Origin of the sequence: Streptomyces sp. NPDC056580 (genome assembly GCF_042793175.1) — a bacterium.
GTDB lineage: Bacteria > Actinomycetota > Actinomycetes > Streptomycetales > Streptomycetaceae > Streptomyces.
In genome coordinates this window covers 56837-172179 of the sequence record NZ_JBHTVE010000017.1, presented here as the reverse complement: position 1 = coordinate 172179, position 115343 = coordinate 56837, and the positions used below count along the sequence as shown (strand labels likewise).

Here is a 115343-nt window from a genome sequence, read left to right as displayed (position 1 = left end):
GCGGACGCGTGGGTGCTGGAGCCCAAGGTGTTCCCGGACGACCGGGGCAGCTTCCACGAGTGGTACCGGGGTGCGGAGTTCCGCGAGGCGACCGGCTACGACCTGGACCTCGCCCAGGCCAACTGCTCGGTGTCGCGGCGGGGTGTGCTGCGGGGCGTCCACTTCGCGGACGTACCGCCCGGGCAGGCCAAGTACGTCACCTGTGTGCGCGGCGCCGTGCTGGACGTGGTGGTGGACATCCGGGCCGGCTCCCCCACCTTCGGGCGGTGGGAGGCGGTACGGCTGGACGACGACACCCGGCACGCGGTGTTCCTCGCCGAGGGCCTCGGGCACGCCTTCATGGCGCTGACCGACGACGCCACCGTGGTGTACCTGTGCTCGGCCGGGTACGCGCCGGGGCGGGAGCACGGGGTGCACCCCCTCGACCCCGCTCTGGGCATCGACTGGCCGACGGGGATCGAGCCGGTGCTGTCGGACAAGGACGCGCAGGCGCCCACCCTCGCCGAGGCGGAGCGGTCCGGGCTGCTGCCCTCCTACGCGGACTGCTCCGCCCACTACGAGCGGCTGCGCGGCCGGATCAGCGGCTGACGGCGTACGGCTCCAGTGCGCGTCGCAGCGGCTCCCAGCCGCGGGCCCGCTTGGTGCCCCGGTTGCGGGCCGCGGCCAGCGGCTTCCAGAAGCCGGCGCCGAGGAAGTCCTCGGGCTTGGCAGCGGTGGTGCGCTCCAGGACCGTCTCGGGGACCTTCTGCGGGTCGGGGACCTCGAACTCCGCGATGATCTCGTCGTACCTGTCCTTGAGCACGGTGTTCGACGGGTCGGCGCCGAAGACCACGAGCTGTCCGGTGGGCGCGGTGTCGACCAGCACGGTGACCAGGTCGGGGCGGTGCCGGTCGAGGATCTCGACCAGCTTGTAGACGTCTCCGGTCCAGGCGTCGGTGTGCCGGTCGCGGGCCGCCTCGTCGACGTTGCGCGGCAGCATGTCGTCGAAGACGATGACGCTCGCCCAGTCCGAGTGCTTCTCGATGTTGATGAAGTCCCGCAGCGCGTACTCGAACAGGTGCATGCCGTCGATGAACGACAGGTCCAGTGTGGTGCGCCACCAGTAGCCGAACGGGCTGCGGTTGCGGGCCAGGTTGCGCAGCGGATGGCGGCCGCCCCTGAGGTGCGCGAGGGGGTTGTCGCGGGCGAAGAAGTCGTCGCTCGTCGCCTTGGCGAGGTGCACGTCGCAGCGTATCTCCGTGACCACCTTGAACGCCGGGTCGACCGCGACGCTGGGCACCCGGGACAGCGTCAGGCTGCGGCCGTCGTTGACGCCGATCTCCAGGTAGTTGCGGTTCGCGGTGACCTTGTGGAGCTCCCGCAGGAACTCGTGCCGTTTCACTGGGACATCTCCTTGCGGATGTGAGGCAGGGCTTCGTACAGGGCGGACCGCCAGTCCCTCGGCGGTTCCAGGCCGGCCCCCCGCCACCGCGCGTGCCCGAGGACGCTGTAGGCGGGCCGGGGCGCGGGCCGGGTGAAGGACCGGCTGTCGGTGGGGCGCACCCGGTCCGGGTCGGCGCCGGCCAGCCGGAACACCTCGCGGGCCAGCTCGTACCAGGTGGCCTCGCCGGCGCTGGTGGCGTGCCAGACGCCGGTGGCGCCGGTGGCGCCGAGGTCCGCGACGCGGACGGCCACGTCGGCGCTCCAGGTCGGCTGCCCGCGCTGGTCGTCGACGACGTCGAGGGTGTCGCGGCGGGCCTCGAGTTCGAGCATGGTGCGCACGAAGTTGCGGCCGTGGGCGCCGTACAGCCAGGCGGTGCGCAACACGGCGGCGCCGCCGGGGTGTTCGGCGAGCACAGCGCGCTCCCCGGCGAGTTTGGTGCGGCCGTAGGCGGTGCGCGGGGCCGGGGGGTGGTCCTCGGCGTAGGGGGTGTCGCGGGCCTCGCCGGAGAAGACGTAGTCGGTGGAGACGTGGATCAGCCGCGCGCCGCGGGCGGCGCAGGCGCGGGCGAGCAGCCGTGGGCCGTCGCCGTTGACGCGCAGAGCGGCCGCCTCGTCGGTCTCGGCGTCGTCCACGGCCGTGTACGCGGCGCAGTTGACGACGACGTCGGGGCCGTGGTCGTCGAACGCACGCCGCAGGGAGGCGGGTTCGGTGATGTCGAGGGCCGTGCGGCCGAGTCCGGTGACGTCCTCGCCGCGCTCGCGCAGTTCCCGGACGGTGTCCTGGCCGAGCATCCCGCCCGCGCCGGTGACCAGCCACCTCATCGGCTGCTCCGCCGCTTGAGCGGCTCCCACCAGGAGCGGTTGTCCCGGTACCAGGCGACCGTGGCGGCGAGCCCGGCGGCGAAGTCGTGGCGGGGGCGGTAGCCCAGTTCGTCGCGGGCCTTGCTCCAGTCGACCGAGTAGCGCAGGTCGTGGCCCTTGCGGTCGGGGACCCGCTCGACCCGGTCCCAGCCGGCGCCGCAGGCCTCCAGGAGCAGTCCGGTCAGCTCCTTGTTGCTCAGCTCCGTGCCGCCGCCGATGTTGTAGACCTCGCCGGGGCGGCCCTTGGTGCGGACGAGCTCGATGCCGTGGCAGTGGTCCTCGACGTGCAGCCAGTCGCGGACGTTGCGTCCGTCGCCGTACAGCGGGACGTCCAGACCGTCGAGGAGGTTGGTGACGAAGAGCGGGATCACCTTCTCCGGGAACTGGCGCGGGCCGTAGTTGTTGGAGCAGCGGGTGACCCGGACGTCGAGGCCGTGGGTGCGGTGCTGGGCGAGGGCCAGCAGGTCGGAGGAGGCCTTGGAGGCGGAGTACGGGGAGTTGGGCGCGAGGGGGTGTTCCTCGGGCCAGGAGCCGGACTCGATGGAACCGTAGACCTCGTCGGTGGAGACGTGCACGAACGGGCCGACGCCGTGCCGCAGCGCCGCGTCCAGCAGCGTCTGGGTGCCCATCACGTTGGTCCGGACAAACTCGCCGGCGCCGTCGATCGACCGGTCGACGTGCGACTCGGCGGCGAAGTGCACGACCTGGTCGGCGCCGGCCATGAGCTTGTCGACCAGGGCGGCGTCGCATATGTCGCCGTGCACGAAGTCGAGGCGGGGATGACCGCTCGGGAGGTTGGCGCGGGTACCGGCGTAGGTGAGCCTGTCCAGCACCGTGACGCTCGACGCGTCTGGTGAGTCGTCGGCGAGGAGGCCGCGGACGTAGTGGGAGCCGATGAACCCGGCGGCGCCGGTGACGAGGAGGTTCATATTGGCCATACCCTAACGGCGGACCGCCCGGTCCGGACCCTTGTTCGCCCTATTGGGCCGGGCCGCCGGTTCTCGCCGTGACGCCGCTCACCGCCCCGGCGCCGCTCAGTCCTCGCCGCGCACTATGTTGCCGTCCCGCTCCCCGCTCCGCTGCTGCGGACCGGTGCGCTCGGCTATGGCCGGCACACAGGTGCGCACGCCTCTGTCCTGCTTGCGGCGGGCCTCGGACCAGCCGGTTTCGGCGTAGGGGAACACGGGCCTGTCAACGGGGTGCGCGGTCACGACGTCTCATCTTCTCTCTTCTGCCCTGCCGCCGGGCCGGCCTGTGCGCCGGCCCGGCGCCTGCGGTGTCAGTGCGCCCGGGTCCCCACCGCCGGGGCGACGCAAACCCGTGGGCGGCGCGGCTCAGGTGCGGCCGCCGCCACCGCCGCCGAAGGAGCCGCTGGAGCCGGGGGACCAGCGCGGACGCTGCTGGTCCTCGGCGCGCCGGCTGCCGACGTTGCCCAGTTGGTGGGGGGTGAGCCGCTCGTTCCCGTCCTCGGCGCGGGGCACCTCGTGCGGCTCGCGCATCTCGCTGGTCTCACGGACCGGGCCGGTCGGCGGCATCTTCGGCTGCTCCTCGGGCCGGGGCGGGGCCGGCTCCCGCCGGCGCACCTTGAAACCGAGCCGGAACGCCCACAGCAGTCCGGCGACGAGGACGACGCCGACCACGAGGACGAGGACGTACCCGAACACCTGAGCGCCGGCGGCTGCTTCGTACGTGGCAGTGTTCATGACCTGCGGGTACCCGGGAGCGCGCGCCGGATGCCTGGCGCGGGGCGCTTCAGCCGATCGGCCGAGCCGGCGGCGTATCCGGCCGCCGGGCGCAGGGCGTGGCGCGGGCCGCCCGGCCGGCCCCGGGAGTAGCGTCGCCCGGGATGACCGAGACACCGGAGATGTCGGAGATCGCGGAGATCACCGCACGGTACTCCACCACCGCCCCACGGCCCGGCCGGACCCTGCTGCGCTGGCTCTCGACGACCGATCACAAGGTGATCGGCCGGCTGTACATGGTCACCGCGTTCTGCTTCTTCCTGCTCGCCGGGGTGCTGGCCCTGGGGATGCGCGCCGAACTGGCGGAGCCGGGGCTGCAGGTGCTCAGCGAACAGGACTACCTCCAGTTCGTGACGATCCACGGCACGATCATGATGCTGCTGTTCGCCACCCCCATGTTCGCCGGGTTCACCAACGCGGTGATGCCGCTGCAGATCGGCGCGCCGGACGTGGCCTTCCCCCGGCTGAACGCGCTGTCGTACTGGATGTACCTCTTCGGCGGCCTGATGGTGGTGTCCGGCTTCCTCGTCCCCGGTGGCGCCGCCTCCTTCGGCTGGTTCGCCTACGCACCCCTGAACAGCGCCTACTACTCCCCCGGCGCGGGCAGCGACCTGTGGGCCATGGGCCTGGTCGTCACCGGTGTGTCCACCACGCTCGGCGCGGTCAACTTCATCGCCACCGTCATGTGCCTGCGCGCCCCCGGCATGACGATGTTCCGGATGCCGATCTTCACCTGGAACGTGCTGTTCACCTCGATCCTGGTGCTGCCCGCGTTCCCCGTGCTGACCGCCGCCCTCCTCGCCCTGGAGGCCGACCGCAAGTTCGGCGCGCACGTCTTCGACGCGGCCGACGGGGGCGCGCTGCTGTGGCAGCACCTGTTCTGGTTCTTCGGGCACCCCGAGGTCTACATCGTCGCCCTGCCGTTCTTCGGCATCGTCTCCGAGATCCTGCCGGTCTTCTCCCGCAAGCCCCTCTTCGGCTATCTCCCGCTGATCGGCGCCACCATCGCCATCACGATGCTCTCGGCCGTCGTCTGGGCCCACCACATGTTCGCCACCGGCGCCGTGCTGCTGCCGTTCTTCTCCGTCATGTCGTTCCTGATCGCCGTTCCCACCGGCATCAAGTTCTTCGCCTGGATCGGCACCATGCGGTACGGCTCGCTGTCGTTCGAGACGCCGATGCTGTGGTCCTGCGGGTTCCTGGTGTCCTTCCTCCTCGGCGGGCTCAGCGGCGTGCTGATCGCCTCGCCCCCGCTGGACTTCCACCTCACCGACTCGTACTTCATCGTCGCCCACCTGCACTACGTGCTGTTCGGCACGGTCGTGTTCGCCATGTTCGCCGGCTTCTACTTCTGGTGGCCGAAGTTCACCGGCCGGATGCTCGACGAACGCCTCGGCAAGGTGCACTTCTGGCTGCTCTTCCCGGGGTTCCAGCTCACCTTCCTGGTCCAGCACTGGCTCGGCGAGCAGGGCATGCCCCGCCGCTACGCGGACTACCTGCCGGGGGACGGCTTCACCCTGCTCAACAGCATCTCCACCGCGGGGGCGTTCCTCATCGGCGTCTCCACCCTGCCGTTCCTCTACAACGTCTGGCGCACCGCCGTCAGGGGCGAGCGCGTCGACATCGACGACCCCTGGGGCTGGGGGCGGGCCCTGGAGTGGGCGACGTCCTGCCCGCCGCCCCGGCACAACTTCGTGGCGCTGCCCCGGGTCCGCTCGGAGTCGCCCGCCTTCGACCTGCACCACCCGGAGGTCGTGCGCCGGGCCGAGGAGGAAGGGAAGCGATGAAGACCGAGTCGATGCTGTTCGGCGGGGTGGCGGCGTTCTTCGGCGGGGCCGCGGCCCTGTACGGGGTGTGGTCGGGCGAGCCGGCCGGCACGGCCGCGCTGGTCGTCGCGTGCGGCATGGCGTCGCTGGTGTCGTTCTTCTTCCTGGTGCAGTACCGGCGCAAGGGGAGGCGGCCGCAGGACCGCAAGGACGCCGAGGTGGCCGACGGCGCGGGGCCGGTGGCCTTCTTCCCGGACGAGAGTCCGTGGCCGGTCGTCACCGCGCTGGGCTTCGCGGTGACGGCGACCGGTGTCGTCTACGGGCTGTGGCTGTTCCTCATCGGCTGCGGCGTCCTGGCCCGCGGTGTGTTCGGGATGGCGTTCCAGTACGCGCGTCGGTGATCTCCCTGCGCGGCGCTCCGGGGCGGAACGACTCCAAGGGTTCGTGGTCGGTCTCGTAGCCGCCGGCCAGGGTCTGCCGGATGTCACCGGTGGGCACGCCCTCGGCGAGGCGCTCGCGTTCGGCCGCCGTCAGGGCCCGGCACAGCCAGCGGGTCAGCAGGAAGGCGAGGACGGGCGCCACCACGAGTGCGACGCGGTACACCCAGGTCAGCGCGTTGACCGAGACGCGGAAGGTCTGGGCGCTGACGTCGTTGGCCCCCTCCAGCAGCAGCACCGCGTAGAACACGGTGGCCGCCACGCCGAGCCCGGTGCGCACGGGCCGTTCGCGCGGCCGGTCGCACAGGTGCCGCTCCTGCCGCCACTCCTGCGTCAGGCGCTGCTCGACGAACGGGTAGGCGTAGAGCACGGCGAACAGCACCGCGGGCAGGACCACGGCGGGCAGCAGCACGTTCCACATGACGGTGTGGCCGGCGAAGTCGGTCTCCCACGGCGGCACCAGCCGCAGGGCGCCCTCCAGGAAGCCGACGTACCAGTCGGGCTGGGAACCGGTGGAGGCCTGGTCGGGGCGGTAGGGGCCGTACACCCACACCGGGTTGATCTGGGCGACGGCCGACAGCACCGCGAGCACGCCGGCGACCGTCAGGGACAGGCCGATGGAGGAGGCGCTGAACTGCGGGACGAGCGGCTTGCCGTGGACGTCGCGGTTGGTGCGGCCCGGGCCGCGCCACTGGGTGTGCTTCAGGTGGAACACCAGGATCAGGTGCACCGAGACCAGGGCGACGAGCGCGCCCGGGATCAGCAGGATGTGCACCGGGTAGAGCCGGGTGATGATGTCGTGCGACGGGACCTGCCCGCCGAACGCGAAGAAGGCCAGGTACGTCCCCGCCACCGGGATCGACGTGATGATGCCCTGGGCGATCCGCAGGCCCGTGCCGGAGAGCAGGTCGTCGGGGAGCGAGTAGCCGGCGAATCCCTCCGCCAGCGCCAGCGCGAACAGTGTGACCCCGATGACCCAGTTCAGTTCTCGGGGCCGGCGGAAGGCGCCGGTGAAGAAGATCCTGAGCATGTGCGCGCCGATCGAGGCGACGAAGAGAAGCGCGGCCCAGTGGTGCATCTGCCGGATCAGCAGTCCGCCGCGCACGTCGAAGCTGATCCGCAGGGTGGAGTCGAAGGCGGACGACACCAGCGTCCCCTGCAGCGGCGCGTAGGAGCCCCGGTAGACGACCTCGCGCATCTCCGGCTCGAAGAAGAACGTCAGCCAGACCCCGGTCAGCAGCAGCACCAGCAGGCTGTAGAGGGCGAGTTCGCCCAGCAGGAAGGACCAATGCTCGGGGAACGCCTTGCGCAGCAGCGACCCGCCCTCCAGCACCGGGAGGCGGGCGTCGGCCGCCTCGACGAGGCGTTCGGCCCGGCGGCCGGCCGCACGGGAGGAGCGTCTCACGAGTCCTCCGGTGCGGCCGCCCGCGTCACCTCCGCCTCGACCTCGGTCCGCGGCCGGCCGCTCTCCTTGGCGTACTCGGTCACCGCGGCCTGCACCTCCCGGTCCAGGTCCCGCCAGGCGCGCAGGGCCGTCTCGTAGGTGCCGGACTGGGCGCCCGTCATCTGCCGCCCGGCGGGCGGCCCGTACGCTTCCCGGAGCTCCCGGACCATGCGGTGCGCCGCGTCGGCGGCGCGCTGCTTCGCCACCAGTTCCTCGAAGGTGTGTGCCACCCCACCGACCATAGGCACGCTCGGCGCGCGGCGCCCGTCGACCTGCCGCGACGGGGCCGCACCCGTACCCGAGTGGCGGGTCAGCCGGGCGATTCGAGGTCCGCCCACACCTGCTTGCCGCCGCTGACCGGCACCGTGCCCCAGGCCGCCGACACCGCCTCCACCAGCAGGATGCCGCGGCCGCCTGTGGCCTCCCAGCCGATGCTGGTCGGCTGGACGGGGCTGCGCGGCGAGGTGTCGGCGACGGCGAGCCGCAGCCGGTGGCCGACCAGGCTGAGGTCGAGGCGGACCGGCCCGCCGGTGTGCACCAGGGCGTTGGTGACCAGTTCGGAGACGACCAGCAGGGCCGCCTCGACGGTCCCCGGGCCGACGCCCCAGGTGCGCAGGGTGCGCCGGGTGAAGCGGCGGGCGTGCCTGGCGGCCTCGGGGACCCGCCAGACGGTCCAGCTCTCGCGCAGCGGACGCACGGCCATGCCGTCGTAGCGCATCAGGAGCAGGGCGATGTCGTCGCTGCGGTGGGCGCCGGTGAGCAGGGCGTCGGCGACCAGGCCGAGATGGCCGGGGTCGGCGGCGCCCAGCTCGCCGGCCAGCCGGTCCATGCCCTCGTCGATGTCGGAGTCAGGGGACTCCACCAGGCCGTCGGTGGTCAGCGCGAGGACCGTGCCGGGCTGGAGCCGCAGCGGGGTCATGGGGAACTCGGCCTGGCCCAGCACGCCGAGCGGCGGGCCGCCCTCGGCCTGCACGATCTCGGTGGTGCCGTCCGGATGCCGCAGCACGGGCTGCAGGTGGCCGGCGCGCACGCACAGGGCGGTGCCCTGCTCCATGTCGACGTCGACGTAGGCGCAGGTGGCGAAGAGGTCGGTCTCCATGTCCAGCAGCAGCCGGTTGGCGTGCGCGACGACCACGTCCGGGGAGTGGCCCTCGGCGGCGTAGGCGCGCAGGGCGGTGCGCATCTGGCCCATCAGGGTGGCGGCGCCGGCGTTGTGGCCCTGGACGTCGCCGATGACGAAGGCGACGTGGTTGTCGGCGAGCGGTATCACGTCGTACCAGTCGCCGCCGACCTCCAGCCCGGCGGTCGTGGGCAGGTAGCGGGCGACGGCGACCGCGCCGGGCAGCCGGGGCAGCCGGCGGGGCAGCAGGGTGCGCTGGAGCATGCCGACGAGTTCGTGCTCGGCGTCGAAGGCGTGGGCACGCAGCAGGGCCTGGCCCGTCAGGCCGGCGCAGGCCGTCAGCAGGGCGCGTTCGTCGGGGCCGAAGTCGTGCGGGCGGTGCCAGCCGATCAGGCAGGCGCCGGCCATCCGGTCGCCGGCGGGCAGCGGCAGCACGGCCAGGCCGCCCGGGCCGACCTCGGCGAGGGCGGGCTCCAGCGCCGAGCCGGCGGGCCAGATCCGGGCCCGGCCCGCCCGCAGCGCGGCGGCCAGGGTGGGCATGGAGCGCACCGGCGCGTCGGGCCACTCGGTGCGCCACTCGCTGCGCCACACCTCCGGCCAGGCCTCGGGTTCGGGTGGGTCGAGGACGGTGACGACCAGCCGGTCGTTCTCCAGTTCGGCCAGGGCGATCCGGTCGGCCCGCAGGGGCCGGCGCAGGGCGTCGACGACGGCCTGGCCGACGTCCTTGACCGTGCCGGCGGTGGCGAGCGCGGCGGCCAGTCGCTGGACGCGGGCCACGTCGGTGACGCCGGCGCGCTGGGCGGAGGCGTCGGCGACGGTGCCGACGAGCCGGGCCGGCCGGCCCTCGCCGCCGGGCAGCAGCCGGCCGCGCAGCCGCAGCCATCTGGGCGGTCCGGCGGGCTGCAGGACGCGGAACTCCAGCTCGCGGTCGCCGATGGACAGGTGGTCGGCCTCGACCACCGACATCAGGGCGGGCAGGTCCTCGGGCACCGCGTGTCCGAGGAGGGTCTCCACCCGCCCGTCGAAGCCGTCCCGGCTGATCCCGAACAGCCGCAGGATCGCGTCGCCGGCCTGCACCCGGCCGCTGTCCATGGCCAGGCTGAAGGCGTCCGCGGGCAGCTCGCCGGTCTCGCCCGCGGCGACCGGGGCGGGTGCCGCGACCATCCGGGCGATCAGCTCCAGGCAGGCCCGGTCGTCGGCGCCGAAGCCGCCGGGGTGCTCGCTGACGGCCAGCAGGCAGCCGCCGCCCGCCAGACCGAGCGGCAGCGCCGCGATCGAGAAGTCCGGGGACGGGGTGCGGCGCGCTTCCGGGCAGTCGGCCAGTTCGGCGGGGCCGAGCCAGCGCGTCCGTCCGGTGCGGTGCGCCTCGGCGACCGGGTGGGCGCCCGGGGCGGGATAGCTGTCGCGCAGGCCGTACAGGGTGCGCGGCAGGCCGGCCGACTCGGCGAGCAGGAGCGTCGCGGGGTCGTCGCCGGGCGTGTACACCCCGGCGAAGGACGCCCCGGCGAACACGAGTGCCTGTTCGAGGACCCGGCGCAGCCGGTCGGGGGCGGGGGGTGAGGCCATCAGGAGAACAAGGGCGGCTTCAGCACGCTCCGTCCGCGTGCTGCTGATCGCAGCGCCGTCACCCACCACTCGGCCATTACAGCGCGTGCGGGCCGCCCGCGCAGCCCCTGTGCACGCGGGGCTACACGGTCGGGTTGCGCAGGCCCTTGCCGACCGTGGCCGTCACGGCGGCGACGGTGACCAGCACCGGGAAGACCAGCATCGCCGGTGCGGGACTGAAACGGGCCAGCAGGGCGCCGGCCAGGGCGGGCGCGAGCGCGGCCGCCGAGCCGGCGGCGAGCAGCACGCCGCCGACGACGCGGCCCTGGAGGTGGTCCGGGGTGACGGCGGCCTGGTGGGCGAACAGGGCGGCGTTCGCCGTCGGTCCGAGGAACACGGCCGCGGCCAGCGGTACGGCGGCCGGGACGGTGCCGGCCAGCAGCGTGCCGACCGCCATCAGCGCGGCGGTCGCCCAGCACAGCAGCCTGATCAGGGCCGGCAGCCGCAGCCGTCGCTGGAGCGCCGGGGCCGCCAGCGCGCCGAGGAGGCCGCCCACCGCGAAGACGGCGCCGGCGAGACCCACCAGGTACGCCGGGACGCCCGCGCGGCGCAGCGCGAGCGTCATCGCGAAGATCATGCCGGTGAAGGCCATGTTGAGCGGGGCCGCGATCAGCAGCAGGGTGCGCAGGAAGGGGTGCCCCAGCAGGAAGCGCAGGCCCTGCGCGGCGGAAGGGCGCCCGGCCGCTCCGGCCGGTGTCTCCGGCGGCCGGGGCCGCTGCAGGGGCCGCCGGAGACGGGAGACGGCCAGCAGGGACAGCAGGTGGCTCAGCGCGTTGCCGAGGAAGGGCAGGGCGCGGCCCAGCCCGAACAGCAGACCGCCCAGCGGCGGTCCGGCCAGCGAGACGGCGTAGGTGCGCGCCTCGTTGCGGGCGACGGCGGCGGTGAGCTGGTCGGGGCGGACCAGGTTGCGCACGCCGGCGTGCTCGGCGGTGCTGAAGACGGCCGTGGCGGCCGCGCCGGCGACCACCACGGCGAGGATGACCGGCAGGTTCGCGGTGCCCGCCGCGACCGCCCAGCCGAGGAGGGCGTACCCGGCGAGGCGGACCACATCGCAGACGATCATCAGCCCGCGCCGGTCGTACCGGTCGGCGAGGACGCCGGCCGGCAGCCGGCACACCAGGGTGGTGACGAGCCCGGCGGTGCCGACGAGGCCGGCCCGCGCCGGGGAGCCGGTCTGCTGGAGGACCAGCAGCGGCAGCGCCAGTTCCACCATGGCGCCGCCCAGGTCGGACAGGCACTGACCGGTCCACAGCAGATTGAAGTCCCGGTTGCGCCACAGCCCGGGCGAGGGCCCGGTGTCCGCCGCCTCGGCGACGCTCTCGCCGAGCGGGGGCCGGCTCATACGGCGTCCTCGACGGCCGCTGCTGCGGCCGCCGCACCGGTGTCCGCCCCGTTCTTCGTCCTGGTGTCCGTCGTCTCCGTCCCGGTCTTCGTCCCGGTCTTCGTCCCGATCACCGGCCCGGTCTTCGTCCCGTTGTCCGGGTCCTTCGTGGAGATGACCATCAGCTTGGTCACGGAACCGTCGTCGCCGACGACGTCCCGCAGGTGCCGGAAGCCCAGTCGGCGGCACATGGCCAGGCTGGCAGTGTTCTCGGCGCCGACCATGCCGTAAGCCTCGGTCAGCCCCAGGTCTTCGGCGGCGTAACGGAGCAGTCCGCGCACCGCCTCGCCGCCCAGGCCGTGACCCCAGTGGCGGGGGGCGAGCGCGGTGACGAGTTCGTGGCCGTCGACGTTGCCGGTCGGCTTCACCTCGGCGTGCCCGGCGTAGGCGCCCTCGGTCCACAGGCCCCACACGTCGAAGCGGCGCTGGGGGTAGACGTCGGTGAGGATGGCGCGGAACAGCTCGCGCAGCTGCGGTTCGGGCACGAGGTCCTGCCCCATCCAGCGGCACACCTCCTCGTCGCGCAGCAGCGCTACGAAGTGGTCCTCGTGTTCGGGTCGGTAGGGGAGGAAGTCCAGGCGTTCGGTCCGCAGGACGGGGGTCATGACGGGCTCCTCGGGTGAGTTGCGGTGCAGTGGGGGCCGAGGGCGGTGGGGCGCCGGAACGGCGACGCGTGGGGGCGGGGCGCCGGGCCGGCGCGGGTGCGGCCGGCCCGGCGTGTCGTGTGCGGGCCGGTCAGGCGCCGGCGTTCTCCATGCGCTCGCGCAGGCTCTTGGGCCGCATGTCGGTCCAGACCTCGTCGACGTAGGCGGTGCACTCGGCCTCGGTGCCCTCCTTGCCGACGGGCTGCCAGCCGGCGGGCACCTCGATGTCGGCGGGCCAGAGGGAGTACTGCTCCTCGTCGTTGCGCAGCACCTGGTAGCGGGTGTTCTCGTCCATGTCGCCTTCTCTCGTCGGTTTTTCGTCGGTCGTCGGTCGTCTGTCGTCGGTCGCCGGTCTGCCGTACGGCGGCTGTCGCCGGTCGTGTGCGGTCGTGCTCCGGTTCCTCGTCGTCGGGTCCGGGTGGCGGGCGGTCGGGGCGCGTGGGGCGCGAGGGCCGTGCCGGGCGGTGCGCCGGGGCGGTGCCTCGCGGGGCGGGAGCGTCGTCACCGGCCTCCCCGGGCGTGCCGGGCGAGGTGGCGCAGGGCCTCGGCGAACTCCTCGGCCACCCGGCGCACGGTCGCCGTGTCGTGGACGCCGGGCCGGTGGTGCCAGGTGAAGGCGAGCCGGCCGTGCTGCACCGCGCCCACCACCTCCACCGGGTGCGAGCCGGGGTCCCGGGGATCGTGGTCCTGCCCGAAGGAGCCGTGCTCGGCGCGGACCAGGCCGCCCTCAGCGGTCTCCGGGCGCGCGTCCCACTGGCCGAGGTAGTTGAACACCACCTGGCTGTGGGCGTGCGAGCCGAGGCGTCCGCGGACCCCGGGGGCGCCGAAGGTGCGCAGGGCCCCGTAGCCGATGCCGTTGCCGGGTACGGCGCGGAGCTGGCGGCGCACCGACTTCACCAGGGAGCGCCAGTCGCGGTCCGCTCCCGGTTCGCCGGGGTCGGGCACCTGGAGGGCGACGGGGTAGACGGTGGTGAACCAGCCGACGGTGCGGGAGAGGTCGACGCCGTCGAGCAGGTCCTCCCGGCCGTGGCCCTCCAGGTCCACGCGGACCCGGTCGCGGCCCGTCCAGCGGGCGAGGGCCAGGGCGAGGGCGGCGAGCAGCACGTCGTTGACCCGGGTGCGGTAGGCGGTGGGCGCGGCGCGCAGCAGGGCGGCGGTGTCGTCCTCGTCGAGTTCCACGGCGACCGTGGCGGCCGGTCCGGCCGCGGGTGCCGGGTCCGGGTCCACTGGGCCCGGCTCGATGCCCACGGCCTGTTCCCAGTGGGGCAGTTCGTGGTCGAGGCCGCCCTCGGCGACGTGGGCGGCCAGACGCCGGGACCACTCGCGGAAGCTGGTGCCGCGCTCCCCCAGGGCGACCGGGCCGCCCTGGACCGCCTGCCGGTAGGCGGTCTCCAGGTCGTCGCGCAGGATGCGCCAGGAGACCGCGTCCACCACCAGGTGGTGGACGACCAGGAGGAGGAACACGGGCCGGTCCGGTCCGCCGGTGAACAGGGCCGCGCGCAGTTGCGGGCCTCGGGCCAGGTCGAAGCTCGCGTGCAGCTCGTCGGCGGCCTTCGCCATCGCCGCGTCGGCGTCCTCGGCGGCCATCCCGGTGAGGTCGTACCGGACGAGTACGTCCTGTCCGCCGGCGGGCGGCGGGTTGAACTGCCGCCAGCCGTGCTCGTCCCGGGTGAACCGCATGCGCAGGGCGTCGTGGTGCTCCAGCAGGGCGTCGAGCGCGGTCCGCAGCGCCCGCTGGTCGGGGACGCCGTCGAGCTCCAGCAGCGCCGACTGGTTGAAGTGGTGGTGGGCGGCGCGCGGAGTGGTCAGGAACCACTCCTGGATCGGTGTGAGCGGCACCTCGCCGGTCACCGGGCCCTCGGCGGCGCGCTGGGGCGCGGTGCGGACGACGGTGGCGAGTTCGGCGACGGTCTGGTGGGTGAACAGGTCCCGGGTGGCCACGTGCAGGCCGTCACGGCGCAGCCGGGAGACGACCTGCATGCTCAGGATGGAGTCGCCGCCCAGCGCGAAGAAGTTGTCGTCGGCGCCGACCTCCTCGATGCCGAGCACGTCGGCCCAGATCCCGGCGATCCGGCGTTCGGTGTCGGTGCGCGGCGCGGTCCGCGGCCCGTCCGCGGCCTGTGCGGTCCCGGGCGCGGGCAGCGCCCGCCGGTCGGTCTTGCCGTTCGGGGTGAGCGGCAGCCGGGCGAGCGGGACGAAGACGGACGGCACCATGTGCGGGGGCAGCGCCCCGGCCAGGTGCAGCCGGAGTTCGCCGACGGGCAGGGCGGCTGGCGCCGGGCCGTCCGGGGCCCCGGTGCCGGAGGGTGCGGCGGCGGGTCCGGTGCCGGAGGGTGCGGCGGCGGGTCCGGTGCCGGACGGCCCGCCGGGCACGTCCCCGCCGCCGGCCGGCCCCGCCGGTACGACGTAGGCGACGAGCCGGGCGGGCGCGCCGGGCGTCTCCCCCGCCCGCACGACGACCACGGCGTCCCGCACCAGAGGGCTGCGGCGCAGCGCGGCCTCGATCTCCCCCGGTTCGATGCGGAAGCCGCGCAGCTTGACCTGGTCGTCGGCGCGTCCGGCGAACCGGAGCCGGCCGTCGGCCGTCCAGCGGACCAGGTCCCCGGTGCGGTACATCCGCTCCCCCGGCGCGCCGAACGGGTCGGGCAGGAACCGCTGGGCGGTCAGTCCCGGCCGGCCCAGGTAGCCCCGGGCGAGACCGGGCCCGGCGATGTACAGCTCGCCGGTCACCCCGGGCGGCACGGGGCGCAGGGCGGCGTCGAGCACGTGGACCCGGGTGCCGCCGGAGGGGCGGCCGATGGGCGGGGCGCCGGCGCCGGGGGTCAGCGGGCCGGTCCAGGTGGCGACCACGGTGGCCTCGGTGGGGCCGTAGGAGTTGATCATCCGGCGGCCGGGGGCCCAGGTGTCCACCAGGTCGGCCGGGCAGGCCTCGGCGCCCACGATCAGGGTGCGCAGGTGGGGCAGGGCGGCGGCGGTCTCCGGCGCCACGGTGGCCAGCGCCGCGGGCGGGATCAGCGTGTGGCTGACACGCCGTTCGCTGAGCGCCTCCGCCAGCCGTTCCCCGACCAGCGGCCCCTCCTCGCCCGTCACCAGCGCGGCCCCGCTGAGCAGGGAGACGCACAGCTCCAGCACGGAGGCGTCGAAGCTCGGGGAGGCGAACTGCAGCACCCGGTCGCCGGGGCCCGCCGCGTACCGCTCGGCGGCCGCCACGGCGAAGGAGGCCAGGCCGCGGTGGGTGACGACGACGCCCTTGGGGGTGCCGGTGGAGCCGGAGGTGTAGATGACGTAGGCGGGGTGGGTGGGGGTGAGCGCGGTGGTGCGGTCGGCGTCCGCGGGCGCTGTCTCGGGCCCGTCGGCGGACCACACCTCGGCCGGGTCGCCGAGGACGAGGTGGGCGCCCGCGTCCCGGATCATGAACTCCCGCCGCTGCTCGGGGTAGTCGGGGTCGACGGGCAGGAACGCGCCCCCGGCCTTGGCCACGGCGAGCTGCGCCACCACGCTCGCCGCCGAGCGGGGCAGCGCGAGGGCGACCACGCGCTCCGGTCCGACGCCGTCCCGCACGAGCCGGTGGGCCAGCCGGTTGGCGGCCCGGTCGACCTCGGCGTAGGTCAGCTCGCGGTCCTTGTCGATCAGCGCCACGGCGTCCGGGGTGCGGGCCGCCTGCCGTTCGAAGAGCGCGGGCAGGGTCCTCTCGGGCACCGGCCGGAAGGTCCCGCGGCCCTGCTCCAGCAGGGCCTTCACCTCGTCGTCCGAGGCCAGCGGCAGGGCGCCGAGCGCACGGCCGGGGTCCTCGGCCACGGCACGCAGCAGGGCGCCGAGCTGTCCGGCCATCCGTTCGGCCGTGGCCGCGTCGAAGAGGTCGGTGTTGTAGGTCAGCAGGCCGTGCAGGGCTCCGGAGCCGCTCTCGGCGAACTCCAGGGTGAGGTCGAACGCGGCGTGCTCCGACTCCGGTTCGACGTCGGTGGCGTCGAGGCCCGGCAGTTCGAGGGCGGCGGCCGGGGTGTTCTGGAGGACGACCATCACCTGGAACAGCGGGCTGCGGCTGGTGTCGCGGACGGGCTGCACCTCGTCCACGACCTGTTCGAACGGCACGTCCTGGTGGGCGAAGGCGTCGAGGACGGTCCGGCGCACGTCGTCGAGGAACCCGGTGAAGGGCCGTTCGGCCTCGGCCCGCGAGCGCAGCACCAGGGTGTTGACGAAGAACCCGACGAGGGACTGGATCTCGGGCCGGTCGCGGCCGGAGGTGACGGTGCCGACGGCGACGTCCTCGGTGCCGGAGAGCCGGGCGAGGTAGGCCTGCGCGGCGGCGACGAGAGTGGTGAACAGGGTTGTTCCGTGCTCCCGGGCGAGCCGGGTGAGCCGCCGTGCGGTCGGGGCGGGCACCACCAGGCGGGTGGTGGCGCCGGCGCTGGTGCGCACCGGCGGGCGGGGCCGGTCGGTGGGCAGCTCCAGCGGCGCGATGTCGGCGAGTCGCTCCTTCCAGTGGGCGAGGTGCTCACCGGCCTCGGCGTCGCCGGCGGTGCGCTGCCAGTGGGCGTAGTCGGCGTACTGCACCGGCAGCGGCGGCAACTGCGCCGTTTCGACGCCGAGTTCGGCGCGGTAGAGGTGGGCGAGGTCGCCGAGCAGCACGGAGGTGGACCAGCCGTCGGTGACGATGTGGTGCAGCGCGAGGGTGAGTACGTGGTCCTGCCCGTCGAGCCGGACGAGACCGGCCCGCAGCAGCGGGCCCTCGCGCAGGTCGAAGGGGCGGGCGCGCTCCTCGGCGAGCAGGCGGCGCAGCGCCGGTTCCCGTTCTGCGTCGGGGAGTCCGGACACGTCGTGCACGGGCAGCGGCACCTCGCACGGCGGGTGGACGCGCTGGACGCCGTGCCCGTCGACGCTGTCGAAGGTGGTGCGCAGCGACTCGTGCCGGGCCACCACGCCGGCGAGGGCGGCGTGGAGCGCGCCGGTGTCCAGGGTGCCGCGCAGCCGCAGCGCGAGCGCGGTGACGTACTCGGCGTTATCGGGTTCGAACTCGTGCAGGAACCACAGGCGTTGCTGGGCGTGGGACATCGGCGCGACCGCGTCCCGGCGCACCGGGACGAGTGCCGGGCGGCCGGTGTCCCGCCGGTCGCCGAGCAGACGGGCCAGGGCGGCCGGCGTGGGATGGGTGAACACCGCGCGCGGCGTGAGGTCGGCGCCGAAGGCCTCGGCGAGACGGGAGGCGAGCCGGATGCTGAGGATCGAGTCGCCGCCCAGCTGGAAGAAGTCGTCCTCGACGCCCGGCGGTTCGCTGCCCAGGACCTCGCCGAAGACGGCCGCGGTACGGCGTTCGGCCTCGGTGCGCGGTTCGACGCGGGTGCGGTCCGGCCCGGCGTCCGGTGCGGGCAGGGCGGCCCGGTCGACCTTGCCGTTCCGGCTGAGCGGGAGTGCGGTGAGCGGGACGACGGCGGCCGGCACGAGGTAGTCGGGCAGGGCGCGGGCGGCGAAGGCCCGCAGTTCATCGGCGTCCTGCCCGGCCGGTCCGACCACGTAGGCCACGAGCCGCTTGGCGCCCCCGGGGCGGTCCTCCCGTGCCAGGACCGCCACGTCGGCGACGCCCGGGTGGGCGGCGAGCGCGGCCTCGGCCTCGCCGGGCTCCACGCGGAAGCCGCGGATCTTCACCTGGTCGTCGGCGCGGCCGAGGAACTCGACGGTGCCGTCCGGGCGCCGCCGGGCCAGGTCGCCGGTGCGGTACATGCGGGTGCCGGGCGGGCCGAGCGGATCGGCGAGGAAGCGGGCGGCGGTGTCGCCGGGGCGGCCGAGGTAGCCGCGGGCGACGCCCTCGCCGGCCAGGTAGAGCTCACCCGGGCAGCCGGCCGGTACGGGCCGCAGCCGGGCGTCGAGCACGAGCGCCCGCATGTCGTCCAGTGGCCGGCCGATGGGGACCGTGTCCGGCACCGCCGCCGGGTCGGCGAGGGCGCAGGAGGTGGCGAAGGTGGTGGTCTCGGTGGGGCCGTAGCCGTCGACGACGGTCAGGCCGGGGCAGGCGGCCAGCACCCGGCGCACGGCCGCCGCCGGCACGACGTCGCCGCCGGTCCACACCTGCGTGAGGCCGCCGAAGCAGTCGGGGGCGTCCTGGGCGAGCAGCCGGAACAGGCCGGCGGTCAGCCACACCGCGGTCAGTCCGCCGTGGGCGGCCAGCCGGCGCAGCAGGGCCGCGTCGACGCCGTCGCCCGGGGCCACGACGACGCGGCCGCCGTTGAGGAGCGGCGCCCACACCTCGAAGGTGGCGGCGTCGAAGGCCACCGCCGAGTGCAGCAGCACCCGGTCGCACACACCGCCGGCGAACCGGCTGTCGGTGGCGAGCGCCGCCACGTCACGGTGCCGCACCGCTACGGCCTTGGGCAGGCCGGTGGACCCGGAGGTGAACATGACGTACGCCAGCCGGTCGGGCTCGACGTCCGGCATCGGCACCGCGAGGACCCCGGCGGGGTCCGCGGGCGGTGTCCGCTCCCCCGTAACCCCGTCGCGTGCGGCCGTCACGTCCCCGGCGGTGAGGCGGACGGTCGCGCCCGCCCGGTCGAGGAGGGTGCGCCGGCGTTCTTCCGGGGCGCGGCCGTCGACGGGGACGTAGGCGCCGCCGGCCAGGAGCACCGCGAGCTGGGCGACGACCAGTTCGGCGCAGCGGTCCATGAGCAGCGCCACCCGGTCCTCGGGGGCCAGGCCGCCGGCGAGCAGCCGTGCCGCCAGTGCGTGGGCCCACTCGTCGAGCTGACGGTACGTCAGCAGCCGTTCGCCGTCCTGGACGGCGACCGCGTCGGGTGTGCGGCGGGCCTGCTCGGCGAACAGGCGCACCGGGCTGCTCGGGGCGGCCCTGCGGGCGGTGGTGTTCCAGGCGGCCAGCAGCTCGCGGTCGGCGGCGGTGAGCAGGTCCAGGTCGGCCAGATCGGTGTCGAAGCCGTCGGCGAAGGCGGTGAGCAGGCCGGCCAGCCGGTCCGCGGCGCGCTCGGCGGTGGCGTGGTCGAACAGGGCGGGGTCGTAGGCGAGGTCGAAGCCGAGCCGTTCCGCCAGGTGGGCGCGGAGGCACCAGGGGAAGGTGGTGGCGTCGTCGGCGCGCACCTCCTCGACCCGGACGCCCGTGCGGGCCGTCGCCGACTCGTCGACCGGGTAGTTCTCGAACACCACCATGCTGTCGAACAGCGCCTCCCCGGAGGGGACTTCGGTGACGGCCTGGATACGGGACAGGGCGAGGAAGTCGAAGCGGCGGGCGTCGCTCTGCCGCTCCTGGAGGTCCCGCAGCCACGGCAGCACCGGCCCGGCGGGTGTGCGGACCCGGGTCGGCACGGTGTTGATGAACATGCCGATCATGCCTTCGACACCGGGCAGTTCGGCCGGGCGGCCGGAGACGGTGGTGCCGAACACCACGTCGTCCCGTCCGCTGGAGCGGGCCAGCAGCAGCGCCCAGGCGCCCTCCACCACGGTGTTGACGGTCACTCCGGCACGGGCGGCGGTCTCCCGCAGCCGCCTGGAGACCTCGGGTGCCAGCTCGTGGTGGACGGCTGCGGCGGAACGGGCGCGGTGCGCCTCGGCGGGCGTGCGGTCGTACGGCAGCGGGGTGCGGGCGGTGAATCCGGCGAGGGCGTCGGCCCAGTGCCGTTCGGCCGCCGTCTCGTCCTGCTCGCGCAGCCAGCGCAGGAAGTCCGCGAAGGGCCGGCGCACCGGGGGCGCCGGGTCCGGGCCGCCGGTGAGCGCCGCGTAGCGTTCGCAGACCTCGGTGAGCAGCTGCCCGGTGCTCCAGCCGTCGAGGACGATGTGGTGGGTGGACCACACGAGCAGCACCTCGTCCCCGGGCAGCGCGGCCAGGGTGAGCCGGGTGAGCGGCGCGGTGGTGAGGTCCATGCCGGCCGCGCGGTCGTCGGCGAGCAGTCGCTCGGTGGCCTCCGCGCGCTCGGCGGGGGTGTACGCACGCCAGTCGAGGTGGGTGACGGGGAGTGCGGCGCGGCGGTGGACCACCTGGACGGGGTGCGGCAGGCCGTGCCAGTGCACGCTGGTGCGCAGCGCCGGCGTGCGGTCGGCGACCTGCTGCCAGGCGGCGGCGAAGGCCCGCGGGTCTGCGATGCCGGACAGCCGCACCGCCGTGCGGTCGAAGTAGGCGTGCTCGGTGTCCACGAGGCCGTGGAAGAGCATGCCGGACTGGAGCGGGGTGAGCGGCAGGACGTCCGCCACGTGCCGGCCGGTGCCGACGAGCCGGTCCAGCTCGTCCTGGCCGAGTCCGGCGAGCGGGAAGTCGGAGGGGGTGCGGCCGCCCGTCCCGGCCATGGCGCAGTGCTCGACGATCTCCCGCAGGGCCGCGAGGGTGTCCTCGGCGAGCCGGCGCACGGTGGCCGGGTCGTGGACGGCCGGCGGGTAGGTCCAGCCGAGTTCGAGGCGGCCGTGCTGGACCACGCCGGTGACGTCCAGGACGTAGGGACGTGGCTCGTCCGGGTCGGTGTCCCGGCCGGCCGGGGGCAGTGCGCCCCGGATCAGGCCGCCGGCGCCGCCGCCGGCCGTGTCCCATTGGCCGTGGTAGTTGAAGCCGACCTGTGGGGCCGGGGCCCCGGCGAGCGGGCTGCCGGGCGCCAGGTGGCGCAGGGCGCCGTGGCTCAGGCCGTGCAGCGGCACCGCGCGCAGCTGCTCCTTGACCGAGCGGAGGGTGTCGTGCCAGTCGGCGTCGGGGGCGACGCGCAGCGCGAGCGGGAACTCGGCGGTGAACCAGCCCACGGTCCGGGACAGGTCCACGTCCGCGAACAGTTCCTCCCGGCCGTGGCCCTCGACGCCGAGCAGGACGGTGTCCCGTCCGCACCAGCGGGCCAGGGTGCGGCCCAGGGCGCTGAGCAGGACGTCGTTGACCTGGGTGCGGTAGGCCTCGGGGACCTTGCGCAGCAGGGCGTCGGTCGTCTCCGCGTCCAGGGTGACGGTGAGGGTGTCCGCGGTGCCGTGGGTGTTCGGGCCGGGCCGTCCGGCGGGCAGTGCGGCCGGGGCCGCCGCGGTGCTCGTCCAGTACGGCAGGTCGGCGTCGAGGGCGCCGGAGCGGGTGTGCCGGTCGAGCCGGGCGGCCCAGCGGTTGTACGAGGCGCCGGTGGGGGGCAGTTCGACGGGCCGGCCGGCCGCGGCCGCGCGGTGGGCGCTCTCCAGGTCGGCGAGCAGGATGCGCCAGGAGACGCCGTCGATGACCAAGTGGTGTGCGGTGACGACCAGTTGTCCCGGCCGGTCCGGGCCGCGGTCGAAGAACAGGACGCGGACGACCCGTCCGGCGGCAGGGTCGAGGGCGGCCTGCGCCTCGTCCGTGAGCCGCTGGACCTCGGCCTCCAGCGCCGCGCCGTCCGGCGCGGTCACGTCGTGCCGGGTGAAGACGGCGTCCGGCGCCTGGGGCAGGACTTCCTGGCGCCAGCCGCCGGCGGTGCGGTGGAACCGGGTGCGCAGGGCGGCGTGGTGGCGCACGAGCGCGTCCGTGGCGGCCCGGAGCGCGGGTCCGCCGGTGCCGGGGGCGAGTTCGAGGCGCTGGGTCATGGTGAACCGCAGCGGCCGGCCGGACTCGCGGCCGTCCAGGTACCAGTGCTGGATCGGGGTGAGCGGCGCCTCGCCCGGCTCCTCCTCCGTGTCCCGGCTGGGGGCCGACTCCGTGACGCACAGGGCGAGTTCGGCGACGCTCTGGTGGCGGAAGACGTCCTTGGTGGTGAGGGCGAGTCCGGCCTGCCGGGCGCGGGAGACGATCTGGATGCTGAGGATGGAGTCGCCGCCGAGCGCGAAGAAGTTGTCGCGGGCGCCGACCCGTTCGACTCCGAGCACCTCCGCCCAGATCACGGCCAGGCGTTCCTCGGTGCCGGGCCGGGGGGCGACGTAGGGGGTGGAGCTGTCGGGCTGCGCCGGCGGGGCGGGCAGGGCGCGCCGGTCGGTCTTGCCGCTGGTGGTGCGGGGGATGCGGTCGAGCGGGACGAACGCGGCGGGCACCATGTGGTCGGGCAGGGTGCGGCGCAGTGCGAGGCGCAGGCTGTCGGCGGACGGGACGCGGCCGGCTACGGGCACCACGTAGCCGACGAGCATCAGGCGGCCGGCGTGTTCGCGGACGGCGACGGCCGCGTCGGCGACGTCGGGGTGGTCCAGGAGGGCTGCCTCCACCTCGCCGGGCTCGATGCGGAACCCGCGGATCTTGACCTGCTCGTCCACCCGGCCCAGGAACTCAAGCAGTCCGTCCCGGTCCCAGCGGGCCCGGTCGCCGGTGCGGTACATCCGCTCCCCGGGCGGCCCGAAGGGGTCGGGGACGAAGCGGGTGGCGGTGAGACCGGGGCGGTTCAGGTAGCCGCGGGCCACCTGGGCGCCGGCCAGGTACAGCTCGCCGGGTGTCCCGGGCGGTACCGGGCGCAGGGCGCCGTCGAGGACGTAGGCGCGCAGGTTGCCCCCGGGGCGGCCGATGACCGGGCGGTCGGGCCGGTCGGCGCAGCGGCCGTAGACGGCGTCGACGGTGGTCTCGGTGGGGCCGTACATGTTGTAGACCGCGACGCCCAGTTCCGTCTCGGCGCGCAGGAGTTCGCGCCAGCCGGCCGGGGTGACGGCCTCACCGCCGACGAGCAGCAGGCCCGGGTGGTGGCGGCCGGGGGCGAGCAGGCCGGCGGCGGTCAGTTCGCGCAGGAAGGACGGGGTGACGTTGACCAGGTCGAGGCGGTCGCCGGCGACCTGCTCGCAGAACGCCTCCGGGTCCAGGCGGGTGTCCTCGTCGATGAGGTGGACCTCGTGGCCGAGGGCGAGGAGCAGCGGTCCTTCCCACGAGGTGTCGAAGGAGAAGGAGGCGCTGAGCGCGGCCCGCAGCCGGCGTCCGCCGGCGGTGTGCGGGGCGAGCAGGCCGGCCCGGTGGTCGTGGCAGAGGTTGACGAGCTGCCGGTGTTCGACGGCGACGCCCTTGGGACGGCCGGTGGAGCCGGAGGTGTAGACGATGTAGGCGGTGTGCCGGGGCAGCAGGGGCCGGACGCGGTCGGCGTCGGCCGGGTCGTGGACCGGGAGCCGGTCCCAGGGCACCTCGTCGAGGTCGGTGAGCAGGGTGTGCGGCCGGGCGTCGGCGAGGAGGAACTCCTGCCGTTCGGCGGGGAGTCCGGGGTCGACGCAGAGCAGGGTGGCGCCGGCCTTGAGGACGGCGAGCAGCGCCACGACCAGGTCGGAGGTGCGCGGGAGCCGTACGGCGACCACGTCCTCGGGGCCGGCGCCCCGGGCGATGAGGTGGTGGGCGAGCCGGTTGGCGCGGGTGTTCAGCGCGGCGAAGTCCAAGGTGGTGTCGCCGGCGGCCAGGGCGGTGTGGCCGGGGGTGCGGGCGGCCTGGGCCTCGAACAGGGCCGGGTAGGTGGTGTCGGGCTCGGGCAGCGGGACGCCCCGCCCGTGGCGCAGGACCTGGCTCCGTTCGTCGCCGGTCATCAGCGGCAGGCGGCCGACGGCCTGCCCGGGGTCCTCGGCGGCGGCCTCCAGCAGCGTGCGCAGCCGGCCGGCCAGCCGCATCGCGGTGTCGGCGTCGAACAGGCCGGTGTTGTACTCCAGGTACCCGGTGAGGCCGTCGTCGCCGTCCACGAAGTCGAAGGCCAGGTCGAAGGTGGCGCTGCGGACCGGCGGGGTGACCGGCTGCGCCGTCAGACCGGGCAGCCGGGGTGGTTCGGCGCCGAGGTTGTGCAGGGCGACCATGACCTGGAACAGCGGGGTGCGGCTGGTGTCCCGCTCGGGCTGGAGGGCGTCCACGACCCGCTCGAAGGGCACCTCCTGGTGGGCGAACGCCGCCAGGACGGTGGTGCGCACCTCGGCCAGCAGCTCCCGGAAGGACAGGCCGGGGCGGATGCGGGCGCGCAGCACCAGGGTGTTGACGAACATGCCGACCACGTCGTGCAGTTCGGGCCGCTCGCGGCCGGCGGTGACGGTGCCGACGGTGACGTCCTCCTGGCCGGCCCAGCGGGCGAGGAGGGTCTGGCAGGCCGCCACCAGCGCCATGTAGAGGGTCGCGTCGGCCTCCCGGGCCCGTTCGCGCAGCCGGTCGGTGAGCGCGGCGGGCAGGGTGAAGGTGACCAGGGCGCCGTCGCGGGTGCGGACGGCCGGGCGGGGCCGGTCGGTGGGCAGTTCCAGCGGGGTCACACCGTCAAGGGCGTGGCGCCAGTGGGCGAGTTCGGCCTCGGCGCGCTCCGCGCGGGAGCGCTGCCAGGCGGCGAAGTCGCGGTAGCGGACGGGGAGCGCGGGCAGTTCGGGGGCGCGGTCCGACAGGGCGGCACCGTAGAGCTCGCCTAGGTCGCGGGCGAGTACGCCGGTGGACCAGCCGTCGGTGACGATGTGGTGCACGGCCAGGACGAGGACGTGCTCGTCGTCGGTGAGCCGCGCCAGGCGGGCCCGCAGCAGGGGTCCGGCGGCCAGGTCGAAGGGCGTGGCGGCCTCCCGGTCCAGCAGGCCGTCAAGGGCGGCGCCGTCCGGGAGGTCCGTGACCGGCAGGTCGACGGGCCGGGGCGGGTGGACGATCTGCCGGGCCTGGCCGTCGTGTTCGGCGAACGTGGTGCGCAGCGCCTCGTGCCGGGCGACCAGGCCGTCCAGGGCGGTGCGCAGGGCGGCGGTGTCGAGCGGCCCGCGCAGCCGGAGCACGGACAGCGTCGTGTACTCGGTGCTGCCCGGTTCGAACTTGTCCAGGAACCACAGGCGTTGCTGCGCGTACGACAGCGGCGCCGGGGCGTCGGGCGCGGCGGCCGGGATGGTGCCGGCGGTGTCCTCGTCGCCGGGTTCGCCCAGGGCGGCGGCGAGTTCGGACAGCGTGGAGTGGGTGAACAGCAGCCGGGGCGAGACGTCGGCGCCGAAGGCGGCGCGCAGCCGGGAGGTGACGCGGACGGCCAGGATGGAGTCGCCGCCGAGGGCGAAGAAGTCGTCGTCGGCGCCGACCTCGTCCGTGTCCAGCACGTCCGTCCAGGCGGCGGCGACCAGGCGTTCGGCGTGGGTGCGCGGCGGTATCCGGGTGCCGTCGGCGGCGAAGCCGTCCGGGCCGGGCGCGGGCAGGGCGCGCCGGTCGAGCTTGCCGTTGACGGTGAGCGGCAGCGCGGCCATCGGCACGTAGGCGGCCGGCACCATGTGCGCGGGCAGCAGCCCCTGGAGGTGGGCGCGGAGTTCGGCGGCGGACGGGGGCTGTCCGTCGCCGGCGCCGACGACGTGGGCGACCAGCCGGCGGGTCCCGGCGGTGTCCTCGTACACGCCGACGGTGGCGGCGCCGACGCCCGGGTGGCTGTGCAGGGCGGCCTCGATCTCGCCGGGCTCGATGCGGTAGCCGCGGATCTTCACCTGCTGGTCGGCACGGCCCAGGTACTCCAGCGTGCCGTCGGCCCGCCAGCGGGCCCGGTCCCCGGTGCGGTACATGCGGGTGCCCGGCCGGCCGAAGGGGTCGGCGGGGAAGCGGGCCGCGGTCAGGCCGGGCCGGTTCAGGTAGCCGCGCGCCAGCCCCTCGCCGGCGACGAACAGCTCCCCGACGGCGCCCGGCGGCACCGGCCGCAGGGTGTCGTCGAGGACGTAGAGCCGCAGGTCGGGAATGCCGGTGCCGATGGGGCTCGCGGTGTCGGGGCGGGCGGTGGAGCGGTCCAGCGCGGCGTGGGTGACGTGCACGGTGGTCTCGGTGATGCCGTACATGTTCACCAGGCGCGGCGCGGTGTCGGGGTGGCGGTCGTACCAGTCGGCGAGCCGGCCGACGTCGAGGGCCTCGCCGCCGAAGATCACCGTGCGCAGCGCCAGCCGCTCCCCGACGTCGCGGAGCCGGGCGTCGGCGCGGATCAGCGGGTAGAAGGCGGACGGGGTCTGGTTGAGGACGGTGACCCGCTCGTCGGCGAGCAGGCGCAGGAAGTCCTCCGGGGAGCGGGCGGTGTCCTCGGGGACGATCACGAGCCGGCCGCCGTGCAGCAGCGGGCCCCACAGCTCCCACACCGAGAAGTCGAAGGCGTAGGAGTGGAACATGGTCCACACGTCGTCGGGCCCGAAGCCGAACCAGTGCCGGGTGCGGCCGAACAGGCGGACCACGTTGGCGTGCGGCACGACGACCCCCTTGGGGCGGCCGGTGGAGCCGGAGGTGTAGATGGCGTAGGCGGGGCTGTCGGGCAGCGCGCGCCCGGCCGGGCCCTCGGCCGGGCGGCGGGCCAGGTCGGCGCGCACCTCAGGGTCGTCGAGCAGCAGGCGGGGGACGTCCGGGCCGTGGTCGTCCGGCAGCGGGCGGGGGGCGTCCGGGCCGGCCGCGACGTGCCGGGTGGTGACGAGCGCGACCGGCTCGGCGTCGGCGAGCAGGTGCCGGACGCGCTCCGCGGGCAGCGTCGGGTCGATGGGCAGGTAGGCCGCGCCGGTTCTCAGTACGGCGAGGACGGCCACCACGAGGTCGGTGGAGCGGGGCAGCGCGAGGGCCACGAACTTCTCCGGACCGGCGCCGAGTTCGGCGAGCCGGTGGGCGAGGCGGCCCGCCCGCGCCGCCAGGCCGGCGTAGTCGAGCCGCTCGTCGCCGCAGGTGACGGCGACGGCGTCGGGGGTGCGGGCGGCCTGGGCGGCGAAGAGGGCGTCCAGGGTGCCGTCGGGCCGGCCCTCCTCGGTGCCGTTCCAGTCGGCCAGCATCCGCCGCCGTTCCCCGGCGGTGGTCCAGGCCAGGTCGCGCACGGGCCGGCCGGGGTCGTCCGCCAGCTCGGTGAGCAGCAGGCACAGCCGTCCGGCGAGGTCGCGCACGGTGGCCGCGTCGAACAGCTCGGGGTCGTAGGCGAGGTCGAAGCCGAACCGCTCGCCCTGGAAGGCCCGGAGCACCAGCGGGTAGTTGGTGGCGTCCCGCGAGGAGACGTCCGTCAGGCGTATCCCGGTGGTGGCCGAACGCGCCTCGTCGAAGGGGTAGTTCTCGAACGCCACCATGCTCTCGAAGAGCGCGCTGCCGGCCGGCACGTCGCTGAGCGAGGTCAGTTCGGCGAGGGACACCGCCGCGAACCGCCGTGCCTCGGCCTGTTCCTCCTGGAGTTCCCTCAGCCAGTCGGCGGCGGCCCGGCCCCCGTCCACGCGCACCCGGGTGGGCAGGGTGTTGATGAACATGCCCACCATCGACTCAGCGCCGGGCAGGTCGTCGGGGCGCCCGGAGACGGTGGTGCCGAACAGCACGTCCCGCTCGGCGCTGTAGCGGGACAGCAGCAGCGCCCAGGCGCCCTGCACCACGGTGCCGAGGGTGAGCCCGGCCGTCCGGGCGGTGCGGGCCAGCCGGGCGGAGACCTCGTCGGACAGCGCGGCCGTGTGCACGCCGGCGGACCGGGTCTCGTGCCCCGGGCGCCGGAGGCGGTCGGCGGGCAGCGGGGTGGGCGTGGCGAACCCGTCGAGGACGGACCGCCAGTGCGCGTGCGCGGTCGCCGTGTCCTGCCCGGCCAGCCAGCGCACGTAGTCGCCGAACGGCCGGCGCGCCGGGGGCCGGGAGGCGGCGCCGGCGGTGAGGGCCGCGTACTCCTCGAACACCTCGGTGAGCACCTGGGCCAGGCTCCAGCCGTCCAGGATCAGATGGTGGGAGGTCCACAGCAGGTGCGTACGGGCGTCGGGCAGCCGGACGAGGGTGAGCCGCATCAGCGGCGCGGCGCCGAGGTCGAGACCGCGGGCGAGGTCGTCGGCGCGCAGCCGCGCCAGCCGCTCGGCGCGTTCCTCCTCCCCCAGCTCCCGCCAGTCCAGCAGGGTGACCGGAACGCCGGCCCGCCGGTGCACCACCTGGAGCGGGACCGGCACGCCCTCCCACACCACCGAGGTGCGCAGGGCGGGGGTGCGGTCGGTCACCCGCTGCCAGGCCAGGGCCAGGGCGCCGGGGTCGCTCACCCCGTCCAGCAGCAGCGCGGCCTGGTCCACGTACACGTCGTCGGGGCCGCCGACCAGCCGGTGGAAGAGCATGCCCTCCTGGAGCGGGGTGAGCGGCAGCAGGTCCTCGACGTCCCGGCCGTCGCCCACGAGTCGGTCCACGCCGGCCTGGTCGAGGCGGGCCAGCGGGAAGTCCGAGGGGGTGCGGCCGCCCGCGCCGGGGCGGGCGCAGTGCCCGGCGATGGCGGCGAGCGCCCGCACCATGCCGTCGGCCAGGTCCCGGACGGTCCCTTCGCGGTGCACCTGGTCGCTGTAGTGCCAGGTGATCTCCAGCTCGCCGCCGGCCACCAGGGCGGACACGTCGAGCAGGTGGTCCAGCGGCGCGCCGGGGTCCATGTCCCGGCCGGGTACGTCGGCGACCGGCGCGAAGTCGCCCCCGGCGGGCGCCTCCCACTGGCCGTGGTAGGTGAAGCACACCTCGGGCAGCGGCCGTTCGGCGAGGGCGCGGGCTCCGGGGCCGGGCGAGCCGAGGTGGCCCAGCGCCTGGTAGCCCAGGCCGCGGCGGGGCACGGCACGCAGCCGCTCCTTGACCGACTTCAGGGTGGCGCCCCAGTCGTCCGGCCCGGCCGGGGCCAGGGTGACCGGGTACTGAGTGGTGAACCAGCCGACCGTGCGGGACAGATCGGCGCCCTCGGCCAGGTCCTCCTCCCGGCCGTGGCCCTCCAGGGCGACGGTCACCCGGTCGGCGCCCGTCCAGTCGGCCAGCACCCGGCCGAGCGCGCTCAGCAGCACGTCGTTGACCTGGGTGCGGTACACGCCCGGCACGCGGCGCAGCAGGGCCTCGGTGGTCTCCCGGTCCACCCGGGTGCGGACGGTGCGCACGGTCCCGGCGAGCGGGGTGCCGGGCAGGTCGACGGGGAGCGGGGTGCGCGGCAGCGCGGTTTCCCCGGTCCAGTGGGCGAGGTCGTCGTCCAGGTCGCCGGCCCAGACCCGGCCGGCCAGGGTGTGCGCCCAGTCGGCGAACGGGGTGTGCTCGGGTTCCAGCAGGGGGTCCTCGCCCGCCGCCGCCTGCCGGTAGGCCTTTTCCAGGTCGGCGAGCAGCACCCGCCAGGAGACGCTGTCGACCGCCAGGTGGTGGGCGGTGAGGAACAGCCGCGGGCGTTCCCCGCCGGTCAGCAGGGCGGCGCGCAGCAGTGCGCCGGCGCCCGGGTCCAGGGCGGCGCGGGCCGCCGCCGCGGCCTCTTCGGGCGGGGTCCCCGGGGCGTGGCGGGTAAGCAGTCCGGTGCCCGGGCCGGCGCCGGGGTGCTGCCGCCAGGCGCCGGCGTCGCGGGTGAAGCGGGTGCGCAGGGCCGGGTGGCGGGCCGCCACGGCGTCCAGCGCCCGGTCCAGGGCCCGCTCGTCGAGGTCGTACGGCAGGTCGAGCAGCATCGACATGCTGAAGTGGCGCAGCGGTCCGTGCGTGGCGAAGAACCACTCCTGGACGGGGGTCAGCGGGGCGGGTCCGTCCTCGTGCGGGCGCCGGCGCGGCGCGGGCACGGCGGCGGTGCGCCGGGACACGGCCGCGGCCAGGTCGGCGACCGTCTGGTGCCGGAAGACGTCCTGCGATCCGATGCGCAGGCCGGCCGCGCGGGCCCGGGAGACGGCCTGGATGCTGAGGATCGAGTCGCCGCCCAGCTCGAAGAAGTTGTCCGTGGCGCCCACCCGGCTCACCCCGAGCACGTCGGCCCAGATGCCGGCGAGGGTCTCCTCGTCGGGGGTGCGCGGGGCGACGAACTCCCGTTCCTCGGCGGTGTTCTCCGGGGCCGGCAGGGCGCGGCGGTCCAGCTTGCCGCTGGTGGTCAGCGGCAGTGCCTCCAGCGTGGTGAACGAGGACGGCACCAGGGCGTCGGGCAGCACCTGGCGCAGGGCCGCCCGCAGGTCGGCGGGGGCGGGCCGGGGCGCGCCGGGCGCCGGGACGACGTAGGCGGCGAGGCGGTTGTGGCCGTGCGGGTCGGGCACGGCGAGGACCGCGGCCGCGGCGACGCCGGGCACCGCGAGCAGCGCGGCCTCGACCTCGCCGGGCTCGATGCGGTGGCCGCGCACCTTGACCTGGTCGTCGGCGCGCCCGAGGTAGTCGAGGCGGCCGTCGGCGGTCCAGCGGGCCAGGTCGCCGGTGCGGTACATCCGCTCCCCCGGGCCGCCGAACGGATCGGCCAGGAACCTGGCCGCGGTCAGGCCGGGCCGGCCGGCGTAGCCCCGGGCGAGCTGCGCGCCCGCGAGGTACAGCTCGCCGCCGACGCCGGGCGGCACCGGCTGTAGCCGGTCGTCCAGCACGTACGCCCGCACCCCGGGCAGCGGGCGGCCCACCAGGGGGCGGTCCCCGCCGTCGATGCGGCAGGACAGCGCGTCGACCGTGCACTCGGTGGGGCCGTAGAAGTTGTGGGCGGCCACGTCCGGGTGGCCGGCCAGTTCCCGCCAGAGCGCGGGCCCGACCGCCTCGCCGCCGAGCATGAGGACCCGGGGACGGTGCCGGGTGTCGGTGAGCAGCCCGGCGGGCAGCAGTTGCCGCAGGTAGGACGGGGTGACGTCGAGGAAGTCGATCCGGTGCGCGACGACGTACTCGACCAGGGCCGCCGGGTCCATCCGGGTGACCTCGTCGACCAGGTGCAGCGGGTGGCCGTCGGCCATCAGCAGCACGCCTTCGAGGGAGGTGTCGAAGGAGAAGGCGGCGGTGAGGGCGACCCGCAGCGGGCCGCCGCCGGCCTCGGCGACGAAGCCGGCCCGGTGGGCGGCCAGCAGGTGGGCCGCCGCGCGGTGGGACACGGCGACGCCCTTGGGGCGGCCGGTGGAGCCGGAGGTGTGGATGACGTACGCGATGTGGTCCGGGTGCAGCGGGGCGCGCCGGTCGGCGTCGGTGGGGTCGGTGTCCGGGGCGGTGGCGGGCACGGCGCGCAGGGCCGCCTCGTCCAGCACCAGGGCAGGGCGGGCGTCGTCCAGCAGGAACCGGACGCGCTCCTCGGGCAGGGCGGGGTCCAGCGGGAGGTAGCCGGCGCCGGACTTCCAGACCGCGAGCAGGGCCACGATCATGTCCGCGGTGCGCGGCAGGCGGAGCGCGACCAGCCGTTCGGGGCCGGCGCCCTGGGCGATGAGGTGGTGGGCGAGCCGGTTGGCGCGCGCGTTGAGCGTGCCGTAGTCCAGGCGTTCGCCGCCCGCGACCAGGGCGAGCGCGTCCGGGGTCCGGGCCGCGCGGCGCTCGAACAGCTCGGGGTGGGTGGTGTCGGAGGCGGGCAGCGGGGCGGGGTTCCAGTCGTGGACGACCCGCCGGGTCTCCTCGCCGGACAGCAGGGGCAGGCTGCCCAGCGGGCGGTCGGGGGCGTCGCAGGCGCCTTCCAGCAGGCGCAGGAACTGTCCGGCCAGCCGCTCGGCGGTGGCCGCGTCGAACAGGTCGGTGCGGTACTCCAGCAGGCCGGTCAGGCCGTCCCCGTCGGGCACGAACTCGATGCTCAGGTCGAAGGTGGCCGCCTGCCGGGGCACGGTGACCGGGGTGGTGGCGAGCCCGCGCGGGGCGGTGGCGGCGGGCGGGTCGGGGTGCAGCAGGACCATCACGTCGAACAGCGGGTTGCGGCCGGCCTCGCGGGGCGCGGCCACCGCCTCGACGATCCGCTCGAACGGCGTGTCGCCGTGGGCGAAGGCGTCGCCCACCGTCCGGGCCGCCGCCGCCAGCAGGTCGCGGAAGGATCCGGAGGCGTCCACCGGGGTGCGCAGCACGACGGTGTTGACGAAGAAGCCCACGGCCCCTTCCAGGTCGGTGCGGGACCGGCCCGGCGTCAGGGAGCCGACGGTGACGTCGTCCTGGCCGGACCAGCGGGCCAGCAGCGCCTGGGCGGCGGCGACCAGGGCGGTGTGCAGGGTGCTGTGCCGCTCCCTGGCGAGGTCGCGCAGCCGGCTGGTCACGCGGGCGGGTACGGCGAAGGCGTGGACGGCGCCCTCTCCCGCCTCCTCGCCGCGCCGCGGCCGGTCCAGGGGCAGCTCGGGCGCCACCGCCCCGGTCAGTCTCTCCTTCCAGTGGGCGAGTTCGCCCTCCAGGCGGGCGCCGGAGAGCCGGTCGCGCTGCCACACCGCGAAGTCCGGGTACTGCGTGGCAACCGGGGGCAGTTCCGGTTCGGCGCCGTGCGCGAGGGCGTCGTAGGCGGTGCACAGCTCGTCCAGGACGACGCCCATCGACCAGCCGTCCGTGATGATGTGGTGGGCCGTCAGCAGCAGGACGTGCGAGGCGGCGGACTCGCGCAGCAGCAGGGCGCGCAGCAGGGGCCCGTGCCGCAGGTCGAAGGGCCGGGAGTACTCCGCCAGCAGGTCCTTGTCCAGGTCGCCCGCGGCACGGACCGGCAGCGGCACCGGGCCCGCCGGGTGCACGTGCTGCACCGGGCGGCCGTCGGTCTCCTCGAAGGTGGTGCGCAGGGCCTCGTGCCGGGCCACGACGGCGGTCAGCGCCGCGGTCAGGGCCTCGTGGTCGCAGGCGCCGGTGAGACGGACCGCGACCGCGCTGTTGTAGCGGGCGTCGCCGGGCCGCAGCCGGTCGAGGAACCACAGGCGCTGCTGCGCGAACGACAGCGGCAGCGGGCGGTCCCGGTCGGCGCGCGGGATGCCGGGGCGGGCGGCCGGGGACGAGCCGCCGGCCCGGCCGGCGAGCCGCCGGCGCAGCGCCTCGCGCATCTCGTCGGGCAGGGCCTCGGCGCGGTCCTGGCGGGACGGGCGGCCGGGACGCGGGGAGCCGGAGGGGTGCGAAGGGGTCGAAGACGTCATGGTCGTCGGGTCCTCACCGTTCGTGGTCGTGGCCGCCGGACGCGGCGTCTTCGGTGTCGTGGCCGGCCGCGGGGTCCCGGCCGGGGTCGCCGTGCGCGGGGTCCTCCAGGGCGTCCCCGTACGCGGCCTGTTCGAGTTCGCTCAGCACCTGTTCCTCGACCAGTTCCGCGAGGGCGGCGACGGTGCGGGAGACCAGGACGTCGCGGGGGGTGAGCGTGACGCCGAAGGCGTCGTTGGCCCGGGAGGCGATGAGCAGGGCGCGCAGGGAGTCGCCGCCGAGCAGGAAGTAGTCGTCCTCGGCGCCCACGGCCGTCTCGAGGGTCTCCTCCCAGATGGCGGCGACCGCCTCCTCGGTGGGCGTGCGGGGCGCCACGCGCTCGGCCCTGTGGTGGTCCTCGGCCCGGGCCGGGGCGGGCAGCGCGGCCCGGTCGGTCTTGCCGTTCTCGGTGACCGGGAACCGGTCGAGCACCACGAACGCGGACGGCACCATGTACCCGGGCAGCGAGCGGGCGGCCAGCGCCCGCAGCTCGGCCGGGGCGGGCGGTTCGGCGCCGGGGGCCGTGAGCAGGTGGGCGACCAGGCGCGGCAGGCCGGGTTCGTCCTCGCGTACGGTCACCACGGCGTCGAGCACGCCCGGGTGGCGCACCAGGACCGCCTCGACCTCGCCCGCCTCGATGCGGTGGCCGCGCAGCTTGAGCTGGTGGTCGGTGCGGCCGAGGTAGTGCAGTTCGCCCGCGCCGTCGCGGCGCACCAGGTCGCCGGTGCGGTACATGCGGGCGCCGGGCGGCCCGAACGGGTCCGCGGTGAAGCGGGCGGCGGTCAGGCCGGGCCGGCCCAGGTAGCCGCGCGCCAGTGCCGGCCCGCTCAGCCACAGCTCGCCGGTGACGCCTTCGGGGACCGGCCGCAGCCGGGCGTCGAGGACGTAGGCGCCGGTGGCGGGCAGCGGGCGGCCGATGGGCGGCGCCGTGCCGTCCGCGGCCAGTGGGGCGGACCAGGTGGCGACGACGGTGGCCTCCGTGGGGCCGTAGGAGTTGACCATGCGGTGATGCGGCGCCCAGCGCGCGACGAGTTCGGGTCCGCACGCGTCGGCGCCGACGATCAGCGTCTTCAGGTCCGGCAGGGTGCCGGGGGTGCCGTCCGGCAGGGTGGCGAGCGCGGCCGGCGGCAGCAGGGTGTGCGTGACGCGCTCGGCCCGCAGTACGCCGGCGAGTTCGGCGCCGAGCAGCGGTCCCGGCCGGGGTACGACGAGCCGGGCGCCGTGCGGCAGGGACATGCACAGCTCCAGCACGGAGGCGTCGAAGCTGGGCGTGGCGAAGGCCAGCACCCGGTCGCCGGGTGCGACCCGGTAGTGGGCGGCCTCGGCGGCGGAGAAGGCGGCGAGCCCGCGGTGGGTGACGACGACGCCCTTGGGACGGCCGGTGGAGCCGGAGGTGTAGATGACGTAGGCCGGGTGGTCCAGGTGGAGCGGACGGATCCGGTCCGCGTCGGTGGGCCGGTGCCGGGGCACGTCGTCCGGCGGGGCGGCGAGCAGAGTGGCGATCTCCTTGGCGTCGAGGGTGAGGGCGGGGGCGGCGTCGCGCAGCATCAGCGCGATCCGCTCCTCGGGGTAGGCGGGGTCGACGGGCAGGAAGGCCGCGCCGGCCTTGGTGACCGCCAGTTGTGCCAGCACCATGTCCGCCGAGCGTGGCAGCAGCAGGGCGACGAGGTCGCCGGGACCGGCGCCCCGGGCGATGAGCCGGTGCGCCAGCCGGTTGGCCCGCTCCTCGGCCTCCGCGAAGCTCAGCGTCGCCCCGTCTTCCTCGAGCGCGGGCGCGGCCGGCCACCGGTCGACGGCGGCCTCGACCAGGGCGGGCAGAACGGCGGCGGGGACCGGGCCGAGCCCGGGCCGCACCGGGCCGCGCAGCAGCCGGTCGCGCTGCGCCGGCGGCAGCACGTCGAGGTCGTCGAGGCGGGCGGTGCCGTCGGAGGCGGCCAGGACGTCCAGGGCGTGCAGCAGCTGCCCGGCCATCGAGGCCGCCCTGTCCTCGTCGAAGCACCGGGGGTCGTAGCCGAGTTCGACGGTCAGCCGGTCGCCGGGCGAGACGACCACGGTGAGGGGGTAGTTGGTGGCCTCGCGGGCGTCCAGGTCGCGCAGGGCGAGTCCGTGCGCGCCCGCGGTGGCGTCGCCGACCGGGTAGTTCTCGAAGACCACCAGGCTGTCGAACAGGGCCGTGCCCGGCGGGAGTCCGGCGAGGCCGTGCAGCGCGCCGAGGGGCAGGTGGTCGTGGCGGCGGTCCTCGGCCCGCGCCTCCTGGAAGTCGCGCAGCCAGGTGTCGCAGCGGGCGCCGCCGTCGACCTCCGCGCGGGCGGGCAGGGTGGTGATGAACAGGCCGGTGATGGTGTCGGCGCCGGGCAGACCGGCGGGCCGCCCGGAGACGGTGGTGCCGAAGCACACCTCCCGCTCCCCGCTCCACCGCGCCAGCAGCAGCGCCCAGGCGCCCTGCACCAGCGTGTTGAGGGTGAGGCGGTGCCGCCGGGCGAACTCCAGCAGCCGGTCCGTCCGTTCCGTGTCGAGCCGCTGGGACAGCCAGGTGCCGGAGCGGGCCGTGGCGTCCTGCGCGGGCCTGCGGTCGTACGGCAGCGGGGTCGGGGCGCCGAGGCCGGCCAGGGCGCCGCGCCAGTGCTCCTCGGCCTGGCGGTCGTCGCGGTCGGCGAGCCAGGCGGCGTAGTCCGCGAACGGCCTGCGCTCGGGCAGCCGGGGCGGTTCGCCGCGGACCAGGGCGGCGTGCGCGGCCATGACGTCGGACAGGACGTGGAAGACGCTCCAGCCGTCCAGCACGACGTGGTGGAAGGTCCACACCACGCGGACCGCGTCCGGGCCGAGCCGGACCAGGGCGAGCCGCAGCAGCGGCGCGCGGTCCAGGGCGATGCCGCGGGCCCGCTCGTCGGCGAGCAGCCGCTCCAGCTCCGCGGCGTGCCGGTCCCGCGGGATCCCGCTCCAGTCGTGCTCGGTGACCGGCAGGGCCGCGTCCCGGTGGACGACCTGGAGCGGCACCGGCACGCCGCGCAGGGCGACGGAGGTGCGCAGCACGGGGGTGCGGTCGACGACGTGCTGCCAGGCGGCGGCCAGCGTCCGCGGGTCGCGGGCGCCGTCCGCCACGAAGGTGATCTGCTCGACGTACAGACCGTGTGCGGCGTCGTCCAGGCCGTGCATCACCATGCCGGCCTGGGTGGGGGTGAGCGGGTAGATGTCCGTCACGTCCGTCCCGTCGCCGGCGAGCCGGTCCACGGCCGCCTGGTCCAGCGGGGCGAGCGGGAAGTCGGACGGGGTACGGCCCCCCGCGCCGGGTTCGGCGCAGTGCCGGACGATCGCGCGCAGTTCGTCGGTCAGCTCGGCCGCCAGCCGGGCGACGGTCTCGCGCCGGTGCACCTCGCGGGAGTACGACCAGGTGAACTCCAGCCGTTCGCCGGTGACCCGGCCGAGGACGTCGAGGAGGTGGGGCCGGCCGGCGGCGGCGTCCATGCCGCCGGCGAGTCCGGCGTGCGGCGCGTGCAGCAGCCCGCCCGGTGTGCCGGTGCGGTCCTGCCGGCCCAGGTAGTTGAAGCAGACCGGGGGCGGCGCGGGCAGTTCGCGGCCCGCCGTGGGGTGCAGGAAGCGCAGCGCGCCGTAGCCGAGTCCGCCGTGCGGCACCGCCCGCAGGTTCTCCTTGACGGTCTTCAGCGCGCTGCCGGTGTCCGCGTCCCTCGGCACGTCCAGGGCCACGGGGTACATGGCGGTGAACCAGCCGGTTGTCCGGGCGAGGTCGGTGTCCGCGAACAGTTCCTCCCGGCCGTGGCCCTCCAGGGTGACCGCCACCCGGTCCCGTCCGGTCCAGCGGGCCAGGACCCGGCCCAGCGCGCACAGCAGGACGTCGTTGACGCGGGTGCGGTAGGCGTCCGGCACGTCCTGGAGCAGCCGGCGGGTCTCCTCGGCGTCGAGTCCCGCGGTCACGCTGTCCTCGTCGGCGACGGTGTTGGCGCCGCCGGGGTGGTCCAGCGGCAGCGCGGTGCCGGTGTCGAGGCCTCGCCAGTGGGCGAGTTCGCCGTCGAAGCCGCCCGCCCCGGTGTGCTCGGCGAGCCGCCGCGCCCACGTCCGGAACGAGGTGCTCTTCGGGGCGAGGGCGGGGCGCCGGCCGTCCCGCAGCGCCTGGTAGGCGGTGTCCAGGTCCTCCAGGACCAGCCGCCAGGACACGGCGTCCACGACCAGGTGGTGGGCGGCGAGCAGCAGCACCGGCCGCCCGCCGTCGCCCGGCCGGCACAGCGCGGCCCGCAGCAGCGGCCCGGCGCCCAGGTCGAACCCGGCGCCCAGGGCGCCGGCCACCTCGTCCGGGGCCGCGCCGTCGTGCGTCTCCAGGTGCGGGTCGCGGTCGCCGGGTGCGGTGACGTACTGCCGCCACCCTCCGGCGCCGTCCGGCTCGAACCGCGTCCGCAGCGCGTCGTGGTGCTCCAGCACCGCGCCCAGGGCGGCGCGCAGCACGGCCTCGTCGGGGTCGGCGGCCAGTTCCCAGGAGACCGTCTGGCTGAAGTGGGCGGGGTCGCCGGTGAGGGTGTCCAGCAGCCAGTGCTGCACGGGGGTGAGCGGGACCTCGCCGGTCACCGGGCCCTGCTCGGCGAGGACGGCGGACCCGGTGGGGCCGGGTACCCGCTCGGCCACGGCGGCGAGTTCGGCGAGGGTCTGGTGGGTGAACAGGTGCCTTGGGGTCAGGGCCAGTCCGGCCCGGCGGGCGGCGGAGACGATCTGGATGCCGAGGACGGAGTCGCCGCCGAGGGTGAAGTAGTTGTCGTCGGCGCCGACTTCGGGCATGCCCAGCACCTCGCACCAGATGGCGGCGAGCGTCAGCTCGGCCTCGGTGCGCGGCGGCCGGCCCGCCGTCCCGGAGGCGGGGGCGGCCCACTCGGGCACGGGCAGCGCCCGCCGGTCCAGCTTTCCGGTGGCGCCGAGCGGCAGCCGCTCCAGGGGTACGACGAGGGCCGGAACCAGGTGGTCGGGGAGGCTGCGGGCGAGGAAGGCGCGCAGCTCACCGGTGTCGGGCGCACCGGCCGGGCGGTCCGCCGCGTGGCCGTCGCGGGCCGGTGGGACGGCCGGACGGCCGCCGGCGGGGGCGGGCGCGTCCGCCGTGCGCGGCACCACGTAGCCGACCAGGCGGCGGTGGCCCGCGTGTTCGACGACCCGGGCGGCCGCGGCGGCCACGGCCGGGTGGCGGGCCAGCGCGGCCTCCACCTCGCCGAGTTCGATGCGGAAGCCCCGCACCTTGACCTGGTCGTCGGCGCGGCCGAGGTAGACGAGGTCGCCGTCGGCCGTCCAGCGCACCAGGTCGCCGGTGCGGTACATGCGGCTGCCGGGCGGGCCGAACGGGTCGGGCAGGAAGCGGCCGGCGGTCAGACCGGGTCGGCGCAGGTAGCCGCGGGCGACGCCGGTTCCGGCGAGGAACAGCTCGCCGGGCGCGCCGGCGGGCACCGGGCGCATCCGCTGGTCCAGCACGTAGGCGCGGGCGCCGCCGAGCGGCCGGCCGATCGGCGGGTCGCGGTCGGGGTCGGCCGGATCGCAGGTGAAGGCGGTGGCGTAGACGGTGGCCTCGGTGGGGCCGTAGATGTTGCGCACCTCGCTGCCGGGGACGGCGGCGCGGACCCGGCCCACGGTCCGGGCGGGCAGCCCCTCGCCGGCCAGGACGACGGTGTCGGCGGTGATGTGGACGGCGTCCTCGGCGAGCAGCCGGTCCAGGGCCGAGGGCACGGCGCTGAGCAGCCCGGCCCGCCAGGGCCCGGGACGCTCGGCGAGGGCCAGCAGGTCGCGGACGATCTCCACGCAGCCGCCGGACAGCAGCGGCGAGAAGATCTCGAAGACCGACACGTCGAAGTTGAGCGAGGTGGACGCCACCACGTGCTCGAGGCCGCGCCCGGCGAACTCGGCCGCGGCCCAGTCGGTCAGGGCCAGCACGGACGCGTGGCCGACGACCACGCCCTTGGGGCGGCCGGTCGAGCCGGAGGTGTGGATGACGTAGGCGGGGTGCCCGGGCAGCAGGGCGCCGCGGCGTTCGGCGTCGCCGACGGGGGTGTCGGGCAGCTCGCCGCCGGGTTCCTCGTCCAGCAGGATCCGGGTGAAGGGTCCCTCGGGCAGCCGTCCGGCGGTCTCCGACGCGGTGATCACGGCGTCCGGCCGTACGTCCTCGAAGAGGAACGCGACGCGCTCGGCGGGGTACTGCGGGTCGACCGGCAGGTAGGCGGCCCCGCTCTTGAGCACCGCGAGGAGCGCCACGACCAGGTCGGCGGTGCGGGGCAGGCACAGGGCGACGAAGCGCTCCGGTCCGGCGCCGGCGGCGATGAGCAGCCGGGCCAGCCGGTTGGAGCGGGCGTCGAGTTCGCGGTAGGTGAGGCAGGCGCCGTCGTGCCGGACGGCCGGGGCGTTCGGGGTGCGCTCGGCCTGCCGGCGGAACGCCTCGGGCAGGGTGCCGTACGGCGCCTCCGCCGCCGGCCCGCCGAACCGGCCCAGCAGCGCCCGCCCTTCGGCCGCGTCCAGCAGCGGCAGTTCGGCGAGGCTGCGGTCCGGTGCGTCGGCCATGCCGGTCAGCAGGGTGCGCAGGCTCTCGCCGAGCCCCTCCACCGTGCCGGCGTCGAAGGCGGCCGGATCGTAGTCCAGGTTCACGGCCAGGGCGTCCCCGGGCGCGACGACCACGCTGAGCGGGTAGTTCGTCGGCTCGAGGTCCCGCTCCTGCTCCATGGCCAGGCCGTGCCGGGCCAGGGATCCCTCGTCGAAGGGGTAGTTCTCGAAGACCACGATGGAGTCGAACAGGCCGGTGCCGCCGGGCACCTCGCTCCACGACTGCACCTGCGCCAGCGGGACGAAGTCGTGGCGCCTGGCCTCCGCCTGGGCCTCCTGCAGTTCGCGCAGCCAGTCCAGCAGCGGCCGCCGCCCGTCGACGCGGACCCGGGTGGGCAGGGTGTTGATGAACAGGCCCACCATCGTGGTGACGCCGGGCAGTTCGGCGGGCCGGCCGGAGACGGTCGTGCCGAACACCACGTCGTCCCCGCCGCCGTAGCGGGACAACAGCAGCGCCCAGGCGCCCTGGAGGACGGTGTTGAGGGTGAGCCCGGCCCGCTGGGCGGTCTCCCGCAGCCGGGCCGAGACGTCCGCGGCGAGGGTCATCCGCACCGATCCGGAGGAGGAGGCGCGGTGGGCCTCGGCGGGCCGCCGGTCCCGGGGCAGTTCGGTGGGCGCAGGGAAGCCGGCCAGGGTGGCACGCCAGTACCGCTCGGCGCTGCCGGTGTCCCGCCCGGCCAGCCAGCGCAGGTAGTCGGCGAAGGGCCGGCGCTCGGGCAGCTCCGGGCGGCGCCCCGCCGTCAGAGCGGCGTACCGCTCGCACACCTCGTCGAAGACCTGGGCCGCGCTCCAGCCGTCGAGCAGCGCGTGGTGGAACGTCCACACCAGCCGGACCCGGTCGGGCGCCAGCCGGATCAGCGTCAGCCGCATCAGGGGCGCGGCGCCCAGGTCGATGCCCTTCTCGCGGTCCTCGGCGAGCAGCCGGTCCAGCTCCTGCGAGCGGTCGTCGGCGGGCCGTCCGGACCAGTCGTGGTGGGTGACGGGCACGGTGGCCCGGTGCCGGACGACCTGGAGCGGTTCCCGGGTCTCCTGCCACACCAGGTGGGTGCGCAGCACCGGGTTGGCGTCCGCGGTGCGCTGCCAGGCCTCGGCGAGCGCGCGGGGGTCGGTGACGCCGGCGAGGACCAGCTGGACCTGGTTGACGTAGGTGCGGCTGTCGGCGTCGAGCAGGCTGTGGAAGAGCATGCCGGCCTGCATGGGGGTCAGCGGGTAGACGTCCGCGACGTCCCGGCCGTCCCCGGCGATCCGGTCCACGGCGGCCTGGTCCAGCCGGGCCAGCGGGAAGTCCGACGGGGTACGGCCGCCCGCGTCCGGCAGCGCGCAGTGCGCGACGATGTCGCCGAGCGCCCGCAGCATCGCGTCGGCGAGCGCGGTGACGGTCTGCGCGCGGTGCCGTCCGGCGCTGTAGTACCAGGTGATCTCCAGCCGGTCGTCCTCGACCCGGGCCACCACGTCCAGCAGGTGCGGCCGTTCGGTGCCGGGCGCCTCGGCGCCGCCGAGGCCGCCGGGCACGGACCCGATCAGGGCGCCGGTGCCGGCGGCCCAGTCGAAGCGGCCCAGGTAGTTGAAGCTGATGCCGGGTCCGGGGGTGCCGGTGAGCCGCTCCTCGCGGGCGAGGTGGCGCAGCACGCCGTAGCCGAGTCCGCGGTCGGGCACGGCCCGCAGTTGCTCCTTGACCGCCTTCAGGGCGGTGCCCCAGTCCCCCGCCGGGACGGTCAGCGCGACCGGGTGGAGGGAGGTGAACCAGCCGACGGTGCGGGACAGGTCGACGTCCTCGAAGAGCTGGTCCTCGCGGCCGTGGCCCTCCAGGCCGACGGCGACGGTGTCGCGTCCGGTCCAGTCGGCGAGGACCCTGCCGAGCGCGGTGAGCAGGACGTCGTCGACGCGGGTGCGGTAGACGCCGGGGACACGGCGCAGGAGGCCGTCGGTGCGTTCGCGGTCCAGCCGGACGGTGATCTCGCGGACGTCGGCCGCGGTGTTGCCGCCGGCGGCGTCCACGGGCAGCGGGCCGGCGCAGGCGCGGGCGGTGCGCTCCCAGTGGGCGAGCCGGCCGGCGAAGCGGTCGTCGTCGCGCAGCCGGCGGGCCCACTCCTGCACCGAGGTGGTGCGGGCGGGCAGCGTCACGGCTTCACCGGACGCGGCCTGCCGGTAGGCGGTCTCCAGGTCCTCCAGCAGGATCCGCCAGGAGACGCCGTCGACCACCAGGTGGTGGGCGACCAGCAGCAGCCGGGCGGACCCGGCGCCGTCGCCGGTGAACAGGCGGGCGGCGAGCAACGGGCCGGTGTCCAGCCGGAGTCCGGTGTGCGCGGCCGTGGTGACGCGTTCCTCGTCCGCCCGGTCGTGGACCTGGAGCAGTTCGGGGACCGGGCGGTCCGCGGCGGCGATGTCCTGCCGCCAGGCGCCGTCGCCTTCGAGGGTGAACCGGGCGCGCAGGGCGTCGTGGTGCCGCCACAGGGCGGTGAGGGCGGTGCGCAGGGCGTCCTGGTCGACGGGGCCGGGTGTCTCGACGACGACGGACTGGTTGAAGAACTCGGGGTGTTCCGGGCGCGGGTCCAGGAACCAGTGCTGGATCGGCAGGAGGTCCGCCGCTCCGGCGGCCGGTCCGGTGCCGGCGACGGCGGGCGCGGCGCCGGTTGCGGCGGCGGCGAGTTCGGCCACGGTGGGGTGCCGGAACAGGTCGCGGGGGCTGAGCGCGAGTCCCGCGGCGCGGGCCCGGGAGACCACCTGGATGCTGAGGATGGAGTCGCCGCCGAGCATGAAGAAGTTGTCGTCGACGCCGACCCGGGTCACGCCGAGCAGCTCGGTCCAGATCCCGGCGAGGATCCGTTCGGCGCCGGTGCGCGGGGCGCGGTGGGCCTGCTCGCCGCCCGCCGACCAGTCGGGGGCGGGCAGCCGGCGCCGGTCGACCTTGCCGTTGGCCGTCAGCGGCAGTTCCGGCACGGTGACGAACGCGGCGGGCAGCATGTAGTCGGGCAGCCCGGCCGCCAGGTGGGCGCGCAGCCCGGCGGCGGAGGGCACCGCCGCGGCGTCGGCCGGCACCAGGTGGGCGGCCAGCCGCTTGCGTCCGCCGTCCTGGTACAGGGAGACGACGGCCTCGGCGACGCCGGGGTGGGCGGTGAGCCGGGCCTCGATCTCGGCGGGTTCGACGCGGAAGCCCCGGATCTTGATCTGGTCGTCCGCACGGCCGACGAAGTGCAGTTCGCCGTCGTCGCTCCAGCGGACGATGTCGCCGGTGCGGTACATGCGGGTGCCGGGCGGGCCGTAGGGGTCGGCGAGGTAGCGGGCGGCGGTGGCGCCGGGCCGTCCCGCGTAGCCCCGGGCCAGGCCGGCTCCGGCGATGTACAGCTCACCGGGGACGCCCGGCGGCTGGAGCTGGAGGGCGGTGTCCAGGACGTACACGCGGGTGTTGTCGAGCGGCCGGCCGATGGGCAGGACGGCGGGCAGCGGGTCGCCGGCGCGGAAGACGCGGCGGGTGGCGAAGGTGGTGGTCTCGGTGGGGCCGTAGCCGTCCACGACGGTCAGGCCGGGGCAGGCGTCCAGGACCCGGCGCACCACCGCGCCCGGCACGGCCTCGCCGCCCGTCCACACCTCGCGGGCGCCGCGCAGGCAGCCCGGGTCCTCCTGGGCCAGCAGGCGGAACAGTCCCGCGGTCAGCCACAGGCAGCTCACCCGCCGCTCGGTGACGGCGTGCCGGACCTGGGCGGCGTCGAGGTCGGCGGGCGGTGCGAGGACGGCCGTGCCGCCGCGCAGCAGCGGTACCCACACCTCGTAGGTGGCGGCGTCGAAGGCGTGCGGCGAGTGCACGAGGACCCGGTCGTGTCCGGCGAAGGCCCGGTCCAGGGCGAGCGCGGCGACGTCGCGCTGGCGCACGGCGACGCCCTTGGGGGTGCCGGTGGAGCCCGAAGTGAACATCAGGTACTGGACGTTGTCGGGGTGCACGGCCGGTGCCGGCTCGGTGCCCCCGGGCCCGGCGGTGTCCACCGGCCCGCCCGTGCCGTCGGTCCGGCCCGCGCCGTCGGCCCGCAGGACCCGGTCGCCGGGCAGCAGCTCCCGGGCGGTCCCCTCCCAGGCGGCGTCGGTGAGCAGCAGGCCGGCGCCGGCCTCGGCCAGCATCCGGCGCAGCCGCCCGGCCGGTGCCCTGCCGTCCAGCGGCACGTACACGCCACCGGTGCGGACGAGCGCCAGCTCGGTGACGATCAGCTCCACGGAGCGGTCCATGAGGACGCCGACCGGATGTTCCGGCCGTACCCCGAGCGCGGCCAGCCGGGCCGCCAGCCGGGCGGCACGGGCGTCCAGCTCGCGGTACGTGAGGTGGTCGTCCCCGGCTTCCAGGGCCACCGCGTCGGGAGTGCGGTCCACCTGTGCGGCGAAGAGGGCGGCGACGGTGGCGCCGGGCAGTTCGGTGGCCGTGTCGTTCCAGGCGTGCAGCACCTGCTCGCGGCGGTCCGGGGCGAGCAGCGGCAGCCGGGCGGGCGGGCGCCGGGAGCCGGCGGTCATCCCGGTGAGCAGGACCGTCAGGTACTCGGTCATGCGGGCGGCGGTCGCGGCGTCGAACAGCTCGGGGTCGTAGCCGAGCCGCAGGGCCAGCTCCGTCCCCGGGTAGACGGTCAGGCTCAGCGGGTAGTTGGTGGTCTCGACGCCTTCGAGGCCGGTCAGGCGCAGCCCGTTGGCGGCGGCGAGGTCGTCGTCCACCGGGTAGTTCTCGAAGACGACGATGCTGTCGAACAGACCGACCCGGTCCGGGAGCCCGGTGAACGTCTTCATGCGGGTGAGCGGCAGGTGGTCGAAGCGCCGGTCCTCGCTCTGCTCCTGCTGGAGCGTGCGCAGCCAGTCGGTCAGGGAGCCGTCGCCGGGCACGGTGACCCGGGTGGGCAGCGTGGTGATGAACAGGCCCGTCATGGCCTCGGAACCGGGCAGCTCGGGCGGCCGGCCGGACACGGTGGTGCCGAACACCACCTCGTCCCGGCCCGCCTGCCGGGCCAGCAGCAGCGCCCAGGCGCCCTGCACCAGCGTGTTGAGGGTGAGGCCGCCGGTGCGGGCCAGCTCCTCCAGCGCCCGTGTGGTGACCGCGGACAGCGTGCCGTGGACCGCGTGCGTGGACTCGGCGCGGTGCGCCTCGCGCGGCTCGCGGTCGTAGGGCAGGGCGGTGGGCTCGGTCAGGCCGGACAGGCGCTGCCGCCAGTGCCGTTCGGCCGCTTCCGGGTCGTGCCGGCGCAGCCAGGCCACGTAGTCCCGGTAGGGCGGGCGGTGCGGGAGGGCGCCGGGGCCCGACCCGGCGTGGTGGGCGAAGACGTCCGAGAGCACCTGGAACATGCTCCAGCCGTCCAGCAGCAGGTGGTGGAAGGACCAGACGACGCGTACCGCGGTGCCGGAGACGCGGGCGAGCAGCAGCCGCTGCAGCGGTGCCCGCCCGAGGTCGATGCCCTCGGCGCGGTCCCGGACCAGCAGGTCCTCCAGCCGGGCGCGGCGCTCGTCGTCGGTCAGGTCCCGCCAGTCGAGGTGGGTGACCGGCACGGCGGTGCGGCGCTCCACCACCAGCAGCGGTTCGGGCACGTCCTGCCAGACGACCCGGCCGCGCAGCACCTCGGCGCGGTCGGTCACGTGCTGCCAGGCGGCGGCGAGGGCGGCCGGGTCGGGCACGCCGTCCAGGACGAACGTCAGCTGCTGGACGTAGACGCCGCGGTCGTCCTGGGACAGGCCGTGGAAGAGCATGCCCGCCTGGGTGGGCGTGAGCGGCAGGACGTCGGCCACCGCGGCCGGGTCCGCGCCGGTGATCCGGTCCACGGCGGCCTGGTCGAGCCGGGCCAGCGGGAAGTCGGACGGAGTACGGCCGGCCGCGCCGGGCCGGGCGGCGTGCCGGGCCAGGCCGGTGAGCGCGTCGGCGAACCGCCCGGCGAGGTCCGAGACCGTGTGCTCCTGGCCCGGCCGGTCCGCGTAGAACCAGGTGAACTCCAGCCTGTCCGCCACCAGTTGCCCGACGACCTCGAGGGCGTGCGGGCGCTCCGCCGCCGGATCGGCGTCCAGCTCCAGCGGGCGCACGGTGCCCCGGTAGAGGCCGCCGGGGTCCTGCGAGGTGTCCATGCGGCCCAGGTAGTTGAAGCTGACCTGCGCCTTCGCGGTGTGCGGCGCCGATCCGGGTGCGGCGGGCAGGCGCAGCGCGTCGTGGCCGACGCCGTGCCGCGGTACGGCGCGCAACTGCTCCTTGACGCGCTTCAGCACGGCGTCCCAGCCGGCGTCCTCGGGGACGCTCAGCGCGACGGGGTACCGGGTGGTGAACCAGCCGACCGTGCGGCTGATGTCCAGCTCGGGGAAGAGTTCCTCACGGCCGTGTCCCTCGACGTCGACCACCACCCGGTCCCGGCCGCTCCAGCCGCACAGGGCCCGGCCGAGGGCGCTGAGCAGCACGTCGTTGGCCTGGGTGCGGTAGGTGTCGGGCAGCGTGCGCAGCAGGGCCGAGGTCGCCTCGGCGTCCAGGCGCACGGTGAGCGAGCGCTGTGCGGCGTAGGCGCCGGGGGCGCCGGTCAGTTCGGCGGGCAGCGCGGGCTCGGTGCCGGGGGCCGCCTCGGCCCAGTAGGCGCGCTCGTCGTCGAAACCGCCGTCCGCCGCGTGGGCGTTGAGTCTGCGGGCCCACTGCCGCAGCGGCGAGGACTTCGCTGGCAGTGCCGCGGCGCCGTCCTCGCCGGCGCGGCGGGCCCGGTAGGCGCGGTCCAGGTCCTCCAGCAGCACCCGCCAGGAGACGCCGTCGACCACGAGGTGGTGCACGGCGAGGTGCAGCACGCCGGGCCGGCCGGAGCCGGGGTCGTGCAGCACGGCCCGCAGCAGCGGCCCCCGGGCGAGGTCGAACGGCCCGAAGTGCGGGGTGTCGGTCTCCGGGCCGGTGTGGCGGGCCAGGCGGAGGCGGGGCGCCCGCTCGTCGACGCACCAGCCGGCCTCGTCGGCCCCGTCGGCGGGGGTGAAGCGGGAGCGCAGGGCGTCGTGGTGGGCGACCAGGTCGTTGAGTGCCTCTTCCAGGGCCGCCGGGTCCAGGTCCCCGGGCATCCGGACGGACAGAGCCTGCGAGAAGTGGCCGGCGCGTTCGCCGGCGGCGCCGAACAGCCAGCGCTGGATGGGCGTCAGCGGTGCCGTGCCGGTGGCCGCCTCCGGTGCGGGTGCGGGCTCGCGCGGGCCCGCGGCGGCGTCCGCGCAGTGCGCGAGGGCGGCCACCGTCTGGTGCCGGTAGACGTCCCGCGAGGTGAGCGGCAGCCCCTCCTGCCGGGCGCGCGCGACCACCTGGATGCTGAGGATGGAGTCGCCGCCCAGTTCGAAGAAGTTGTCGTCGACGCCGACCCGTTCCAGGCGCAGCACCTCGGCGAGGATCGCGGCGAGGGTCCGCTCGGTGGGCGTGCGGGGCGCTACGTGCCGCACCGCGCGCACGGCGGGGCCGGGGTCGGGGAGCCGGCCCCGGTCGAGCTTGCCGTTGGGGTTGAGCGGCAGGGCGTCCAGCACGACGACGGTCGACGGGACCATGTAGTCGGGCAGGGTACGGCCGAGTTCACGGCGCAGGGCCTCGGGTTCCGCCCGTTCGCCGGCGGCCGGGACGACGTAGCCGACCAGGCGCCGGTGGCCGTCGGCGTCGGTGGCGGCGACGGCCGCCGCCTCGGCGACGCCCGCGCTGCCGCGCAGCGCCTCCTCCACCTCGCCCAGTTCGATGCGGAACCCGCGGACCTTGACCTGCTGGTCGATGCGGCCCACGTACTCCAGTCCGCCGTCGGGGCTCCGGCGCACCAGGTCGCCGGTGCGGTACATGCGCTCCCCCGGCGCGCCGAACGGGTCGGCGAGGAACCGGGCGGCGGTGAGACCGGCGCGGTTGAGGTAGCCGCGGGCCAGGCCGCCGCCGCCGAGGTACAGCTCGCCGGTGACGCCGACCGGCTGGGGCCGCAGGCGGTCGTCCAGGACGTAGCAGCGGGTGAGCGCCACCGGGCCGCCGATGGGCGGGGCCTGCTCCGGCAGCCGGTCGCCGGCGAACCAGGCGGTGGCGTACACGGTCGCCTCGGTGGGGCCGTAGATGTTGGCGACCCGGCAGCCGGGCATGGCGGCTCGCAGGTCCTGGACCGTCTGGAGGGGCAGGGCCTCGCCGGCGAGGACGACGGTGTCGGCGGTCACGGGCGCGGTGCCGCCCGCGGTCAGCCGGGAGACGACGGACGGCACCCCGCTGAGCAGGCCGGCCCGCCGGGGCCCGGCTCCGTCGGCGAGGGCCGGCAGGTCGGCGACCACCTCGACGGTGCCGCCGGCCACCAGGGGGCAGAGCAGTTCGAAGACCGAGACGTCGAAGTTCAGGGAGGTGGCGGCGATCACGTGGGCCAGCCCCTCGGCGCCGAACCGCTCCCGCGCCCACTGCGCCAGCGCGGCGACGCTGCGGTGGGTGACCACCACGCCCTTGGGGCGGCCGGTGGAGCCGGAGGTGTAGATGACGTACGCGGGATGCTCCGGCAGCAGCGGCCGCAGCCGGTCGGCGTCGGTGAGCGGGGTGTCGGCCGTGTCCGGTGCGGCGCAGTCCTCCAGGAGCAGCGGTGCGCACCGGGGCGGCAGGGCGGCGGCGGTCTCCCGGGTGGCGATCACCAGGGCGGGCCGGGCGTCGTCGAGCATGAGGCGGACGCGCTCGGCGGGGTAGGCCGGGTCGACGGGCAGGTAGCCGGCGCCGGAGGCGAGCACCGCCCACAGCACGGGCACGAGGTCGGCGGAGCGCGGCAGGCACAGCGCGACCAGGGTCTCCGGACCCGCGCCGCGCGAGACGAGCAGCCGGGCCAGCCGGTTGGCGCGCCGGGCGACCTCGGCGTAGTCCAGCCGGACCGGGCCGCAGACGACGGCGGTACGGTCCGGGGTGCCGGCCGCCCGGGCGTCCAGCAGCCCGGTGAGCGTGCCGTACCCGGTCTCCCGTGCCGGGCGGGCGGGCGGATTCCAGCTCTCCACCAGTGTGCGCTGCTCCTGGGGCGTGAGCATGGACAGTTCGGCCAGGGTGCGGCCGGGGCCGTCCGCCATGCCCTCCAGCAGCCGGTGCAGATGGGCCGTCATCCGGGCCACCGTCGCCGCGTCGAACAGGTCGGTGTTGAACTCCGCGGTCAGCACGCAGCCGCCGTCCGCGGCCGGCGCGAACTCCAGCACCAGGTCGAAGCGGGCGGCCGGGCGGGGCAGCGGATGCTCGGCCAGGCGCACACCGCCGGCGCGCGGCGGCACGGGCAGCGCGCTCTGCTGCACGACGAGCGCCTGGACCAGCGGGGTCCGGCTCGGGTCGCGGGGCGGGGCGAGTTCCTCCACCACCCGGTCGAACGGGACCGCGTCGTGGGCGAAGGCGTCCAGCACCGTCGTCCGCATGGTCTCCACGAACCGGTCCACGGTCGCCCGTTCGTCCACCTCGCCGCGCAGCACCACCGTGTTCGCGAAGAAGCCCGGCACGTCCTCCAGGTCCCGTCGGCCGCGGCCGTTGGTGACGGTGCCGAACGCGATGTCGCGCTGCCCCGAGTAACGGGAGAAGAGCAGGGCGGCGGCGCCCGCGAACAGGGTGAACGGTGTCGTGCCGCGGCCCGCGGCGAGCTGACGCAGCCGGTCCGTCAGCTCCGCGGGCAGGATGTGCCGGTGGGCGGCGCCGGCGGTGGTGCGTACGGCGGGACGCGGGCGGTCCGTGGGCAGTTCGAGCTGCTGGATGCCGGCCAGGTGGCGCTTCCAGTAGGCCAGGTCGCCCGTGTCCGCGCCGGAGGCGCGCTGCGCCCGCTCCCACACCGCGAAGTCCGGGTACTGCAGGGCGGGCCGCGGCAGTGCGTCGGGCTCGCCGGTGGCCTCGGAGTGGTAGAGGTCGGCGAGTTCCCGGGTGAGGATGCCCACCGACCAGCCGTCGGTGACGATGTGGTGCTGGGCCAGCAGCAGCAGGTGGTCGTCGTCGGCGAGCCGGACGAGCAGGGCCCGGGTGAGCGGGCCCGCCGCCAGGTCGAACGGGCGGCTCAGCTCCTCGGTGAGCAGTGCCTCGGCGGCCTCGGCGCGGCGCGCGCCGGGTTCACCGGTGACGTCGGCCGTCCGCAGGGGCAGTTCCGGCTCCGGCGCGACACGCTGGACGCCCTGGCCGTCGGCCGTCGGGAAGGTGGTGCGCAGGGAGGCGTGCCGGGCCGCGAGGCGGAGCAGGGAGCGGCGCAGCGCGTCGGGGTCCAGGGCGCCGCGCAGCCTGAGGGCCACACCGGTGTTGTACTCGGTGCCGCCCGCGGTGAGGTCGTCGAGGTACCACAGCCGGCGCTGCGCGCTGGACAGCGGCAGGGCGCCCTCGGGCGGGGCCGCCGGGATCGGCTCCGGCGCCGCGGCGGCCGACGGGTCGGCGAGCAGCGGGGAGAGCGCGGCGACGGTCCGCGCGGTGAAGACGTCCCGCACGGTGAGCCGGACGCCCAGTTCGTCCCGGACGCGGGCGAGGACGCGGGCGGCGAGGATCGACTCCCCGCCCAGGTCGAAGAAGTCGTCGGTGACCCCGACCTCGTCCGCGCCCAGTACGTCGGCCCAGATCGCGGCGAGGGCCCGCTCCTCGGCGGTCCGCGGCGCCACCCGTCCGGCCGCGACCGCACGCTCCGGCGCGGGCAGGGCCCGCCGGTCGATCTTGTTCTGCGGGGTGAGCGGCATCCGGTCCAGGACCACGAGGGCGGAGGGCACCATGTGGGCGGGCAGCACCGCGGCGACGGCGGCGCGCAGGACGGCCGGGTCGAGGGGGCGGGCGGAGGCGGTGGCGGCGGACGTGCCCAGATCTGCGGAGGCGGGGGCGCCGCTGGCGGCGGCGGAGGCCCCCGGGGCGGTGGCGGGCGGCTGTTGGGACGGGGTGACGTAGCCGACGAGGCGCTGGTGGCCGGGCTCGTCCTCGCGCACCACGACCACGGCCTCGCCGACCGCGCCGGCGCCGGCCCGGCGCAGCGCCGCCTCGATCTCGCCCGGCTCGATCCGGAAGCCGCGGATCTTCACCTGCCGGTCCAGCCGGCCCAGGAACTCCAGCTCCCCCTCGGCGTTCCGGCGGACGCGGTCCCCGGTGCGGTACAGGCGGGCGCCGGACGGGCCGAACGGGTCGGCGACGAAGCGCCCGGCGGTCAGCCCCGGGCGGCCCAGGTAGCCGCGGGCCACGGCGTCGCCGCCCACGAACAACTCGCCGTCCGCGCCGGGCGGTACGGGCCGCATCGCCTCGTCGAGCACGTGCACCCGGGTGTGCGGCAGGGGGCCGCCGATCGTCGGCGTGCCGCGGCCGGCGCCGAGCGGACCGGTCCAGGTGGCGACGATCGTGGTCTCGGTCGGGCCATAGCTGTTGATCATGCGGCGCCCCGGCGCCCACCGGTCGACGAGCTCGGCCGAGCAGGCCTCGGCGCCCACGATCAGCGTCCGGAGGTGGCGTGCGGTGCCACGGCCGGGGTCGGGCAGGGTGGCCAGCGCGGCGGGCGGGATGAGGGCGTGGGTGATCCGGTGCTCGTCCAGTACCGCTGCGAGTTCGTCGCCCAGCCAGGGCCCCTGCGGCGGTACGACGAGGGTGGCGCCGGACAGGACGGAGACGAACAGTTCCAGCACCGAGGCGTCGAAGCTCGGCGAGGAGAACTGGAGCACCCGGTCGCCGGGGCCCACCGCGTACCGTTCGGCGGCGGCCGAGACGAAGCCGCCGATGCCCCGGTGGGTGACGGTCACGCCCTTGGGGGTGCCGGTGGAGCCGGACGTGTAGATGACGTAGGCCGCGTGGTCCGCGCGGACCTGGACCTGTCCCGTGTCCGGGGCGTCCGGCGGCTCACCGGCGCCGAGCGTCTCGGCGACCCGGCGCGGATCGTCCAGGGTGACCGCGGGGCAGGCGTCGGCGAGCATCAGCGCCCGGCGCTCGGCCGGGTAGGCGGGGTCCACGGGCAGGAAGGCGGCGCCGGCCCGGGCGACGGCCAGCTCCGCCGCGATCAGCTCCATCGAGCGCGGCAGGACCAGGGCCACGACCTGGTCGGGCCCCGCGCCCCGCTGTAAGAGGTGCGCGGCCAACCGGTCGGCACGCGTGGCCAGTTCGCGGTAGGTCCAGGTGCGCCGGCCGTCGGTGAGGGCCGGCGCGTCCGGGGTGCGGGCCACCCAGGCGGAGAACAGCTCGCCGAGCGTCGGATGCGCCGGGTCCGTGGCGTTCTCCGGCGCGCCGGCGGCGGAACCGGCCTGCGGCAGGGAGGACGCCGGTGCGGGCGTGTCGTGCGTGTCCGTCATGGGTCAAGTCCTTTGGCAAGCGGGGACGATGCGGCGCGGGCCACGCGGGCGAACCCGGCCCCGCCTCGGTGGCGGTGCGCTGGATCGGAGGTGACACGCCGGTGTGCGCGACGGTGGAGCGGTGGGGCGGGACTGCGGGGCGTTGGTGCGGCGGTGACGTGGTGCGGGAGCGGGCGGGGGGAACTGATACAGCAGGGGGCGAACTGGGAGCTGTCGGAACGCCGTTGGTGACGGGTCGCCGAGTCGGCGGTCGGCCCACCGGAGCGGGTGCGTCAGCCGCCCGGAGAGCGGTCCGACACGGAGCCCCACGGGAGGGCCCGGCGGCCGGAACCGCCGAGCCGGCGACCGACACCTGACGGCCGGCGACCTGGCGATCGGCGTTTCGGCCGTCGAACCCGCCGCGCCGGTGGCCGACACGCCCGCCTCGACGGCCCGCCCACCGACTCCGGCGGCCGACCCACCGACCGGGTGGGCCGATCCACCGGTTCCGGCGGCCCGTCCACCGGCCAGGCGTACCGGAACCGCTCGGCCACCGCCCGGCCACCAGCCCGTCGACCGGCCACCGGCTTGGCGGCCGGTATGACCCGGGCCGGCTGGTAAGTCCGGTCGGCAGACCCGTCACCGTGAGGACCGAGCACGCCCCGTCCAGCGGTCCGGCGCGCCGCCTCCGTGCACCGGTGAGGCGCCACCGGACCTGCCCGGAGCACCGGACGGACCGGCGGTGGCGTCCGGCCGGACTCCCACCGGCCCGGCCGGCCCACCGGGGCCGGACCCGCCGACGGCGGCTGCCCGGCCCTGACCGGCCCGCGTCCGGGGCCGGCCCGCGACGGCCGGATCCGGCCGCGGTGGGACGGAGCTCCGGTACCGGCGCCGGCCCGGCTCAGCCGTCGTCGGTACGGCGTGCGGTGCGTCCGGAGATCTGGACCCGGTCGACCAGGCCGGTGACCGGATCCCGGTGGAACCGGCCTCCGGGTTCGAGGCGCCCGGTGGCCGGATCGCGCAGGTCGCAGGTCAGATCGGGGTAGCAGACCAGCGGGAGGGGCAGGTCCCCGTCCACCGACAGGGCCGGCGTGCCGTCCGGTCCGGGCGCTATGCGGTAGGTCGTGGTGCCGTTGCGGTAGGTACCCGCGCAGTCGGGAAGGTCGACGGCCGCGCCCCGGTCCGCGACGGCCGTCGCGGCGGGCACCCGGATGCCGGCGAGCCGGCCGAGTTCCTCGGCGAGGTCGTGCCAGAGCGCGGTGGCGCCCCCGGCGTTGCCGGTGAAGGCGACCACGACACCGCTCTCCGCGTCGGCCCTGAGGTGGCAGGACGTGCCCTGGGCGTTTCCGTCGTGGCCGCACCAGACGCGGCCGTCCCGCTGGTACAGGGCGAGCCCGGTGCCCCAGCCGTCGGCGAGCGTGCCCGGCCGGGCGGCGGTCTCGGGCCGGCGCATCTCCTTGACGACGGCGGGCGGCAGCAGGTCCGAGCGGCCGGTCAGCGCGTTGCCGAACGCGGCCAGGTCCCGGGCGCTCGCGAGCAGCGCGCCGGCCGGCGCCTCCAGCGGGGCCAGGTTCTGGCGGGCCGGGACAGGCTGCCCGGTGAGGGTGTTGACGGCGTGTCCCGCGGCCACCGGACGGACGGGCGCGGCGTCGCCGATGAACGCCGGCCGCACGCCGAGGGGTTCGAGGAGCAGCGCGCGCACGGCCTCGGGCCACGGCATGCCGGTCACCGTCTCCACCAGCCGTCCGGCGGCCACGTAACCGGCGTTGGAGTAGGAGAAGTCGGTCCCCGGCGCGAACAGCAGGTCACGTTCGGTGCAGAGGACCGTGAGGTAGCGCGCGGCGGTGGTCGCGGCGGCGGTGTCGGAGTCGGGTCCGGTGGGCAGCCCGGCGGTGTGGCTGAGCAGTTGACGGACCGTCACCTCTGGCGTCCCGGACAGCTCGGGGAGGTGCTCGGCCGCGGGCTCGTCCAGGTCGAGGTCGCCGTCGTCGGCCAGCAGCATGACGAGCCCTGCGGTGAACGGCTTGGTGAGCGACCCGAGGGGGACGGCGGTGTCCGCGGTGAAGGGGCTGCCGGTCGTGACGTCGGCCGTCCCGGTGTGCACGGAGACGGCGTCGCCGCCCGTGTCGAGGACGAGTTGGGCGCCGGGCACCCGGTGGAGCCGGGCGAGGGCGTCGAGGCGTAGCTGTATCTCCTGGTGTAACAGGGACGGCGTCCGGGAAGCGGCCGGAGCGGCTGGGATGGTGTACGGCATGAGAAGGGGACTCCCGTTGGGTGGGTCTCATGTGCGGGTGTGCCGGCCGGCCCGAACGAGCGGTGTGGGGGCCGGTCGGGGCGCGGAGCGCCTGGGCTACGGTCTGCCGACCTCGACGGGCAGGTGCCGTACGCCGACGATGACGGCCGGGTTCTGGTAGGCGACGTCCTCGTAGGAGGGGATCACCAGGGTGCGGAATCGTTCATGCAACTTGTGAAGGGCGATCCGCGCCTCGAGCCGGGCCAGCGGCGCGCCGAAGCAGAAGTGGATGCCGTGCCCGAAGGTCAGGTGCGGGTTCGGGCTCCGGGTCACGTCGAGGACGTCGGGCGCGGCGAAGCGGGCGGGGTCCCGGTTGGCGACGCCCAAGTGCGCCATCAGCATCGTGTCGGCCGGGATCTCGTGGCCGCCGAGGACCACGGGCCGGGTGACCCGGCGGCCCAGCTCCGGGAAGGGCGGCAGCCAGCGCAGCACCTCCTCGACGGCGGCCGGGACGCGGGCCGGGTCGGCGCGCAGCGCGGCGTTCGTCCCGGGGTGCCGGTCGAAAGTGACGACCGCGTTGCCCAGCAGCGCGGTCGTGGTGATGTGCCCGGCCACCAGCAGCAGGGCCACGAAGCCGACCATCTCCTGGTCGGCGAGGCGGACTCCGTCCACCTCGGCGGCGATGAGTCTGCTGGTGAGGTCGTCACCGGGATCGGCGCGGCGGGCACGGATGTGCTCCAGCATGTAGCCGTTCATCTCGCGCACGGTGGGGGCGATGGCTTCCAGCGCCCGTTCGAGGTCGGCCATGTCGGGCGCCTCGCCCAGCTGGTCGCCGCCGAACAGGACGCTCGCCCACTCCTGGAAGAGCCGGTGTTCCTCGGCGGGGATGCCGAGCAGTTCGGCGATCACGATGATGGGGAGCGGATAGGCCAGCGCGTCGACCAGGTCGAACCGGTCGCGGTCGGCGACGGCGTCCAGCAGCCGGTCGCAGACGGCCTCGATGCGGGGGCCGAGTCCCTGCACGACCCGCGGGGTGAACGCCTGGCTCACCAGGGTGCGGAGTTTGCGGTGCTCCGGCGGGTCCATGCCGACGAAGTTGCCCCGGGTGAAGGTCTCGAAGTCGGACTGGGTGGGGGCGAGGGCGGAGAGTTCGGAGGAATACGTGGCCGGGTCCGCGAGTACGGCGGCGACGGTCTCGTGGTCCAACACCTGCCAGACCCGCTGCGTCTCGTCGTACCGCACGGGCCCGGCCTCGCGCAGGGCCCGCCAGCGGTTCGGTAACTCCTCCAAGAGAAGGCGTTCCCCCGTCACTTGCTTGCTGATCACCTTGTCTCCTCGGTTGCGGGTGGCGCGTGCGGGCATGGCCCAGTCACGCAGGCAGGGGCTTGGTGGAGCCGGCGGCCAAGGCCGCGGGCGGTCGGGCAGGGCGGCGCCGGCGCCGAACGGGCGTCGGACGACAGCGGCGCGTGGCCCCGCGTGGCCCTCTTCCTGAGCGGCGGCGGGGTCAGCCGGCGTCGGCCCCGTGCGGGGGCCGGTCCGCGGCCTTCAACACATGCGGTGCAGGACGCGGCGGCCGTACGGCCGGCCCCGCAGCGAGCCCTGACGTGTGGCGCGCCAACCCGACATCACCCATCCCCCCTCGGCGATTCCTCCCGCGCAACGGTCACGCGGGACCCTCCCGGTTCCGGGACGGGCAGCGAGGCCCCCCATCCCGGTCGTCCGAAACGAGGTGTGAATATACGCAGTCGCGACCCATGCCGCCCCACGATTGGCATGATGCGCACCGCTCGACACCTTGGTTTCGATGGAACTCGGCCACAGTCTTCACGGCGAGTCACGTGCAAGCAACCCCCTGAAGTTGAACGGAGCGTACTCTGGCGGTGCTTTTGCGTCACTGCTCGGCCACTCCGCCCGGCCTCCGTGCGCGGGGCCCGGACGAACGTCGCACCGCGTGTGCCCCGGCGCCGCACCCGTAAACCACACGCGTCGGAAAAGGCTCCCGCATGGACGCCGGCGGACCCTCCGCCCACTGGCCGGACACGCCCTGCCGACGCTCTGCCCGGCCGTCCGGGGAGCCGGTCGGCACCCTTTCTGAAATGGGATGATGATGTGACCGGCAACCTCTCCTGGGTCCGCCGGCGGGGCGGTGGCGCGACACGCCGAGCCTGACCGCGACCCGCGGCCGGATCACCCCGCCGAACCGGCGCGCCGCCGCCGCCCGTTCGACCCCCGGGAAGCGGAACGACAGGCCCCGCGCATAAATTCGGCCATCATGGCGCGGCAGGGGCGCACACGGGGCACGGGGACACCGCTCGCGCTTCTCCGACCAGCCGCGCGCCCCGGCCGACGACTGCGACACGCCGGAGGGGAGCGGTTCGGCCCCGATCGGGGGGACCCACCGGTAACACGACTGCCGTCCGGGGGTCCTGAAGGCCCCACCGGGCACAGTCGACACCGTACGAACGGCCGGCCGCACCAGCGCGCGGAGACGGCCGCACGGGGCGCGGGAAGGCGCCCGCCGCGCGGGGCGCAGGCGGCGTGTCCCGGGCGTTCGCCGTGGGCGGGGCGCCGCTCCGGAAGAGCGTTGTCCCGGAACGCGCGACGCGCGTTCCGGGACCGGGTGGTGGCCGAACCGGGTGGCGGCCGTGCCCGGACCCGGGGCCCGTGGCCACGAAGCGGCGGGCTCCGCGTGCGGCTCAGCCGGCTACCGCACGGCGGCTGAGCCGGGCCGACGCACGGTGACCGAGCCACAAGCGCCGCCACGACGCCCGAGCCGTAAGTGCTGAGCCGGGCCGGCACACGGCAGCTGAGCTGCGGGCGCCGCCACAACGCCCGAACCGTGAGTGCTGGGACGCCCGCGGTCCGGCCCTCCCGCCGGAGGGCCGGACCGGCCCCGGCCGACCGGAACCGCTGTTGGCCCGCCGGGGAGTTCATCGCGGCCCGGGCCGTGCCGGTACCGCGGGATGGAACCCGCTGATGCTCTGCGGGCCTTGGGCTGTCAGTGGATCCGGCGCTGTAGGGAGCGGAGGCGGGTCAGCGCCCCCGCGAGCCTCACCGGGTTCCGGTGAGGGACGAGGATCCGTCGCCCGCGCCCGACCGGTGGCCGGTACCGGCGCCGGATCGGTTCCCCGCGCCGCTCTGCTCGCCGCCCGCGGTGGCCGACGGGTCCGCGCCGCCGCCGATCTGGTCGCCGCCCGCCTGGTCACCGGCGCCCGAGCCGTCACCGGCGCCGGACTGGTCCCCCGCGCCCGCCTGGTCTCCCGCGCCCGCGCCGGACTGGTCCCCGGCACCCGCCTGGTCCCCCGCGCCCGCGCCGGACTGGTCCCCGGCACCCGCCTGGTCCCCCGCGCCCGCGCCGGACTGGTCCCCGGCACCCGCCTGGCCGCCCGCGCCCGCGCCCGCGCCGAGGGTGGCGCCGGTGGCCTGGAGGGCCGCGGTGACCGGCTGGAAGAAGGTCTCGCCACCGCTGGTGCAGTCGCCGCTGCCGCCGGAGGTGAGGCCGACCGCGCCCCCGTCCTGGGTGAACAGCGAGCCGCCGCTGTCGCCCGCCTCGGCGCAGACGTCGGTCTGGATGAGGCCGGTGACGGTGTCGACGCCGTTCGGGTCGGTCTCGCTCTGGAAGTTGACGGTGGCGTCGAGGCCGGTCACCTGGCCGTCGTGCAGCCCGGTGGTGGAGCCCATCCGGAACACGGTCTGGCCGACCGTGGCGTCCACGGCCCGGTCGATCTGCACGGTCTGGCCGTTGCCCGCGTTGACCTCGCTGGGCGCCTGGGTGTTCGGATCGTCGTACTTGACGAGCGAGAAGTCGCCCTCGCCGGGGAAGGTGGCCTGGTCCACGGTGGCGATGGGCTGCCCGTTCTGGGAGTCGGACCACTGCTTGGCCGCGACCCCGCAGTGACCGGCCGTCAGGAAGGCGGGGCTGCCGTCGGAGGCGGTGACGTTGAACCCGAGGGAGCAGCGCACGTTTCCGCCCTGCACCTGGGAGAAGATGGCGTCGCCGCCGGAGACGAAGGTCTTGAAGGCGCCGGCCGACCTCTTGAGGGTGGCCATGCCGGAGCCGAGGCCGCGTACGGTCGACTGGACCCGGTCCCACTTGGCGCCGGTCACGGTGGAGTCGGCGGTGACCACGACCTTGTTGGTCCGCGGGTCCACGGCCCAGGCGGTGCCCGGGACGGTGGCCCGGGCCTTCAGGGTCCGTGCGGCGGACCGGAGTTCGGCGGTGCTGTTGTCGACCTGGCGCACGGCCGCGCCGGCCTTCTCCGCCTGGACGATCACGTTCTTGTCGCCGCTGACCACGTTGACGACGAGCTGCCGCTTGGCGCTGTCGTAGTACGACCCGGCGAGGGCGTCGCCGAGCGCCTTCTGGAGCTGCGCGGCGAGGTCCGAGGCGTCCGCGGCCTTCAGTGTCCTGGCGGTGCCGGCCGCGCCCGAGGCCTTGTCCTGGGACGCGTTGGCGTTGGGCAGCAGGAGGGCCGCCGCGCCGAGCGCCGCGACACCGCCCACCGCTATCGCGGCCTTGCGCTTGGGCATTCGCTTGTGACTCAAACTTCTCGACCTCCTGGGGACGGGGGTCTGCCGCTGTCGGGCAGTGGGATCGGGGCGCCTGGATGGCTGTAGGTACGGGCGGGTCACGCGGTGCGTTCAATTCCGGTTGACGAACTCCCGTGCCACGGCGGCGAATCGGCCGCGTGGCGCGTGCCGCGGGGCCGGGCCGGGAACAATCGCCCACATGACGCTGACCACCGCCGAAGCCGACAAGATCCTCTCCACCTGCTTCGCCCCCTGGGTCCTCGAACTGGGGCTGGTCGTGGAGTCCTTGGGCGAGGGCCGGGCGGTGCTCCGGCTGCCCTGGTCGCAGCGGCTGGCCCGGGAGGGCGGCGGCCTGTCCGGACAGGCGCTGATGGCGGCGGCCGACACCGCCACGGTGATCGCGGTCTCGGCGGCGCGGGGCGGCTTCGTGCCGATGACGACCGTGCAGCAGTCGACGTCCTTCCAGCGCGCGGTGACCGGTTCGGACGTCCTGGTCGAGGCGGTGCTGACCAAACTGGGCCGGCGGATGGCGTTCGCCGACATCACCCTGGGCGACGCGGAGTCGGGCGCGCTCGCGGCGCGCGCGAGCACCGTCTACGCGCTGCTGGGTTGACGGTCCGCACACCCCCCGGCCCGGCACGTTCGGCCACCAGCCGGTGACTCTCCGTACCGCAGGCGTACCGGAATCCCGGCTTCAGGGAATCTGCACATCGAATGCCCAAGCGCGTCACCGCCGTCCACGGTTCTGCACATCCGCGCGCCCCCCGGCACGCCTTTGGCGCGGAGTGCCGGATTCGCCGTCCGGCGGGCAAGGGCGCGGTTGCGCCGATGCCGTGCGGCATGTGAAGGAGTCGCCGACATGACGTGCGCACACCTGCACGGTTGAACCCCTCGGCGGACCAAGTGCCCAGGTGGGAGCGGTGTTTGATTGGAAGCCGGGTAAGCGAGCGTGCTTTGATCCATCGCACCGCGGGCATTCCCCGGGTCTCCGGAGACGGGGGCCCTCGACCCGCGGTCGCGGCCGTCCGTCTGTCCCCAGAGGGGGCCGCTTCCCCCCTTGTGAATATCCATACGAAGGGAAGTTCCACCATGAACTCCACCCCCCGCGTCGAGACCGTCGAGATCTCGGACGCCGAGCTGGACAACGTCTCCGGCGGTCTGTCCGTGAACGCCCTCACCACCGTCACCGGTGCCGTGAACGGCGTTGCCCCGGTCTCCGGCCTGGTCGACACGGTCGTCGGCACCGTCGAGGGCGTCACCGGCCTGAACACCCAGCCGGTCACCAACCTGGTCGCCGGTCTCTGATCGCACCTCGGTGTCACCGAAGTCCCGGAGCCGCCCCCCGGCTCCGGGGCTCCCGGGTGCCCGGGACCGGCGGTCCCGCCGCGGCGCCCGCGGTCTTGTCGTAACGATGTCTCTCCTCGGGTGAGGGAAGTTCCGTGCAGTTCCGCCAACAGGCCCTCGCCAAGCTCCAGTCGCCGGAGGAGCTGGACCTCCCGGTCCGGCTGGCCCGCCCCCAGGGCTGGCTCGCGCTCGGCGTCACCGTCGTCGTCATGGCGGCGGCATCCGTATGGGCGGTGACCGGTTCGGTCGCCTCCACCGTCGCCGCGCAGGCCATCCTGACGCACGCGCAGGGCAGTTACCTGCTGCAGAGCCCCGTGGCCGGCCAGGTGACGGCCGTGCTCGCCGAGCAGGGCCAGCGGCTGCCGGCCGGCGCGCCCGTCCTGAAGGTCCGCACCGAGCGGGGCGACACGGTGGTGCGCACCGTCGCCGCCGGCCGGGTCACCGCGCTCGGCGCCACCATCGGGCAGATCGTGCAGACCGGGGCCGACGTGGCCTCGGTGGAGAAGATCGCCCACGCCTCGGACCCGCTCTACGCGACCGTGTACGTCCCCGCCGAGAACGCGGCCGCCATCCCGGCGCACGCCGCGGTCGACCTGACGGTGTCCTCCGTACCGGAACAGCGCTACGGCGTGCTGCGCGGGCACGTGAAGTCGGTCGACCGCGCGGCGCAGTCCCCGCAGTCGATCGCCGCGTTCCTCGGCGACAGCCAGCTCGGCGAGCAGTTCACCCGGAAGGGCCGCCCGGTGGCGGTGCTGGTCACGCTGGACAGGTCGGCGTCGACGAAGAGCGGTTACCGCTGGTCGTCCGCCGAGGGGCCGCCCTACCGGCTGGACTCCATGACCCTCGCCTCCGGTTCGGTCAAGCTGGCCGACCAGCGTCCCGTCGATTGGCTGCTCCCGTGACCACCGCCCAGGAAACCCGCGGCCGCAGACGGGCCGCCCCGGCCCGCAGGCCGGCCCCCAAGTCCCGTGGCGGCACGGTCCGCACCCCCACCGTGCTCCAGATGGAGGCCGTCGAGTGCGGCGCCGCCTCCCTCGCGATGGTGCTCGGCCACTACGGCCGGCACGTGCCGCTCGAGGAGCTGCGCATCGCCTGCGGCGTCTCCCGCGACGGCTCGCGCGCCAGCAACCTGCTGAAGGCCGCCCGCGGTTACGGACTGACCGCCAAGGGCATGCAGATGGACCTGGCCGCGCTCGCCGAGGTGAAGGCCCCGGCCGTCCTGTTCTGGGACTTCAACCACTACGTCGTCTTCGACGGCGTGGGCCGCCGCTTCGGCCGCCGCGGGGTGTACGTCAACGACCCCGCCAAGGGCCGCCGGTTCGTGCCGATGGAGGAGTTCGACGGCAGCTTCACCGGAGTCGTCCTGGTGATGGAGCCGGGCGAGGACTTCACCAGGGGCGGCCGCCGGCCGGGCGTGCTCGGCGCGATGCCGGCCCGGCTGCGCGGCACCGCGGGCACCCTGCCGGCCGCCGTGCTGGCCAGCCTGCTGCTGGTGGCGGTGGGCGCGGCGGTGCCCGCGCTCAGCCGTACCTACATCGACATGTTCCTCATCGGCGGGCAGACCTCGCTGCTCGGCGTGCTGTTCGCCTCGATGGCCACCTGCGTCGCGCTCACCCTGGTGCTGACCTGGCTGCAGCAGGCCAACCTGCTGCACGGCCGGATCATCTCCTCCACCCTCTCCAGCGCCCGCTTCCTGCGCCATCTGCTGCGGCTGCCGGTCACCTTCTTCTCCCAGCGCTCCCCCGCCGACCTGGTGCAACGGCTGCAGTCCAACGACCAGGTGGCCGAGACCCTGGCCCGCGACCTCGCGGCGGCGGGCGTGGACGCCGTCGTGGTCGTGCTGTACGCCGTGCTGCTGTACACCTACGACCCGCAGCTGACGTTCGTCGGCATCGGCGTGGCCCTGCTGAACGTGGTGGCCATGCGCCTGGTGGTACGGCTGCGGGCGACCCGGACGGCGAAGCTGCGCGCGGACACCGCCCGGCTCACCAACACCTCGTACTCCGGGCTGCAGCTGATCGAGACCATGAAGGCGACCGGCGGCGAGGACGGCTACTTCCGCAAGTGGGCCGGGCAGCACGCCACCACGCTGGAGGAGCAGCAGCGGCTCGGCGTGCCGAGCGCCTGGCTGGGCGTGGTCGCGCCGACGCTCGCCACGCTCAACAGCGCGCTGATCCTCTGGATCGGCGGGATGCGGGCCGTCGAGGGACACATCTCGGTCGGTCTGCTGGTCGCCTTCCAGGCGCTGGTCACCCGGTTCACCGCGCCGCTGACCCGGCTCAACGGCGTCGCGGGCCGCATCCAGGACTTCGCCGCCGACGTGGCCCGGCTGAAGGACGTGGAGAACTTCCAGGCCGACCCGCTCTACGCGCGGCCCGGCTCGGGCGACTCCACGCGCCGGCTGCACGGGCACGTCGAGCTGGAGAACGTCACCTTCGGCTACAGCCCGCTCGACCAGCCGCTGCTGACCGGGTTCGACCTGACCGTGGGCCCCGGCCGGCAGGTGGCGCTGGTCGGCGGCTCGGGCAGCGGCAAGTCCACGGTGTCCCGGCTGATCTCGGGCCTGTACACGCCGTGGGACGGGGTGATCCGCATCGACGGCCGCCGGCTGGAGGACATCCCGCGCGGAGCGCTCGCCGCCTCGGTGTCCTTCGTCGACCAGGACGTGTTCCTGTTCGAGGGCTCGATCCGGGACAACGTGGCCCTGTGGGACCCGTCGATCCCCGACGAGGCGGTGGTGGAGGCGCTGAAGGACGCGGCCCTTTACGACGTGGTGACGCGCCGGCCCGGCGGGATCCACAGCATGGTCGAGCAGGACGGCCGGAACTTCTCCGGCGGCCAGCGGCAGCGCCTGGAGATCGCCCGGGCGCTGGTGCGCCGGCCGAGCATCCTGGTGCTGGACGAGGTGACCAGCGCGCTGGACGCGGAGACCGAGCTGGTCGTGATGGACAACCTGCGCCGGCGCGGCTGCGCCTGCGTGGTGATCGCGCACCGGCTGAGCACGGTCCGCGACAGCGACGAGATCGTCGTGCTGGAGCACGGCGCCGTCGTGGAACGCGGTCGGCACGAGGAGCTGGTGGCGCGCGGCGGCGCGTACGCCGCCCTGGTCAGGGAGCGGTGAGATGACGTCCGTGCACGAAGGCGACCTCGTCCTCGGCGCGCTCGGTTCGCTGGGCACGCGGGTCGACTGCGCCGGGTTCGGCCGCGTGGACCTCGAGGGGCCGCAGGTGCTGTGGCTGGTCGCGGCCGGCGCGCTCGACCTGTTCGCGGTGGACGCCGGCCAGCAGGGCCACTGGCACCACCTGGGCCGTCTCGAGGCGGGCGCCCTGCTGCTCGGCCCGGTCGCCGGCCCCCAGCACACGCTCGTGGCCCGCCCCGTGCGGGACTGCGTGCTGCACCGCGTCAGCCTGCGCGAGCTGCACCAGCCCGCGCACACCCAGACCTGGTCGTACGACGAGTACGGCAACCCTCAGTACGTGCCGCCGACCACCAGCCCGCTGGAGTACGCCGTCGCGCTCGGCGTCGGCCGCGGCCTGTCCGTCCTCTTCCAGGCGCCGATGGCCGAGGAACGGGCCGCCGCGCCCGCGGACGACGACGTGTTCTGGATGCAGGTGCCGCCGGGCAGCGTGCAGTACGGCTCGCTGTACGGCGCCGAGGCCGCCGCCGACCTGCTGATGGATCCCGCGCTGTGGCAGAGCATGGTCGACCAGCAGTACCGGCTGCTGACCGCGCTCGACCGGTGGATCGAGCAGCTTGAGCGCACCCACGAGACGCGCACGGCGGCCGGGATCAAGGCCGGTGAGGCGGTTCGCGCCCAGGCGGACCGGACGCTGCTGGCGTCCATCGGCAGGCGCTCGGCCCGCCCCGCGACGGCCGCCGACGCCGACGCCGGTTACGCGGCCTGCAAGCTGGTCGCCGACGCGGCCGGCATCGAGCTGGCCGCGCCCGCGCAGAGCGGCACCGAGAGCGAACGCCTCGACCCGGTCGAGCGGGTGGCGCTCGCCTCCCGGGTGCGCACCCGCGCGGTCCGCCTGGACGGCCGCTGGTGGCGGGAGAACGTGGGCCCGCTGGTGGGGCACCGGGCGCTGTCCGGGGCGCCGGTGGCGCTGCTGTGGCGGCGCGGCGGCTATGTGGCCGTGCACCCCGGGACCGGGCGCGAGACGCCGGTCGAGAAGGCGAACGCCGGGGAGTTCGAGCCGCGCGCGGTGATGTTCTACCGGCCGCTGCCCGAGCGGCGGCTCGGGCCGCTCGGACTGCTGCGGTTCAGCCTGCGCGGCACCCGCGGCGACCTCGGCAACCTGATGCTCGCCGGACTGGTGACGGTGGCCATCGGCGCGCTGGTGCCGATCGCCACCGGCAAGGTGCTCGGCGAGTACGTGCCGAAGGCCCAGACGGGCCTGATCGTCCAGGTGTGCCTGGCGGTGATGGTGAGCGGGGTGGTGTCGGCCGCGTTCACCCTGCTGGAGAACCTGACCATGCTGCGTCTGGAGGGCCGTATCGAGGCGGCGCTGCAGCCGGCCGTCTGGGACCGGCTGCTGCGGCTGCCCACCCGGTTCTTCACCCAGCGCTCCACCGGTGAGCTCGCCAGTGCCGCGATGGGCGTAAGCGCCATCCGGCGGCTGCTGGCCGGTACCGGCCCGGTGGTCGCGCAGTCGGTGACGGTGGGCGCGATGAACCTGGGCCTGCTGTTCTGGTTCAGCGTCCCGATGGCCATGGCGGCGATCGGCATGCTCGTCGTCATCGCGGCGGTGTTCCTCGGACTCGGCCTGTGGCAGGTGCGCTGGCAGCGTCGGCTCGTGGTGCTCGGCAACAAGCTGAACAACCAGGCCTTCCAGACCCTGCGCGGCCTGCCCAAGCTGCGGGTGGCGGCGGCGGAGAACTACGCCTACGCCGCCTGGGCGCGCCAGTTCGCGCGCAGCCGGGAGCTCCAGCAGAAGGTGGGCCGGATCAAGAACCTCACCTCGGTGCTGGGCGCGGTCTACCTGCCGGTGTGCACCCTGCTGATGTTCATGCTGCTGGCGGGGCCCGCGAAGGGCGCGATGTCGGCGGCGGCGTTCCTGACCTTCAGCACCTCGGTGACGATGGTGCTGACCTCGGTCACCCAGCTCACCGGTTCCTTCGTCTCGGCGGTGGCGGCGCTGCCGCTGTTCGAGGAGATCAAGCCGGTCCTGGACGCCATGCCCGAGGTGCGCACCGCGAGCACCCGCCCCGGACCGCTCTCGGGGGCCGTCGAGGCCCGCCGGCTGTCGTTCCGGTACGCCGACGACGGCCCGCTCGTCCTCGACGACGTCTCCTTCGCAGTCCGCCCGGGCGAGTTCGTGGCGATCGTCGGCCCGAGCGGCTGCGGCAAGTCCACGCTGCTGCGCCTGCTCATCGGCTTCGACCGTCCGGTCTCCGGCAGCGTCCTGTACGACGGCCAGGACCTGGCGGCCCTCGACCAGTCGGCGGTGCGCCGCCAGTGCGGTGTGGTGCTGCAGCACGCGCAGCCGTTCACCGGTTCCATCCTGGACGTCATCTGCGGCACCGAGCCGTACACGCCGGAGGAGGCGATGGCCGCCGCCGAGCTGGCGGGCCTGGCGGAGGACATCCGGCGGATGCCGATGGGCCTGCACACGATCGTGGCCGGCAACGGCGCGATCTCCGGTGGCCAGCGGCAGCGGCTGATGATCGCCCAGGCGCTGATCCGGCGGCCGCGCATCCTGTTCTTCGACGAGGCGACCAGCGCCCTGGACAACGACACCCAGCGCACGGTCATCGACAGCACCCGCAAGCTGAACGCCACCCGGATCGTCATCGCGCACCGCCTGTCGACGGTGCTGGACGCGGACCGGGTGATCGTGATGGAGGAGGGCCGGGTGATCCAGCAGGGGCCGCCCGCCGAGCTGCTGGCCGACACCGGGGGCAGGCTGCACGAGCTGGTGCGCAGGCAGCTCGCATAGTGCTTGAGACGGCGCGGGCGGGTAACCCGTAGTGGATCAAGGCCAGCCGACGGAAGGAGACGCCATGCCGGGCGGGAACGACCAGGGGAAGCGGCCCGAGACGGCCCTGGAGGAGGTGTTCCACGAGGCCGAGGAGGCCGAGGAGCACGGCGAGGACAAGCGGAGCCGGGGCGAGGCGGCGGACGCCGTCACCCCGAACACCGGGGCGCAGGAGCAGTCGCAAGGGGACTGAGACGGCCGCGCTGCTCGGGAGTGCGGTTGACCACCGGTGCTTTCATTCCCCCCGGGTACATGAGGGGAATGAACCACCACCTGCGAGGACCCGAGCTGCCCGCGCCGCGCGGGCCCCTGTCCACCGCCGTGACCGCGTATCTGCGCGGCACCGGCCCGCTGCCCGGCACCTCCGGCGCCCGGGCCGCCGACCCGTACGGCGACGACCTCCAGCTCGCCCTGTACGTCTGCTACGAGCTGCACTACCGCGGCTTCGCCGGGGTCCGTCCGGAGCTCGAGTGGGACCCGGGTCTGCTCGCGCTGCGGGGCGCGCTGGAGGACCGTTTCCTGTCCGCGCTGCGCGCCGACACACCCGTGCACGACAGCCTCGACGAGGCCTTGGCCGCCCTGCTGGTCGAACCGGCCGAGGGCACGGGAGTCACGCACTTCCTGTGCGAGGAGGGCGAGCTGTGGCACCTGCGTGAGTACGCGGCGCAGCGCTCCCTCTACCACCTGAAGGAGGCCGACCCGCACGCCTGGGTGCTGCCCCGGCTGTGGGGCCGGGCCAAGGCGGCGATGGCGGCGGTGGAGTTCGACGAGTTCGGCGGTGGCCGGGCCGAGCGGGTGCACGCCCGGCTGTTCGCGGACCTGATGACGGACCTCGGCCTGGACACCGGGTACGGGCGCCACCTGGACGCGGCCTGCGCCGAGATGCTCGCCGTCGTCAACCTGATGTCGCTGTTCGGGCTGCACCGGCGGCTGCGCGGGGCCCTGGTGGGCCACTTCGCGGACGTGGAGATCACCTCCTCGCCCGGTTCGCGCCGGCTGGCCGAGGCGATGCGCCGCACCGGCGCGGGGCCGGCGGCGGAGTTCTTCTACGACGAGCACGTGGAGGCGGACGCGGTGCACGAGCAGATCGTCCGGCACGATGTGATCGGCGGGCTGCTGGCCGAGGAGCCGGAACTGGCGGACGACATCGCCTTCGGCGTCGACGCCACCGAGTTCGTCGAGGAGCGGCTGGCGCGACGGCTGCTCGGCGAGTGGCGTGCGGGACGGTCGTCGCTGCGTGCTCCGTTGCCCCGGGAACTCGCTCATACATCCTGATCGCGCGGGTACCCGCCGCTCCGTGACAGCATGGGTACTTCCGGGCGTCTACGCCCCTCAGGACGACACGGCCTTGCTGGCCGAGGCTCTGGACGAAGAGGCGCCGGCACCGGGCGCGCGGGTGCTGGACGTGGGCACCGGAAGCGGTGCGCTGGCTCTGGCGGCCGCCCGGTACGGCGCCGAGGTGACCGCGGTGGACGTGTCCCGGCGGGCGGTGTGGACGGCGCGGCTGAACGCGCGGCTGAACCGGCTGCCGGTGCGGATCCGGCGCGGCAACCTCTTCGGCCCGGTCCGTGACGGGACGTACGACCTGATCCTGGCCAACCCGCCGTACGTGCCGGCGCCCGGGAGCGGGCGCGAGCCGCGCGGCCGGTCGCGGGCCTGGGACGCGGGGCGCGACGGGCGGCTGCTGCTGGACCGGATCTGCCGGGACGCGCCCGCACTGCTGCGGCCCGGAGGGGTACTGCTGCTGGTGCATTCGGAGTTGAGCGGCCCCGAACGGACCCTCGAGCTGCTGCGCGCGGCGGATCTGAAGGCCGCGGTGGTCCGGCGCCGCTGGATCACCTTCGGTCCCGTGCTGCGTGCCCGGGAGGACTGGCTGCGCCGCAGCGGGCTGCTCGCGGCCGCCGCGGACAAGGAGGAGCTGGTGGTGATCCGTGCCGAACGAGCCTGCTGAACAGCCCCGCCGCATCCGGATGCAGCGGCGCGGGCCGCTGCTGATGGAAGGGCCGGTGGAGATCGAACTGGAGGACGGCACCACGGTCTGCTCCGACCGTTTCCGGGTGGCCCTGTGCACCTGCCGGCGCAGTCGCCGCTACCCCTGGTGCGACACGAGTCACCGGCCCAAGGCCTGACGTCCAATCTTCAGTTGAAACCGGTTGTTTCTCGATACCGGTCGTTTTTCGCCGCTCCCCGGAGAGGCCCCCCACGGGCCTGTTCCGGGGAGCGGCTGTGTGCCCGGGAGTCCGCGGGCGGCCCCACTCCGCCCGTCGGTCCCGGTGCGGGATCGCAGGTTCCCGCTCCAGGGGCCGCACTCCCCAGTTGCGAGCCTGATCCGGCGTCGCGGGAACCGTACGATCCCGGTCCTAGAACGCGAAGACGCTGCTGCTCGCGGCTTCCTTCACGCAGGAGTTGCCGAAGGTGCGCTCGTACGAGACGCGCTTGCCCTGCCAGACACCCTGGACCGTGACCACCACGGGGTCGTAGAGCTTGGTGCACTGCACGTCACCGCGGCCCCGCAGGGCCGAGAGGTCGCCGCCGGCGCCGCGCAGTTCCGCGCACGCGTCGATCGCCGCCGGGTGGGTGCCGGAGGCCGTCGGGGCGCAGTTCAGGGTGACGGCGCGCTCGGGTGTGGCCGCGGTCGCGGTCTCGCCGTGGCCGGTGGTCAGTACCAGGGCCGAGGGGGCGTAGAGCGACGACGGGGCGGCGCCCGGTGCAGCGAGGGCGGCCCCGGTCAGGGGTGCGCAGGTGGCGGCCGTGAGGCCGAGGATCGCTGCCCAGCGCGCGGTGTTCCGCATTGTGTGCATCCTTCCGCTCGGATAGACGGTGCCCTCCGGCTCGGTCGGTGCCGGAGCGGCGAGCGCCACTCTGCCGAGTCCGTCGGCGAAACACACATCCCACCCACAGCTTTCGGTAACATTGCGTATTGAAACAGTGGCGTGAAGTCACGGAATCGGACCGCTTCGATCGCGTGACTGAGCGGTTCCTGATCGCGGGCACCGGCCGAATGGCCGAAAAGCACCCTCTCGTTAATCGGCCTGAAACATAACGCCCTTGCTCCCCGGGGCACCCTTCACGATGCCTTCACGACTCCGGGCGTTCATGAAGCGTCCCGGGGCGCGCGGTCCGGCCCCGGAGGGAGACCCGTCCCAGATGGAGCCGGCCCGGCCTACCCACGGGTATCGTCGGCACGCGCCGACGTGGCGGCGAGTGGCGGGAGGGACGGATGGCCAAGCACTGGGCGGACTTCCAGTACGAGATCTACCTGAACGGGATGACGGGCGCCGTACCCCGGCTGCCCACCGATCCGACCCGGCTGGAGGAGCTGGCCGAGCACCGGCTCGGGCCGGGTCCTGTGGGCTATGTGGCGGGCAGCGCCGGCGACGGCGGCACCGCACGCGCCAACCGTGCGGCCCTGGCCCGGCGCCGGATCGTGCCGCGCATGCTGCGCGACGTCCAGGAGCGGGACCTGACGACCGAGGTGCTGGGCCGCACCCTGCCGGCGCCGCTGGCCCTCGCCCCGGTCGGCGTGCTGTCGATCATGCACCCGGACGCAGAGTCCGCCGCCGCCCGGGCCGCCGCCGCGCAGGGCGTGCCGTTCGTCCTCTCCTCGGCCTCCAGTACGCCGATGGAGCAGGTGGCGGAGGCGATGGGGGACGCGGAGCGGTGGTTCCAGCTCTACTGGGGCAAGGACCGTGAGGTGACGCGCAGTTTCCTCGCCCGGGCGAGGGCGGCCGGGTTCTCGGTGCTCGTCGTCACCCTGGACACCCCGCTGCTGGCGTGGCGCCCGCGCGATCTGGACCAGGCGTACCTGCCGTTCCTGCACGGGGTGGGCACCGCCAACTACTTCACCGACCCGGCCTTCCGGGCGGGGCTGGCCAAGCCCGTCGAGGAGGACCCGAACGCGGCGGTGCTGCACTTCCTCGGCCTGTTCGGGGACGCCGGCCACACCTGGCCCGACCTCGGTTTCCTGCGCGAGCACTGGGACGGGCCGATCGTGCTCAAGGGCGTCCTGCACCCGGACGACGCCCGCCTCGCGGCGGACGCCGGGATGGACGGGGTGGTGGTGTCCAACCACGGCGGCCGGCAGGTGGCCGGTTCGATCGCCGCGGCCGACGCGCTGCCCGGGGTCGCGGACGCGGTGGGCGACCGGCTGAGCGTGCTGTTCGACAGCGGGGTGCGCACCGGCGACGACGTGTTCAAGGCGCTGGCCCTGGGCGCGCGGGCGGTGCTGCTGGGCCGGCCGTACGTCTACGGCCTCGGCCTGGACGGCCAGGCGGGCGTCGAGCACGTCGTCCGCTGCGTCCTGGCGGAACTCGACCTCACCCTCGCGCTGTCCGGCCACGCCGCGCCCGCGACGGTCACCGCGGACGACCTCGTCGAAGCGGTGGTCTGACCCGATCCGGCCCGGACCGCCGCCGGTGGGCGGCGGGCCGGGCCGGATCCGTCAGGTCCTCCCGTCCGGACCGGGCGTGCCCGGTGTGTGCCCGGGCGAGAAGGGCCGGGCGTCCGTTCCCGGCAGCCGGGCCGGACGGGCCGGGGCCTGCCGGCCTGACCCGGGCGTGCGCCCCGCGGACGGCACCGCGCCGGACTCCGCGGGGCCGTCGCCGCCGGCGACCGACAGGGAGCCGGGGCTCGGGGACGGCGCGTCGGTCCGCCAGCGCTGGGCGGCGGAGCGGTCGCCCACCTTGACGACGACGTCGGCGCCCGCCCGGTCGTCGGCCGGGGCGAGTGCCAGCGTCCGGTCCCAGCGGGGCAGCAACTCGCCCCGCACGGTGAGTTCGTAGCGCACGTCGTCGCCCCGCCGCTCCCCCGCGCCCGCGCACGTGCCGAGGATGACGACACCCGCGTCGGCGTGCGAGTCCAGGCACAGACGGGGGTCGGCCGCGCTGCGCAGCAGCCCGTCGGCGTCGTACGTCCACTGCTGGGCCGGCGCCGCCGAGCAGGCGTCGAGCAGCGCGCTCGCGCCCGCCCGGACCTCGCCCTTGACGTCCAGGCACAGGTCGGTGGCGGCGTTGCGCAGCCGGGCGGGCCGGCCGGCCGTGGGCAGTCCCGCCTTGCCCGGAGAGGTGGCGGGCGGCCGGACGCCGGTGCCGGGAGCCGCGTCGGAGGCGACCGGGTCGGTGCCCTCGCCGCCGTCGGACAGGGCGCTGAGGACGACGACGGCCGTGAGCAACGCCGCCCCGGCGACCCCGGCTCCGAGCAGCAGCGTCCTGGTCGGCCACCCGGCCGCCGGCGCCAGGAGCGAGCCGAACGGCCCGGCCGCCCGGCCGCGTCTGCGGCGGCCGCCGGGCGCCCGCGCCGGCCCCCCGGCGCGCCGTCCGCCGCCGCGTCCCCGTCCGCCCGGCCCCGGGGCGGCGGCGCGGGCGCGGGCGGGCCCGGACCGGCCGGGGCGGGACTCCAGGTACCGGCGGGCGCCCCAGCCGAGCACCGCCTCGGCGAGCAGTACGCCGAGGCCGGCCTCGATCCGGCCCAGTTGCTCCGCGGCGTGCCGGCAGTAGGCGCAGTCGTCGAGGTGCTGCCGGACGTCCGGCAGCAGGGCGCCGCCCCGGCGGATCGGTCCGTCCAGAAGGCGGTTGTAGTGACGGCACTCGGTGCTCGGCGCGAGTTCCCGGTGCGCCCGGACACAGCCTTCCCGGAACCGGTCCCGGGCCTGTCCGAGGGCGGCCGCCGCGCTGTCGGCGTCCAGACCGAGCAGGGCGGCGGGCAGGTGCACCGGTTCGGCCTCGACCTCGGTGTGCCACAGCAACGTCTGTTCGAGCCGGGGAAGGCCGTGGAAAGCGCGTTCGGACAGAACGCGGTTGTCCGGTATCAGGGTCTTCGCGTTCCGCATGCCGCGGCCCCCGGCGGGCTTTCGCAGGGCGGGCAGCACGGCGGCCGTGCGGTCCGTGGCGGACCAGTTCAGGACCGTGTCCCGGACGGCCACCAGCAGACGCGGCCGGAGCGCCTCGGCGGGCTCGCCGAGCGCCAGCCGGGTGAGTGTCCGGTGGAAGGCGGCGCCGGTCACCATGTGGGCGAGCGGGCCGGCCGTGGCCAGGCAGACGACCGCGTAGTCGTGTGCCGCCGCCCAGTGGCGGGCCATCAGCAGCGCGGTGGACCGGGAGGCCTCCGCGTCGGAACCGGCCCGCAGCGGGGCGGCGAGGAACTCGTCGGACTCCCCGGGATCGCCGCCCGGCGGCGGGTACAGGGGAGGAGGGGGGTGGGGGGTGGGCACTGAGCGGAATCCTTCGATGGTGTGGTGCGTCGATTGCCGATCGCCGGATACGCGCGCGGGGAGCGGGAGTTCACCGGCGCAGGACCGGCCCGGTCCCCAACTGCTCCGGGAAGCCCGGCGATTACCCCCCGCACCGTGTGGCAACCCTTGCACAACCTCCACACACGGAACAAGGCGTTCGCGCGACTGCGGACACCGTTCGGGAACCGAGCGTGAGGATGGCCGTGTACGCGGACTCGCCGTTCGCCTTCCGTGTCACCGCGCGCCCCGTGTGAACGCCGTGCACGCACCGGCCGGCCGCGCGCGCTCCCGGGGGCTCGCGGCCCGGTGGTGCACTGGGCCCGGCCCCCTCGGAAGGCCCGCGCGGGGGTCCCCCGGCCGGCGGCCCCGGCGGCTTCCCCCGCCGGCCGGGACCGTCTCATATCTGCCAGGAACGCAGCCGGTCGGCGGCGCCGTACACGTCCGTCTTGCCGGACATCAGGTCGCGGGCCAGGTCGACCAGGGCGCCGTAGGGCGCGTCGACGCCGGCGCCGCTGACGAACATGTAGGCCACCGCGGTCGCGCAGGCGAAGCGGGCGTTGGCCGAGGGCAGCGGCTTGAGCACGGTGAGGGTGTGCAGCAGGGCGGCGGCCCGCCAGGCGGGGTCGGAGTCCACGCCGAGCCGGGGCGGGTCGACGCGGTGCCGGGCGACGGCCGCGACCAGTGCGGAGAAGTCGTCGACCGTGGGCTGGTCCGGCAGGACCTCCTCATGCCGCTGGAGCAGCCACGGGACGTCGATGTGGATGACGGGCGGCATCGCTCAGGCGGCCTCGCCCTTGGCCGGGCGTTCGTCGTCGGGGAACGCGGCCGCGAACTCCTCGGCGTGAGCGGTGAAGAAGCTCCGGAACGCCTCCGCGCCCTCCTGAAGCGCCCGGTGCCGGGCGATGTCGGCGGCGGCGGCCTCGCGCACCAGCGCCTTCATCGACGTACCGCGCTCCTTGGCGATCTGGCGCAGGTCCTCCAGTTCGCGGTCACTGAACTCCACGTTGAGAGCTGGCATGCACTCACGGTACCGCCCGGGTACTCGCCCGTAAATATCGGCAGGTCGGAGCCGCTTCGCCCCGGTACCTGCCGAACTCCGGGACCATGTCCGTTCTCCGCCGGTGCCGCGACGCCCACGCACACGGTCCACACCCCCAAGCAGTCCGGTCGCCCCACTCTCGCCCCGCCGCCCCCGGCGGGGCAACACGGCGCGCCCGCCGTCCGCGTCCAGAGGGACGGCCCGGAACTCCTGTGCGAGGCCTCGACTCCATCGGACGCGCCGCCCGGGATGCTGCACATATCAGCCCAGAACGTGTCTTATTTTATTCATGCACACACCTTCGCGGCGTACCCTGCTCCAAGCCCCGCTCGCTGCGGCCGGCGCGGGACTGCTGGCTGCCTGCACCGACTCCGGCTCCCGCGCCCGTCCCGGCGCCGCGGCCGCGGCGACCGTCCAGGGCGACTTCGTTCCGCCCGGACCGAAGGGATATGTCGAGCCGTCGGGTCCCGAGGTGCGTGCCGCCGAGCGCAGGCGCGGCACAGGCCCGGTGCGCATGCTCAGGTTCACGGCCGCCGAGAACACCCTGGACCTGGGCGGGCGGCACGTGCGCACCTGGGCGTACCACGAGCAGCTCCCCGGACCGCTGGTGCGCGTCACCGCCGGTGACGTCCTCAGCCTCACCCTCGCCAACCGGCTGCCGGAGACCACCACCCTGCACTCGCACGGCGTGCGCATGCGCTGCGACATGGACGGCGTCCCGGACCTGACGCAGAACCCCATCGAGCCCGGAGCCGACTTCACCTACCGCTTCACCGTCACCCACCCGGGCACGTTCCTGCTCCACTCCCACGTCGGCATGCAGCCCGACCGCGGGCTGTACGCGCCCTTCATCGTCGACGACCCCCGGGAGCCCCTCGCCTACGACAAGGAGTGGGTCGTCGTGCTGGACGACTGGCTCGACGGCGTCCAGGGGTCCACCCCCGACAAGGTGCTCAGGCAGCTGACGCCCGAGCACATGACGATGGAGGGCATGGGGCCGGGCCCCGAGCCGGCCCGGACGGCGGGGGCGGACACCTCGCGCTCCCGGGCGGCCGGGGGGCCCAGCCGGTTGCTGCACCACGCGCGCAGCCGCCTGCTGCACGGGGACGCCGGCAGCGTCGACTACCCCCTCTACCTCGCCAACGGCCGTACCGCCGACCATCCCTCGGTGTTCCGGTGCCGGCCCGGCGAGCGGATCCGGCTGCGCATCATCAACGCCGGTTCCGAGACCGCCTTCCGAGTGGCTCTCGACGGGCACCCCATGACCGTCACCCACACCGACGGCTACCCGGTCCGGCACACCGAGACCGACGCGCTCCTCCTCGGCATGGCCGAGCGCTACGACGTTCTCGTCACCGCCAAGGACGGCGTCTTCCCGTTCGTCGCCCTGGCCGAGGGCAAGCGGGGACAGGCCCTCGCCGTCCTGCGCACCGACAAGGGCCGGGCCGTCCCCCCGGCCGGCGTGCGCCCGGACCTGCTCGACGGGAAGCTGGTCCCGGCCCGGCGCCTGCGGCCGGACGACTCCGTGGCCCTGCCGGAACGCGACCCCGACCGCGAGATGCGCATCAAGATCACCGGCACGATGGCGAGGTACGACTGGGGCTTCGACCACCGGTCCTACTCCGTCCGGCAGCGCCACCCGGTGCGGGCGGGTGAGCGGGTGCGGCTCAGCCTCATCAACGCCACCGACATGTGGCACCCCATGCACCTGCACGGCCACACGTTCGCCGTCGCCGGTCTCGACGGCATGGGCGCGCGCAAGGACACGGCCATCGTGCTGCCGCACCGCAAGCTGGTCGTCGAGTTCGACGCGGACAACCCCGGGCTGTGGATGCTGCACTGCCACAACCAGTACCACTCCGAGAGCGGCATGATGACCATCCTGGGGTACCGCACCTGACGGTCCGGATCGGTCGGCCGTGCCCCGGTTCCTCCGTCCGGGACGCCGCGGCCGCTCCTCAGACGTCGAGCCGGCTGATGCTCACCGGGGTGCGAGCGCCGGTATCAGGCGTAGCGCGTTGTCCCTGTTGATGCCGCGGAGCTGATGGTCGGTGATGGCCGGGTCGCTGTCCAGGGCCGGTGCCGCGATGTCGGAGACGATGTGGGCGGGGGTGGGCGGCCAGTCGGTGCCGTAGAGGATCCGGGCGGGGTCGACCGTGGAGATGAGCGTGGGCGTCGAGGACGGGGACATGGGGCCCGCCGTGTCGTAGTAGAAGCGGTGCAGGTAGTCGCGTATCCGGGACGGTTCGACCTCGGGGGTGAGGTGGTTGCTGAAGAGCTCCAGTCGAGTGGCCATGTAGGGGAGGAAGCCGCCACCGTGCGGAAGGACGAAGGTGAGGTCGGGGTAGCGGTCCAGAGTTCCGTTGAGGATGAGGTTGATCGCCGCGCGAGTCGTGTCCATGAGGAAGTCGCACATGAACGGCGGAAGGCCCGGGACACCCGCACCGTCGGCGTGGCCACCCGGTACGTCCATCGGGTGCGTGCTGATGACCGCGGAGCGGTCGTTCAGCTCGGCGAGGAGGCGGTCGTGGGAAGGGTCGCCGAGATAGACACCGCCCGCGCTGGTGCGCGTGCTCACTCCGGCAGCGCCGAGATCATCGAGGCCGTACTTCAGCGACCAGCTCGACAGGTCGAGGTCATCGAGGAAGACCGGCGTGAAGAAGGCGAAGCGGGCGGGGTGGCTCGCGGCGACTTCGGCAGCCGCCTGCAGCGCGACGCGTGCACTCTCCTCTCGCTTGCTGCGCTCCTGGACGCGGCCGAGCATGGCCACGGTCATGACGGTGGTGCGGATTCCCGTGCGGTCCATGAGGGCGAGCGCAGAGTCGAGGTCCCAGCGGGTCCACCAGGGCAGCCTGTCGCGCCGGACCACGCCCTGTGCCTCGGCCCAGTCGAGCCAGGCGGGTGCGGTGAAGTGGTGGTGGACGTCCACGCGGGAGGTTCGGGCGTCGTCGGCCCGGGCGGACGTCGAGGGGTGGGGTGATGGCATGGTGGGTTCTTTCTTCGTTCCGGAGCAGCGTTCAAGGGGAGGCACTCGGACGCGCCCGTCCGGGGCGGTCGCCAGTGGCTGCTCCGTGACGGTCGTCCGCCGCGGGAAGGCGCTCGGACGCGCCCGTCCGGGGCGGTCGCCAGTGGCTGCTCCGTGACGGTCGTCCGCCGCCGGGAGTCGCTCAGACACGCCCGTCCGGGGCGGTCGCCAGTGGCTGCTCCGTGGCGGTCGTCCGCCGCGGCTCGGCCACGGGGTTCGGTGGAGTCTCTCGGCGAAGCACCGTCATCAGCGTTTCCGTCAGGGCCCGTTCCGCATCAGGCACGAGGCTGGGCGACCGCCACGCCACGAACCCGTCGGGGCGGACCAGAACGGCACCGGACTGCGTCGTGCCGTGCGGCACCGACCAGTCGGCCCCGTCCTCGGGGACCAGGTCGTGGTCCGCACCCACGACGTAGCCTTCCACCGGGACGCCCAGGCGTGCGGTGACACTGCGGGCCGCGGTGCGCCAGGCCTCGCCTTCGGGGCCGGTGAGGACGACGAAGGACCGTTCATAGAGGTCCAGGGTGGAGATCCGCCGGCCGTCCCGGGTGGTCACCCACAGGTGGGGGGCCCGGCTCCCGGGGGCGCCGCCCAGCTCGAACCGGTCGGGCACGATCGCGGCGTCCGGGTCGGTGCCGACGACGGCGCCCGAGGGGTAGCGGTAGCACAGGGCCACCGTCAGCGCGTCGGCCGGGTCGTCCTTGCGCTTCTTCGGGGTGTAACCCGGGTGCTGTTCCTCGCCCGCCTGGAACAGGGCGCGGGCGGTCGTCGCGAGGGCGACCGGCCGGCGTTCCGTCTGGTAGGTGTCGAGCAGGCCCGGTCCGGCCCAGCCGCGCAGGACGGCCGCGATCTTCCAGGCGAGGTTGTGCGCGTCCTGGATGCCGGTGTTGGAGCCGAAGGCACCGGTGGGGGGCATCTCGTGCGCCGAGTCACCGGCCAGAAAGACCCGGCCCTCGCCGTAGCTGTCTGCCACGCGGTCCGCCGCGTGCCAGGGGGCCTTGGCGGTGACCTCGACGTCGAGGTCGGGGACGCCCGCCGCGGCGCGGATGTGGGCCACGATGCGCGCGTCGGTGAAGGCGTCCAGCCTCTCGCCCCGGTCCGGGGCCCAGGGGGCGTGGAAGACCCACTGCTCGCGGTTGTCCACCGGCAGCAGGGCACCCTCTCCGGCGGGATCGGTGATGTAGCAGACGACGAAGTGTCTGTCGCCGACGACGTCCTGCAGCTTCTTGCTGCGGAACGTGATGCTCACGTTGTGGAACAGCGCGCCCGGTCCCGACTGGGTGATGCCCAGCCGCTCACGCACCGGACTGCGGGGCCCGTCGGCGGCCACGAGGTATCGGGCGTGAATGATGCGCGTCTCGCCGCTGTCACGGTCCCTTACCTCCGCGTGCACCCCTTCGGCGTCCTGAGTGAAGGAGACGAGCTCGGTGCCGAAGCGGATGTCGCCGCCGAGGGTTTGGGCGTGGCGCAGGAGAACGGGCTCGAGGTCGTTCTGGCTGCACAGACACCAGCCGGACGAGGTGATCCGCGACAGGGGCGTGTCCGCGCCGAGCGGCGTATCCGTGTCGATGGCTTTGACGATCCACCGACGGTCGCCGGTGGAGAGCGTGCTTACCTGCAGGACGCCGTCGTTTCCGGTCAGGGCGCTCGCTGCTGCGCGGATGTCCTGCTCGACGCCCGCGGTCCGGAACAGCTCCATGGTGCGCAGGTTGTTCCCACGTCCGCGGGGGTGGGTGGACGTCGCGGCGTGACGCTCGACGAGAAGGTGCTCGATGCCGAGGCGGCCGAGAAAGACTGACGTGGACAGGCCCACCAAGGAGCCGCCTACCACCAGAACTGGTACGGATTCCACGGCTCGTCTGCTCATCGGCTGATCCCCTCACATCTGTCGTCCAAAAGCGCGGGCCTCGAAACCGTAAGAAACGGTGACTCGGGGCGTTTCCCTTCGGCATCAACTCTTCGCCCGCTTCACGGGCCCCGCATCTCCTGTTGCTCCGACCGTGACGCCGCGTCCCGGCGCCGCTCCGGGCGGGCTAAGGACGTTTGATGGCGGCCGCCTGCCGGGAACCGTCGAATCCATGACGCGAGCACCCATGCAAACCGAACCCGGATCCACGGATGCCGTGGCCGCCGCCTCCCGATGCACCCCCGACTTCCGCGCCAACCCGCACCCCGTGTACGCGGAGTTGAGGAAGACCGCCCCGGTGTGCCCGCTGCAGCCGCCCCACGGCGTGGAGACCTATCTGATCACACGCTACGACGATGCGCGGGCGGCGCTGTCCGACCCCCGGCTGAGCAAGGACATGTACGGCGCCCTCGACGCGTACCACCGCATCTTCGGCGACTCCTCCATCGCGCTCGACGACAACATGCTGTTCTCCGACCCGCCCAAGCACACCCGGCTCCGGCGGATCGTGCAGGGCGCCTTCACCCCGCGCCGCGTGGAATCGCTGCGCCCGCGCATCCAGCAGGTCACCGAGGAACTGCTGGAGCGCTGTCCGACTGACGCGTCCGTCGACCTGCTCCCGAACTTCGCGTTCCCGCTGCCGCTCCAGGTCATCTGTGAGCTCCTCGGCGTGCCGGAGGACGAGCGTGAGCGTGCCCACCAGTGGGCGGTGACCGTGGCGAAGACCGGATTCGGCCCGGAGGCGAAGAAGGCCCTGGAAGAGGCCGAGGGGAAGCTGCACGACCTCCTGGTCGATCTCGTGGCGCGCAAGCGCAGCACGCCCGGCGACGACCTGATGAGCGCGCTCATCGCGGCCCAGGACCAGGACGGCGCCCTGACGGACCATGAGCTGGTCTCGACGGCGTGGGTGCTGTTCTTTGCGGGTCACAAGACCAGCGCGTACCTCATCGGCAACGCCGTGTACCACTTGCTCTCAAAGCCGGACCAGCGGCGCGCGGCCCTCGCGAGCCCCGAGGCCCTGAAGCAGGCCATCGAGGAACTGCTGCGGTACGAGGGGTCGGTGGAGAGCTCCACCTTCCGACACGCCACCGAGGACATCCTGATGCGCGGTGTGGTGATCCCCAAGGGCGCTCTTGTCCAGATCGCCATCACCTCTGCGAACCGCGACCCGCAGGCGTACGCCGAACCCCACCGGCTCGACGTCACGCGCGCCGGAGGACAGCCCCATCTGGCGTTCGGCCACGGCCCCCACTACTGCATCGGGTCGCCGCTGGCCCGCCTGGAGATGCACATCGCGCTCACCACGCTGTTCCGCTGGTATCCCGAGATCACGCTGGCCGTACCCCCGGACGAGGTGCACTGGCTGACCGTGCCCTTCCCGGCGTTCCGCGGACTCGCCGAGCTGCCCGTGGTGCTCGATCCGGAGCGGATCGCCGACTGAACGCATCCGGCCGGAGTCACGCCAGGCCCTCGCGTCCGCGGTCGTGCCCGGCACCGGGCGGGCGGCGGCCACCATGAGACGCGTTGCCGCATCCAGGATGAACTGCGGGTTCGCCGAGAACCGGTACGTGCGTGGGGAGGCTGCGACCTCCCGGTCACGGCCCGGGATCAGGGTGCCGTCCGCGATCCACAACCGCTCGACGCCCGCACCGGGCTGGGCGCCGGCTCCAGCGCAAGCAGCGGTCGCAGGCGCCGGATGACCCGGCAGACGGTGGCGGGTGAACAGCCGAAGAGCGGGGCGAGCTGCCGCATGGTGAGGTTCGTGCGGTAGTACACGGCCACCAGCAGCACCCGCTCGGCCAACGGAAGACACCACGGCCGGCCACCACCGGGACCGTTGCCGCCCCGCTCCCGCACCCCCCGAAGCAGCTTCTCGAACCGCCCCATCCGCAACCCGGTGAACGTCTCCACCCACACCGGCTCGGCCCGCAACATCCCACCCGTACAGCCGCACCGCGAACGCCCTGGCCGACCACTCCAACACCCTTTAGTCGTCACCGACCCGGCACCCTGACCACGGTCGGAAAGCCGCTTTCACGAGGAGTGTTGGCTGCAAGCGGACACCCCGGCCCGCGAGGCGGGCAAGGTCAGGACTGCGCGGTCCGGAACGCGAGATACCGGCTGAAGGCTTCGTGACTGTCAGGGGTGAAGCGCCACTCCAGCAGGGCCGACTGCAGCTCCGGCTCCGTCAGCCAGCGATGCCAGGCGACCTCATCGGGATCGGGGACCACGGCATCCGGCACCACGGCTTCGTGCACGCCGAGCCAGTGAGGGCTCAAGCCGCTGCGGTTGATGAACGTGAACAGCAAGCGCGGCAGGCCACGAATGCCCAGCTCTTCGGCCAGCTCCCGTGCGGCGGCTTGTTCATAGGATTCGCCGACGTCCACGGCGCCACCGACCACGACCTCGTAAAGCCCGGGAAAGCGCGGCAGCTGCTCCGACCGCCGATGGACGAGGATCCGGCCACGCTCATCACGGCACACCGTCACGGCGACTCGGTGCAGCCAACCCTCCTGGATGGCCTGCCGGCGGCTGACCACCACCCCCAGCGCACAATCTTGATCGTCCACACGCTCGACCAGTTCATCCACGACGAACACCCTGGCAGACCCCACCGACGACGCCGCTTCCCGGCGACCCCTGGAGGGCGTCCCGAGAGCACCTGCACCGGGAGGCCGGACGCGGATTACGACAGTCGTCGTGCAATTTGACACCTATCAGGCTCATCCGTGCCGTCCGCAATCCCCTGAAGGAGCGATCGGTCCTGATCGAACGAGTTTGAGTGGCGACAGCCCAGAGTCCGCACGCCCCACCCCCAGCATTAGAACTCGTGTTCACAAAATTCCTCCTGACCGTCAACCCGGGCGCACGGCCCCGTCGGCGGTTCGGCCGGAAATCCCCCTTGACCTTGTTCGGCCTGTCGACCCGGTCGCCGGCAGTCACGGTCCGCAGAGGTGCGCCACGCACTACGCTGGGACGCGCGTGGTACCACCTGTTCACTGTGAGTGTGCGCTGGGAGCGGCGACGATGAGCCGGGTCTATCCGTTCGACGATGCGGCCACGGCCCGGGCCGTCATCGACGACGACGGAACTCTGGTCGAGTGGAACGAGGGCGCCCGGCGTCTGCTCGGCCACCCGCCGGAGACCGTCGTGGGCCGCCCCGCGGCCCGCCTGCTGGCCGGGGACGGCCCGCCCGGGACGCCCTCCGGCACGCGCTGGACCGGGACCCTGCGACTGCGCCACCGGGACGGCCGTACCGTCCCGGTGTGGCTGCTCGCCCACCACCGGCCCGCAGGGGACGGCCACGGCGCCCAGTGGATGGTGGTCTCCCCGCTGGCCGGTGACCGGCCGCACGCCGCGGACGACGACACGCTGGCCGCGGCGAGCCTGCTCCAGTCACCCTGCGCGGTCGCGCTCTACGACGACCGGCTCCGCCTTCGGCGCATCAATCAGGCCATGGCCGACCTCATCGGGCTGCCCGAGGAACGCGTCAAGGGCCTGCGCATCACGGAGATCGGCGGGCAGCGGGCCGCGGAGGACCTGGAGCGGGGCATGCTCCAGGTCCTGGCCGGCGGCCGGCCGCTGGACATGGAGGTCTCGGGCAACGTCGGCGGGGACGTCCGGGTCGCGGCCTGGCTCACCCGGATGGCTCCGGTCACCGACACGCACGGCCGGGTGCTCGGGGTGTGCCTGGCCGCGCACGACGTCACCGACAGCCACCGGGCCCGCCAGCGGCTGCAACTGGTCAACGAGGCGAGCGCGCGGATCGGCACCACGCTGGACATGACCCGTACGGCGCAGGAGCTGGCCGACGTGTGCGTGCCCGTGCTCGCCGACTTCGTGACCATCGACCTGCTGGACCCGCAGGAGTACGACGGCGAACCCCCGGCTCGCGTCACCGCGCCCCTGCGGCTGCGCCGCACCGCCCACCAGTCGGTGCTCGACGGCGTGCCGGAGGCGGTGGTGCGGCCCGGGCGGACCGAGCTGTACCCGGACTGCTCCCCGCAGGCCGAAGCGCTGACCGCGGGCCGCACGATCACCACCTCGGCGGCCGGGGGCGACACGACCAAGCGGCTGGGCTGGCACTCCGCGCGCGCCGACGTCGTACGCAGGTTCGGCATCCACTCGACCATGTCGGTCCCGATCCGGGCGCGGGGGCTGACCCTCGGGGTCGCCGTCCTCGCCCGGCACCGGCGGCCGGACTCCTTCACCACCGACGACAGGCTGCTGGCGGAGGAGATCACCGCCCGGGCCGCCGTCTGCATCGACAACGCGCGCCGCTACGCCCTCGAGCGCGAGATCGCCCTCGCCCTGCAGCGCAGCCTGCTGCCCCGCACGATGCCCCGCACGGCCGCGCTGCAGGCCCGCTCGCGGTACCTGCCGGCGGCCCGGGCCGGGGTGGGCGGCGACTGGTTCGACGTGATCCCGCTGTCCGGCATGCGGGTCGCGATGGTCGTCGGGGACGTGGTCGGGCACGGCATCCGGGCCTCGGCCACGATGGGCCGGATGCGCACCGCGGTGGGCACCCTCGCCGACCTCGACCTGGCCCCCGACGAGCTGCTCACCCATCTGGACGACCTGGTGATCCGGCTGTCGGAGGAGCACAGCGGCGACGACAGCCCGGGCGAGGTGGGCGCCACCTGCCTGTACGCCGTCTACGACCCGGTGTCCAGGAGCTGCACGCTGGCCCGGGCGGGGCATCCGCAGCCGTTGGTGCTGCGGCCGGGCGGCGAGCCGCACGAACTGGAGCTGCCCTCCGGTCCCCCGCTGGGCCTCGGCGGGCTGCCCTTCGAGTCGGTGGAGGTGGAACTGCCCGAGGGCACCGTGCTGGCCCTGTACACGGACGGTCTGGTGAAGTCCCGCCAGCGGGACCTGGACCTGGGCAGACAACTGCTCGGCGAGGCGCTGAAGCATTACGCGGGCTCACTGGACGAGACCTGCGACCTGGTCCTGCAGATGCTGCTGCCGCCCGGGGAGGCGGCCGACGACGTGGCCCTGCTGCTGGCCCGCACCCGGGGGCTGCCCGCCTCCCAGGTGGCGACCTGGGACATCCCCGCCGACCCGGCGCTGGTCGCGCCGATCCGCAAGCAGGTCCTGGACCAGCTCGACCGGTGGTCGCTGACCGAGGCGGCGTTCACCGCGGAGCTGGTGGTGAGCGAACTGGTCACGAACGCCATCCGGTACGGTTCCCGGCCGATCCGGCTGCGGCTCATCCACGACGCGGCCACGCTGATCGTCGAGGTGTCCGACGCCAGCCACACCGCGCCGCACCTCAGGCGCGCCAGGACCTTCGACGAGGGCGGCCGCGGGCTGCTGCTGGTCGCCCAGCTCACCCAGCGGTGGGGCACCAGGCACACCCCTGAGGGCAAGACCATCTGGGCGGAGCTGGCGCTGACGGACACCGCTCAGTAGGTCCGCAGCCAGGGCCGTACCCGTCTGCGGGCCTCGTGCAGACGGGACTTGAAGGTGCCGAGCGGGATGCCGGCGCGCTCGGCGGCCTCGGCGTAGTCCAGCTGGCAGATGTCCCGGTACACCAGGGGCGCGACCAGGTGGGGGTGCTCGCGTTCCAGCCGGTCCAGGGCGTCCAGCAGGTCCACGCGGGAGCCCGCGATGACGCTGGTGGTGCGCGGGTCGACGTGCTCGGCGGGCTCGATGGCGGCGGGCCGCTCCGCCGCCCGCCGCTTCAGCTCCCGGTACTTCTGCCGGCAGCAGTTGGCCACGACGGTGTACAGCCAGGTGCTGAAGCGGCTGCGGCCCTCGAAGCCGGAGATGTGCCGGGCGACCTGGAGCAGCACGTCCTGTGCTGCCTCCTCGGCGTCCTCCCGGCAGGGCAGGAACCGCCCGCAGCGGCTCACCACCTCGGGCCGCAGCCCGGCCAGCAGCCGGTCCAGCGCCGCCCGGTCGCCGGCGGCGGCGCTGCGGGCAAGGTCTTCGGCCGTCGTCTCGTCCGGCACGCGGGCCCCCTGGAAGCCGATCTCAGGGCAGGCATGATAGTCGTATGCACTCCTTGGAGCGGATCGGCCGCTACCGCCTCCAACGGCGCCTGGGCACCGGCGCCTTCGCCACGGTGTGGCTGGCCCGCGACGACGAGCTGGACGCGCCGGTGGCGGTGAAGGTCCTCGCCGAGAACTGGGCGCACCGGCTCGACGTGCGGGAGCGCTTCCTGTCCGAGGCGCGGCTGCTGCGCCGGGCCGGCTCCAGCCGGGTGGTGCAGGTCTACGACATCGGTGAACTCCCCGACGGACGGCCGTACTTCGTCATGGAGTACGCCGACGGCGGCACCCTCGCGGATCTGCTGACGGCCGGTCCGCTGCCGGTGCCCCGGGCGCTCGCGCTGACCGCGCTGGCCGCGCGCGCCGCCGCCGCGCTGCACGAGGCGGGCATCGTGCACCGCGACATCAAGCCGACCAACGTGCTGCTGCACACCGCTCCGGACGGCGAGCGGCGGGTGCTGCTCGCCGACCTGGGTCTGGCCAAGAGTCTCGCGCAGGCCTCGGTGCTGACGCTGGCGGCCGGCTCGGCGGGCTACCAGCCGCCGGAGCAGGCCGAGCCGGGCGCGGGCATCGACGCCCGCGCCGACGTCTACAGCCTGGGCGCGGTCGGCTACGAGCTGGTCACCGGCACCGTTCCGGGGCCGCCGGGGAAGGCCGTGCCGCCCGCGCGGCTGCGGCCGGACCTCGGCGCCGACGCCGAGCGGGCCCTGCTGCGGGCTCTGGAGCCGGACCGGGAACGGCGCTGGCCGGGGGCGCAGGCGTTCGCGGACGAGCTGGACCGGCTCGCGGCGCCCGCCGCCGGCCGCGTGGGCGGCCGGCTCGACTCCGTCCGGCGGCGGCTCGGCGCCGGGACGCTGGTCCTGGCCGCGGTGGCGGCCGCCGTCGCGGCCGCCGTCGCGGTGACGCTGGTGCTGCACCGCCCCGGCTCCGGCGGCCGCACCGAGGTGCGGGACGCCACCGGCCGGGTCTCGGTCGAGGTGCCGGCCGGCTGGGCCCGGCAGCTGCGCGACTCCGGCTGGGATCCGCGCGCCCTCGGGCTTCCCCCGGGGCACCAGCCGGGCCTGGTGGTCGCCGGCGACCTTTCCCGCTGGCCCGACATGAGGGCCGGGGTCGACGGCGTCTTCGTCGGGCTCAGCGAGCACGGCGACGTCACCGCCCGGGTGAACGCCCTCACCCACACGGGCTGTCACCACGCCGGCTCCCGGACCTTCGCGAGTGCCGGCTGGCACGGCCGCGTCCGGACCTGGAGCGGCTGCCCGGACGGAGGCTCTGTCACCGAGTCGGCCCTGGTCCCGGCGGACGGCTCCAAGCTGCCGCAGGTGTACGTCCAGATCCGCCGGCGGGGTGACGGCGACGGGACCGAGGAGATGCTCCGCTCACTGCGGGTCACCTGAGACACGTTCCGCGCGGAGCGGGGCGGGGAAGGGATTCCCGGGCGAGGCGAACTTTTCCGGCGCCCCGCGCATCGGAGTGTGGTGACGGCGCACCCGGCGCCTGAGGCACGCGCCCGTCGCGTGCCGTGAAGATCCAGGAGTGTTGAGCGACATGGCGTACTCATCCCGGTCCCCGCGGCGCGGGGCCCTGCTCGCGGGCGCGGTCGCCGTACTGAGCCTGCTGACCGCCTGCGGCCAAGACGACGGCTCCGCGCCCCAGAAGGTGTCGGGCACGGCGGGTCCGGCCACCGAGTCCGGCGGCAGCCCCGCCTCCGCCGTCTCCTCCCCCGCCGCCTCCACCCCCGGCGGCACGGCGTCGTCCTCCGCCCCGCGGACGGGCGGGACGACCAGCGGCACCGGCACGGAAAGCGGCAGCGGCAGCGACGGGCGGACCGGCGCCACCAGCACCCGGTGCCACACCTCCGAGCTGCGGGCCGCCGTCGGCCGCAACAACCCGGGCGCCGGCCAGGAGAACTTCCCCATCGTGCTCACCAACAAATCCGCCCGGACCTGCACGCTGCACGGCTATCCGGGCGCGGCCTTCGTGAACGCCTCCGGCTCGCAGCTGGGCCCCGACCCCAAGCGCTCCTCCGGTTCCCCGGCGACCGTCACCCTCAAGCCCGGGCAGAGCGCCTGGGCGGGCCTGACCTTCTCCAACCCGGAGGTCAGCGAGGCGAAGACGGCCAGGCCCGCCGCGCTGGTGATCACCCCGCCGGACGAGCGGGACCACCTCCGGGTGGCGTGGACCGCCGGGGAGGTCCCGGTCGGCGGGAACTCCTCCTCCGTGTTCCTGACCGTGTTCAGCCCCGGCACCGGCGCCTGACCGGTCCGCCCCGCGGTGCCGGGCCCCGCCGTCCGCCCCGGACGGCGGGGCCCGGCACGGCGGCAGCGGGTGGATTCCCGGGCGCGGCGGGCACCCGGTCACCGTGGTGCGCGCGCCGGCGTTTGCTTTCATTGGCGGGCACCGTCCGGAGCCCTACCTGGAAGGACCCGCCCTGAACGCCCCGCTCGCCGAGGCCCTGTCGGCCGTGCTGCTCGCCGCCGTGCTCGCCTGGGCCGTCGTACGTCCCTTCGGCTGGCCGGAGGCGGCGCTGGCCGTGCCGGCCGCCGGAATCGTGATCGCCGCCGGCGCGATCCCGCTGGAGCACGCCCGGGCCGAGGCGGAGCGGCTGGGGCCGGTGGTGGGGTTCCTGGCGGCGGTGCTGGTGCTCGCCCATTTCTGCGACGTGGACGGGCTGTTCCAGGCGTGCGGCGCCTGGATGGCGCGCTGGGCGGCGGGCCGCCCGGTGCGGCTGCTGACGGCGGTGTTCGCGCTGGCGTCGGCCATCACGGCCGTGCTCAGTCTGGACGCCACCATCGTGCTGCTCACGCCGGTCGTCTTCGCCACCGCCGCGCGCACCGGGGTACGGCCCAAACCGCATGTGTACGCCTGCACCCACCTGTCCAACACGGCGTCGCTGCTGCTGCCCGTGTCCAACCTGACGAACCTGCTCGCCTTCGCGGCGAGCGGGCTCAGCTTCACCCGGTTCGCGGCGCTGATGGCGCTGCCGTGGCTGGTCGCGATCGGCGCCGAGTACCTCGTGTTCCGGCGGTTCTTCGCCCGGGACCTGACGGCCGCGGCCCCGGTGTCCGGGGCGGAGGACGAGGCTCCGCCGTTGCCGCTGTTCGCGCTGGTGACCGTGGGCTGCACGCTGGCGGGGTTCGTGGTGGCGTCGGCGTTCGGCGTGGAGCCGGCGTGGGTGGCGGCGGCGGGCGCGCTGGTGCTGGCCGGGCGGGCGCTGCTGCGGCGCAGGGCGACCCCCCTCGCCGTCGTGCGGGCGGCGGCCCCGGCGTTCCTGGCGTTCGTGCTGGCCCTGGGCATCGTGGTGCGCGCGGTCGTCGACAACGGGCTCGCCGACGTGCTCGGGCACGTCCTGCCGGGCGGGACCGGTCTGGCCGCGCTGCTCGGGACCGCCGCGCTGGCCGCCGTGCTGGCCAACCTCATCAACAACCTGCCGGCCGTGCTGGTGCTGCTGCCGCTCGCCGCGCCGGCCGGTTCCGGCGCGGTGCTCGCGGTGCTGCTCGGGGTGAACATCGGCCCGAACCTGACGTACGCCGGTTCGCTGGCCACCCTGCTGTGGCGGCGGATCGTGCACCAGCACGAGCACGGGGTCGACCTCGGGGAGTTCACCCGGCTGGGTCTGATCGCCGTGCCCTGTTCGCTGGCGGTGTCGGTGGTGGCACTGTGGGGAGCGCTGCAGATTCTCTGAGGGACTCACGTCAGCCGAAGGAGGCCGGCCGGATGCGCGTGATCGCCTGGCTCGTCGAGGGCACCTGGCCCGCCTGTGTGGACGCCGTGCGCACCCACGCCCCGCACGACGCCGAGGTGGTGCTGCTCCATGTGTCCGGCCCGGACGTGCCCGGGGTGGCGCACGGCGCGTTCGCCGGGCTGCTGGGCCGCGGCCATCGCGAACGGGACCCGGGCGGGCTGCTGGAGGCGCTGGAGGGCGGTTCGGCCACCGGGCTCCTGGACGCCGCGGCCGCCCGCCTGGGCCGGCCGTGCGCCCGCGCCGAGCGGTCCGGGCGGGTGGAGCGGGAGGTGGTGGCCGCGGCGGAGGGCGCCGATCTGCTGGTGCTGGCACGGGACGGCGACCGCTCCCGGCTCGGGCCGCGCAGCCTGGGCCCGGCCGTCCGGTTCGCCGTCGACCACGCGCCCTGCCCGGTGCTGCTGGTCTGGCCCGAACCGGCTCCCGGCCTGGCGACGATCCCGCCCCCGCCGCCGCACCACCACTGAGCCGGGCCGCGGGTCAGTGGCGGCGGTGGTGGCCGCCGCCGTGGCCGCCGCCGCCCCAGGCGCAGTAGGACGGGTGGACCGAACAGAAGTCGGGGCCGGGTGAGGACGCCGGCGGGGCGGTGGACCCGGTCGCCGCCGGGGTGGGCGCCGGCGCCGGGGACCTCGCGGCCCCGTGCGTCACCTCGGCCGACGGCGCCGGTGCGAGGGTGGCGCCGGTGTCCCAGTTGACGATCTGCATCTCCAGCTCGGGGCTCGCGCTGTCGACGCTCCAGCGCTGGACGGAGGTCGCGGTGCGGGTCTTGAGCACAAGGGCGCCGGAGCCGTCGGCGGCGGCGGGGGCCAACGCCAGGTCCCGGTCCGAGCGGGGCACGAGCGCGCCCTGGCGGGTGAAGTCGTAGCGGATGTCCTGGGCGGTCCTCGCGGTCGCCGGGCAGGGGGCGAGGCGGACCGAGTAGCCGAGGTGGGAGTCGAGGCACAGGTCCGGTGCGGAGGCGCTGCGCAGCAGCCCGTCGGTCTCGTAGCGCCACTGCTGGCCGGGGGCCGCGGAGCAGGCGGCGAGTTCGGTCTCGGCGTCCTTGACGGCCCTGCCGCCGACGACGTCCACGCACAGGCCGGAGGCGAGGTTGCGCAGCCGGCCGCGCAGCGCGCCCTGGCCGGCCGCGTGGGTGCCGGCCCAGGACGGGCCCGGACCGGGCGAGCGCTTGCCCGGTGTCCGGGAGGGGGTGGCGCCGGGAGCGGGTGCCGGGTCGCCGGAAGGGCCGAGCACCGCCCACAGGACGAGCGGCAGCACGACGAGTCCGCTGACCGTGGCGGCGCCGAGGGCGAGGTGACGGCGGCGGGCGCGCCGGGCGGCGCGGTGCGCCGAGCGGCGGGAGGGGCCGGGCGGGGGCGCGGCGGCGTGGGCCGAGGGGGTGGCCGGCGGGGACGCGGAGGGGGCACAGGACGTCGACGGGGCGTGGAACGCCGTCGGGGCGAAGGCCTCGCCGCCGGGCGGCGCGGGGGCCGGTCCGGGCCCGGGGGCGGTGGCCGCTTCGGGGAGGGTGGCGCGGGCCTCCAGGTAGGCGCGGGCGCCCCAGCCGAGGACTGCCTCGGCGAGGGCGAGGCCGAGTCCCGTGTCGAACCGGGCCAGTTGGTCGGCGGTCTGCCGGCAGTGCCGGCAGCCTGTCAGGTGCCGCCGCAGGTCGGGGTCGACGTCGGCGCCGCCGCGCCGGTAGGTGACGTCCAGCATGCGCAGGTACCGCCGGCACTCGGTCTCGGGGGCGAGTTCGCGGTGCGCCTGGAGGCACTCCTCGCGCAGCCGTTCACGGGCGCGGCCGAGTCCGACGCGGGTCTCCTCCTCGTCCTGGCCCAGCAACGCGGCGGGTACGGCGAGGGGTTCGGCCTCGACCTCGGTGTGCCACAGCACGGCGCGGGCGGACTGGGGCAGCCGCTGGAAGGCGCGGGACAGCAGCCGCCGGCCGGGAGGCGGGAGCAGTCGGGCGGAGGCCCGCTCCCCGGTGGCGGGGTTCGTACGCAGGGCGGCGTGCAGCAGTTCGCGGCGTCCGTCGCCGTCCCACTCGGCGGCGATCCGGCGGACGGTGACCAGCAGATGGGGCCGCCAGGCGGCGGAGGGGCCCGACTGCCTGATGGACTCGCCGAAGAGCCGGGTGAAGGCGGCGGTGGTGAGCATGCCGGCGGCCCGGGTCCCGTCGGTGCACAGCCGGGCGTAGGCGAAGGCCGCTTCCCAGTGCCGGTCCAGGAGTTCGCCGACCGGGTTCGTGGCGGGTGACGTGCCCGCCCACTTCCTCAGTTCGGCGCTCAACAGATCGTCCGGCACTTCGAACCGACGGCCGGTCGGCACGGAATCCGACCTGCCTGCGTCATTCACGGCTGCATTCCTCCAGACGCGGCACGGGAATCAGCCCATACCACAGGGTATGGACGGGATGCGGCGTCCCGAACGCCGCCGGGGCAGCTCCTTTGAAGCGTGGGGGCGTCCGGAGCGGCCTGGCGCCTGCAGTGGAAAATGTAATTGTCTGCGCGCCGACAGCGCACACTTTTGCACAGCCGGACACCGAGGAACAAGAGATCTGCCGGTTCCCGGCAACCGAATTCCGGCGGTTTCCCTTTTGACAATGTGTCAAGAAAGCCTTTGCGTCGCATTACCGCCGTTCACATCCGCGCGCCCCGGGCCCCGCGGGAGCCCCCGCCCCGCCCCCGGCGGCGCCCCGGCCGGGGGCCGCGCGGCACGGGGTGCGCCGCGCGGTGCCGGGCCGGGCCGTCAGTGGCCGCTGATCGCGCGCGGTGTGTAGGGCTGCTGGAGTTCCTCCATCTCCTTCTCGCTCAGCTCCAGTTCGACCGAGGCCACCGCGTCCTCGAGGTGTCCCGGCCGAGCCGCGCCGACGATCGGCGCGGCGACCGTGTCCTGGTGCAGCAGCCAGGCCAGGGCCACCTGGGCGCGCGGCACGCCCCGGGCCCCGGCGATCCGCGTCACCGCCTCGACGATGGAGCGGTCGCCTTCCAGGTACAGGCGGCCGCCGAAGGCGTCGCTCGCGCTGCGCTCGGTGACCGTGCCCCAGTCGCGGGTGAGCCGGCCGCGGGCGAGCGGGCTCCACGGCAGTGTGCTCACGCCCTGGTCGGCGCAGAGGGGGAGCATCTCCCGCTCCTCCTCGCGGTAGAGCAGGTTGTAGTGGTTCTGCATGGAGACGAACCGCGTCCAGCCGCCCAGCTCGGCGGTGTGCTGGAGCTTGGCGAACTCCCAGGCGTACATCGAACTCGCCCCGATGTAGCGGGCCTTGCCCGCCTTGACGACGTCGTGCAGCGCCTCCATCGTCTCCTCGGCCGGAGTGCCGTGGTCGTAGCGGTGGATCTGGTAGAGGTCCACGTAGTCGGTGCCGAGCCGGCGCAGGCTGTGGTCGATCTCGGTCAGGATGGCCTTGCGGGACAGGCCGGCGCCGTTGGGTCCCGGCCGGGTGCGGCCGTGCACCTTGGTGGCCAGCACGATCTCGTCGCGGTCGGCGAAGTCGCGCAGCGCCCTGCCCACGATCTCCTCGCTGGTGCCGTCGGAGTAGACGTTGGCGGTGTCGAAGAAGTTGATGCCCGCCTCCAGCGCCTGCCGGATCAGCGGACGGGACGCCTCCTCGCCGAGCGTCCACTCGTGCGTGCCGCGGTCGGGCAGTCCGTAGGTCATGCAGCCCAGACAGATCCGCGACACGTCCAGACCCGTCGAACCGAGCTTCACGTACTGCATCGTTGCTGCTCCTGCCTTCAGGGGCGATGGTCACTCAGGAGCGTACGACGGGCCTGCGGAGCCGACTTGACCGCGGCCGTGCGCGGACGGTTGGATTTCCGGACGTGCCACGCCGGTCCGGAGCGGGGCCGGGACCGCGATGCGATGGGGCGGACGTGCTGACGAAGGGTGCCTCCCGGACGGGAGGCCGGTGGAAGACGGCCGGCGCGGCCCTGCTCGCCGTCGCTCTCGCCGCGACCGCGTCGGCCGGCTGCGGTTCCGGCGCCGCGGTCGAGGCCCCCCGGTCCGAGGAGTACCGCCTGCCGCCGCGGCACGCCGGCTTCGACTACCAGATCGGCGGCGCCTATCCCCCGGCCCGCGGGGTCCGCGTCGTCAGCCGCGACCGTTCCGACTCCCCCGCGCCCGGCCTCTACAACATCTGCTACGTCAACGCCTTCCAGGCCCAGCCGCAGGAACGCTCCGACTGGCCCGCCGACCTGCTGCTGCGTGACGGCCACGGCAGGCCCGTCGTCGACGAGGACTGGGACGAGCCGCTGCTGGACCTGCGCACCCCGGCCGGGCGGGGCCGGGTGGCGGCGCGGGTGAACCGGTGGATCGACGGCTGCGCGGAGAAGGGCTTCGACGCAGTGGAGCCCGACAACTACGACAGCTACACCCGCTCCGAGGGCCTCCTCACCGCCGCCGACGCGGTCGCTTTCATGCGTCTGCTCACCGGCCACGCGCATGCCCGGGGCCTGGCCGTCGGGCAGAAGAACACCGCCGAGCTGACCGCCCGGCGCAAGGCGGCGGGGCTGGACTTCGCGGTCACCGAGGAGTGCGGGCAGTACGACGAGTGCGAGGTGTACGCCAAGGCGTTCGACGACCGCATGGTCGACATCGAGTACACCGACCGCGGCCTGCGGAAGGCCCTCGCGCGCTGGGGCGGCCGGCTGAGCGTCGTCCGCCGGGACGTCGGCGTCTCCACACCGGACGCGCCGGAGTACGTCCGCAGGGTGCGCTGAGGGGGCCGACCGGCCCTCGTGCCGTGCCGCCTGCCGGTGACCGCCCGGCGTGGCGCGGTCGGACGGCTCCGCCGTCGGCCGATCCTCGGCCCAGACGACCGGCAGTCGGCCGGTCCGGGCCGCCGGAGGACACCACGGTGCCGACACGTCCGACCACCCTGAGATGCCTGGCGGGGGCGGCGCTGCTGCCGCTCGCCCTCGTCACCCCCGCCTGGGGGCAGTCCACCGCCGCGCCGTCCCGGGCGGGCGAGGAGCCGTCCACGCTGTGCGCGCCAGCCGGGACGCTGCGCGGGGACCACGGCCAGTTCGCCGTCGTCAGCGTCTGCGCGGGCAGCGGCACCCCGCAGCTGACGGTCTCCGCCCCGGCGAGCTGCCGGCGTGCCGGGGTCCGGGTGCGCTACACCTGCCGGACGGAGGGCACCTGGACGGCGCACCGCGCCGGCCGGACGCTGGCCGCCGGAACGCTGCCGGGCGGGCAGGAGTACCCGGGCCCCGGGACCTACGACATCACCGCCGACGTGCGCGTGCGGTCCGCGCCCGCCGGTGTCGACCTGCGCGGCACCGTCGAGGCCACGCTCACCCTCACCGCGCCCAAGGCCCCGCCCACGCACGCGGTCACCGTCGACCGGACCACCCTGCGGCGCAACGCCACCACCACGCTGACCTACACGGTCCGCCGGGACAGCGACGAGGGCGACGGCAGCGCCCGGCTCGGACTCATCGGCGAGGCGGGCACCGGGGTGCGGATCGCCACGGACGACGCCCGCTGCGTCAACCCGCTGGTCGGCCGGTACCCGTCGAAGACCCGGCTCGCGCACTCCCTGGACTGCGCGCTGACCGCGCTGCAGCCCGGTCACCCCGAGACAGTGAAGGTCCGCGTCACCGTCGGGCCGGACTGCTCCACGGTGGTCTCCAAGCTGGGCTACTGGCTGCCGCGGGGTCAGGACCTCTACACCGGCGGCATGCTGGCCGGGCCCACGCTGACCTGCGGTTAGAGACTCGGAAGCGGGTTCAGGGCCGCTCCAGCAGGTCCAGGGCGCTCTCCCAGGCGAACCCGGGCCGTCCGCCGTCCGCCTCACCGTCCTCCCCCGGCGGGCCGGCGTACGGCTCGCCGAAGCGGACGCCCATCCCGCGCAGCCGGAGAAGGCTCTCCCGGTACGCGGGATGGGCGGCCAGCGCGTCCGCCACGCAGGGCAGGACGGCGATCGGCACGCCGAGGCCCGCCGCCTCGCAGAGCGTGCCGACGGCGAGCGTGTCGGCGAGACCGGCCGCCCACTTGTTGACGGTGTTGAAGGTGGCGGGCGCCACCACCACGGCGTCCGGCGGCGGGAACGGGCGCGGATCGGCCGGCGAGCGCCAGGCCGAGCGGACGGGCCGGCCCGTCATCTCCTCGACCGCCGCCGTGTCGAAGAACCCGCCCATCGCCACCGGGGTGGCCAGGACCCCCACCTCCCAGCCCCGCGCCTGGGCGGCGCCGATCAGCCTGGTGACTCCGGCGGCGGTCCCGGCCGCGCAGACGATGACGTAGAGGAAGGGCTTCCCGGCCTGTGAGGTCATCGCACGACCCTACTGAACCGGGAAGGGCGGTCCCGGCCGCGGGCCGCGGCCGCCGGCCCCGCCTCAGCCGGCCGGTTCGGTCACCCGGATGGCGCTCACCGGGCAGGCGCGGGCCGCCTCCCGGACCATCGGGTCACCCCCGCCGTCCTCGCGGCCGGGGAGCAGGGTGCTGTAACCGTCGTCGTCCTGGGTGAACACGCCCGGGGCGGCCAGCGCGCACTGGCCGGCGCCGATGCAGCGGTCCTTGTCGATGTCGATGTGCATGACCAAAGCCTCTTACCAGGCCACGGGGAGTTCCAGCATCCCCTGGATCGTGTCGCCGGGTTTGAACGGGATCTCCTCGGCGGGCGCGGCCAGCCGGAGGCCGGGGAGCCGCTCCAGCAGCGCGCCGAGCGCGATCTCCAGCTCGGCGCGGGCCAGGTTCTGGCCCAGGCACTGGTGGATGCCGAAACCGAAGGCCACGTGGTGGCGGGTGGAGCGGTGGAAGTCCAGGGTGTCGGGGTCGTCGTACACGGACTCGTCGCGGTTGATCAGCGAGGTGGCGAACAGGACGCCCTCGCCGGCCCGGATCGTGGCGCCGGCGATCTCGATGTCCTCCAGGGCCAGGCGCAGCAGCCCGTCCGCGATCGAGAGCATCCGCATCAGCTCCTCGACGGCGGCGGGCAGCAGCGCCGGGTCGGCGCGCAGCTCGGCCAGCCGGCCGGGGTGCCGCAGCAGCGTGTAGGTGCCGAGCGAGATCATGTTGGCGGTCGTCTCGTGCCCGGCCACCAGCAGGATGACGGCCAGCGCCACCACGTCGCGCCGGTCCAGCTCGCCGGTGCGCAGCCGCTGGTGGACGAGGTCGTCCAGGACGCCGTCGCCGGGTTCGGCCTGCCGCTCCTTGTCGTCGATCAGCCCGCCGAGGTACTCCTCGAGCCGCTCGCGCGCCCCCTGCGAGTCGGCGGCCGTGGGGCCGCGCAGCAGCGTGCGGGACTGTTCCTCGAAGAACTCGTGGTCGGCGTACGGCACGCCGAGCAGGCCGCAGATGACCATCGAGGGCACGGGCAGGGCGAAGGCGGAGACCAGCTCGGCCGGCGGGCCCTTCTCGATCATCGCGTCCAGCAGCCCGTCGACGGTCCGCTGGATGGTGGGCCGCAGCCCGGCCGCGCGCTTGAGGGTGAACGACGGGATCATCATCCGCCGCTGGATCTGGTGGACCGGGTCGTCCACGCCGAGCAGCGCCACCCTGCGGTCGCGGACGGCCGCGAAGCGGGCCGTGGGCACGGGAAAGCCCGGGAGGGTGCGGTCGGTGGACAGCCGGGGGTCCGCCAGCAGCGCGCGGGCGGTGGCGTGGCCCGTGACCATCCAGACCTCGCGGCCGTCGAACAGGGCGACGCGGGACAGGTCGCGCCCGTCGCGCAGCGGGCCGTATCCGGTGGGGGGGTGGTAGGGGCAGGTGCGGTCCTGGGGGAATGCGACGGGGTCGGCCGGGGTCCCCGGGCCGGTGATGTCCGTCAGTTCCGTCATGGAAAGACCTCGCAGACGAAGAGGTGCGTCGTGCCGATCTTCATTAGATGCCCGAGGCACCTATGGGGCGACGGCAAGTTCGGCCAGATCGCCGTATCGGGTGAAGTGGCCGAAGAGCGTGCCGACCAGGGGCTGGAACGCGCCGTAATTCATTTGCCGGTGCGGGCGCGGCGGCCCCAGGATCGGCCCATGCCTCTTACAGCCTGCCTCCTGCCGACGCCCGCTGCCACCGTCCCCGCGGTGCCGGGCCGGCAGCAGCGCCGCCGTCCCCCAAGGCCCGGTCCCGCGCGCTCGTGACGGGCGCGCTGCTCGCGGGCCTGCTCGCCGGGTACGGCATCGCCGTGCCCGTCGGCGCGGTCGGGACCTATCTGGTCTCCCTCACCGCCCGCACCTCGCTGCGCACCGGCGCCTCGGCGGCGCTCGGCGTCGCCACGGCCGACGGGCTGTACGCGCTGCTCGCGACCGTGGGCGGCGCCGCCCTCGCGGCGGAACTGCGGCCCGTGCTCGACCCGCTGCGCCTGGCCTCGGCGCTGGTCCTCACGGTCCTCGCGCTGCGGGCGGCGCTGCTCGCCCTGCGGCAGTACCGCGCCCATCGGCTCACCACCCGCCCGGAGCGGCCGGTTCCAGGCGCGGCACGGGCGTATCTCGGCCTTCTCGGGATCACCCTGCTCAATCCCATGACGGTGGTCTACTTCGTGGCGCTGGTGCTCGGCAGCGGCGCCGCCGGTGCGGCACGGCCACTGGAGCGGGCGGCGTTCGTGGCGGCGGCCTTCGCCGCGTCCGCGAGCTGGCAGCTTCTGCTGGCGGGCGGGGGCGCGCTGCTGGGACGTGCCCTGACCGGTCACCGGGGGCGGCTGGTCACGGCCCTGTTCTCCAGCGCCGTGATCCTGGTGCTGGCGGTGCGGACGACCGGATGGCCGGAACGGTGATCACCCGCACGGGTGAAGGGGTATGCGGTACGGATGATCCGGGCGGCCGCGGGAGTTGTGACCGTCCGGAGCACCATCCGCCGGACCGACGAAGGAGACGGATCCCATGCCACTTGAGGGCGAGTACGAACCCAGCCCGACGCAGTGGGTGCGCGAGCAGGTCGAGTTGTACGAGAGTTCCGGGGGCACCGAGGGCACGACGCTGCGGGACACCGGGCTCCCGGTCATCGTGCTGACCACCCGGGGCGCCCGGAGCGGCAAGATCCGCAAGACGCCGCTGATGCGGGTCGAGCGCGACGGCCGGTACGCGGTGGTCGCCTCGCTCGGCGGGGCGCCCAAGCACCCCGTCTGGTACTTCAACGTGAAGTCCGATCCGCACGTCGAGCTGCAGGACGGGCCGGTCAAGCGGGACATGCGTGCCCGGGAGATCACCGGCGCGGAGAAGGCCGAGTGGTGGGAGCGGGCGGTCGCCGCGTTCCCGCCGTACGCCGACTACCAGCGCAACACCTCCCGCGAGATCCCGGTGTTCGTGCTGGAGCCGCTCGACGGGGACTGACGGGACCGCCCGTACCACCGGCCGGTTCCGGCCGGGCGGGGGCGCGTTCGAGATGAATCCGCGTCCGCGGGCATGAACCCGTCCGGGGGCGGGCACCCGTGCGTCAGGCCCCGCCGCGCTCCCCCGTCGCGGCGGGGCCGCTTCGTCCCTCCCGCGTCGGCCGGTCGGTCACGTCGAGGAAGATCTGGTCGGCGGCCGGCACGGTGCTGGAGATGGACCCCTTGATGCGCATGGAGACCTCCTCCACCCGCTCGCTGTCCAGGCCCGGCACCAGGTCGATGCGGGCGGCCACCAGGGTGGAGTCGAGGCCCATCTGCATCGTGAGCAGCTCCTCCACGCTGTCGATCTCCGGCTGGGCCTCCAGCAGCGAGCGGATCCTGCCGCTCAGCTCCGGGTCGGCGGCCTCGCCGATGAGCTGGTCCCGCGCGTCGCGGCCCAGCCGGTAGGCCACGTACACCAGCAGCGCGCCGATGGCGATCGAGGCCGAGGCCTCCCAGACCACCTGGCCGGTCACCATGTGCAGGGCCATGCCGATGATGGCGAGCGTCACGCCGAGGACGGCCGTGCCGTCCTCGGCGACCACCGTGCGCAGCGCCGGGTCGCGCAGCGCGTCACGGCCGCCGCCCTGCCGCCGCACCTGGTGCAGGGCCCGCAGCAGCGAGGCGCCCTCGGCGAGGAGGGCCACGCCCAGCACGATCAGGCCCGCCACATAACCGCTGAACTTCTCCTCGGTGCCGGTGCGCAGTGCCTCGAAGCCCTGGAAGAAGGAGAAGCAGCCGCCCATCACGAAGATCCCTACCGCCGCCAGGAGGGACCAGAAGAACCGCTCCTTGCCGTAACCGAAGGGGTGCCGCCGGTCGGCCGGACGGCTGCTGCGGCGCAACGCGGCCAGCAGGAAGACCTCGTTGAGGCTGTCGGCGACGGAGTGCGCGGCCTCCGACAGCAGTGCGGGCGAGCCCGCGAGCACACCGCCGAGGGCCTTGGCCACGGCGATCACCAGGTTCGCGGCCAGCGCGACCAGCACGGTGACCTTGGTGTGCCGGTCGCCGCCCGGACCGCCGGTCTTACGGTCGCCCTTCGCGTCGTTCCGGTCATCGGCCGTCGGTGCGGCCGTCTCCTGATCTGAGGATGTCCCACTCACCTGGTGCAGACTGCCCCCGCTCCCCCGGATCACACCGTGCCGAAGAGCGAAAAAGGGGAACGTGTGGTGGCGGGAACACGCCCCCGCGCAAGGCCAGGAGGAGAGATGGGCGACGACGGCAACAGCGCCTACGGACACAAGAGCTTCCGCCGGTCCAGGAGCCACTTCGCCGACCGGATCACCGCCGACGGGCGGGACGGCTGGCCGGTCGCGGCCGGGCGCTACCGGCTGGTGGTCTCCCGCGCCTGTCCGTGGGCGAGCCGGGCCGTCGTCTCGCGCCGGCTGCTCGGCCTGGAGGAAGCCCTGTCCATGGCCGTCGCGGACCCCGTCCAGGACGACCGGAGCTGGCGGTTCACCCTGGACCCCGGCGGCCGTGACCCGGTGCTCGGCATCCGCTTCCTGAGCGAGGCGTACGACCGGCGGGAGAAGGGATACCCGGGCGGGGTGAGCGTGCCGGCGGTGGTGGACGTGCCGAGCGGCGAGCTCGTCACCAACGACTACCAGCAACTCACTCTCGACCTGGCCACCGAGTGGACGAAGCTGCACCGCGAGGGCGCGCCGGACCTGTACCCGCGGAGCCGGCGCGACGAGATCGACGCGGTGATGGCGGAGGTCTACGAAGACGTCAACAACGGGGTGTACAGGGCGGGATTCGCCACCCACCAGGCGGAGTACGAGAAGGCGTGCACGGCCGTCTTCCGGCGGCTCGAACTGCTCGCCGAACGGCTCGCCGGGCAGCGCTTCCTGGTCGGCGACACGATCACCGAGGCGGACATCCGGCTGTTCACCACGCTGGTCCGGTTCGACGCCGTCTACCACGGCCACTTCAAGTGCAACCGCTGGAAGCTGACGGAGAACCGGGTGCTGTGGGCGTACGCCCGCGACCTGTTCCAGACGCCCGGTTTCGGTGACACGGTCGACTTCGACCACATCAAGCGGCACTACTACCGGGTCCACACCGGCATCAACCCCACCGGGATCGTGCCGCTCGGGCCCGACCTCGGCGGCTGGCTGACCCCGCATCACCGCCAGGAGCTGGGGGGACGCCCGTTCGGCGACGGGACGCCACCGGGCCCGCCGCCACCGGACGAACAGGTGCCGGCGCGAGGACGCCCCGCATGAGGACCGTCTGACGAGGAAGGAGTCCTCCATGGCGAAGACAAAGAAGAAGAAGCTCCCCGTCGTCTACCAGCCGGTCGGGTTCGTGCTCAGCTGGGCGGGCGGAGCGCTGGCCGGGATGGCCTTCCGCAAGGCGTGGACGGTGCTCCGGCACGAGGAGGACGCGCCCGACGCGCTGGACCCGGACCGCGGCTGGGGGGAGATCCTGCTCGCGGCCGCGGTCCAGGGCGCCATCTTCGCGGTGGTGCGCAGCGCCGTGGACCGCACCGGCGCGAAGGCCATCGAGCGGACCACGGGCGTGTGGCCGGCCAAGGACAAGGGCGGCCGGGACTAGGCCCCTCCGTCCGGACCGGGGCGGACCCCCACGGGCCGGGACGATCCGGACGAGGGGGTCCTGGTCCGCTCAGCCCTGCTTCGGCGCCGGCGACGGCACCAGGCGCAGGGTGAAGGAGTGTCCGGCGGGGTCGGCGAAGGCGCGTTCCTCGTACGTCCCCGCCGGATCCCCCGCCTCCAGCGGCCGGCCGCCGAGGCCGACCACCCGGCGCTCGGCCTCGTCCAGGTCGGCCACCAGGAACTCGAGATGGGCCTGCAGGGAGTTCTCCGGGCGCGGCCAGCTCGGCGGCGTCGCGTTGACGTCCCGCCGGAAGGCGATCCGGAAGCCGTCCCCGCCCTGGATCTCGACCAGGTTGGCGGACGCGTGCGTCTGCTCGCCGTCCAGCAACTGCCGGTAGAACTCGGCGAGTTTCTCGGGTTCGGCGCAGTCGAGCACCACGACGCCCGCGGTCACGAGGGGCATGTTTCCTCCCGGGGGTTCCGTCCTTCTCCGTCCCCCAGCGGATATCCCCGTCCCGCCGATTCAGTCGGCGGCCAGCCACGCTCCGTCACGCATCAGCTCCCGGCCCGTCAGCTCGTTCGCCTCCCGCCAGGCCTGGACGCGTTCGGGGAGCACGTGGAAGTACAGGTAGCGGTCGGCGAGCCGGCGCGGGTCGAAGCCGGTCTTGCCGGCGAAGACCTCGGCGTCCTCCTCCGGCAGGTCCTCGGGGGCCACGGCCCGTACGGCGCCCTCGACGATGACGACGTCCCGGGTCGGCCCGATGCCCAGCCTGGCCCGGCCGGTGGCCGCCAGGTTGCGGCCGGTCGGGCTGTCGGCCGGGGTGGCGATCAGCAGGGTGGCGCCGTCCCAGACGAAGGACAGCGGGACGAGGTAGGGGGCGCCGCCGTCCGCGCCCGCGGTGGCCACCCAGGCGTCCACGTCGTGCTCCAGCCGGTGGAGGGTGTCCTTCTTGCGCTGTTCGGCGGTGCGGGCGGGCGGCGGGGTCATGGTCGTCGGGCCTCCTCGGCATCGGGTCTCGCTCGTACGACGTGCGGACGGCGTCAAGTGTGACCGCCCCCCGCCTTCCGTCCGCGCACGGAGGCCGCCGAGGCGTGTCCGGGCCGACCGCCGTCAGGCGCGTGCTCCCCGGGTTTCCCGGGCGTCTCGGACGGCGCGCGGCCGGGATCACCGAGGAGGTCGTCCCGAGAGCCGGGCTCGCGCAGGGGGCCGATGAGGTCGAGGTGGCGGGCCGGGGCCGACGGTCGGGCCGGGGCCGACGGTCGGGCCGGGGCCGACGGTCGGGCCGGGTCCGGCGGTCGCCGGCCGTGCCGCGCCGCGGCCGGCGCCCCCTCACAGGCAGGCGACGCCCTGCTTCACCTCCGGCCAGGCCTCGGTTCCGGCGGCGGTGCGGACGTAGGCGGTGTCCCGGTCCGCCGTGAGCCACAGCCGCTGTCCGCGGTAGTGGTAGCCGGTGTCCCGGGCAGCCGCCGGCATCGGCACGTGAGCGCGGTACGGCGCCCGGAGCAGGCCGTCCCGGGCGAGCGCGCCCTCGGGGTCGCGGGCGTAGGTGCGGCCGTCCACGGCGAGGAAGCGGGCCGACTGCCAGCCGCAGTGCTCCGGCCCGTCCGAACCGCTGAGCCTGCGCACCGGGACCCGCCGTCCGCCGCGGTCCGTCCACACCTCGATGCCCTCGGCCTCCGTGTAGCGCGCGGGGAGTTCGGCGGGATCGCAGGAGGCGTTCGTCTCCGGGCCCCAGCCGGGGCGTCCCGGCTGGTCCCTGGCCACCACGACGGCCACCTTGGTGCGCCCGCGGACGTCGAAGGAGTACAGCACCCGGTCCGCCTCCGCGCGCTCCACGCGGTAGCCGTGCCGGGGCTGTACGGGGTCGAACAGGTCGAAGTGGAGCCGCAGTCCGTCCTCCGGCGTGTCACCGCCGTCGGCCCTGCTCCAGCCGTCGGGCCCGTCGCCGGCGTAGATCTCCCCGTCGCACTCCAGCGCGCGGCCGGCCGCCCCGGATGCCTCCCGCAGCGCGCGCGGGCCGGACCCGTCGGCGGCCCGGGTGGGTACGTTCAGCGGCCCGGCGTAGGGGGTGGCCGGAGGCGTGCCGCGGACCACCACCGGAGCCCCCGTGCCGCCGCATCCCACCGCCGTCACACCCGCCAGCACCGCCACCGCCACGAGTCCCGCGCGCATGCCCCCACCCCTTCTCCTGGCCGTCGTCCGCCGGTACTTGGACGGGGCGAGGGCGCGAAACGTTCAGCGGGCCTTCTGGAACGTCCGCCGGTAGGCCTGCGGGGAGACGCCGATCGAGGCGTGCAGGTGCTGGCGCAGCGAGGCGCCGGTGGCGAAGCCGACCTCGGCGGCGATCCGGTCCACCGGCAGGTCGCTGGACTCCAGCAGGTGCCGGGCGCGGACCACGCGCTGCTGGATGAGCCAACGGCCGGGGCTGACCCCGACCTCGTCGTTGAACCGGCGGGCGAAGGTGCGCAGGCTCATCCGGGCGTGCTGGGCGAGGTCGGTCAGGGTCAGCGGCTCGGCCAGCCGCGCCAGGGCCCAGGCGCGGGTGGCGGCCGTGCCGGAGGAGCCGTCCTCGGGGACCGGCTGCTCGATGTACTGCGCCTGGCCGCCCTCCCGGAACGGGGGGACGACGCAGCAGCGGGCGACGAAGTTGGCCAGGGCGCTGCCGTGGTCGCTGCGCACGAGGTGCAGGCAGACGTCGACGCCGGCCGCGGCCCCGGCCGAGGTCAGGATCCGGCCGTCCTCGACGAACAGCACGTCCGGGTCCAGCTCGACCCGCGGGTACCTGCGGCGGAACAGGTCGGCCACGTGCCAGTGGGTGGTGGCCCTGCGGCCGTCGAGGAGCCCCGCCTCGGCGAGGACGAAGGCGGCGGTGCATATGGAGACGATCCGCGCGTCGGGGCGGATCCGGGCGAGGGCGGCGGCGACGGCCTCCGGCAGCTCGGTGGGGAGGTACGCGGGGGGCACGGAGGTGACGACCACCGTGTCCGCCGTCTCCAGCAGTTCGGGGCCGTGCTCCACGCCGACGGTGAAGTCCGCGCTGCTGCGCACCGGCCGGCCGTCGACGCTGCAGGTCATCACCTCGTACCGGCCGCCCGCCGCGCCGAGGATCCGGCTGGGGATGCCCAACTCGAAGGGGTAGACACCGTCGAGGGCCAGGACCGCCACGCGCTCCGGGCCGGCTGTCGCACGCATGGCATGATCCTATCGGAGGTTGGCCATCCTGCCATTTCCCGGGCGGCCGCGGCTCGGCAGGCTGGGTGACCATGAGCGATGTGAACAACACGATGCGGGCCGTCGGCCAGGACGTCCTCGGCGGTCCCGAGGTGCTGAGGATAGTGCGGCTGGAGCGGCCCGCGCCGCGGCCGAACGAGGTGCTGGTCCGGGTGCGGGCCGCCGGGGTGAACCCGACCGACTGGAAGCACCGGGCGACCGGCGGGTTCCTGGGCGAGCCGCCGTTCGTCCTCGGCTGGGACGTCTCCGGCGAGGTCACCGAGACGGGGATCGGGGTCGCCGCCTTCCGGCCCGGCGACGAGGTCTTCGGCATGCTGCCCTACCCGTTCGGCCACGGCTCGCACGCCGAGTACGTCACCGTCCCGGCCCGCGCCCTGACGCACAAGCCGGCCTCGATCGACCACGTCCAGGCCGGCGCGCTGCCGCTGGTGTCGCTGACCGCCTGGCAGGCCCTGACCGAGCACGCCGACGTGCGGCCCGGTCAGCGGGTGCTGGTCCACGCCGCGGCCGGCGGGGTGGGGCACGTGGCCGTGCAGATCGCCAAGACGCTCGGCGCGTACGTGATCGGCACCGCGAGCGCAGGGAAGCACGGCTTCCTGCGGGAGATCGGCGTCGACGAGGCGGTCGACTACCGGTCCACCGACTTCGCCGAGGCGGTGCGGGACGTCGACGTCGTCCTGGACACCCTCGGCGGGGACACCTCCGTGCGGTCGCTGCGGGTGCTGCGGCCGGGCGGCGTCGTGGTGTCGATCCTGCCGGTCGGCTCGCCGGAGTTCTACGAGGAGGCCGAGCGGCTCGGGGTGCGGGCGGTGCGGATGCTGGTGGACGCCGACCGGTCCGGGATGAACGCGGTGGCGGAACTGGTGGAGTCGGGCAGGCTGCGCGCCACCGTCGCGGGGACCTTCCCGCTGGCCGAGGCCGCCAAGGCGCACGAACTGGGCGACACCGGCCGGACGACGGGCAAGCTGGTGCTGCTGGCGGACTGACCTGGGCAGGAGGGCGAGCACGGGCCGCGCCGTGGCCGGCCCGTGCCTCCGCGCCGCCGCCGCGCTGTCACCCACACCACAGGGCGACACGCGAGAAACCCGGAGACATATGTCAATCGAACATGCTCAAATTCCCTCTATCGAGGGTAACTTGACGGTCGAGCGACGAACTTTTCCGGGCGCGGGTGGGAGGTGGTGCCGTCGTGCGGCAGGAACCCGCACCGCGCACCCGGCATCTGCGCGTGCGTGAGGAGCGCGGCCACACCGTGCTGGAGTTCCGCGGTGAGATCGACATCGCGGCGGCGGCCGAGATCGTGCCCGCGCTGGACCTGGCGACCGGCCGGCCCGGCGCCCGGATCGTGATCGACCTGCGCGGCGTGGACTTCTTCGACTGCTCCGGACTGCGCCTGCTGTACCGGGCGCGCGGCCGGGTGCTGGAGCGGGGCGGACGGCTGCACCTGGTGTGCACCCATCCGCTGACCCTGAGAGTGCTGCGGGTCACCGGCCTGTCCCGGCTGCTGCCGCCGCAGCCGACACTGGAGGCGGCCCTGAAGCAGTCCGAGGCCGCCTCCGGCTCCCTGTGAGCGCCGGCCTCCGGGCGCCTACTCGAACAGGGCGCTGACGGATTCACCGTTGTGGATGCGGCGCACGGCCTCGGCGAGGGCCGGCCCGATCGACAGCACCCGGAGCTTGTCGGTGTGCTCGTCCGCCGGGACCGGCACGGTGTTGGTGCACACGATCTCCAGCACGTCCGGCTGCTCGCTCAGCCGGCCCAGCGCTCCGGCCGCGAACAGCCCGTGCGTGCACGCCACCCGGATCGAACGCGGCCTCATTTCCCGCAGCCTCTCCAGGAGTTCCAGCACGGTGCTGCCTCCCGCGATCTCGTCGTCCAGGACGATGACGTCCCGGCCGGTGACCTCGCCGATCACGGAGCTGATGCTCACCCGGTCGTCCGCGAACCGCTGCTTGGCGCCCGCCGCCACCTGGGCGCCGATCAGCCGGGCGAAGGCGGCGGCCTCCTTGGCGTTGCCGAGGTCCGGTGAGACGACCGTGGTGCGCGTCAGGTCGTACCGCCCGAAGTGCGCGGCCAGTTCGCGCAGGGCGTGCAGGTGGTCCACCGGCACCGAGAAGAACCCGTGCACCTGGGGAGCGTGCAGGGTCATGGCGAGCACCCGGCTCGCGCCCGCGGCCACCAGCAGGTCGGCGACCAGCCGCCCGCCGAGGGAGATGCGGGGCGCGTCCTTCTTGTCGGAGCGGGCGTAGGAGTAGTGCGGCATGACGACGGTGATCCGGGCGGCGGAGGCGCCCCGGGCGGCGTCGCACATCAGCAGCAGCTCCACCAGGTGTTCCTGCACCGGCCGGACCAGCGGCTGGATCAGGAAGACGTCCCGCTCCCGGCAGTTGGCCTGGAGCTGCACCTCCAGGCAGTCATTGGCGAACCGGCTGACCCGGGTCGGGCTGAGCGGCACGCCGAGGTGGGCGCAGACCTCCTCGGCCAGCCGGGGATGGGCACTGCCACTGAAGACGGCGATGTCTCGCACGATCCGCTCCTCGCATGATCCGCACGGGCTGCGCCGTCATGCTACTGGCGGCACGCGCCCGGCCCGGGCGGCGCCGCCCGGGTCCGCGCTCCGCCGGACGGAGGTGTCCCGTGCGGCACCGGGCACCGCCCTCGGCCCGCTCCGCGGTCTGGCACCGCGATCGGTGGGCATCAGTGTCTGCAGGAAGGAGGGTCGCCATGACGACTGACGTCAGGCGCCTGCCCCGGCGCATGCCCGGCTGGGCCAAGGCGGTGACCGCGTTCGTGCTGGTGCTCGTGGTGCTGTTCGCGGGCATCCGGCTGGCCGTGCTCCCGGGCATCAAGGACCTGTTCGGCACCGAGACGCACGACCGCAGTGGCCCCGCGCTCCTGAAGTCCATCCAGGACATGAGCCGTTACGACGCGGCCTCCGGCAACTTCCAGGTGGTCGTGGACCTGGAGAAGGACGCGAAGTTCCTGCCCGACGCGATCCGCGGCACCCGCACCCTGTACGTCGGCGCGGGCACCGTAGACGCCTATGTGGACCTCGGCGGGGTCGGCGAGAAGGACGTCTCGGTCGACGCCGACCGTACGACGGCCACGATCCGGCTGCCGCACGCGCGGCTCGGCAAGCCTGCCCTGGACCCGGACCGCTCCTACGCGGTGTCCAAGCAGCGCGGTCTGCTCGACCGGCTCGGCGACCTGTTCTCCGACAATCCCAACGGCGAGCAGGCGGTGCAGAAGCTCGCCGTACGGCACATCGGCGACGCCGCGAAGACAAGCGGGCTGACCCGGCGGGCGGAGTCCAACACCACCGACATGCTGCAGGGGCTGCTGCGCTCCCTCGGGTTCGAGGAGGTGCACGTGTCCTACGGCGCCTGACCTCAGCCGCCCAGCACCCCCGGCAGGGCCAGCGCCCCGAGCGCGGTGGCGCCCACCAGCATCCAGGCCACGTAGTCGCCGACGTGGCCCGACTGCAGCCGGCGCAGCGGCAGGACCGGGCCGGGGGCGTCCGCCCGGCCCGGCCGGGCCACGGCGAGGGCGGCGAGGGCCACGGCGAGCAGTGCCGAGAGCAGGCCCAGCAGAACACCGGCGAGCGTCCAGTGCGCGGACGCGTGGGCGCCGCCCGAGCCGGCCTCGTTGACGGACCGGGCGACCAGTTCGCCGAAGCCCGGGGCCGCTCCGGCGGCGAACGCGGCGGCGAGCAGCACGGCGGGCACGGTCGTCATGCTGTCCGGGACGCGGCGCAGGATGCCGCCGGTCTCCGGCTGCTCGCCCGAGCCGCTGGTCTCGTACTCGGCGTCCCGCGGGCGCGGTCCGAGGCCGAGGAACACCCGGCCCGTGACCCGCAGCACGGCGCCGCCGGTGACCGCCGACGCGCCCAGGAACACCACGGTCAGCGGGCCTCCCACCGCCTCCTCGGCGATCGCCTTGCCGAGCGCCGTGCCGAACGGCGGAAGACCGGCGAGCGCGAGTCCCCCGATCCCGAACATCACCGCGAAGGCGCGCAGTTCCCGGGCCCTGCCGTGCAGGGCGTGCTCGTCGACGCTGCCGTACCGGTCGAGCAGGGCGCCGGCGCAGGCGAAGAGCGCGGCCTTCACACCGGCGTGGCCGAGGAGGTACAGCGCGATCCCGTCGTCGCCCTCGGGGCTGAGCACGCCGAGGCCGACCAGGAACAGGCCGGTGTGCGCGACCGTGGAGTAGGCCAGCAGCCGTTTGATGTGCCGCTGGTACCAGCACATCAGGGAGCCGGTCACGGCGGTGAGCGTGCCGAGGGTGACCAGGGCGCGGGTCAGTCCGGCTGCGGGGATGCCGCCGGGTCCGGCGAACACGGTGCCGTACACCCGCCAGACGCCGTACGAGCCGAGCTCGACCATGACGCCGGAGAGCAGCATGCACACCGGGGTCGGCGCGACCGCGTGCGCGTCCGGTAGCCAGAAGTGGAACGGCACGGCGGCCGCCTTCACCAGGAGCCCGGTCAGCACCAGCACGAAGGAGGCGAGGACCAGGGCGTCCGGCGGGCCGTGGGCGTCGAGACCCCGGCCGATCCTCGTCATGGACAGCTCGCCGGTGCGGGCGTACAGCAGGCCGATGCCCGTCAGCAGGGCGTACGCCCCCAGGGAGTTGACCACCCCGAAGGTCAGCGCGCCCTGCACCGCCTTCGCCTCGTCGATCCGGTAGCCGGTCAGCGCGTACGCGGCCACGCTCATCAGCTCGAAGAACACGAAGGCGTTGAACAGGTCGCCGGCGATCGCGAAGCCGCACATCGCGCCCTGGAAGGCCAGCATCAGCGCCGGGAAGGAACCGGCGTGGCCGCTCGGCGGCTCGTCGAAGTACCGCCAGGAGTACGCCAGGGCCGCCAGGGTGAGCAGCGAGGCGAGCGCGGCCATGCCGAGCGCCGGCCCGTCGCCGAGCAGCACGATCCCGACGCTCCCGGCGCCGGTGGGCCGCCATCCGCCGACCCACTCGACCAGCGGCGGTGCGGAGTTCAGCAGCAGGACCAGGGCGAGCGCGGCCGTGCAGCCGGAGACCGCGAGGCCGGTGATCTCGGCGGCGGGCCGGGACAGGAAGCGGCCCGTGGCCACCAGCAGCGCGGCGCCGAGCAGCGGCACCGCGGCCAGCAGCGGGAGCAGATGGTGCATCAGCCGCGCAGCTCTCTCAGTTCGTCGGGGTCGACCGTGCCGTGCCGCTTGGCGATCTGCAGGACGAGGGCGAGCAGCACGGCCGTGACGGTGGCGCCGACGACGATGTCGGTGAGGGTGAGGGCCTGTACGACCGGGTCGACGACCGGCCGCGAGCCCGGCTTCAGGTCGGAGAAGACGGGCGCGGTGGCCCCGTCGCGGTAGCCCACCGCCAGCAGCAGCACGTACGTGGCCGACTGGCACACCGCCAGGCAGCCGACCGCGTGGATCAGGTTGCGGCTGGTGGCGAGGCCGTAGCAGCCGGTCAGGAAGACGTAGGCGGCGACCAGGTAGGGCAGCACGTGCATCACGGTGCTCAACTCCCCTGTTCCTCCTCGATCTCGACGGCCTGGTCCAGGAAGCCGGCGAGCAGCACGACCACCGCGCTGGCCACCTCCACCCCGACGGCCGCGTTCAGCAGCGGGACGATGCCACCGGACGCCAGCGTGTTGAACGTGCCGTACGGCAGCAGCGTGTTGGCCAGGAAGGCGGTGCCCGCGAGGACCCCGGCGAGACCCAGCACCAGGTAGGCGCAGACGGCGAGGGCGTCGGAGGCCTCGAACAGGCCGATGGGGCGGACCCGCTCCAGGGCGCGGTAGTCGGCGCCGAGGTACATCAGGTGCAGCGCGCTCGCGGCGACGACCCCGCCCTGGAAGCCGCCGCCGGGGCTGAGCTGGCCGTGGGCGACCACGTAGATCCCGGTGACCAGGGCGACGGGCAGCACGATCAGCGCGTAGCGGCGGACGGGCCGGGCGACCTCGGCGGGCTCCGGCTGCGCGCGGTGCTCGTCGCGGGCCTGCCGCAGGAGCACCGCGCAGCCGAGGACGGCGGCGAACAGGATGCTCATCTCGCCGAGCGTGTCGTAGGCCCGCTGGTCGAAGTTGACGGAGGCGATGGTGTTGGCGGTGTGCCGGGCGAGCGCGGCCCGCACGGCCCGGTCGCCGTAGGGGTGGCTCCGGCCGCCGAAGGAGGGCAGGTCCAGGGCGGCGGCCACGAGCAGGGCGGCCAGACCGGCCCCGCCGGCGGCGAGCAGCCACAGCCGCACCCGGCGGCTCACCGCGCCTCGTCCCGGGTCCGGCCGCGCCGGCGGACCCTGCGCACGGACAGCATGATCAGCAGCGGGGTGAGCACGGAACCCACGGCCAGTTGGGACAGGCCGACGTCCGGGGCCTGGAGCACGGTGAACAGCAGGGTCAGCGAGACACCGAGCACGGACAGCACCAGCGCCTGCCGGGCCGGCTCGCGCGCCGCCACCGCGGCGGTGGCGGCGGCGGCCACCAGGAGCAGCGCCACGACGATCACCGGGTCGGCCATGCCACGCCTCCCGGCCGGCCGCCCGGCACCGTGTCAGTCACCGCGCACCCCCTCGAACCCGCCCGACAACGCCCGCGAGGCGATGAGGTTGCCGCCGATCAGCAGCGCGCCGGTCACCAGCAGTTTCACCATGGCCCGGCTCGGCCCGGCGGCCACGCAGACGGCCACCACGACCACCGCGCCCAGTGCGGCGGCGGCCCAGGTCAGTCCCCACGCGCTCGCCCGGCCGCCCGCCAGTTCCCCGGCGAGCAGGCGGGCGAAGACCAGGGTGCCGACCGGGCCCAGCAGCGCCATCAGCAGGGCGAGGTCGACGTAGGAGGGGCGCTGGTAGCCCTGGGCGAGCAGCAGCAGGGCCGGGCAGGCCACGGAGGTGGTCAGGTTCTGCGCCACGACCCGGCGGGTCAGCGGGCCGGAGCTCACCCCCCACACGACGGCCGCCCCTCCCCCGGCCATCACGACGGTCGCCGCCAGGATCCAGCCGTTCACCGCCAGGTCACCGCCCGCCGCCCGGCCCGGGCCAGCAGCGCGCCCGCCGCGGCGGCACTCGCCCCGACGATCCGCTCCAGGGTGTCGACCGAGGTGATGAACACCAGCCACAGCAGGGCGAGGGCGGCCCACCAGGCCAGCAGTTCGCCGAGGGCGAGCAGGGCGGCTCGCGTCGTGGTGCGCGGGGACGTGCACCCGGGCATCGCCGCCTCCTCGGTCCGCTCGGCAGGGCTTGTGCGGCGTTTCGTGTGATACGCCGCTCGGGGCATCCAAGCACCGCCGGGCCCCGCAGGGCGGGCGGCACGCGGATCCGGGGCCGGAGTGCCCCGGAGGCGTGAACGGAAACCGCCGACGTGCGCCGGCGGCCGTGCGGGCGGCGGCATTCCGGGCGGGTTCAGGGGTAACCGCGCTCTGAAACGGGGACGTTGACTATCCCAAGGGAGTGACTTGATGGCCCGGACCGCGCTACGTCTGCCCGCCGTGCTGCGTACGCCGAAGAAGCGGGAGCGAACCGGGCGGGCCCGCCCGGCGGGTGCGGCCGGCGGCCGGGAACGCCCGGCGGCCGCGCCGCACGCGCTCGCGCTGCCCTGGCGGCTGCTGGCGATGCTGGTCGCCTTCGCGTTCATGGTGGCGTTCGCCATCGTGCTGGCCCGGCTCACGCTGCAGCCCTCCCCGGCGTCGGTGTCGCTGACGCACAGCAATCTGCACCCGGGGCGGTCGCTGTCGGCCTATCTGGAGTACGCGCCGTGGCGGGACACGGTGAAGCAGATAGGCGGCAACGTGCTCCTCGGCGTGCCCTTCGGCGTGCTCGTCCCGGTCCTGGCGCCGCGCGCCCGTGGAGTGGTCCAGGTGCTGGTCCTGACGGCGCTGGTGATGCTGGTGGTGGAGCTGTGCCAGGGCGCGCTGGTCACCGGGCGGGCCTTCGACATCGACGACGTCATTCTCAACACGTCGGGCGCGCTGCTCGGTTGGCTGCTGCTCGGCCGGCGGCTCGGGCGCTCGGTGCACCGGCGGGTGAAGACGGCGGAAACCGAGTGACCGCCGAATACTGGTCCGGACCTGGGTATTGACCCACCCCTTATCTCACACCTTGAATCAAGAGGGCATCTCCTGTGTCTCCACCCCCACACCGAACGGAGAGTCATGCCCTCCCCACGCCTGCTCCGCAGATGTCTGTTCGCCGCCCTGTCCGCCGCGCTGGTCGGCTCGGCCGCCGTCGGCCCGGCCCGCGCCCAGGGCTCGGCCCCGGCGGCCGCGGCGGCCGTCTCCACCTTCTCCGACAACTTCGACGGGCCCGCGGGCTCGGGCGTCGACTCCTCGAAGTGGACGCTGGAGACGGGTGACAACGTCAACAACCATGAGCGGCAGTACTACACCTCGGGTACCAAGAACGCGGCGCTGGACGGCCAGGGGCATCTGGTGATCACGGCCCGCAAGGAGAACCCGGCGGGCTACCAGTGCTGGTACGGCAGTTGCCAGTACACGTCCGCGAGGCTCAACACCTCGGGCAAGTTCAACGCGCAGTACGGGCACGTCGAGGCCCGGATGAAGATCCCGCGCGGACAGGGCATGTGGCCCGCGTTCTGGATGCTCGGCACGCCCGTGAACTGGCCGGACTCCGGCGAGATCGACGTGATGGAGAACGTCGGCTTCGAGCCCTCGACCGTGCACGGCACGATCCACGGCCCCGGCTACTCCGGCTCGGGCGGCATAGGCGCCGGCTACACCCTGCCCGGCGGCCAGGCCTTCGCGGACGCGTTCCACACCTTCGCCGTCGACTGGGCGCCGGACTCGATCACCTGGTCGGTGGACGGCAATGTCTACCAGCGCCGCACGCCCGCCGACCTGGGCGGGAAGACCTGGGTGTTCAACAAGCCGTTCTTCCTGATCCTGAACCTCGCGGTGGGCGGCTACTGGCCCGGCGACCCGGACGGCTCCACCCAGTTCCCGGCCCAACTGGTGGTCGACTCGGTGTCGGTGACGACGAGCGACAGCGCGGCCGGTGTCCCGATCCGCGGTCTGGCGGGCAAGTGCGTGGACGTGGCCGCGGCGAACTCCGCCAACGGCACCCCGGTGCAGCTGTACGACTGCAACGGGACGGCGGCCCAGCAGTGGACGGTGGGCTCGGACGGGACGCTCCGGGCGCTCGGCAAGTGCCTGGACGTCACCAGCGGCGGCACCGCCGACGGCACGCCCGTCCAGCTGTGGGACTGCAACGGCAGCCCCGCCCAGAAGTGGGCCCTGCCGGCGGCCCGCGACATCGTCAACCCCCAGGCGAACAAGTGCCTGGACGTGACCGGGAACAACTCGGCCAACGGCACCCGGCTGCAGATCTGGACGTGCACGGGCGCCGCCAACCAGAAGTGGACGGTGGGCTGAGCCAGGCGTGACGGGGCCGTCGCGGGCGGACCGCGTCCCGCGCCGGCCCCGCTCAGCCGGGCCGGCGGCCGGGGAGGTCACCCGGGGTACGGCGCCGCGTTCAGTGGTGGAGCGTCCAGGTGTACTTGTCGCCGCCCACCCAGCGGATGGAGTCCGGGTCGTCCAGGTCGTGGATGGGCAGCCCGTGGGACGCGGCGGCCTCCAGCACGTCGGTGATGGTCCTGGCCTCACCGATGACCTGACCGTCGATCTCCATGATCCGGAAGGGCGGCTGGCCGTGCCGGCCCGGGCACACGCCGAGCACCAGGATCCGTGGGCGGGCGATGTGCGGAACTCCTTGTTCGGTCATGCAATAGAGCCTAGAACGCCTCGCGGGCCGGTGGCTCATCCGCGTGCGCCGTCCAGGAGGCCGAGGACCGCCGCCTCGACGGCTCCCTGGGTGGCGGGGCGGCCGAAGTCCCCGTGCTCCCCGAGCCGGCCGAGCGCCGGGGCGATCGTCACGCCCTGGTCGAACAGCTCGAAGACTTCGGGGTCGATGTAGGAGGAGCGGCACACCGCGGGCGTGTTGCCGAGGTAGTGGCTGACCTCCCGGACCGCGCGGGCCGTCTGCCGACGGCGGGCCGCCTCGGTGGCACGGGCGCTGCCAGCGGTGACGGCCACCGCGACGGCGGCGAGCACGGTGGCGTGCCAGGTCCGGAAGTCCTTCGCGGTCACGTCGGTGCCGGAGAGCCGCCGCAGCGCCTCGTTCAGGTCGTCGCTGTGCAGGTCGTGCCAGGCGCCGCGGTCGTGGAAGGCGAGGAAGCGGTCGCCGCCGCGCGGACGGCGCAGCAGGGCGCGGGCGACGGCGTGCGCCTGGTCGTCGACCAGGGCCCGGACCGTCTCGATGCCGCCCTTGGCGGGGAAGCTGAAGGAGATCTCGCCGCGGCCGCAGCTCACGTGCTCGCGGAGCATGGTCGTCAGGCCGTAGGTCTCGCTGGTGCGGGTGTGCCGGTCGCTGCCGATGCGGAAGAAGCCGAGGTCGAGCAGGCGTACGGCGCAGGCGGTGACCCGGGGCCGGCTCAGTCCGCGTCCGGCGAGGTCGGCGGAGACCTGGGCGCGCAGTTCGGGCAGGGCACGCGCGACACCGCGCACGTGCTCGTGCTTGGCAATGTCCTGCTCGGCCCGGAACTGCTGGTGGTAGAGGTACTGGCGGCGACCGGCGGCGTCGGTGCCGACGGCCTGGAGGTGGCCGTTGGGCCACGGGCAGATCCACACGTCCCGCCAGGCCGGCGGAACGGTGAGGGCCCGGATCCGGTCGAGCTGGGCGGGGTCGGTCAGGGGCGCGCCCTTCTCGTCCCGGTAGCGGAAGCCGCGGCCGCAGCGGATTCGGGTGAAGCCCGGCCGCTCGCTGGAGCTGGTACGGAGTCTCACCGCGACCTCAGGGCCTTCGCCAGTCGTCGCCGGTCAGGTGGGAGCCGGCCTGCGGGCCCATGCGCAGCATGCCGCCGTCGACGCTCCAGGAGGCGCCGGTGACGTAGGAGGCGTCGGGGCTCGCCAGGAAGGCGATCACGGCGGCGACCTCGCGGGCGTCACCGGGTCGTCCCAGGGGCACGCCGGGGCGGCGCTCGGTGTGCACGTCGGTGTCCTCCTGACCGGTCATGGGGGTGGCGATCTCGCCGGGCGCCACCGCGTTCACGGTGATGCCGTGCTCGGCCAGCTCCAGCGCCATCACCTGGGTGAGCAGCCCGAGCCCGCCCTTGGCCGCGCAGTACGGCGCCGCGCCCACCCGGGGCTGGTGCTCGTGGACGGACGTGACGTTGACGATCCGGCCGCCGTCGCCCTGCGTGATCATGCGCCGGGCCGCCTTCTGCCCGCACAGGAACGGTCCGACGAGATCCACGTCGAGCACTCGGCGCACATCCTCGAGACCGAGGTCGAGGAAGGGCGTCATGGTGCCCGTACCGGCGTTGTTGACCAGGACGTCGACGCGGCCGAGTTCGGCGCACAGGTCGTCCACGGTGTCCGCGGCCCCGGGCAGTTCGGTGAGGTCGAGCCGGGCCACGGCCGCCCGGCGGCCCTTGGCGCGTACCTCCCGCGCCGTCTCCTGCGCGCCCTTCTCGTCGGTGTGCCAGGTGATGCCGACGTCCAGCCCCGCCTCGGCCAGGCGTACGGCGGTGGCGCGCCCGATGCCGGAGTCGGAGCCCGTGATCACGGCCACCTTGCGGGTCTCGGCGGAAGCGGTCATACCGGGTCTCTCCTCGCGGGTGGGCACGTCGACGGGACTTCGCAGTACCCGGGGTCCCGGGCGGCAAACGCCGGGCCGAGGGGGGCGGGGCGGCCGGTGACGTGCGCCGCGGGCCCGTGCGGGGAACCCTGTAAGGGCTTCACCGAGCTGGAGGTGCACGTATGGACCCCGTGGCGGCGCTGGACCGGATCGCCTTCCTGCTGGAGCGGTCGCTGGCACCCACGTACCGGGTCAAGGCCTTCCGGACCGCCGCCCGCGTGCTGGCCGCGCTGCCGCACGAGGAGGTCGCCGAGCGGGCGGCGGGCGGGACGCTCGAGGCGCTGAAAGGGGTCGGTCCGAAGACCGCGCAGGTGGCGCGCGAGGCGCTGGCCGGTGAGGTGCCCGGTTATCTGCGCAGGCTGGAGGAGGAGGCCGGCGCCCCGGACGCGGGCGGACCGGGGTCGGAGCTGCGGGCGCTGCTGCGCGGTGACTGCCACACGCACTCCGACTGGTCGGACGGCGGCAGCCCGATCGAGGAGATGGGTCTGACGGCGGCCCGGATGGGCCATGAGTGGACCGCGCTGACCGACCACTCCCCCCGGCTGACCGTGGCCCGGGGGCTGTCGCCCGAGCGGCTGCGCGAGCAGCTCGCGGTGGTGGCGGAACTCAACGCGCGGTGGGCGCCGTTCCGGCTGCTCACCGGGATCGAGTGCGACATCCTCGAGGACGGCTCACTGGACCAGGAGCCCGGACTGCTCGAACGGCTGGACGTCGTGGTGGTGTCGGTGCACTCCAAGCTGCGGATGGACGCCCGCTCGATGACCCGCCGGATGGTGGCCGCGGTCCGCGATCCCCACGCGGACGTGCTCGGCCACTGCACCGGACGCC

General features: G+C 74.8%; 76 protein-coding genes and 1 pseudogene (2 of these 77 running past the window's edge). 32 read left to right on the top strand and 45 right to left on the bottom strand.

Annotated features, from left to right (window positions below):
• Positions 1-588, top strand: partial view of a dTDP-4-dehydrorhamnose 3,5-epimerase gene (rfbC, locus tag ACFQ9Z_RS32525; RefSeq protein WP_383027748.1) — the 3' portion only. Its footprint begins 18 nt before the window's first position; only the last 588 of its 606 coding nucleotides appear in the window; its start codon lies beyond the left edge, outside the window; it ends in the stop codon at positions 586-588.
• Here the strand turns inward: rfbC and ACFQ9Z_RS32520 are convergent.
• The 5 genes from ACFQ9Z_RS32520 to ACFQ9Z_RS32500 all read right to left on the bottom strand — a co-directional run bounded on the left by ACFQ9Z_RS32520 (position 578) and on the right by ACFQ9Z_RS32500 (position 3986).
• Entirely contained in the window at positions 578-1381 is an 804-nt protein-coding gene (locus tag ACFQ9Z_RS32520; protein WP_383027744.1) for a class I SAM-dependent methyltransferase, read from the bottom strand. The two genes, rfbC and ACFQ9Z_RS32520, sit on opposite strands and share 11 nt — an antisense overlap.
• Positions 1378-2244 (bottom strand): dTDP-4-dehydrorhamnose reductase, encoded by an 867-nt coding sequence (gene rfbD / locus ACFQ9Z_RS32515; RefSeq protein ID WP_383027741.1) that lies wholly within the window; start codon positions 2242-2244, stop codon positions 1378-1380. The genes ACFQ9Z_RS32520 and rfbD overlap by 4 nt, the downstream gene beginning before the upstream one ends.
• Entirely contained in the window at positions 2241-3212 is a 972-nt protein-coding gene (gene rfbB, locus ACFQ9Z_RS32510; protein ID WP_383027939.1) for a dTDP-glucose 4,6-dehydratase, read from the bottom strand. Before rfbB ends, rfbD begins: the two co-directional genes overlap by 4 nt.
• Before the next feature lie 105 nt (positions 3213-3317).
• The gene (locus ACFQ9Z_RS32505; RefSeq protein ID WP_383027736.1) at positions 3318-3494 is read right to left on the bottom strand and encodes a hypothetical protein; all 177 of its coding nucleotides are present in this window, start codon (positions 3492-3494) and stop codon (positions 3318-3320) included.
• Between the two features lie 123 nt (positions 3495-3617).
• A complete protein-coding gene (locus ACFQ9Z_RS32500) occupies positions 3618-3986 on the bottom strand; it encodes a DUF6479 family protein (RefSeq protein ID WP_383027732.1) in 369 nt (122 codons plus the stop codon).
• Positions 3987-4147: 161 nt separating this feature from the next.
• Between ACFQ9Z_RS32500 and ctaD the strand changes: the two genes are divergently transcribed.
• Together ctaD and ACFQ9Z_RS32490 are read left to right on the top strand one after the other, a co-directional pair.
• Positions 4148-5812: a cytochrome c oxidase subunit I gene (ctaD, locus tag ACFQ9Z_RS32495; RefSeq protein ID WP_383027936.1), complete on the top strand. Its 1665-nt coding sequence runs from the start codon at positions 4148-4150 to the stop codon at positions 5810-5812.
• Positions 5809-6192 carry a cytochrome c oxidase subunit 4 gene (locus ACFQ9Z_RS32490; RefSeq protein WP_383027727.1) on the top strand — a complete coding sequence of 128 codons (384 nt, stop codon included), beginning with the start codon at positions 5809-5811 and terminating at the stop codon, positions 6190-6192. Before ctaD ends, ACFQ9Z_RS32490 begins: the two co-directional genes overlap by 4 nt.
• Here the strand turns inward: ACFQ9Z_RS32490 and ACFQ9Z_RS32485 are convergent.
• From ACFQ9Z_RS32485 to ACFQ9Z_RS32435, 11 genes are all read right to left on the bottom strand, one after another.
• Positions 6128-7633, bottom strand: a complete 1506-nt coding sequence (locus ACFQ9Z_RS32485) for a cytochrome bc complex cytochrome b subunit (RefSeq protein ID WP_383027724.1) — start codon at positions 7631-7633, stop codon at positions 6128-6130. The genes ACFQ9Z_RS32490 and ACFQ9Z_RS32485 overlap by 65 nt on opposite strands.
• Positions 7630-7902, bottom strand: coding sequence for a hypothetical protein (locus ACFQ9Z_RS32480; RefSeq protein WP_383027719.1), 273 nt, complete (start codon positions 7900-7902; stop codon positions 7630-7632). The genes ACFQ9Z_RS32485 and ACFQ9Z_RS32480 overlap by 4 nt, the downstream gene beginning before the upstream one ends.
• A gap of 80 nt (positions 7903-7982) precedes the next feature.
• Positions 7983-10358 carry a SpoIIE family protein phosphatase gene (locus tag ACFQ9Z_RS32475; RefSeq protein WP_383027716.1) on the bottom strand — a complete coding sequence of 792 codons (2376 nt, stop codon included), beginning with the start codon at positions 10356-10358 and terminating at the stop codon, positions 7983-7985.
• A gap of 121 nt (positions 10359-10479) precedes the next feature.
• Positions 10480-11739 (bottom strand): MFS transporter, encoded by a 1260-nt coding sequence (locus ACFQ9Z_RS32470; protein WP_383027711.1) that lies wholly within the window; start codon positions 11737-11739, stop codon positions 10480-10482.
• Complete coding sequence (locus ACFQ9Z_RS32465) at positions 11736-12383, bottom strand: GNAT family N-acetyltransferase (RefSeq protein WP_383027708.1); 648 nt, start codon at positions 12381-12383, stop codon at positions 11736-11738. Before ACFQ9Z_RS32465 ends, ACFQ9Z_RS32470 begins: the two co-directional genes overlap by 4 nt.
• 130 nt (positions 12384-12513) lie before the next feature.
• Complete coding sequence (locus ACFQ9Z_RS32460; RefSeq protein WP_356822881.1) at positions 12514-12717, bottom strand: MbtH family NRPS accessory protein; 204 nt, start codon at positions 12715-12717, stop codon at positions 12514-12516.
• Positions 12718-12923: 206 nt separating this feature from the next.
• On the bottom strand, positions 12924-32990 hold the full coding sequence (locus ACFQ9Z_RS32455; protein WP_383027699.1) for a non-ribosomal peptide synthase/polyketide synthase: 20067 nt from the start codon (positions 32988-32990) through the stop codon (positions 12924-12926).
• Between the two features lie 13 nt (positions 32991-33003).
• Positions 33004-51822: a non-ribosomal peptide synthase/polyketide synthase gene (locus ACFQ9Z_RS32450; RefSeq protein ID WP_383027695.1), complete on the bottom strand. Its 18819-nt coding sequence runs from the start codon at positions 51820-51822 to the stop codon at positions 33004-33006.
• Positions 51823-52702: 880 nt separating this feature from the next.
• A complete protein-coding gene (locus ACFQ9Z_RS32445) occupies positions 52703-54055 on the bottom strand; it encodes a serine hydrolase domain-containing protein (RefSeq protein WP_383027691.1) in 1353 nt (450 codons plus the stop codon).
• 96 nt (positions 54056-54151) lie between these two features.
• Positions 54152-55360, bottom strand: coding sequence for a cytochrome P450 (locus ACFQ9Z_RS32440; RefSeq protein WP_383027685.1), 1209 nt, complete (start codon positions 55358-55360; stop codon positions 54152-54154).
• A 1725-nt stretch (positions 55361-57085) separates the two neighbouring features.
• Positions 57086-58564, bottom strand: a complete 1479-nt coding sequence (locus ACFQ9Z_RS32435) for a S1 family peptidase (protein ID WP_383027931.1) — start codon at positions 58562-58564, stop codon at positions 57086-57088.
• A gap of 199 nt (positions 58565-58763) precedes the next feature.
• Between ACFQ9Z_RS32435 and ACFQ9Z_RS32430 the strand changes: the two genes are divergently transcribed.
• The 9 genes from ACFQ9Z_RS32430 to ACFQ9Z_RS32390 all read left to right on the top strand — a co-directional run bounded on the left by ACFQ9Z_RS32430 (position 58764) and on the right by ACFQ9Z_RS32390 (position 68015).
• Positions 58764-59177, top strand: a complete 414-nt coding sequence (locus ACFQ9Z_RS32430; protein WP_383027676.1) for a PaaI family thioesterase — start codon at positions 58764-58766, stop codon at positions 59175-59177.
• A gap of 476 nt (positions 59178-59653) precedes the next feature.
• Positions 59654-59869 carry a type A2 lantipeptide gene (locus ACFQ9Z_RS32425; RefSeq protein WP_383027672.1) on the top strand — a complete coding sequence of 72 codons (216 nt, stop codon included), beginning with the start codon at positions 59654-59656 and terminating at the stop codon, positions 59867-59869.
• A 134-nt stretch (positions 59870-60003) separates the two neighbouring features.
• Complete coding sequence (locus ACFQ9Z_RS32420; RefSeq protein WP_383027668.1) at positions 60004-60810, top strand: HlyD family efflux transporter periplasmic adaptor subunit; 807 nt, start codon at positions 60004-60006, stop codon at positions 60808-60810.
• A complete protein-coding gene (locus ACFQ9Z_RS32415; protein WP_383027665.1) occupies positions 60807-63029 on the top strand; it encodes an NHLP family bacteriocin export ABC transporter peptidase/permease/ATPase subunit in 2223 nt (740 codons plus the stop codon). Before ACFQ9Z_RS32420 ends, ACFQ9Z_RS32415 begins: the two co-directional genes overlap by 4 nt.
• Before the next feature lies 1 nt (position 63030).
• Positions 63031-65847 carry an NHLP bacteriocin export ABC transporter permease/ATPase subunit gene (locus ACFQ9Z_RS32410; protein WP_383027661.1) on the top strand — a complete coding sequence of 939 codons (2817 nt, stop codon included), beginning with the start codon at positions 63031-63033 and terminating at the stop codon, positions 65845-65847.
• Between the two features lie 64 nt (positions 65848-65911).
• Entirely contained in the window at positions 65912-66079 is a 168-nt protein-coding gene (locus ACFQ9Z_RS32405) for a hypothetical protein (RefSeq protein ID WP_383027657.1), read from the top strand.
• A 68-nt stretch (positions 66080-66147) separates the two neighbouring features.
• Positions 66148-67161 (top strand): iron-containing redox enzyme family protein, encoded by a 1014-nt coding sequence (locus tag ACFQ9Z_RS32400; RefSeq protein WP_383027926.1) that lies wholly within the window; start codon positions 66148-66150, stop codon positions 67159-67161.
• 22 nt (positions 67162-67183) lie between these two features.
• A complete protein-coding gene (locus tag ACFQ9Z_RS32395) occupies positions 67184-67837 on the top strand; it encodes a HemK2/MTQ2 family protein methyltransferase (RefSeq protein WP_383027654.1) in 654 nt (217 codons plus the stop codon).
• Positions 67818-68015, top strand: coding sequence for a CDGSH iron-sulfur domain-containing protein (locus tag ACFQ9Z_RS32390; RefSeq protein ID WP_383027649.1), 198 nt, complete (start codon positions 67818-67820; stop codon positions 68013-68015). The genes ACFQ9Z_RS32395 and ACFQ9Z_RS32390 overlap by 20 nt, the downstream gene beginning before the upstream one ends.
• A gap of 231 nt (positions 68016-68246) precedes the next feature.
• Here the strand turns inward: ACFQ9Z_RS32390 and ACFQ9Z_RS32385 are convergent, their stop codons facing one another.
• A complete protein-coding gene (locus ACFQ9Z_RS32385; protein ID WP_383027646.1) occupies positions 68247-68678 on the bottom strand; it encodes a protease inhibitor in 432 nt (143 codons plus the stop codon).
• 428 nt (positions 68679-69106) lie between these two features.
• On the opposite strand from ACFQ9Z_RS32385, the gene ACFQ9Z_RS32380 reads away from it, so the two are divergent.
• The gene (locus ACFQ9Z_RS32380; RefSeq protein ID WP_383027642.1) at positions 69107-70276 is read left to right on the top strand and encodes a lactate 2-monooxygenase; all 1170 of its coding nucleotides are present in this window, start codon (positions 69107-69109) and stop codon (positions 70274-70276) included.
• 51 nt (positions 70277-70327) lie between these two features.
• On the opposite strand, the gene ACFQ9Z_RS32375 is transcribed toward ACFQ9Z_RS32380, so the two are convergent.
• The 3 genes from ACFQ9Z_RS32375 to ACFQ9Z_RS32365 form a co-directional block, all read right to left on the bottom strand.
• Positions 70328-72094 (bottom strand): RICIN domain-containing protein, encoded by a 1767-nt coding sequence (locus tag ACFQ9Z_RS32375; protein WP_383027637.1) that lies wholly within the window; start codon positions 72092-72094, stop codon positions 70328-70330.
• Positions 72095-72512: 418 nt separating this feature from the next.
• Positions 72513-72890 carry a toxin Doc gene (locus ACFQ9Z_RS32370; RefSeq protein ID WP_383027632.1) on the bottom strand — a complete coding sequence of 126 codons (378 nt, stop codon included), beginning with the start codon at positions 72888-72890 and terminating at the stop codon, positions 72513-72515.
• A 3-nt stretch (positions 72891-72893) separates the two neighbouring features.
• A complete protein-coding gene (locus ACFQ9Z_RS32365; protein WP_143637269.1) occupies positions 72894-73133 on the bottom strand; it encodes a hypothetical protein in 240 nt (79 codons plus the stop codon).
• Between the two features lie 310 nt (positions 73134-73443).
• On the opposite strand from ACFQ9Z_RS32365, the gene ACFQ9Z_RS32360 reads away from it, so the two are divergent.
• Complete coding sequence (locus ACFQ9Z_RS32360) at positions 73444-75054, top strand: multicopper oxidase family protein (protein ID WP_383027627.1); 1611 nt, start codon at positions 73444-73446, stop codon at positions 75052-75054.
• 81 nt (positions 75055-75135) lie between these two features.
• On the opposite strand, the gene ACFQ9Z_RS32355 is transcribed toward ACFQ9Z_RS32360, so the two are convergent.
• Entirely contained in the window at positions 75136-76140 is a 1005-nt protein-coding gene (locus ACFQ9Z_RS32355; protein WP_383027622.1) for an amidohydrolase family protein, read from the bottom strand.
• 181 nt (positions 76141-76321) lie between these two features.
• Positions 76322-78046 carry an FAD-dependent oxidoreductase gene (locus ACFQ9Z_RS32350; RefSeq protein ID WP_383027619.1) on the bottom strand — a complete coding sequence of 575 codons (1725 nt, stop codon included), beginning with the start codon at positions 78044-78046 and terminating at the stop codon, positions 76322-76324.
• 211 nt (positions 78047-78257) lie between these two features.
• Here ACFQ9Z_RS32350 and ACFQ9Z_RS32345 point away from each other — a divergent pair, with 211 nt between their 5' ends.
• A complete protein-coding gene (locus ACFQ9Z_RS32345) occupies positions 78258-79526 on the top strand; it encodes a cytochrome P450 (RefSeq protein ID WP_383027616.1) in 1269 nt (422 codons plus the stop codon).
• A gap of 9 nt (positions 79527-79535) precedes the next feature.
• Here ACFQ9Z_RS32345 and ACFQ9Z_RS32340 read toward each other — a convergent pair.
• Positions 79536-80020, bottom strand: a pseudogene (locus ACFQ9Z_RS32340) (transposase family protein); the annotation flags it as partial.
• Between the two features lie 152 nt (positions 80021-80172).
• Entirely contained in the window at positions 80173-80676 is a 504-nt protein-coding gene (locus ACFQ9Z_RS32335) for an NUDIX domain-containing protein (protein WP_383027611.1), read from the bottom strand.
• A 436-nt stretch (positions 80677-81112) separates the two neighbouring features.
• Between ACFQ9Z_RS32335 and ACFQ9Z_RS32330 the strand changes: the two genes are divergently transcribed.
• Positions 81113-83497: a SpoIIE family protein phosphatase gene (locus ACFQ9Z_RS32330; protein WP_383027606.1), complete on the top strand. Its 2385-nt coding sequence runs from the start codon at positions 81113-81115 to the stop codon at positions 83495-83497.
• On the opposite strand, the gene ACFQ9Z_RS32325 is transcribed toward ACFQ9Z_RS32330, so the two are convergent.
• Positions 83491-84039 (bottom strand): RNA polymerase sigma factor, encoded by a 549-nt coding sequence (locus ACFQ9Z_RS32325; RefSeq protein ID WP_383027603.1) that lies wholly within the window; start codon positions 84037-84039, stop codon positions 83491-83493. The genes ACFQ9Z_RS32330 and ACFQ9Z_RS32325 overlap by 7 nt on opposite strands.
• Positions 84040-84083: 44 nt before the next feature.
• On the opposite strand from ACFQ9Z_RS32325, the gene ACFQ9Z_RS32320 reads away from it, so the two are divergent.
• The 4 genes from ACFQ9Z_RS32320 (at position 84084) to ACFQ9Z_RS32305 (ending at position 88284) form a co-directional block, all read left to right on the top strand.
• Positions 84084-85472: a serine/threonine-protein kinase gene (locus ACFQ9Z_RS32320; RefSeq protein ID WP_383027600.1), complete on the top strand. Its 1389-nt coding sequence runs from the start codon at positions 84084-84086 to the stop codon at positions 85470-85472.
• Positions 85473-85623: 151 nt separating this feature from the next.
• On the top strand, positions 85624-86334 hold the full coding sequence (locus tag ACFQ9Z_RS32315) for a DUF4232 domain-containing protein (protein ID WP_383027592.1): 711 nt from the start codon (positions 85624-85626) through the stop codon (positions 86332-86334).
• Positions 86335-86464: 130 nt separating this feature from the next.
• Positions 86465-87760, top strand: a complete 1296-nt coding sequence (locus ACFQ9Z_RS32310) for an SLC13 family permease (RefSeq protein ID WP_383027922.1) — start codon at positions 86465-86467, stop codon at positions 87758-87760.
• 32 nt (positions 87761-87792) lie between these two features.
• Positions 87793-88284, top strand: a complete 492-nt coding sequence (locus tag ACFQ9Z_RS32305; protein ID WP_383027587.1) for a universal stress protein — start codon at positions 87793-87795, stop codon at positions 88282-88284.
• Positions 88285-88297: 13 nt separating this feature from the next.
• On the opposite strand, the gene ACFQ9Z_RS32300 is transcribed toward ACFQ9Z_RS32305, so the two are convergent.
• Positions 88298-90151, bottom strand: a complete 1854-nt coding sequence (locus ACFQ9Z_RS32300) for a ricin-type beta-trefoil lectin domain protein (RefSeq protein ID WP_383027584.1) — start codon at positions 90149-90151, stop codon at positions 88298-88300.
• A gap of 393 nt (positions 90152-90544) precedes the next feature.
• A complete protein-coding gene (locus tag ACFQ9Z_RS32295; protein ID WP_383027581.1) occupies positions 90545-91513 on the bottom strand; it encodes an aldo/keto reductase in 969 nt (322 codons plus the stop codon).
• Between the two features lie 158 nt (positions 91514-91671).
• Here ACFQ9Z_RS32295 and ACFQ9Z_RS32290 point away from each other — a divergent pair, with 158 nt between their 5' ends.
• A complete protein-coding gene (locus ACFQ9Z_RS32290; protein ID WP_383027918.1) occupies positions 91672-92514 on the top strand; it encodes an endo alpha-1,4 polygalactosaminidase in 843 nt (280 codons plus the stop codon).
• A 137-nt stretch (positions 92515-92651) separates the two neighbouring features.
• On the top strand, positions 92652-93509 hold the full coding sequence (locus ACFQ9Z_RS32285) for a hypothetical protein (RefSeq protein ID WP_383027577.1): 858 nt from the start codon (positions 92652-92654) through the stop codon (positions 93507-93509).
• 16 nt (positions 93510-93525) lie between these two features.
• On the opposite strand, the gene ACFQ9Z_RS32280 is transcribed toward ACFQ9Z_RS32285, so the two are convergent.
• From ACFQ9Z_RS32280 to ACFQ9Z_RS32270, 3 genes are all read right to left on the bottom strand, one after another.
• Complete coding sequence (locus ACFQ9Z_RS32280; RefSeq protein WP_383027572.1) at positions 93526-94071, bottom strand: flavoprotein; 546 nt, start codon at positions 94069-94071, stop codon at positions 93526-93528.
• A 63-nt stretch (positions 94072-94134) separates the two neighbouring features.
• Positions 94135-94335 (bottom strand): ferredoxin, encoded by a 201-nt coding sequence (locus tag ACFQ9Z_RS32275; protein ID WP_143637306.1) that lies wholly within the window; start codon positions 94333-94335, stop codon positions 94135-94137.
• A 12-nt stretch (positions 94336-94347) separates the two neighbouring features.
• Entirely contained in the window at positions 94348-95577 is a 1230-nt protein-coding gene (locus ACFQ9Z_RS32270; RefSeq protein WP_383027564.1) for a cytochrome P450, read from the bottom strand.
• 293 nt (positions 95578-95870) lie between these two features.
• Between ACFQ9Z_RS32270 and ACFQ9Z_RS32265 the strand changes: the two genes are divergently transcribed.
• Positions 95871-96506, top strand: a complete 636-nt coding sequence (locus ACFQ9Z_RS32265; protein WP_383027560.1) for a LysE family transporter — start codon at positions 95871-95873, stop codon at positions 96504-96506.
• 106 nt (positions 96507-96612) lie between these two features.
• A complete protein-coding gene (locus ACFQ9Z_RS32260) occupies positions 96613-97062 on the top strand; it encodes a nitroreductase family deazaflavin-dependent oxidoreductase (RefSeq protein ID WP_383027557.1) in 450 nt (149 codons plus the stop codon).
• A gap of 103 nt (positions 97063-97165) precedes the next feature.
• Here ACFQ9Z_RS32260 and ACFQ9Z_RS32255 read toward each other — a convergent pair whose 3' ends face one another.
• On the bottom strand, positions 97166-98203 hold the full coding sequence (locus ACFQ9Z_RS32255) for a cation diffusion facilitator family transporter (protein ID WP_383027552.1): 1038 nt from the start codon (positions 98201-98203) through the stop codon (positions 97166-97168).
• Positions 98204-98308: 105 nt separating this feature from the next.
• On the opposite strand from ACFQ9Z_RS32255, the gene ACFQ9Z_RS32250 reads away from it, so the two are divergent.
• Both ACFQ9Z_RS32250 and ACFQ9Z_RS32245 read left to right on the top strand, forming a co-directional pair.
• Positions 98309-99325: a glutathione S-transferase family protein gene (locus tag ACFQ9Z_RS32250; RefSeq protein ID WP_383027548.1), complete on the top strand. Its 1017-nt coding sequence runs from the start codon at positions 98309-98311 to the stop codon at positions 99323-99325.
• Between the two features lie 28 nt (positions 99326-99353).
• Entirely contained in the window at positions 99354-99656 is a 303-nt protein-coding gene (locus tag ACFQ9Z_RS32245) for a DUF4235 domain-containing protein (protein ID WP_383027543.1), read from the top strand.
• Positions 99657-99725: 69 nt separating this feature from the next.
• Here the strand turns inward: ACFQ9Z_RS32245 and ACFQ9Z_RS32240 are convergent, their stop codons facing one another.
• The 4 genes from ACFQ9Z_RS32240 to ACFQ9Z_RS32225 all read right to left on the bottom strand — a co-directional run bounded on the left by ACFQ9Z_RS32240 (position 99726) and on the right by ACFQ9Z_RS32225 (position 102848).
• Entirely contained in the window at positions 99726-100118 is a 393-nt protein-coding gene (locus ACFQ9Z_RS32240; protein ID WP_383027540.1) for a VOC family protein, read from the bottom strand.
• A 60-nt stretch (positions 100119-100178) separates the two neighbouring features.
• Positions 100179-100643: a pyridoxamine 5'-phosphate oxidase family protein gene (locus tag ACFQ9Z_RS32235; RefSeq protein ID WP_143637342.1), complete on the bottom strand. Its 465-nt coding sequence runs from the start codon at positions 100641-100643 to the stop codon at positions 100179-100181.
• A gap of 342 nt (positions 100644-100985) precedes the next feature.
• Positions 100986-101828, bottom strand: coding sequence for a hypothetical protein (locus tag ACFQ9Z_RS32230; protein WP_383027532.1), 843 nt, complete (start codon positions 101826-101828; stop codon positions 100986-100988).
• 63 nt (positions 101829-101891) lie between these two features.
• Complete coding sequence (locus tag ACFQ9Z_RS32225; RefSeq protein WP_383027529.1) at positions 101892-102848, bottom strand: GlxA family transcriptional regulator; 957 nt, start codon at positions 102846-102848, stop codon at positions 101892-101894.
• Between the two features lie 71 nt (positions 102849-102919).
• Between ACFQ9Z_RS32225 and ACFQ9Z_RS32220 the strand changes: the two genes are divergently transcribed.
• Both ACFQ9Z_RS32220 and ACFQ9Z_RS32215 read left to right on the top strand, forming a co-directional pair.
• Positions 102920-103873 carry an NADP-dependent oxidoreductase gene (locus ACFQ9Z_RS32220; protein WP_383027522.1) on the top strand — a complete coding sequence of 318 codons (954 nt, stop codon included), beginning with the start codon at positions 102920-102922 and terminating at the stop codon, positions 103871-103873.
• A gap of 203 nt (positions 103874-104076) precedes the next feature.
• Entirely contained in the window at positions 104077-104457 is a 381-nt protein-coding gene (locus ACFQ9Z_RS32215) for an anti-sigma factor antagonist (protein WP_383027517.1), read from the top strand.
• An 18-nt stretch (positions 104458-104475) separates the two neighbouring features.
• On the opposite strand, the gene ACFQ9Z_RS32210 is transcribed toward ACFQ9Z_RS32215, so the two are convergent.
• Positions 104476-105414, bottom strand: coding sequence for a ribose-phosphate diphosphokinase (locus tag ACFQ9Z_RS32210; RefSeq protein WP_383027514.1), 939 nt, complete (start codon positions 105412-105414; stop codon positions 104476-104478).
• 197 nt (positions 105415-105611) lie between these two features.
• Between ACFQ9Z_RS32210 and ACFQ9Z_RS32205 the strand changes: the two genes are divergently transcribed.
• Positions 105612-106274: a DUF4230 domain-containing protein gene (locus ACFQ9Z_RS32205; protein WP_383027510.1), complete on the top strand. Its 663-nt coding sequence runs from the start codon at positions 105612-105614 to the stop codon at positions 106272-106274.
• Positions 106275-106276: 2 nt separating this feature from the next.
• Here ACFQ9Z_RS32205 and ACFQ9Z_RS32200 read toward each other — a convergent pair whose 3' ends face one another.
• The 6 genes from ACFQ9Z_RS32200 to ACFQ9Z_RS32175 are packed head-to-tail and all read right to left on the bottom strand — an operon-like array spanning position 106277 to position 110076.
• On the bottom strand, positions 106277-108034 hold the full coding sequence (locus tag ACFQ9Z_RS32200; protein WP_383027507.1) for a complex I subunit 5 family protein: 1758 nt from the start codon (positions 108032-108034) through the stop codon (positions 106277-106279).
• Entirely contained in the window at positions 108034-108381 is a 348-nt protein-coding gene (locus ACFQ9Z_RS32195) for a sodium:proton antiporter (RefSeq protein WP_383027915.1), read from the bottom strand. The genes ACFQ9Z_RS32200 and ACFQ9Z_RS32195 overlap by 1 nt, the downstream gene beginning before the upstream one ends.
• An 8-nt stretch (positions 108382-108389) precedes the next feature.
• Entirely contained in the window at positions 108390-109130 is a 741-nt protein-coding gene (locus ACFQ9Z_RS32190) for an MnhB domain-containing protein (RefSeq protein ID WP_383027502.1), read from the bottom strand.
• Entirely contained in the window at positions 109127-109387 is a 261-nt protein-coding gene (locus ACFQ9Z_RS32185) for a DUF4040 domain-containing protein (RefSeq protein WP_383027494.1), read from the bottom strand. Before ACFQ9Z_RS32185 ends, ACFQ9Z_RS32190 begins: the two co-directional genes overlap by 4 nt.
• A gap of 33 nt (positions 109388-109420) precedes the next feature.
• Entirely contained in the window at positions 109421-109873 is a 453-nt protein-coding gene (locus ACFQ9Z_RS32180) for an MrpF/PhaF family protein (protein WP_383027491.1), read from the bottom strand.
• Positions 109870-110076, bottom strand: coding sequence for a hypothetical protein (locus ACFQ9Z_RS32175; RefSeq protein WP_383027488.1), 207 nt, complete (start codon positions 110074-110076; stop codon positions 109870-109872). The genes ACFQ9Z_RS32180 and ACFQ9Z_RS32175 overlap by 4 nt, the downstream gene beginning before the upstream one ends.
• Before the next feature lie 247 nt (positions 110077-110323).
• On the opposite strand from ACFQ9Z_RS32175, the gene ACFQ9Z_RS32170 reads away from it, so the two are divergent.
• Positions 110324-110911, top strand: coding sequence for a VanZ family protein (locus tag ACFQ9Z_RS32170; RefSeq protein ID WP_383027484.1), 588 nt, complete (start codon positions 110324-110326; stop codon positions 110909-110911).
• 105 nt (positions 110912-111016) lie between these two features.
• Positions 111017-112252, top strand: coding sequence for a ricin-type beta-trefoil lectin domain protein (locus ACFQ9Z_RS32165; RefSeq protein WP_383027479.1), 1236 nt, complete (start codon positions 111017-111019; stop codon positions 112250-112252).
• Between the two features lie 100 nt (positions 112253-112352).
• On the opposite strand, the gene ACFQ9Z_RS32160 is transcribed toward ACFQ9Z_RS32165, so the two are convergent.
• The 3 genes from ACFQ9Z_RS32160 to ACFQ9Z_RS32150 are packed head-to-tail and all read right to left on the bottom strand — an operon-like array spanning position 112353 to position 114476.
• Positions 112353-112601, bottom strand: a complete 249-nt coding sequence (locus ACFQ9Z_RS32160; RefSeq protein ID WP_383027476.1) for a hypothetical protein — start codon at positions 112599-112601, stop codon at positions 112353-112355.
• 35 nt (positions 112602-112636) lie between these two features.
• Positions 112637-113662: a DNA topoisomerase IB gene (locus ACFQ9Z_RS32155; protein ID WP_383027473.1), complete on the bottom strand. Its 1026-nt coding sequence runs from the start codon at positions 113660-113662 to the stop codon at positions 112637-112639.
• A 7-nt stretch (positions 113663-113669) separates the two neighbouring features.
• Positions 113670-114476, bottom strand: coding sequence for an SDR family oxidoreductase (locus tag ACFQ9Z_RS32150; RefSeq protein ID WP_383027468.1), 807 nt, complete (start codon positions 114474-114476; stop codon positions 113670-113672).
• Between the two features lie 161 nt (positions 114477-114637).
• On the opposite strand from ACFQ9Z_RS32150, the gene ACFQ9Z_RS32145 reads away from it, so the two are divergent.
• Positions 114638-115343 carry the 5' portion of a PHP domain-containing protein gene (locus ACFQ9Z_RS32145; RefSeq protein WP_383027465.1) on the top strand. The gene runs 335 nt beyond the window's last position, so only the first 706 of its 1041 coding nucleotides appear in the window; its start codon is at positions 114638-114640; the stop codon falls past the right edge of the window.

Coding starts and splice junctions, on each gene's coding strand:
- ACFQ9Z_RS32250 (WP_383027548.1), top strand. CDS start 98,309: ATGGGCGACGACGGCAACAGCGCCTACGGACACAAGAGCTTCCGCCGG.
- ACFQ9Z_RS32245 (WP_383027543.1), top strand. CDS start 99,354: ATGGCGAAGACAAAGAAGAAGAAGCTCCCCGTCGTCTACCAGCCGGTC.
- ACFQ9Z_RS32315 (WP_383027592.1), top strand. CDS start 85,624: ATGGCGTACTCATCCCGGTCCCCGCGGCGCGGGGCCCTGCTCGCGGGC.
- ACFQ9Z_RS32430 (WP_383027676.1), top strand. CDS start 58,764: ATGACGCTGACCACCGCCGAAGCCGACAAGATCCTCTCCACCTGCTTC.
- ACFQ9Z_RS32400 (WP_383027926.1), top strand. CDS start 66,148: ATGAACCACCACCTGCGAGGACCCGAGCTGCCCGCGCCGCGCGGGCCC.
- rfbD (WP_383027741.1), bottom strand. CDS start 2,244: ATGAGGTGGCTGGTCACCGGCGCGGGCGGGATGCTCGGCCAGGACACC.
- ACFQ9Z_RS32270 (WP_383027564.1), bottom strand. CDS start 95,577: ATGACGGAACTGACGGACATCACCGGCCCGGGGACCCCGGCCGACCCC.
- ACFQ9Z_RS32165 (WP_383027479.1), top strand. CDS start 111,017: ATGCCCTCCCCACGCCTGCTCCGCAGATGTCTGTTCGCCGCCCTGTCC.
- ACFQ9Z_RS32450 (WP_383027695.1), bottom strand. CDS start 51,822: ATGACGGACACGCACGACACGCCCGCACCGGCGTCCTCCCTGCCGCAG.
- ACFQ9Z_RS32320 (WP_383027600.1), top strand. CDS start 84,084: ATGCACTCCTTGGAGCGGATCGGCCGCTACCGCCTCCAACGGCGCCTG.
- ACFQ9Z_RS32385 (WP_383027646.1), bottom strand. CDS start 68,678: ATGCGGAACACCGCGCGCTGGGCAGCGATCCTCGGCCTCACGGCCGCC.
- ACFQ9Z_RS32370 (WP_383027632.1), bottom strand. CDS start 72,890: ATGCCGCCCGTCATCCACATCGACGTCCCGTGGCTGCTCCAGCGGCAT.
- ACFQ9Z_RS32235 (WP_143637342.1), bottom strand. CDS start 100,643: ATGACCCCGCCGCCCGCCCGCACCGCCGAACAGCGCAAGAAGGACACC.
- ACFQ9Z_RS32200 (WP_383027507.1), bottom strand. CDS start 108,034: ATGCACCATCTGCTCCCGCTGCTGGCCGCGGTGCCGCTGCTCGGCGCC.
- ACFQ9Z_RS32475 (WP_383027716.1), bottom strand. CDS start 10,358: ATGGCCTCACCCCCCGCCCCCGACCGGCTGCGCCGGGTCCTCGAACAG.
- ACFQ9Z_RS32195 (WP_383027915.1), bottom strand. CDS start 108,381: ATGCACGTGCTGCCCTACCTGGTCGCCGCCTACGTCTTCCTGACCGGC.
- ACFQ9Z_RS32380 (WP_383027642.1), top strand. CDS start 69,107: ATGGCCAAGCACTGGGCGGACTTCCAGTACGAGATCTACCTGAACGGG.
- ACFQ9Z_RS32360 (WP_383027627.1), top strand. CDS start 73,444: ATGCACACACCTTCGCGGCGTACCCTGCTCCAAGCCCCGCTCGCTGCG.
- ACFQ9Z_RS32465 (WP_383027708.1), bottom strand. CDS start 12,383: ATGACCCCCGTCCTGCGGACCGAACGCCTGGACTTCCTCCCCTACCGA.
- ACFQ9Z_RS32175 (WP_383027488.1), bottom strand. CDS start 110,076: ATGCCCGGGTGCACGTCCCCGCGCACCACGACGCGAGCCGCCCTGCTC.
- ACFQ9Z_RS32295 (WP_383027581.1), bottom strand. CDS start 91,513: ATGCAGTACGTGAAGCTCGGTTCGACGGGTCTGGACGTGTCGCGGATC.
- ACFQ9Z_RS32435 (WP_383027931.1), bottom strand. CDS start 58,564: ATGCCCAAGCGCAAGGCCGCGATAGCGGTGGGCGGTGTCGCGGCGCTC.
- ACFQ9Z_RS32205 (WP_383027510.1), top strand. CDS start 105,612: ATGACGACTGACGTCAGGCGCCTGCCCCGGCGCATGCCCGGCTGGGCC.
- rfbB (WP_383027939.1), bottom strand. CDS start 3,212: ATGAACCTCCTCGTCACCGGCGCCGCCGGGTTCATCGGCTCCCACTAC.
- ACFQ9Z_RS32345 (WP_383027616.1), top strand. CDS start 78,258: ATGACGCGAGCACCCATGCAAACCGAACCCGGATCCACGGATGCCGTG.
- ACFQ9Z_RS32330 (WP_383027606.1), top strand. CDS start 81,113: ATGAGCCGGGTCTATCCGTTCGACGATGCGGCCACGGCCCGGGCCGTC.
- ACFQ9Z_RS32355 (WP_383027622.1), bottom strand. CDS start 76,140: ATGCCATCACCCCACCCCTCGACGTCCGCCCGGGCCGACGACGCCCGA.
- ACFQ9Z_RS32350 (WP_383027619.1), bottom strand. CDS start 78,046: ATGAGCAGACGAGCCGTGGAATCCGTACCAGTTCTGGTGGTAGGCGGC.
- ACFQ9Z_RS32230 (WP_383027532.1), bottom strand. CDS start 101,828: ATGCGCGCGGGACTCGTGGCGGTGGCGGTGCTGGCGGGTGTGACGGCG.
- ACFQ9Z_RS32275 (WP_143637306.1), bottom strand. CDS start 94,335: ATGCACATCGACATCGACAAGGACCGCTGCATCGGCGCCGGCCAGTGC.
- ACFQ9Z_RS32455 (WP_383027699.1), bottom strand. CDS start 32,990: ATGACGTCTTCGACCCCTTCGCACCCCTCCGGCTCCCCGCGTCCCGGC.
- ACFQ9Z_RS32220 (WP_383027522.1), top strand. CDS start 102,920: ATGAGCGATGTGAACAACACGATGCGGGCCGTCGGCCAGGACGTCCTC.
- ACFQ9Z_RS32470 (WP_383027711.1), bottom strand. CDS start 11,739: ATGAGCCGGCCCCCGCTCGGCGAGAGCGTCGCCGAGGCGGCGGACACC.
- ACFQ9Z_RS32500 (WP_383027732.1), bottom strand. CDS start 3,986: ATGAACACTGCCACGTACGAAGCAGCCGCCGGCGCTCAGGTGTTCGGG.
- ACFQ9Z_RS32240 (WP_383027540.1), bottom strand. CDS start 100,118: ATGCCCCTCGTGACCGCGGGCGTCGTGGTGCTCGACTGCGCCGAACCC.
- ACFQ9Z_RS32365 (WP_143637269.1), bottom strand. CDS start 73,133: ATGCCAGCTCTCAACGTGGAGTTCAGTGACCGCGAACTGGAGGACCTG.
- ACFQ9Z_RS32280 (WP_383027572.1), bottom strand. CDS start 94,071: ATGACCTCACAGGCCGGGAAGCCCTTCCTCTACGTCATCGTCTGCGCG.
- ACFQ9Z_RS32185 (WP_383027494.1), bottom strand. CDS start 109,387: ATGGCCGACCCGGTGATCGTCGTGGCGCTGCTCCTGGTGGCCGCCGCC.
- ACFQ9Z_RS32460 (WP_356822881.1), bottom strand. CDS start 12,717: ATGGACGAGAACACCCGCTACCAGGTGCTGCGCAACGACGAGGAGCAG.
- ACFQ9Z_RS32160 (WP_383027476.1), bottom strand. CDS start 112,601: ATGACCGAACAAGGAGTTCCGCACATCGCCCGCCCACGGATCCTGGTG.
- ctaD (WP_383027936.1), top strand. CDS start 4,148: ATGTCGGAGATCGCGGAGATCACCGCACGGTACTCCACCACCGCCCCA.
- ACFQ9Z_RS32305 (WP_383027587.1), top strand. CDS start 87,793: ATGCGCGTGATCGCCTGGCTCGTCGAGGGCACCTGGCCCGCCTGTGTG.
- ACFQ9Z_RS32410 (WP_383027661.1), top strand. CDS start 63,031: ATGACGTCCGTGCACGAAGGCGACCTCGTCCTCGGCGCGCTCGGTTCG.
- ACFQ9Z_RS32425 (WP_383027672.1), top strand. CDS start 59,654: ATGAACTCCACCCCCCGCGTCGAGACCGTCGAGATCTCGGACGCCGAG.
- ACFQ9Z_RS32225 (WP_383027529.1), bottom strand. CDS start 102,848: ATGCGTGCGACAGCCGGCCCGGAGCGCGTGGCGGTCCTGGCCCTCGAC.
- ACFQ9Z_RS32260 (WP_383027557.1), top strand. CDS start 96,613: ATGCCACTTGAGGGCGAGTACGAACCCAGCCCGACGCAGTGGGTGCGC.
- ACFQ9Z_RS32445 (WP_383027691.1), bottom strand. CDS start 54,055: ATGCCGTACACCATCCCAGCCGCTCCGGCCGCTTCCCGGACGCCGTCC.
- ACFQ9Z_RS32490 (WP_383027727.1), top strand. CDS start 5,809: ATGAAGACCGAGTCGATGCTGTTCGGCGGGGTGGCGGCGTTCTTCGGC.
- ACFQ9Z_RS32405 (WP_383027657.1), top strand. CDS start 65,912: ATGCCGGGCGGGAACGACCAGGGGAAGCGGCCCGAGACGGCCCTGGAG.
- ACFQ9Z_RS32170 (WP_383027484.1), top strand. CDS start 110,324: ATGGCCCGGACCGCGCTACGTCTGCCCGCCGTGCTGCGTACGCCGAAG.
- ACFQ9Z_RS32150 (WP_383027468.1), bottom strand. CDS start 114,476: ATGACCGCTTCCGCCGAGACCCGCAAGGTGGCCGTGATCACGGGCTCC.